This window comes from Blautia faecis, from assembly GCF_027662325.1.
Lineage (GTDB): Bacteria > Bacillota > Clostridia > Lachnospirales > Lachnospiraceae > Blautia_A > Blautia_A faecis.
On sequence record NZ_JAQDKY010000010.1, the window covers coordinates 1 to 111129 of the forward strand.

Sequence of the window (111129 nt, forward strand, 5' to 3'; positions counted from 1 at the left end):
CGCGTCCGGAATAACGACCAACATACTAAATAGCAATTGTGTAAAAAATATCTAAAATACCCTTGCTATATTTTACCCCAATTTTACATTCAAAAGCTAGTGCATTTTACATCCAAACATTAAGATACAACTGTAATCGCGAGAAAGGTAAAAAACATAAGGACCGCGAAGAAAAGGAGAAATGAATTATGAAAAAAGGTTTAGCAGTAGCAATGGCGGCATTATTAGGAGTAGCAACAATGGGAACAACAGCAATGGCAGCAGCTTCCGGAGATATTACAATCTGCTCCAGAGAAGACGGATCCGGTACAAGAGGTGCATTCATTGAACTGTTTGGAATTGAAGAAAAAGACGCAGATGGAAATAAAGTAGACAATACAACAGAAGCAGCAAAGATCACAAACAGCACATCCGTTATGTTAAGCACAGTAGCACAGGACGTAAATGCAATCGGATATGTATCTCTTGGTTCTCTGGATGACAGTGTAACAGCATTAAAAATCGACGGAGCAGAGGCAACAGCAGAAAACATTGAATCCGGAGATTACAAAGTAGTTCGTCCATTCAACATTGCAACAAAGGATGATGTAAGCGAAGCGGCACAGGATTTCATTACATACATCATGAGTGCAGATGGACAGAAGATCATTGAAGACAACGGATACATCTCAGTAGGCGACAAACCTGCATACGAAGCAACTGCTGTAGAAGGAAAAGTTGTAGTAGCTGGATCCTCTTCTGTAACACCGGTTATGGAGAAGCTTGCTGAAGGCTACAAGGCAGTAAATGACAAAGTTGATATTGAGGTTCAGCAGAGTGATTCTACAACTGGTATGACATCTGCAATTGACGGACTTTGCGATATCGGTATGGCATCCCGTGATTTAAAAGACAGCGAGACTGAGGCTGGTCTTACCGCAACTGTTATCGCAAAAGATGGTATCGCTGTAATCGTAAACAACGACAGCGGTGTTGAGGAACTTACCAGCGAGCAGGTAAAAGATGTTTACACAGGCAACATCACAACCTGGGAAGACCTTACAAAATAATAAGAAATAAAGTCACTGTTCACAAAAAACATCTTGCGGAATGCTACCAGTGAATAGTAAAGAAATAAAGTACCTTTACAGTTACGAAACAAGAAACAGAAATAAGGAATCCTGCAAAGCCCGTCAAAAGTTTTGCAGGATCCAAATTTTCCGAATAAAAAAGGAACTTACTTTATATGAAATCGATCAATGAAAATGTAATGAAATTTGTATTCCTCGCAGCGGCCTGTACCTCCGTATTAGCCGTTGCATTAATCTGCATTTTCCTGTTTGCAAACGGAATCCCGGCAATGGCGAAGATTGGTCTGCCAGATTTTCTGTTTGGAATGAAGTGGAAGCCATCCAATGGACTGTATGGAATTTTTCCATTCATTCTGGGAAGTATTTATGTAACAGCGGGGGCAATTGTGGTGGGAGTTCCAACAGCCCTTCTGCTTGCAATCTTCCTCGCATTTTATTGTCCGAAAAAGCTGTATGCACCATTAAAGGCAATGGTAAACCTCCTTGCAGGAATCCCATCTGTTGTTTATGGATTTTTCGGTTTGACAGTGTTTGTCCCGCTGCTTCGACAGCTTACCGGTCATGATGGAAGTACCATGCTGACAGCTTCCGTGCTTCTTGGAATTATGATCCTTCCAACGGTAACCGGCGTTGCAGAACCAGCCTTAAAAAGTGTTCCCACAAGTTATTATGAAGGGGCATTGGCACTTGGAGCAACCCACGAAAAAAGTGTATTTGGCACTGTTTTCCCGGCTGCAAAATCAGGTGTATTAGCTGGCGTGGTTCTTGGAATCGGACGTGCCATTGGTGAGACGATGGCAGTGATCATGGTAGCTGGAAACCAGACCTGGATGCCACAGGGGCTTTTCAAAGGACTTCGAACCATGACCGCAAATATTGTAATTGAAATGGGCTATGCAACCGATCTTCACAGGGAAGCGCTGATTGCTACAGGTGTTGTACTTTTCGTATTCATCCTGATTATCAACCTGTGTGTATCAGCCCTGAAAAGGAGAGCAGAAGATGAGTAAAAATAAATTATCTTATTGGAAAAATCATCCTGGTTCTGCCATCCTGAGGCTCCTGGTATGGTTATCTGCAATTATTACAGTGGCAGTTATGGCGTTTCTTGTTGGTTTTATTCTGATAAAAGGTGTTGGAAATCTGACACCAGACTTGTTTGCACTGGAATATAATTCTGACAATGCATCTTTGATGCCGGCACTGATCAACACCTTGATCATCACCCTGTTATCTCTGGTGATCGCAGTGCCATTTGGAATTTTTGCAGCAATTTATCTGGTTGAATATGCGAAAAAGGGCAGCAAGCTGGTTAAGATCATCCGTATTACAACAGAGACTCTTCAGGGAATTCCATCCATTATCTTCGGTCTGTTCGGTCTTCTGTTTTTTAGTACTGCTCTCCATTGGGGATATTCCCTTCTGGCGGGAGCTATGACATTGGTGATTATGATCCTTCCGCTGATCATCCGTACTACAGAGGAGGCACTTATGGGTGTCCCGGATGCGTACAGAGAAGCTTCCTTTGGTCTTGGGGCAGGAAAGCTCCGCACCGTGTTTAAAGTGGTGCTTCCAAGTGCAATTCCTGGAATCCTTTCCGGTGTGGTACTTGCGACAGGACGTATTGTTGGTGAGACTGCAGCCCTGATTTATACTGCCGGTGCTGTGGCGAAGGTTCCATCCAGTCTGATGGGATCCGGACGTACCCTGGCAGTACATATGTATGTGCTTTCCAGTGAGGGACTTTACATGGATCAGGCTTATGCTACAGCAGTTATTCTGTTGCTTTTCGTACTTGTGCTGAACTGGGTATCCGGTTTCTGTGCAAAGCACTTAAGCAAAGCTGCAAATGGGCAGTAATGATGGCGCCAGGCGGTGACATATCCGCTTCATGAAAAATTCACACTCAGCAGGTTTTCAGAAATTGTAAATGAACTGAAAATTTCTGCAGCAAGGAGAATTATGGGTAAAATAGATGTAAAAAACATGAATCTGTACTACAGCAGCTTCCATGCCTTGAAAAATATTAATCTGGAGATTCCGGAAAAGAAGATTACCGCGTTCATTGGTCCAAGCGGCTGCGGAAAATCCACATTGCTGAAATCCTTAAACCGTATGAACGATCTTGTGGAAGGCTGCAAGATCACAGGCGATATTTGTCTGGACGGTGAGGATATTTATGGGGATATTGATGTAAACCTTCTTAGAAAACGTGTTGGAATGGTTTTCCAGAAACCAAATCCTTTTCCAATGAGCATTTATGATAACATTGCATATGGACCTCGTACTCATGGAATTCATTCCAAGGAAAAACTGGACGATATCGTAGAGCGTGCTCTTCGAAATGCTTCTATCTGGGATGAGGTAAAAGACAGGTTGAAAAAGAGCGCCCTGGGTATGTCTGGCGGACAGCAGCAGAGACTTTGCATTGCAAGAGCTCTTGCAGTAGAGCCGGAGGTACTTCTTATGGATGAGCCTACCTCTGCACTTGATCCAATTTCCACATCTCACATTGAGGATCTGGCGTTGGAATTAAAAGACCGTTACACCATCGTGATCGTAACTCATAACATGCAGCAGGCAGTCCGTATTTCTGACAAGACTGCATTTTTCCTGCTGGGTGAGATTATTGAATACAACGATACTACAGAACTGTTTTCCAGACCACAGAACAAGAAAACAGAAGAGTATATTACAGGGAGGTTTGGTTGATATGAGAGATGTGTATACCGCAAAGCTCTTCAGGCTTTCAGATGAGGTCCTGGAAATGGGAAATCTGTGCGGTCAGGCCATCATGAAGACCTGTCAGCTTCTGGCAAGCGTGGAGGTTCGTGAGGCTGCCACAAAGGAGATTGGAAGAATTGAAAAGGAGATTGACGACAAAGAGCATAATATTGAGGCTCTTTGCATGCAGCTTCTTCTGAAACAGCAGCCGGTTGGTACTGATCTTCGCAAAATTTCCGCAGCACTTAAGATGGTAACAGATATGGAGCGAATCGGCGACCAGGCTACTGATATTGCGGAGATTCTGAACACAGGCAGCGTTCATATACCAGTAACAGCCATCCCGCTTCAGGAAATGGCAGATTATGCCATGCATATGGTAAATGACAGTGTTACCGCTTATGTAGAGGGAAAAAGTGACCTGGCAAAAAAGGTGATCAGCAGTGATGATATTCTGGATAATCTTTTCGATAAAGTAAGAAATGCGTTGGACCAGAACACCATGGACTTTTCCAGTGACGAGGTTCTTGATCTTCTGATGATCTCCAAATACTATGAGCGAATCGGCGACCACGCCACTAACATCGGAGAGTGGGCAGAGTTTTCTGTAGACGGAATCCACAGAAACGGCGACAGCATCAGCGATCTGTTTAATCCGGATTCTTTATAAAAGGATTGGAAGAAAGACAGGGGCAAACATGCTTTGCCTCTTTTTAGCAGGAAAGTTACATATAAAAGAACCTTGTCTGACTGGCTAAAAGCATCGTATCAGACAAGGCTCTATGTTTTTCAGGAGAGGAATTCTTTCTTTACTTTTATTTTATTCGTAATTTTTATGTTTTTTAAAGAAATCCATTGTTTCCTTTACGACTACACCGCTTAAAGCAAGCAGCGCAATCAGGTTCGGGAAGGCCATCAGGGCATTGAAGATATCTGCAATGTTCCAGACAGCAGCAACAGTCATGTACGGTCCGAAGAAGACGCAGATGATATATAACCAACGGTAAGTCTTTACGGCAGTCATGTTGCGGTTGAAAAGGTATTCCAGGCAGCGCTCACCGTAATAATCCCATCCAAGGATGGTTGTGAATGCAAAGAATACCAGGCACAGCATAAGAGCAAAGGAGGCAAACTGTGCAGGGAATGGAAGACCTTTCTGGAAAGCTGCAGTAGTAATCGCAACACCTTCAAGTCCTGTATTCCAGGTTTCGGTAATGACAATGGAAAGACCTGTCATGGTACAGATTACAATGGTATCAATAAAAGTACCGGTCATGGAAACAAGTCCCTGGCGAACCGGTTCCTTTGTCTGAGCGGCAGCCGCAGCAATAGGAGCGCTACCAAGACCAGACTCGTTTGAGAAAATACCGCGGGCAATACCTTTCTGCATTGCCACAACCATGGTTCCCATGGCACCGCCTGCAAGGGCACTTCCGTTGAAGGCTGTTTTTACAATTGTAGCGATGGCACCAGGAACTGCGGTAATATTTGTGATCACAATGATCAGTGCAAGAGCAACATAAAGAACCGCCATAAATGGAACGATGATCTGGGAAACCTTTGCAATACGCTGAATACCGCCAAGAACTACAAGTCCTACACATAAGGTAAGAATCAGGCAGGCGATTACAGTTGCCAAGGAGTATGTATTTCCAAAAAGGGAAACGGTGTGTACGGTATCCGGGTCAAAGAAGTTCTTTACTGCAGAAGCAATACCGTTTACCTGAGTAAAGGTACCGATTCCGAAAAGACCGACCCCGGCTCCGAAGAATGCAAAAATCTTTGCAAGCCATCTCCACTGTTTTCCCATACCATTCTCAATATAATAAAATGGTCCGCCAAGAACGTGTCCGTCCTTGTCGATGGTACGGTATTTGATGGCCAGAAGTCCTTCTGCATATTTGGTTGCCATTCCGAAGAACGCAGCAACGATCATCCAAAACAGGGCTCCGGGTCCGCCAGCAGCAATAGCAGTGGCAACACCTACGATGTTACCAGTTCCGATAGTTGCGGACAAAGCTGTGCAGAGCGCACCAAAGCTTGTGACTTCACCTTCGCCGCCTTCTTCATTTTTTACCATGAATTTCAGTGCTTTTCCCAGATGTCTTACCTGTAAAAAGCCTAACCGAACGGTTAAAAGGAATCCTGTGATCAGGATCAGAATGATTAACGGAAGTCCCCAGACTACTCCGTCAAACCAGGTGATAAAGTTGTTGATTTGTGTAAACATGTTCTCTTTCCTCCATCCTTTTGCCTGAGAGATTAACAGCATTACAAATGCTGCGTACACCTTCGGCGCTCTTCCATATATTTTTTTGAAGAGACTCTCCTGAGTTACGAAAAACCTGCCTATACATTTTTATAAAATGTACGAGCATGACGGCCATTCGTACTGTGTAGAAACACACTAACACACAGAATATCATATACGATCATAAATTTCAATGAAAATGTTAGAAAAATATTTTGTTTTGACAAGAAAAATATTTGCCTTTCCTTCATTGCAGCACAGGAGCGCGTTTGGAAAATCATTTCCGCAATCTGCTGGTATCATAAAATGAAACAGTTGACATGCATTTTCATATGTGCTATGCTTATGAAGATTTTGAAAGACAAAGAAAGAGTCTTTTCAAAGCAATTATTTTGGATCACTCCATTTGGGGTTAAGGCCATACGGACAGCCGGGTCCACTGCCGCTGATGGTAACTTTGGTTGCCTTATTGATTGAGTTAGAAGCTCAAATTTTATAAGTTGGTTCCTTTGATAACCACTATGCGCCTGATGCGCAGACTTGTGAAACGGTCAATAAGAGTAGTAAAAGTATGATTGCTATATAGACTCTGACATATATCATCCGGATTTCTATTTTATGTAAATACGAGGATTCCTGTATTTATTATAAGTCAATGGAGATAGAATCGGGAAGAATGATCCAAGCAGGTTTGCGTTTTTAAGGCAGCCTGCTTTTTTTGTGTAATAGAAAATTACGTTGGAATTTCCTATTATATAAAAAGCTCTGCCGGGTAGGATTCCACTGCAGCGGAAGAGCAGATGGCGCTGAAGACGCCCCTTTGCAGGCGGAGAATCCTGCAAACAGGATTCTTTATACAGACAAAGGAACTGGAAATGGAGACGCAATGAACAGAACTCGTTTTAAACTGGACCAGAATCGTGCACCAATTCACGAGGCTCTGGAAAATTTCCGGCGCATGAGGGTGGTACCCTTCGATGTGCCAGGACATAAAAGAGGAAGAGGAAATCCGGAGCTTACTGAGTTTCTGGGGCAGAAATGTGTAGGCGTGGATGTAAACAGCATGAAGCCGCTTGATAATCTCTGTCATCCTGTATCTGTGATCCGGGAGGCAGAAGAACTGGCAGCAGATGCCTTTGGAGCAGCTCACGCCTTTCTCATGGTTGGCGGAACTACAAGCTCCGTACAGACCATGGTGTTAACTGCCTGTAAGAGGGGAGACGAGATCATTCTTCCCCGCAATGTTCACAGAAGCGTGCTGAATGCGCTGGTTCTGTGCGGAGCAATTCCGGTTTATGTGAATCCGGAAGTAGATCAGAGACTTGGAATCTCTCTTGGAATGCGCCGTGAACAGGTGGCAAAGGCAATTAAGGAGCATCCCAATGCAGTGGCTGTGCTGGTAAACAATCCCACCTATTATGGAATTTGCAGTGATCTACGTGCAATTGTGCGGATGGCTCATGAAGCAGGGATGCTGTGTCTGGCAGATGAAGCCCATGGGACTCATTTTTATTTTGGAGGAGGCCTGCCGGTTTCGGCAATGGCAGCTGGTGCAGATATGGCATCTGTATCCATGCATAAAAGCGGTGGAAGCCTGACCCAGTCCAGCCTTCTTCTGACTGGACCTGGCGTCCATGCCGGATATGTCCGTCAGATTATCAACCTGACCCAGACTACCTCTGGAAGCTATCTTCTGATGTCAAGTCTTGACATTTCCCGGCGGAATCTTGCACAGCGCGGACGTCAGATTTTTCATCAGGTAGCAGATATGGCAGAATATGCAAGGGAAGAGATTAACGCCATTGGCGGCTATTACGCATTTGGAAAAGAACTGGTGAATGGAGATTCGGTTTTTGATTTTGACATTACGAAATTAAGTGTACATACCCTGGATATCGGACTTGCAGGAATTGAGGTTTACGACATTCTGAGAGATGAATATGATATTCAGATCGAATTTGGTGATATCGGAAATATTCTGGCTTATCTGTCAATTGGAGACCGTGCCCAGGAAGTAGAGCGGCTGGTAAGCGCCCTTGCGGAGATCCGCAGGCGTTTCCAGAAGGATAAATCAGGATTGCTGGATCAGGAATATATTGATCCCCAGGTAGTAACAAGCCCTCAGGAAGCGTTTTATGCAGAAAAATGCAGCCTTCCACTCCGGGAAACGGAAGGAAAGGTATGCAGTGAATTCGTAATGTGTTATCCTCCGGGAATCCCAATTCTGGCTCCAGGGGAGCGGATCACCCCGGAAATCCTGGATTACATTGAATATGCCAAGGCAAAAGGATGCAACATGACAGGTCCGGAAGATCCAGATATATTACGGTTAAATGTGCTGGAGCATGTTTGAAGTTACTGTGAACGGAGTGAACAGTAACTGTTTGAAAAAGGCTGTCTGCAAATTGTGACACACATCTTGCGGGAATAATTTTAAAACATACTCTGGCAGGGAGGTAAAGAAAATGGAAATGTGGTTTTCGGAATTTCATACACCGGATGTGAAGCATAGTATCCGGGTAAACCGTCAGCTCTACTCAAGGCAGAGCGACTATCAGCGAATTGATATTTTTGAGACACCGGAATTTGGCAGGGTTCTTACACTGGATGGCAATGTAATGCTCACGGAACGTGACGAATTTATTTATGACGAAATGATTACCCATGTACCTATGGCTGTCCACAAAGAAGCCAGGGATATTCTTGTAATCGGAGCAGGAGACGGTGGAGTGGTACGTGAACTGACCAGATATGACCGTGTCCGCCATATTGATCTGGTAGAGATGGATCCCATGGTAGTGGAAGCCTGCCGTGCCTATCTTCCGGGAAATGCCTGCAGGCTTGATGACAGGAGAGTGCATCTTCATTATGAAAATGCATTGAAATTTATCCGACGCTGTGAAAATAAATATGACCTTATTATTGTGGATTCTTCCGATCCTTTTGGCCCTTCGGAAGGCTTGTTTACCCGTGAATTTTATGGAAACTGTTATAATGCGCTGAAAGAGGATGGCATCATGGTCAATCAGCAGGGAAGTCCTTTTTATTCTGAGGATGCCCACGCCATGCAGCGCAGTCACAAAAGAATTGCCAGTACGTTCCAGATCAGTCGTGTTTACCAGGCACATATTCCTACCTTTGCTGCCGGTTACTGGCTGTTTGGTTTTGCAAGCAAAAAGTACCATCCGGTGGATGATCTGGATCCGGAGGCATGGAACGCCCTGAATCTTCGCACCCGTTACTATACCACAAGGCTTCACAGAGGTGCATTTTATCTTCCGGCTTTTCTGGAGGAAATGCTTCAGGAGGTGGAGGACTGATTTATGATTTTACCAAATATTGAGAATTTTATTGGCTGTGACAGCAGCTTTGAGGAAGCAGGGATTGTTCTTTACGGAGCGCCCTTTGATTCTACCACAAGCTTTCGCCCTGGAGCCAGGTTCGGCCCTTCTGCCATTCGTCATGAAAGCTTTGGACTGGAAACCTACAGCCCTTATCAGGACCGCGACCTTACAGATATTCAGGTATTTGACAGTGGAGATCTGGAGCTTTGCTTCGGCAGCAGTGAAATGGCACTTGCTGATATACAGAATCGTGCCTGGGAAATTCTGGAAGCAGGAAAGATACCCTTGCTTTTAGGCGGCGAGCATCTGGTGACACTGGCGGCTGTAAGAGCCACAGCCAGAAAGTATCCAGGGCTTCATATTATTCATTTTGATGCCCACGCAGATTTGAGGGATGATTATCTTGGTGCCCGTTTAAGCCATGCGTGTGTCATTCGCAGATGCCATGATATACTGGGAGATGGACGGATTCATCAGTTTTGCATCCGAAGTGGGGAAAGAGAAGAATTCCGGTTTGCAAAGGAGCATACAGATTTTCATCCTTTTACCTTTGAAGGCTTGGAAGAGACCATACAGGAGTTGGACAGGGAGCAGGTTCCGGTATATTTTACCATTGATCTGGATTGCCTGGATCCATCCGTATTTCCGGGAACTGGTACACCGGAGGCGGGAGGCGTAAGCTTCCTTGAGCTTCTTGCGGCTATTCGGAAGGTATCAGAATTAAATATTGTGGGAGCAGATGTCAATGAGCTGGCACCTATGCTGGATCCAAGCGGTGTTTCCACAGCCACAGCATGCAAGGTGGTCAGGGAACTGCTGCTGGCAGTGGCGAAATAAAAACAGCTGCGATAGTGAAATATAAAATAAGGAGATAAAAAATATGAGCAGAGTACTTGTAATCGGCTGCGGCGGAGTAGCCAGTGTAGCAATCCAGAAATGCTGTCAGGCAGATGAGGTATTTACAGAACTGTGTATTGCAAGCAGGACAAAAGAAAAATGTGATGCCCTTGCCCGGAAGCTGGAGGGAAAAACAAAAACAGTTGTTACCACAGCAAAGGTAGATGCAGATGATGTAAACCAGCTGATCCAGCTGATCAATAGTTACAAACCGGATCTGGTAATGAACATTGCACTTCCATACCAGGATCTGACAATTATGGATGCCTGTCTGGCATGTGGCGTAAACTATATGGATACGGCAAATTATGAGCCCGAAGATACCGATGATCCGGAGTGGCGGGCTATTTATGAAAAACGCTGTAAGGAAGCTGGATTTTCCGCATATTTTGATTATTCCTGGCAGTGGGCATACCGGAAGAAATTTGAAGAGGCAGGACTTACTGCACTTCTTGGCTGCGGCTTTGACCCGGGCGTTACACAGGCATACTGTGCATATGCATTAAAACATGAGTTCGACCAGATTGATACCATTGATATTCTGGACTGCAACGGAGGAGACCACGGATATGCGTTTGCAACCAACTTTAACCCGGAGATCAACCTTCGTGAGGTAAGCGCTCCTGGAAGCTACTGGGAGAATGGACATTGGGTGGAAATTCCTCCGATGGCCATTAAGCGGGAATATGATTTTGACCAGGTTGGCGATAAGGACATGTATCTTCTTCATCACGAGGAAATTGAGTCCCTTGCCCAGACAATTCCGGGAGTAAAGAGAATTCGTTTCTTTATGACCTTTGGACAGAGCTATCTGGATCACATGCGTTGTCTGGAGGATGTGGGAATGCTTTCCACTACCCCGATCAACTATAACGGACAGGAAATTGTTCCCATCCAGTTTTTGAAGGCTCTTCTTCCGGATCCGGCAAGCCTTGGTCCCCGTACCAAAGGTAAAACCAATATTGGCTGTATTTTCACCGGAGTAAAGGATGGAAAAGAGAAAACCTACTATATTTATAATATTTGTGACCATCAGGAATGCTATAAGGAGGTTGGAAGCCAGGCAATCAGCTACACGACAGGCGTTCCGGCCATGTGCGGGGCATTAATGATGCTTACTGGAAAATGGATTCGTCCAGGAGTGTATACAGTAGAAGAATTTGACCCGGATCCGTTCCTGGAGGCACTTGACAAATACGGACTTCCACGCAGTGAAAATCATAATCCGGAGCTGGTGGATTAATGGAAAAAACAGATACAAGACCACCCTTTGCAGCATCCGGTGGAGTTATTCCGCCGGAATTCCGGAAAATCAAGACGCCTTGTTATGTTCTTGACGAAACAGCGCTTATAAAAAATGCAGAATTAATGGGAAAGATTGCCGAAAGAACTGGATGTAAAATGCTCCTGGCGCAGAAGGCTTTCAGCAATTATGACTGCTATCACCTTCTGGAGCCTTATCTGGCTGGAACAGAAGCAAGTGGACTGTACGAAGCAAGGCTTGGCGCCCAGGAGATGCCAGGAAAAGAGGTACATGTCTTTTGTGCCGGATACCGTGAGGATGAATTTGAAGAGCTGCTTTGCTTTGCAGATCATATAGTGTTTAACTCACCCTCCCAGCTTCTTCGATTTGGAAAAAGAGCGAAGCAGGCCGGAAAAAGCGTAGGGCTCAGGATCAATCCGGAATGCTCTACCCAGGAAGGACATGCAATTTATGATCCCTGTGCCCCGGGAAGTCGTATGGGTACCACGAGAGCACAGTGGGAGACCGCTGTGAAAATACATCCGGATCTGACCGGATTATTGGATGGTATTCACTTTCACACCCTTTGCGAGCAGGATTCCTCTGATCTGGAAACCACTCTTGCAGCGGTGAAGGTGAAATTCGGAGATCTGATTTCTAAGGTAAAATGGCTGAACCTGGGAGGAGGACATCATATTACAAGACCAGGTTATGATATTGCACGGCTTGAAAAGTGCATTGAGGCGGCAAAGGAAGAATGGAAGGTGGATATTTACCTGGAGCCTGGAGAGGCATGGGCTTTAAATGCCGGATTCTTTCTGACAACCGTGCTGGATGTGCTGCAAAATGGTGATACCCGGCTTGCAATTTTGGATGGAAGTGCTGCATGTCATATGCCGGATGTTCTGGAAATGCCTTACCGTCCTCCCCTTCTTGGAGCAGGGGAGCCAGGAGAGAATGCCGTTACCGTCCGTCTTGGAGGACCAACCTGCCTGTCCGGGGATGTTATAGGAGATTACAGCTTCCAAAAGCTTTTGGAATACGGAGAGCTTCTCATGTTTGGCGATATGGCCATATATACAACCTGCAAAAACAATACCTTTAATGGAATGCCCCTGCCTGATATCTGGCTGCGGCATGGTGATAAAACCATGGAACGTCTGACTGATTTCGGTTATGAGGATTTTAAAGGCAGACTTGGACACCGCAGGAAATCAGAGTAGGTCTCCTATAAAATTTGTAAAAAGACGTAAGTCATAGAAATATGGCTTGCGTTTTTTTTCTGTCTGGAAGAAAGTGAGATATAATGACACAACACCAGAAAAGATCTGGAACGTATGAAACAGTCTGAGTATATGTAAACGTATGGTAATAATATCTAAAAAAAGAAGATACATTTTTAGTAAAAAACGCTTTTGAAATAAGAACAAAATGGTTTTATAATAAAAATAACGGCAGGCAGCGTAGTGATGCGGGAAAGCAACATCTTATATGCTGCCTGTTGTTTATAAAATGAATTTCAGGAGGAACCATACATGCATGAATATGAAATCTTTATTGAAGAAATAAATCCGTGTGGAGGAGAACAATACAGTAAAAAAACTTTGATTGAGGCAGAAGCAGTAAGTCCGGAAGCTTATGTAAAAGAAAACAGAAGATTTCCGGTTCTGGAATCCACATGCAATGAGAGCGGCGATGTTGTAATAGTAACAGGAGACAAACAGGGTTCTTTTGTACGTTATACTTTTACGGAAGCTATAAAGAGGCAGTAAAATCAAATGATCCTGAAGCCTTAGTTGCTATTATAAAAATGATTTATCAACGAAAACAAAAAAGGCTTGCACAAGGAAAAAAGTGCACTACTACAGATGCAAGATATTTTCAGGTGGCCGAAAATCTGTTATATGTAGAGCTTGGAATTGCTCTTGGAAAACCAAAGCAGCAAATCTGTAAAACAATTATTGATTATATGAATCAAAGCGAATCAAGAAGGCACAAAATTTTCACAAAATAATTAGCACTCACCTATTGACAGTGCTAACAATCGGTGCTATATTAAAAACCGTAATAAGAAACTACCTATACAAAACGCAGCCCCTGCGAGTTACTTTTTTAAAGAGCCGCGGCAGCTGCGTTTTATATATAAGAATAAGTGAGTGGAATTATTTCCAATCACCCAAGCTGAAGGAGGAGAGCCTATGAACATCAGCAAATTTACACAGAAATCCGTCCAGGCTGTTCAGGATCTTGAGAAGGTTGCTTACGAATACGGCAATCAGGAAATTGAACAGGAACATCTGTTATATACCCTCCTGACACAGGAAGACAGCCTGATTCTCAAGCTTATTGAGAAAATGGAAATAAATAGAGATTACTTTATTGATACTGTAAAGAAAGCTCTGGATGCCAAGGTAAAGGTATCCGGCGGAGAACTTAGATTCGGACAGTATCTGAATAAGGCTTTGGTAAACGCAGAAGATGAAGCGAAGGCAATGGGAGATGAATACGTATCCGTAGAACATCTTTTCCTGGCACTTCTGAAATATCCAAGTCCCAGCATGAAGAAAATCTGGAGCGAATTTGGCATTACAAAAGAGCGCTTCCTGCAGGCACTTTCCACAGTACGTGGAAACCAGCGTGTAGTAAGCGACAATCCGGAAGCCACTTATGATACTTTAAATAAATATGGCGAAGATCTTGTGGAAAAGGCAAGAAGCCAGAAGCTGGATCCGGTCATCGGACGTGACAGTGAGATCCGGAATGTGATCCGTATTCTTTCCCGTAAGACCAAGAACAACCCGGTTCTCATCGGTGAACCTGGTGTTGGTAAAACAGCCGCTGTGGAAGGTCTTGCACAGCGAATTGTAGCAGGAGATGTTCCAGAAACACTGAAGGATAAGAAAATTTTTGCCCTGGATATGGGTGCACTGGTAGCAGGTGCCAAATACCGTGGTGAATTTGAGGAACGTCTGAAAGCGGTTCTTGAAGAGGTAAAAAAGAGCGAAGGTCAGATCATCCTGTTTATTGATGAGCTTCATCTGATCGTAGGTGCAGGTAAGACGGATGGCGCAATGGATGCCAGCAATATGCTGAAACCAATGCTTGCCCGTGGTGAGCTTCACTGCATCGGTGCTACCACACTGGATGAGTATCGTCAGTATATTGAGAAAGACGCTGCCCTGGAACGTCGTTTCCAGCCGGTTATGGTGGATGAGCCAACTGTGGAAGATACCATTTCTATCCTTCGTGGTCTGAGAGAACGTTACGAAGTATTCCATGGTGTTAAAATCACAGACAGCGCCCTTGTTGCAGCTGCAACACTTTCACATCGTTATATTACAGACCGTTTTCTTCCGGATAAGGCAATTGACCTGGTAGATGAGGCCTGTGCCCTGATCAAGACAGAGCTGGATTCCATGCCGACAGAGCTGGATGAGCAGCGCCGTAAAATCGATCAGATGAAAATGGAAGAGTTGTCTCTGAAGAAGGAGACCGATAATTTAAGTAAAGAGCGTCTGGAAGAACTTCAGAAGGAACTTGCGGAAATGCAGGATTCCTTTAACACCCAGAAGGCTCAGTGGGAGAACGAGAAACATTCTGTAGAGAAGCTTCAGAAGCTTCGTGAACAGATTGAGGATATGAACAAACAGATTCAGATCGCAAGACAGAACTATGATCTGGAGAAAGCTTCCGAACTGCAGTATGGCGAGCTGCCGAAATTACAGCAGCAGCTGGAAATCGAAGAACGCAACACAAAAGAGAGTGACAGAAGCCTTGTCCATGAAGTAGTAACAGACGATGAAATCGCAAGGATCATTTCCCGCTGGACCGGCATTCCGGTAGCCAGACTGACAGAAGGTGAGCGCGCGAAACTGCTTCATCTGGAGGATGAGCTTCATAAACGTGTCATCGGTCAGGATGAAGGTGTACGCCGTGTAACCGATGCCATCCTTCGCTCCAAAGCAGGAATCAAAGATCCGACCAAACCAATCGGTTCTTTCCTGTTCCTTGGACCAACCGGTGTTGGTAAAACAGAGCTTGCCAAAACCCTTGCACAGACTCTTTTCGATGATGAGCAGAATATGGTTCGAATCGATATGAGTGAGTACATGGAGAAATACTCTGTATCCAGACTGATCGGAGCGCCTCCGGGATATGTTGGATACGAGGAAGGCGGACAGCTTACAGAGGCTGTTCGTCGGAAACCGTACAGCGTTGTACTCTTCGATGAGATTGAGAAGGCACATCCGGATGTATTCAATGTACTTCTGCAGGTACTGGATGATGGTCGTATTACCGATTCCCAGGGACGTACTGTAGACTTCAAGAATACAATCCTGATCATGACCTCCAATATCGGATCTCCTTATCTGCTGGATGGTATTGATGAAAATGGTGAGATCAAGGAGGAAGCCCAGAAAGAGGTTATGGATGATCTGCGCGGACATTTCCGTCCAGAATTCCTGAACCGTCTGGATGAGATCATTCTGTTTAAGCCATTGACAAAAGATAATATTGGTAGTATCGTTGATCTGATGGTAAAAGAGCTGAATGACCGGCTTGCCGACCAGGAGCTTTCCCTTGAACTGACAGATGCAGCCAAGAAGGATGTCATTGACAATGGTTACGATCCTGTCTACGGTGCAAGACCTCTGAAGCGTTATCTTCAGAAATATGTAGAGACACTGACTGCCAGGAAGATCCTTTCAGGTGAAGTCCATACCGGCGATACACTGGTACTGGATGTGGAGAATGGAGAGTATGTGGTTAAAGTGAAGTAAAGGTTACTGTTCACTGGTAACGTTCCGCGAGGCGTTTTTTGTGAACAAAGTTCACAGAAAACCCGAGAATTGCGGCGCGAAATCATGCGAATGCATGATTTCTGTGCATCGCGAAGCGCGTTACTGTGAACGGAGTGAACAGTAACAAGTAAAGGAAAAGAAAAGGAGTCCAAGTCTTATGATACCAAAAGATCCTATGATTTTGCTTAGTTATGTAAATACCCAGCTTCGGGATTATTACGATTCTCTGGAAGCACTGTGTACCTGCCGCGGACTGAACAGGGAATCTCTGTTGGATAAGATGGATTCCATCGACTACCACTACGACGAAGAGACCAACCAGTTTATTTGAAATCACAATATTCAATACTTCAATACCGCTTGTCAAAGCTGTGAAAACCGCTTGGCAGGCGGTATTTTTTTGTAACAGGAATTTCCTGTTACGTATTACATAAAAAGCTTACCAGGCGGGATTGCACTGCGACGGAAGGGGTGTTGTCGCTCCAGGCGACCCGCCGCAAATGGAGAATCCTGCAAGCAGGATTCTTTTTACCATGAAAATTCCGGACAACAGATAATGTGGTCTTATACATAATAATTAGCCGACAAAATAAATACATATTTTAAATTCAATAAATTTAAGACACAAATCTAAAAAAAATATAAACTGCACAAAAAACACTTGCGTTTCTTGTGAAAAAGTGTAAACTATAAAATTAGTCGGCTAACTAATATAAGAAAGCTGAACAGGAACTTGAAACTGTAATACACACTCCAAAGCTTGTATCTCAGTTTCAGACAGCAAGTGAGGTGAGAATTTGGAAAACAACAATGAGAAAAGCATTCAACGTCTGATTATGGAAATCAGCCGCATGTATATGGAAAAATGCTTTGGTAAACTTAAAAGTCTGGGAATCCATCCAAGACAAATGCCGATTCTGGCTGTTCTGTGGAAAGAAGACGGATGTAGCCAGAAAGAACTGGCCAGCCAGTTAGGCGTGAAGCCGCCTACTGTTACCGTAAGTATCCAACGCCTGGAAAAAATCGGTATTATAGTTCGAAAACAGGATGAAAAAGATCAACGCATAAGCCGGATTTATCTTACAGAAGAAGGAAAAGCAATAATTAATGAAGGTATGCGCATGGCAAAGGAAGGAGAAAAACAGGTTCTGAACGGATTTTCCGAAAGTGAGTTATGTCTGATGAAACGATTCTGCATACAGATTAAGGAAAATATTGCGGCAATGCCAGCACCAGAGTTTTCACCGGAAGAAATGTGCATGGGACATTTTTGCCATAATAAAAAGTAGTACAGGAAACTGAAAAACAAAGCAAAAGGCAGAAAAGCCTGGATGTTTTGAAAAAATGTAGAAAGGACAACCCAAGCATGATTAAATTAATGAAGTATCTGAAAAAATCAGCAGGCTATATCGTCCTGATCATTGGACTGCTGTTTTTGCAGGCATACTGTGATCTGTCCTTGCCGGATTATACCTCCAAGGTAATTAACGTAGGGATCCAGCAGGGGGGAATACCAGATGGTGTTCCGGAAAAAATGCGTCAGAGCACAATGGAAAATCTGCAGATTTTTATGGACGAAGACACACAGAAAGAAGTTCAGGACTCTTATGTCCTGGATGGAGACACATATGAACTGAAAGATGGCATTACAGGGGATAAACGTGAGGAATTAAACGATCTTCTGTGCAAACCTCTGATGATGTACACCTCTTTTACCTCTGGCAGTGAAGAGAGCCAGAAAATGCTTTCCCAGATGCAGGTATCGGAAGGAACGGACCCAATGCAGGTTTTGTCAGCAATGCCGGAGGATGCAAAAAAACAGATGCTGGAGGCTGCAGATGAGAAGCTTTCCGACATGCCGGAATCTATTCTTACACAGGCCGCTGTCAGTGGTGTGAAAGCAGAATACGAAGCTATGGGCGAGGATCTGGATGCAATTCAGATGAATTACATCCGGACATCCGGAATCCAGATGGTCCTGATGGCGCTGGTGATCATGCTGGCCGCTGTAAGTGTTACTTTCCTTTCAGCAAGAGTGGCAGCAGCCCTTGGACATGATCTGCGAGATAATGTATACCGCAAGGTCATTCATTTCTCCAGCAACGAATATCATAAATTTTCCACTGCATCCCTGATCACGCGAAGTACCAACGATGTGCAGCAGGTGCAGCAGGTTATGACCATGATGTTCAGAATCGTTCTGTATGCGCCCATCCTTGGCATCGGAGGCGTGCTCAAGGTTCTCCAGACCGATTCCTCCATGACCTGGATCCTTGGAGCCGCAGTAGCTATCATTCTGATTGTTATTTTTGTACTGTTCCAGATTGCAATGCCGAAATTCACCAGGCTGCAGACTCTCATTGACCGTCTGAATCTGGTAACCAGGGAAATCCTTACCGGAATCCCGGTTATCCGCGCGTTCAGCCGTGAGAAGCATGAGGAAGAGCGTTTTGAAAAAGCAAATATGGATCTGACAAAAACAAACCTGTTTGTAAACCGCTGTATGACATTTATGATGCCGATCATGATGCTGATCATGAACGGTGTATCTGTAGCGATTATCTATTTCGGTGCACATGGCGTTGACAATGGAACTATGCAGGTAGGAAATATGATGGCATTTATCCAGTACGCAATGCAGATTATTATGTCCTTCCTGATGATCACAGCAATCTCCATTATGCTCCCAAGGGCAAACGTGGCAGCCGGCCGAATCTGTGAGGTTCTGGAAATGGAGCCATCTGTAAATGATCCGGAGGAACCGGTAATGCCAGATAAGCAGGAAAAAGGAACGGTCGAATTTGACCATGTAAGCTTCGCTTATCCGGAAGCAGGGGAAAATGTCATCAACGATATTACCTTTAAGGCAGAAAAAGGCCAGACTGTTGCTATCATCGGAAGTACCGGAAGCGGCAAGAGTACACTGGTCAACCTGATCCCCAGATTTTATGATGCAACGAAGGGCTGTGTAAAAGTAGATGGTGTGGATGTACGAAATATGACACAGCATGAGCTTCGTGACCGTCTGGGCTATGTACCTCAGAAGGGAGTCCTGTTCTCTGGAACAATCGACTCCAACATTCGTTACGGTAAGCCGGATATGCCAGAGGAAGATGTAAAACTGGCAGCTCAGATCGCCCAGTCCGATGACTTTATTGAAGCGAAACCGGAAGGCTACAAAGCACCTATTTCCCAGGGAGGAAATAATGTATCCGGTGGCCAGAAGCAGCGTCTTTCCATTGCAAGAGCGATTGCCAAAAAGCCGGAGATCCTGATCTTTGACGACAGCTTTTCCGCACTTGATTTCAAGACTGACAGCAAGCTTCGCAAGGCCCTGAAGGAAAAGACAAAGGATATTACCACGATTATCGTAGCACAGCGAATCAGCACTATCCTGAATGCAGATCAGATCATTGTGCTGGATGACGGAAATATGGCAGGCATCGGCACCCACAAGGAACTGATGAAGAACTGCGAGGTTTACCGCCAGATCGCCATGTCACAGCTTTCAGAGGAGGAATTAGCATGAGTGAAAACAAAGCCAGAGGCCCTATGATGGGTGGTCATCGGAGCCGTGCAATGAACTCCGGGGAAAAGGCAAAAGACTTTAAAGGAGCAATGAAACGACTTTTGAAATACATGGAACGCTACAAATTTCGTTTCGTTCTCATGTTTCTGTTTGCAATTGCAGGAACCATTTTTAACATTGTAGGACCAAAGATCCTTGGAAAGGCAACAACAGAGCTTTTTAACGGTCTGGTAGCCAAGGTAAACGGCACCGGAAGCATTGATTTTGAAAAAATTGGCTATATTTTGTTATGGACATTAGGACTGTATCTGGCAAGTGCCTGCTTCTCCTTTATCCAGGGTTATGTGATGACCGGAATTTCCAACGACGTTACCTACAATTTACGTAAAGATATTTCAAAGAAATTCAGCCGCCTCCCAATGAACTATTATGAGAGCCGGACAAACGGCGAAATCCTTTCCCGCGTAACGAACGATGTGGATACCCTTCAGATGAGCCTGAACCAGAGTATTACCCAGCTGATCACATCAGTTACCACCCTGATCGGTGTGTTTGTGATGATGTTGTCCATCAATGTGTGGATGACTCTGGCTGCCCTTCTGATCCTTCCGATGTCTATGCTTATCATCAATTTTGTTATGAAGCACTCCCAGAAATATTTCCAGGCACAGCAGAAGTATCTGGGGGAGGTAAATGGCCAGATTGAAGAGAACTACGGCGGACACAATGTAGTGAAGGTATTTAATAAAGAAGAAGACGTAGTTGCAGAATTTGAAAAAGACAACCAGAAGCTTTACGAATCAGCATGGAAATCTCAGTTTTTCTCCGGAATCATGATGCCGGTCATGCAGTTTGTTGGAAACCTTGGATATGTTATGGTAGCCCTTCTTGGAGGATGGTTCACGATCAAGGGTTCTATTGAAGTAGGTGATATTCAGTCCTTCTTCCAGTATATCCGTAACTTTACCCAGCCCATCCAGCAGATCGCACAGGTAACCAACCTGCTTCAGTCCTCAGCAGCCGCTTCCGAGCGTGTGTTTGAGTTCTTGGATGAGGAGGAAGAGGAGACCACCAAAGAGAATGCTGTTTCTATTGACGGGCTCAGCGGAAATGTAGAATTTGATCATGTAAGCTTCGGTTACAATCCGGAAAAGATCATTGTCCACGATTTTTCGGCAAAGGTCAAAGATGGTCAGAAAATTGCGATTGTAGGGCCTACCGGTGCAGGAAAAACCACCATGGTTAAGCTGCTTATGCGTTTCTATGATGTAAACAGTGGTTCTATTAAGGTAGATGGCCATGATGTAAAAGATTTCAACAGAAGCGAGCTTCATGAAATGTTTGGAATGGTGCTTCAGGATACCTGGCTGTTTTCCGGAACCATTATGGAAAACATCCGCTATGGACGGCTGGATGCTACCGATGAGGAAGTGATCGCAGCAGCAAAGGCTGCTCATATCCACAACTTTATCATGCAGCAGCCGGGAGGCTATAACATGGTTCTGGATGAGGAGACCAGCAATGTTTCCCAGGGCCAGAAGCAGCTCCTGACAATTGCAAGAGCCATTCTTGCAGACAATAAGATCCTGATCCTGGATGAGGCTACCTCCTCCGTTGATACCAGAACCGAGGTACAGATCCAGAAAGCTATGGATAACCTGATGAAAGGCAGAACCAGCTTTGTCATCGCTCACAGACTTTCCACCATCAGGGACGCAGATCTGATCCTGGTTATGAAGGATGGTGACATTATCGAGCAGGGCAGCCATGAAGAGCTGCTTGCAAAGAAAGGCTTCTACGCAGATCTTTACAACAGCCAGTTTGATAAGACGCAGACTGCATAAAAGTAAGTGAAACAGATAAAAAAATACAGCAGCTTTTTCGGAAAATATACGGAAAAACTGCTGTTTTTTTTGTCTTCAGAGAGAAAAAATCCAGGGATTTGCTGTCTGTACTTTTACCCGCAGATAATGTATAATGGAGCAAAGTTTCTGCCGAAAAGGAAGGCAGGGACAAAGTCATGACAACGAAAAAACTCATTTATTGCCGCAGCCCTAGGTGTCTTTTTACAAGACTGGTAGAAAGGGCTGCAGCGCGAATGTTAAAGGAGTATACCCCCAATGACAATTGATAATAAAGACGGAGCAGCTTTTCTTGCATACGTTACAGATAAATTAGAAACCAGGATCGCCCATATCAGCCAGTCCATTCTGGAAGGACAGAAGGATATCGAAGGAATGCATGAGTATTACTGGGAGAACTATACGGAGATGGACCAGTATGGTTACGAAAATTTCGATAACCAGCAGGCACTTCTTCACCAGATCAACGCCAACGAGCAGCAGATCCATTTGCGAAAAAGATTTCGTAAAATGCTGGATTCCCCTTTCTTTGGAAGAGTGGATTTCGTATTTGAAGGGGATGAGGAGCCGGAGATTTTTTATATTGGAATCGGAAATTTCGCAGAAGAGGCAGGGCATACGCCGCTGATCTATGACTGGCGTGCTCCTGTCAGCGGGCTTTTCTACGACTATGATAAAGGTCCGGCGTCTTACCAGGCACCGCTGGGAACCATCTGCGGTGAAATTGCCTCCAAGTGGCAGTACAAGATTCGAAATGGCCGTATGATTTACCAGTTTGAAAGTGATGTGAAGATTGATGACGAGATTCTTATGGCAGAGCTTGGCAGCGGAGGCAGCACTGCGCTGAAAAATATTGTCCGCACCATCCAGAAGGAGCAGAATGCCATCATCCGAAACACCAGGGATAAGATCATGGTAATTCAGGGCGCAGCCGGAAGCGGCAAGACCTCCATTGCCTTGCACAGGATTGCCTATCTTTTGTATCACGACCGCAAGAATCTGAAATCCTCCAATATCCTGATCCTGTCTCCCAACAGCATCTTTTCTGATTATATTTCCCATATACTTCCGGAACTGGGAGAGGAAAATATTAAAGAAATGAGCTTTGATCTTTTTGCCTACAGACAGCTGAAAGATACGGTATCTGACTGCGAAGACCGTTATGACCAGATTGAGCGCAGCCTGAATTTCCCGGATATGCCTTCCTTATATAAGGAAAAACAGTCCAGGGAATTTTTGAATCAGATGGAGGGGTATCTCACCTCCTTAGAAGATGAGCTGATGGATTTTCGTGATGTGGAATATAAGAACTTTACGAAAAAAGAAGAGGAGATCATTGATCTTTTTTATTTTAAATTCCAGGATATCCCTCTGTTATCACGTATGGAGGCAGTTGCAGAGAATTTCATTGATGAGGTAGAGACGCTTCGGGACAATGATATGGATGAGGAAGAACGTGCCATTGTAATGGAGAAATTCATGAATATGTATGAGACACAGGATCTCTATGTGATCTACAGCCGTTTTCTGGAAAGCTGCGGCTATCCGGGACTTCCGCATGTACAGCTTCAGGAGCGAAAGCTCCGGTACGAGGACGTCTATCCGGTACTTTACATGAAGTACCGCCTTCTTCGCCAGACCAGCCACAATGGTATCAAGCACCTGGTAGTAGACGAAATGCAGGATTATTCAAGGCTTCAGTATCTGATCCTTAAAATGATGTTTCCCTGCCGTATGACCATCCTGGGGGACAAAGCCCAGACTATGGAAGATGAGGCTCAGGATGTCCTGGGATTTTTACCGAAAATTTTCGGAAAAGAGATCCGCAGGATCGTCATGAACAAAAGCTACCGAAACACTGTGGAGATTGCTTCTTATGCGAATCAGCTTGCAGGGATTACAGATATGGATCTGTTTGATCGTCATGGCCAGCCAGTGGAAGAATTATTTTTTAAAGGGAAAAAACAGCAGGCAATGGAAGTGGCTCTGGATGAGCTTGTGAATAAGCTTCAGCTGGGAGCAGAACAGTTTGAGACAGCTGCGTTGATCCTTCGCACGGAATCTGAGGCAAAAGATGCCGCCCGCATTCTGAAAGAAAAACTGGAAAATACAGGGTTTGATGTGGAAAATCGTTTCTCGTACCTGCATCGTGACAGTACCAGCTTTTGCAAAGGCCTTACAGTTACTACGTTTTATCTTGCAAAAGGTCTGGAATTTGACCAGGTATTTTCCCTGTTCCCTGCAGCAGATCAGAGCCCGATTGCAAAACAGGGACGTTATATTGCAGCTACCAGAGCGCTTCATAAATTGCATATGTACGAATACGGAAAATAAATATTACAAAAGTATGACAAACAGAGCGTAAAATAAAAAAGAAATTCAGGTTGTCGGAACATGCTGTCAAATGCAATGTACACTTTGCAGACAGGATTTTACCAACACTCTTTGAAAAAATGTATAAAGTTCGTCACGAAAGTTTATAATATTTTCAATTTAGAGTTACTGTTCACTGGTAATATTCCGCGAGGTGTTTTTTGTGAACAAAGTTCACAGAAAACCCGAGAGTTGCGGCGCGAAATCATGCAAAGCATGATTTCTGTGCATCGCGAAGCGTGTTACTGTGAACGGAGTGAACAGTAACAATTTAGATTCTACAGTGGGAAATCCATTGACAGGCTTGTAATAAAATTGTAAAATACAGCTCGGGAGATTTTTATAAACGAGAAATATTTTCGTTTTGTTAATGAAATAGAATAATGTAGATTTACAAAATTTACTTATGAAAAGAAATAAGGAGGATACTATGAAGAACAAAAAGATTTTAGCAATCTTAACGATATCAGCAATTGTTTCTGCAGCTGCTACAGGCTGCAGTTTTGGCGGAGACGAGCCGGAAGAACAGGTAGTGGTAACTGAGACACCTGCTCCGGAAGCAACCGCTACACCTACTCCGGAGCCAACCATCGCGCCAGACGTACAGGACAGCACCTATACATCAAGCAATGGGGCTGTCTCCATTAAGCTTCCAGATGCTACCTGGTCCAATAAGGCGGATGAGGCAGATATGCTCAGCTTCGAATCCCCGGAGCAGGGTAAGATCCTGATCCTTCATGGACAGGGAGAAGAGGACATGTCTTCTGCTATGCTTCCGGATACGCAGGATCTGGCTGTGGCATTAGAGCAGGCTTCTGACCTTGCAGAAGGTACTGACTTTGAGATCCAGGATTATACCGCCAGTGATGTGGAGGGAGTAGGCGTTTATTCTTACACTGTGAAGTACACAGATGCTTCCAAGAGCGGCGGATATGTTTATGCGATCCATAAAATTTATAAGAGCTCTGATGAGTATTACAATATCTGCGGATCTGTTGTGGATGAGGCTTCTTATGCAGGAGTTAAGGCTGCAGTTGATTCCTTCGGAATTGCAGGAGAGTCTTCTTTGAAAGCTGCTGCACCGGTACAGTCTTCTGACAGTGCAGACGGAAGCACTGAGGGAAGTACAGATGGTTCCACTGACGGAACACAGAGTGCAGGTACTGATTCTGCGTCCTCAGGTGATGGAAGCAGTGATGGAACAATCACAAACTCCGGCGGATTTACCCAGGAGCAGCTTACAGACACCAACCAGACCAGAACTATTTACCGCAACTCCGATGGCCATCCCCTTGTAATTACTCCGGATGGAAATGGAAACTGGGTTGACTTTGATGGAAATACCTATCGTTTTGTAAATAATGAGGACGTTTACGATCAGAATGATGTGGATTATTACTGGCATGGAGAAGGTGCAGACGTATATTATATGCCTGTAGAGTAATAACAGAAAAAGCAGAATGTTGACTTACACGGACACAGCTACCCGGGATGGATGGCTGTGTCCGTGACAGTTGGAGGGAATATGGATAATTTTCAGGCTTATGGCGAATTTGCCAGAGTATATGATATGTTCCAGGACAATGTGGACTACCAGACCTGGGGCAAATGGCTGAAGCAGCAGCTTGTAGCGCAGGGAATCACAGACGGACTTGTGCTGGATCTTGGCTGCGGCACGGGAACCATGACTGAGATACTGGCAGAGGCTGGCTATGACATGATCGGAGTGGATAATTCCGGGGAAATGCTGGCAGAGGCCATGGAGAAGCGGGTAGAGTCCGGGCATGACATCCTGTATCTTCTTCAGGATATGCAGGAGTTTGAACTTTATGGAACCGTACGGGCTGTAGTAAGCGTGTGTGACAGTCTGAATTACATAACAGAGGAAGAGGAGCTGGAGCATGTATTTGCCCTGGTAAATAATTATCTGGATCCTCAGGGGATTTTTCTGTTTGATATGAATACGGTTTATAAGTATCAGACTATGATCGGGAATACTACGATTGCTGAGAACCGGGATGAGGGAAGCTTTATCTGGGAGAACAGTTATGATGAGGAGACCGGGATTAATACGTATGAGCTGGCTCTGTTTATTCCAAGAGAGGACGGACTTTATGAGAAGGATGAGGAGGTTCACTATCAGAGAGCCTATTCTTTGGAGAAGATCAAGGAACTTATTGGAAAAGCGGGAATGGAGCTTCTGGCAGTGTATGATGCTTATACACTGGAGCCACCGAAGGAAGATAGCGGAAGGCTTACCTTTGTAGTAAGGGAACATGGTAAATGATAATATAATAATAAGATAAATAGCTATAGGATTACGATTAACATTATAACAGTATAGATTGGAGAATACACATGAATGATTATATCATCCGCGCGACTGCAGCTAACGACCAGATCCGTGCATTTGCGGCAGTGACCACTGAGATGGTGGAGACTGCAAGAGAGCACCATAATACAAGTCCGGTGGCTACGGCAGCGCTTGGAAGACTTCTGACTGCAGGAGCCATGATGGGCTCCATGATGAAGGGGGAAAAAGATGTTCTTACCCTTCAGATCAAGGCCGGCGGTCCACTTCAGGGAATTACGGTAACTGCCGATTCCCAGGGAAATGTAAAGGGCTATGTAGGAAATCCAGATGTCTGCATTCCGGCAAATTCCAAAGGGAAGCTGGACGTTGCAGGAGCAGTTGGTCCTGGATTCCTGACTGTGATTAAAGATATGGGGCTAAAAGAGCCTTACAGCGGACAGGTTATGCTTCAGACCTGTGAGATTGCAGAAGACCTGACCTATTATTTTGCAACAAGTGAGCAGGTACCGTCCGCAGTTGGACTTGGAGTCCTGATGAATAAGAATAATACAGTACGTCAGGCTGGTGGATTTATTGTACAGCTGATGCCATTTGCAGAGGAAGAAGTGATTTCCAGGTTAGAGCAGAACGTACAGAAGATCAATTCTGTCACCAACCTGTTAGAGGAGGGACATACCCCGGAGAGTCTGCTGGAGAAAGTGCTGGAAGGCTTTGACGTGCAGATCAATGAGAAAATGGACACCCGTTTCCGCTGCAACTGCTCCAAGGAGCGAGTAGCGAAAGCGTTGATCAGCATCGGCAGAAAAGAATTAAACGAAATGATCCAGGAAGGCAAGCCAATCGAGATGAACTGCCATTTCTGTAATACCAACTACAATTTTACAGTAGAAGAGCTGAAAGAAATTCTAAGAAGATGCAAATAAGCTGAATTGAGACAGAATCACTATTTTCCGTCATAGACGCACATCTTGCAGAAAGCCTTTTTCAAACATGCTCTAAGGCGTGGAAATGGTAGGATAAGAGAGGATTAGGATATGAATCAGGGATTTATTAAAGTAGCGGCAGGAACGCCGCAAGTTACAGTTGCTGATTGTAAGGCCAATACCAGGGCAATTCTGGAAGTAATCCGTGAAATGGAGACACAGCATGCCAAGCTGATGGTGCTGCCGGAGCTTTGCATCACAGGCTATACCTGCCAGGATCTTTTCCTTCAGAGAAGACTGCTGGACAGTGCATGGGAGAGCCTTCTGACTATTGCAGAGGAGACTGCGGATGTGGATGCGCTGATCTTTGTGGGACTTCCTATGCGGATGAACGGAAAGCTCTACAATGTGGCAGCAGCATTGAACCACGGAAATATTCTTGGATTTGTACCTAAAACTCACATTCCCAACTATAATGAATTCTATGAGCAGAGACACTTTGCTTCCGGAGCGGATGTGTGGACAGATGTGACAGTTGGGGAGGAAAGCATACCTTTTGCCAGCAATCTGATTTTCTCATGTGAAGGATTGCCGGAGCTGACAGTTGGCGCGGAAATCTGCGAGGATCTGTGGGTTCCACTTCCGCCTAGTGTAAATCTGGCACAGGGCGGTGCCCATATTATCGTCAATCTTTCAGCCAGTGATGAGATGGTTGGCAAGGATTCCTACCGCCGTGATCTGGTGAAGGGCCAGTCTGCTAGACTGGTGTGCGGCTATATTTACGCCACAGCAGGAGAGGGTGAATCCTCCCAGGATCTGGTATTTGGCGGGCAGAACCTGATTGCAGAGAATGGCACCATGCTGGCTGAGGCGAAGCGCTTCCAGAACACTGTGATCTACGGAGAAATTGATGTGCAGAGACTGGCAGATGAGAGAAGACGACTTTCCACCTATCCGGCATCTGATGATGCTGACTGCCAGATCGTACCTTTTGATGTGGAAGTGGAAGAGACCTCTCTTACCAGGAAGTTTGCCCCCTATCCTTTCGTACCTTCTGTAAAAGAAGAGCGTGATATGCGCTGTGAGGAGATTCTGAACATTCAGGCTATGGGACTTAAGAAGCGAATGAGCCACATCCACTGCCAAAAGGCAATGGTCGGACTTTCCGGGGGACTTGATTCTACACTGGCATTGCTTGTAATTGCACGTACTTTCCAGCTGATGGGACTGCCATCTGAGAATATCCGCTGCGTTACCATGCCATGCTTTGGTACCACAGACAGAACTTACCAGAATGCCTGCAAATTAAGCCAGTGCCTTGGTGCTTCTCTGACGGAGGTCAATATTAAAGAGGCGGTAAATATCCATTTCCGTGATATCGGTCACGATGATTCCGTTCATGATGTAACCTATGAGAACTGTCAGGCCAGAGAGCGTACGCAGATTCTTATGGATATGGCAAACCAGGAGGGAGCACTTCTTGTGGGAACCGGTGACCTTTCCGAGCTTGCTCTTGGATGGGCAACCTATAATGGAGACCATATGTCCATGTATGGTGTAAATGCCTCTGTTCCCAAAACGCTTGTAAGACATCTTGTCCGCTATTATGCAGATACCTGCGGAGAGAAAGAGCTGGAAGAAGTTCTTCTGGATATTCTGGATACTCCGGTAAGTCCGGAGCTTCTGCCACCTAAGGACGGCAAGATCGCGCAGAAAACAGAAGATCTGGTTGGTCCTTATGAACTTCATGATTTTTATCTGTATTATATGCTTCGTGCAGGCTTTGAACCGGATAAGATCTATCGCATTGCCTGCCGTACCTTTGAGGGTACCTATGACAAGGCTACGATTCTGAAATGGCTGAAAATCTTCTACCGCAGATTTTTTGCCCAGCAGTTCAAACGCTCCTGTCTTCCTGACGGTCCGAAGGTAGGTAGTGTGGCGCTGTCTCCAAGAGGTGACCTGCGTATGCCAAGTGATGCAAGCGCAGCGGTATGGATGGAAGCTCTGGAGAAGCTTGAAGTATAAAACGATTGTGCGGTACGCTTTCCATGCATTTTGCAGCTGTATTTCGCGTAGCATACAGCTGTAAAGGCAGGAAATAATTAGGTTTGTTTATTGCTATGCCGGCGGAGAACTTACATGGTTCTCCGCCTTTTTTAATGCATCTTCAATGGCAGAAATAAGCAGCTGTGACGTATATTTTCTGTCCGTGGAATATTTCAGGTCGTCCAGGGACTGGCTGTCAACAATCTGGCTGGCCAGTGATTCCAGGGAAGGCTTTACCAGCGGAAACATGGCAGTGGTGCTTTCACTTAAATTTACCAGCTCAATAGACTGGATATTGTTTTGATCTACTGTAACCTCCACGTCAAAAGTATTTTTATTCAAAGTAAGGGAACTGCGGTAAACGCCAGGCGTATAAAGCCCCTCTCCGGAAGCAGAAGTGGTCTGGCTTTTTCCAGGCCCGAACATAAAGTAGATCAGGATTCCCAGAAGAACAGCAAGAATCAGAAAGGCAATGGTATATACCACTTCCTTCATATGTAACACGATGATCCTGGTTTTCGAACTCATGGACTGCGCCTCCTGTATCGCACTGATAATGAAAAAAATAATCCTGGCCGCAAAACCAGGCTCTAATCTTCTTATTCTATCCTATTATCAAAGCATGGAAAATATGATAGAATATAAAACAGAATGATTTTTTATCAGATACAGGCTTTTTTTATTCCATATAATTGGCAGAAGGAGGAAAAAACGTGTCCCTACAATTCATCATCGGCAGCTCCGGTATTGGCAAGACGCATTATGCATGTGAACAGATCATCCGGGAATCTATGGAAAATCCACAGCACCTGTACTATATTATCGTCCCGGAACAGTTCACCATGCAGACACAGAAAAACGTAGTCGAAATGCATCCCGGAAAGGGAATCCTGAATATCGACGTGCTCAGCTTTCAGCGCCTTGCCTATCGTATTTTCGAGGAGACAGGCGGCGCCATGGAAGTGCTTCTGGATGACACTGGAAAAAGTATGGTTCTTCAGAAGCTGGTGCAGCAGCTTCGCAAAAATCTGCCCTACCTTGGCAGCCAGATGAACAAACCGGGCTATCTGGACGAAGTGAAATCTCTGATTTCAGAATTTATGCAGTATGATATCCGGGAAGAAGAACTGCAGGACATGCTGGGAAAAACAGGGGAAGACTCTCTTCTTCATATGAAAATGCAGGATGTGGGTGTCCTTTATCAGGCCTTTCTTCAGTATCTGGAAGGTCATTATATGACCGGCGAAGGCGTGATGGACGCTTTGAAAAAAGCCATTCCTTTTTCTGATAAACTGAAAAAATCCGTACTCCTTCTGGATGGCTTCACCGGTTTTACTCCGGTGCAGATGAACGTGATCCGGGAACTTTTAAATGTCTGCGATAAGGTTCTGGTAACTGTCACCATGGATGCCGGAGAAAATCCCTTACAGATGGGAAAACCACATCAGTTATTCTATATGAGCAGGAAAATGATCCACACATTGTCCGGTCTGACCAGCAATCTGGATGATCCCATTCTTCTGAAAGATGAGAGAAAGGGCCGCTTTGGAAATTTCACCTCCCTTGACTTTCTGGAGAAGCATCTTTTCCGCTACAGAAGATCTGTCTATGAGAAGAAACAGGAAGAAATCTGCATATTTGCAGCAGAATCCCCTGTAAAAGAACTGGAAGAGACAGCCAGGAGAATACGCCGTCTGGTCCGTGAAAAAAATCTGAAATACGGAGAAATCGCTGTGATTACCGGAAATCTGGAGGCGTACAAAAGTATTGCATCTCAGGTATTCGAGGAATCCCGGATCCCTTACTTCCTGGATGAGAAGCACACCATTCTGATGAACCCATTTATAGAATATATTCGTGCTGCTCTTGAAATGGTTACAAAGGGTTTTTCCTACGAAAGTGTTTTCCGGTATCTGCGCTGTGATATGTCCGGCCTTGGAAGGGACCAGGTGGATATGCTGGAGAATTATGTGCTTGCCCTTGGAATTCGCGGTTACAAAAAGTGGTCCGAGAAGTGGGTGAGAGTTTACCGGACCATGGATCCGGAGGATATTCAAGTCCTGAACGAATACCGGGAAATATTTGTGAGGGAGGCTGAGATCCTGGCTCAGGGATTTTCCAGTGGAAAGAGAAAAGTATGTGAATATTGTTATAGTTTATATCAGTTTATCGAAAGCTGTGAAATACAGAAAAAACTAAAGAAACAGGAGCTTTTCTTTAAAGAAAAAGGAGAAAAAGCTCTGGAAAAAGAATACGCCCAGATATATGGAATTGTTATGGAACTTCTTGACCGCATGGTAGAGATCCTTGGAGAGGAAGAAATTACAAGAACGGAATTTGTCCAGCTTCTGGAAACTGGTTTTGCCAAGTCAAAGGTTGCGCTGATCCCGCCCAGTATGGATCAGGTCCTTGTTGGAGATATGGAAAGAACCCGTCTGAAAGAAATAAAGGCATTGTTTTTTGTAGGTGTAAACGAGGGGAATATTCCGAAAAATACAGACTCTGGCGGAATTTTGACCCAGATGGACAGAGAATTCTTTGCAGATGAGGGAATGGAGCTTGCACCAGGTCCGAAAGAGCTGATGAACACCCAGCGCTTTTATCTGTATCTGAATCTGACAAAGCCAAGTGAGCATTTGTGTCTTTCCTACAGTTCGTCAAATGGAAAAGGAGAACCTATAAGTCCGGCATATCTGATCCACAGTATACAGGCTCTGTATCCCGGACTGGAAGTGAAAAATGCAGGTGATGAGGAATTCAGCCTGAACGCCATGGAGCTTCCGGGAACCAGTCTGGAATGCTTCCTGAAAGGTCTTGGAGAGGGCGCTGTGGGACTGGGAAGTCCTTTGTACAGCGAGCTTTACAGCTGGTATCTTAGAAGTCCTAAATATAGGACTTTAGCCAGGAAGCTGGTGGAGGCTTCCAGAACCAGAAAGCCTGCCGATATTATCAGCGAAAGTGTGGCAAAGGTTCTCTATGGAGAGGTGTCGCCCTACAGTGCCACCAGGCTGGAGCGTTATTCTGCCTGTGCTTTTGCCCATTTCCTCCAGTATGGTCTCAAACTTACGGAGCGTGCAGAGTATGAATTCCGCGCCATGGATATGGGAAATATTATGCACAAGGTGCTGGAGTCTCTGATAAAGGAAGTGAACAAAGAAAAGCTTTCTCTGGCAGAGCTTTCTGAGGAAGAGCGGGATGCGCTGGCAGACCGCCTGGTAGATGAAATAAGTGCAGATTATGGCAATACCATTCTAAAAAGCAGTGCACGCAATGAATATATGATTCAGCGCACCAAGCGAATGGTACGAAGAACTGTGTGGGCAATTCAGAAACAGCTGAAATCCGGGGGATTTGAGCCGGAAGGTGTGGAAGTTGTTTTTCAGGGCGGTCGGATCGATCGCGTGGATACTATGGAGACAGATGATGGGAAGCTGTATGTCCGGGTCATTGATTATAAGACCGGGAATACTTCTTTTGATCTGGTTTCTTTGTATCATGGTCTGCAGCTGCAGCTGATGATCTACATGGACGGTGCCCTTACCGTAGAGCAAAACAAGCATAAGGATAAAGATGTGATTCCTGCAGGGGTATTTTATTACAATATCAAGGATCCTATGATTCAGGAAAAAATAGATGCAGATATAGAGACTGTCCAGGAAAAAGTGCTGAAGGAATTAAAGATGAACGGACTGGTTCTGAAAGATAAAGAACTGGTACAAAAAATGGACAGTTCCCTTGTGTCAATTCCCGTATCCTTTAACAAAGACGGAAGCTTCCGGAAAAATTCTTCTGTAGCCTCAAAAGAGCAGTTTGATATTTTAAACCGTTATGTAAAAACAAAGATTTCTCATATCAGACAGTCCATTATGACCGGAGATGCCCAGGTTTCTCCATATATGCTGGGAAAGAAAAATGCCTGTACCTACTGTCCTTACAGCGGCGTATGCGGTTTTGATATGGACATTCCAGGCTATGAATTCCGCAGGCTGAAAAACTTTACAGATGAAGAGCTGTGGGATGCTTTTGTGAAGGAGGTGGATGAATAATGGCAGTGAACTGGACGAAAGAGCAGGAGCAGGTTATTAATTTAAGAAACCGGAATATTCTGGTAAGTGCAGCAGCTGGTTCCGGAAAGACTGCGGTGCTTGTGCAGCGAATTCTAAAAAAGGTGATGGATCCGGAGCATCCTGTTGACATTGACAGGCTGCTGATCATGACGTTCACAAGAGCAGCAGCAGGGGAAATGCGGGAACGAATTGCAAATGCCCTGGAGGATGCTCTCTGTGAGAATCCGGACAATGAGCATCTGCAGCGCCAGACTACCTTGATCCATACGGCGCAGATCACCACGATAGATGGCTTCTGTGCTTATGTGATCCGCAATTATTTCCATCTTATTGGTCTGGATCCTGGTTATCGGACAGGAGAAGAGGGAGAATTGAAGCTTCTGAAAGAGGACGTGATGAAGGAGCTTCTGGAGAACTATTACATAAAAGATGACAAAAAGTTTAAGTATTTTATCGAATGCTACGCATCAGGCAAAACAGATGATGGAATCAAAGAACTGATTTATTCTCTGTATAATGCTGCCATGAGCAATCCATATCCGGATACCTGGCTGGAAGAATGCATAGATAGTTATAGAAATACGGATTTAGAGTCTGTAAAATCATCAGAATGGATGAATTTGTTATGGAAAAACATTACGGAGGATCTTTGCCAGGCAAAGGAACTGATTACCCAGGCAAGAAGCTTTTGCAATGCGCCAGGAGGACCATACCTGTATGATGAAGCACTGCAAAGTGATCTCATCCTCATTCGTGCAGCAGAAGAGAAAGCCGCCGCCGGTGATTTTGACGGAGCAGGAGAGCTTCTTGGCAAACCGGCTTTTGCCGCTCTTTCCAGAAAGAAACCAAAAGATCCTGTAGATGATACGCTGAAAGAGCAGGTAAAATCTCTTCGGGAAAATGCAAAGGATATTTTAAAGGATATTGGAACACGGTATTTTTCCGTAAAGGAGGAGGAACTTCCAGTGCTTCTGGAAACCTGCCGGGAGCCTGTAGAAATGCTGGTGGAGCTTACCAGGGAATTTATCCGTATGTATGGAGAGAAGAAGCGGGAAAAAAATATTCTGGACTTTACGGACATGGAGCATTTTGCTCTGGAAATCCTGATTCAAAGGGTTCATGCAGCGGAAGAAAATGGCGAAAACGACGGTAATTGGACTGGAGAGAGCAAGTATATTTATCACATGAGTCCGGCAGCACGTGAACTTTCCCTGAAATATGACGAGGTCATGGTGGATGAGTACCAGGACAGTAACCTGGTACAGGAAATGATAACCAACTGTGTTTCCGGCTGGGCAGATGGAAGAAAAAATATATTTATGGTAGGTGACGTGAAACAGAGCATTTACCGGTTTCGCCTTGCCAGACCAGAGCTTTTTATGGAAAAGTATGAACAGTACAGTTTAACAGACAGTACGGAACAGCGAATCGATCTTCATAAAAACTTCCGCAGCCGGTCCCAGGTATTGGATAGTGCAAACTTTATTTTCCGTCAGATTATGGGAACAGATCTTGGTGGAATTGCCTACGATAAAGCCGCAGCTCTTTATCCTGGAGCTGTGTTTCCGGAAGGAAACAAGGAAAGCTTTCTTCCTGCAGAAGTTCTTCTGGTAGAAAAGGATTCTGAAGAACTGGAGGATCTGATGGAAGGAAAGGATGCCCGGGAACTGGAGGCTCTTGCTATTTCCAACAGAATTAAGGAAATTGTAGGAAAAGAGCTGGTACTTGATAAGGAAACCAAAGAATATCGTCCTGTGAAATACGGGGATATTGTAATCCTTCTGCGCACCGCTTCCGGCTGGTCAGAAACCTTTACAGAGGTACTTTCTGCCCACGGAATTCCTGTGTATGCCGCTTCAAAGACGGGATATTTTTCAGCACTTGAGGTGGTTACGATTCTGAATTATCTGCAGATCTGTGATAATCCTCTTCAGGATATTCCTTTGACGGGGGTGCTGAGGTCGCCGCTGGTGGGATGTACTACCCAGGAGCTTGCCGTTTTGCGGGAAAAACATCCGAAGGGGATGCTGTATGACAGCGTGTTGAATTTCCTGGAAGAATATGAGGGGCAGGAAAGAACTCTTTACCACAAATTACATGGTTTTATAGTCCTTCTAAATGAAATGCGTGATCTTGCGGTGTACACTCCTGTCCATGAGCTGATTCTTGAGATTCTCCGCAGAACCGGCTATTGTAATTATGCGAAAGCTCTGCCAAATGGTGCACAGCGGAGCGCCAACCTCGCTATGCTGGTGGAAAAGGCAATGGATTATGAGAAGACCAGTTACAGAGGCTTATTTAATTTTGTCCGATATATTGAACATTTGCAAAAATATGAAGTTGATTATGGCGAAGTAAATCTTTCTGGCGCAGGAGAAGGTTCCGTGGAAATCATGACGATCCACAAGAGCAAGGGACTCGAGTTTCCGATTGTTATCCTTGCCGGTATGGGAAAACAGTTCAATATGCAGGATCTGAACGCCAGACTTCTGATTCATCCGGATTACGGTCTTGGCGCTGACGCCATTTTGCCAGACCGTCGGATGATTGTGTCAACACTGTATAAGCAGGTGATCCGCCGTAAGCTTCTGGAAGAGACTCTGGGGGAGGAAATCCGAGTGCTTTACGTTGCCCTGACTCGTGCCAAGGAGAAACTGATCATGACCGGAACAATAGGAAATCTGGAAAAAAGGCTGCTTTCTTTATACAGATTTCGCGAAAATGACCAGGAACTTCTTCCAGCAGAAACGCGGCTGAATGGAAAAACTTACTGGGACTACGTGTTACCTGCGCTTGCAAGGCACCGCTGCATGGATGAACTTTTTGAGGAGTTTGGATTGTTGCCATCCCATGATAATCTGCTTTATGATGATCCGGCAGAGTTTCAGGTGAAAAGGATCACAGCGAGGACTTTAACGGAGGCTGAAGTGGTGGAACAGGCTGCCGGGCAGATGGAAGACGATATTCTGGATAACTGGGATTGTGAGAAAATCGTGGATCCTGAAATCAGAGCGGAACTGGAAAAGCGCTTTGGATTTGTATATCCTTATGAATATCGTAAGGACATTCCGGTGAAGGTCAGTGTATCGGATCTGAAAAAGAAGAGTTACCATGAAGATACGGATATTGAAGAAGCTGTATATTTCGAACCGGACATTGTTCCGCTGGTTCCAAGATTTATTGAGGAAAAGAAGGAAACGGAAGAGGCGTTCACAGGTTCGGCAAGAGGTACTGCTTACCATCGTGTGATGGAATGTCTTGAGTACAATAAAACGGATAGTGCACAGCAGCTGAAAGAGCAGATCAACGCATTGGTTCAGAGCAAAAAAATGTCTGAGGCAGAAGCAGAATGTATCAGAATTTCAGATATTCAGTTTTTTGTGAATGGGGCACTGGGGCAGAGAATGAAAGTCGCTGCATTATCGGGGCTTCTTTTCAGGGAACAGCCTTTTGTCATTTCCAGAAGTGCCGCTGAAATAGATGAGGCATGGGATTCCAAGGAACGTGTGCTTGTGCAGGGAATCATAGACGCTTATTTTCTGGAAGGGAATGAGATCGTGCTGGTTGATTACAAGACGGATCGTGTGCGCAGGGGGGAAGAGCAGAAGCTGGTTGATCTGTATCACACCCAGCTGGAGGATTATGCTCAGGCACTTCATAGAATGACTGGGCGCAGGGTGAAAGAGAAGTATATTTATTCCTTTACGTTGAAAAAAGAGATATTGTTAGGATGATTGCTTGTGTTCGCAGAGGGTGCGTGGATGTGGCACGCCACATCCACGCACGTCGCAGGCGGAAGGGAAAACAAAAATTTGACCACCTTACACTCTCCACCCCGCCGGATACTTATTCTTCAATGTCCCATTCACAAGCTTTCCAAACCCAAGGGGATACCCCTCCACACAAAGCAAATGCCATCCCTTAGAATGAGCAGCCTCTTCAGGCTCAATTGTAAGAGTTTCCCCTTTCAGATACCGCTCCAGTCTTGGATCATCCACAGAAAGGGAAATCACAGCTTCAGCTTCATTTTTCCGGAAAGCCAGTGCAAGCGGCTGAGCCGGTTCAAACCGGTTTTTCTTCAGATCTCCCAGATAAAGTCCGTTCCGAATAAACGTAAGTCCTCTGAAATTATAGGAAACAGACGGCAGATAATAAACTTTATCTGCCCGGACCTCCACCCGGTTCCAGTCAAACTCCTGGCCATCTAAAGTTTTCAACCCGATTTCTCTGAAAAATTCTTCCATATACTTCCGGACATCTGCAGCCAGACGACTGGTCTTAGAAGTACCAGCGGAAGGTCCAGCCGTTCCCTCCTTTTGCAAGAGGGCTAGAAAATGCCCCTCCCCCTGCATCTTATGGGGAAAAATGCGCACACATTTTTTCAGTTGTGGATTCCCATCTCCCCATTCAGGATTTCCGGTGGAAAAGCCCTCATAATCCTCCATGGAAATCAGAGACAGCTCCGGCCGTTCCCTGAGAAGCCAGGAAATGATCTGCTCATCCTCACAAGGTGCAAAGGTGCAAGTAGAATAAAGCATCTGTCCTCCCGGCTGCAGCATGTCTGCCGCATTCAGACAAAGCTGTTTCTGAATTCTGGAAAGCTCCTCAGACTTCTCAGGAGTCCAGTCCCTGGCAAGAGCTTCCTCCTTACGGAACATCCCCTCCCCGGAACAAGGTGCATCCAGAATGATCTTATGGAAAAATTCCGGAAAATTATTTACCATTTTTTCAGGCTTTTCATTGGCAACAAAAAGATTGGGAATCCCAAACAGTTCCAGGTTTCGAAGCAGTGCTCTTGCCCTGGTAGTGCTGATATCATTTGCAACCAGAAGTCCTTCACCCTTTAGGGCGGAACCAACTGCAGTTGCTTTTCCTCCAGGAGCTGCACACATATCCAACACATATTCCCCTGGCTCCACCGGAATACGGGAAGCGGGGGTCATGGCACTTGGTTCCTGAAGATAATAAAGTCCAGCCTGATAAAGAGCACACCGGGATGGCCTTACATCCTCATTGTAAAAATAACCATTCGAAACCCATGGGATTTTTTTCACTTCAAAGGGCACAATCTGTTCAAACTCCTCACAGGAAATCTTTGCCGTGTTTACCCGGAGCCCATAAGTACGCGGCTGTTCATAAGCTGCCAGAAAAGGTTCAAAATCATCCCCAAGCATATCCTCCATCCGATGAAGAAAAGCCTGAGGCAGAGCTGATAATTTATCTGAATCCATAGAAAAATCTCCTTAGTACTGAAATAGAATTAGATATGAAAAAAATGTCTGCAAAAAATCTCACGCAAACTGTGAAACACATCTTGCAGAAAGCATTTTTTAAACACATTTTAGTATAGCGGAAGAAAAAGAACAAGTCAAACATAAGCAAAAGCAAAAGAATCCATTGGAATTTCCTGTCTTTTCCACTATAATTAAAAATAGAATGATCATTAGAGCGTGTTTGAAAAATTATTCCTACAAATCATACTCCGGAAACGGTGTAAACAGCAATATACTTATAAAACAAGAGAGTGAGGGTATGAAATGCCTAAAGAAAAAATCAGCCTGAATTCCATTTACATATCAGACCGTTTACAAAAATCCCTGCAGCCTGTTTCCAACAGCGCGCTGACAGCCATAACAGCCCCTATGGGATATGGGAAGACAACCGCAGTAAACTGGTATCTGTCCAGACTGGCGAAAGACAGTCTGGCTTTGCTGATCCGGATCAGTATTTACTCCCAAAACCTTTCCATCTTTTGGAAAAGTGTGCAAAATGCATTTTCCTTCGCAGGTCTTAACTTTCTGGAAAACTACGACTGCCCGGAAGATGAAGCCTCCGCTGGATTTTTGACGGAAATTCTATGCTATCAACTGGAAAAATGTGAAAATTGTTATATTTTTATAGATGACTTTCATCTGTTAAAAGATGACCGGGCGGCCACTTTCCTGTGCAGAATGGCAGGGAGGATTCCGGAAAATGTGCATCTGATCGTAGCAAGCCGAAATCATTTTATCAGTGATGACTGGATTGTAAGGCTTGGAGGAAGACTTCACCGGATAGAAATAGACGATCTGCGTCTGAACTCTGGGGAGCTATCAGCCTATATCCGCCGCTGCGGAACCAGCCTGACAGACAGCCAGCTTGAGCAGCTTCTGAAATCCAGCGAAGGATGGTTCGCAGCTGTTTACCTGAATTTGTGTTCTTTTTCAAAATCAGGAGAATTGCCAGGAAAAACATCTGACATTTACCAGATGTTTTCCGCTTCCATGCTGAATCCTTTGCCAGAAGACAGAAAAGAATTTTTAAGTGCCATGGGGCTTGCAGATGAATTCACGGAAGAGATGGCAGAATTTATTACAAAAAGAGAAGACGTACACCAGATTCTGAAAATGCTCACCAGGCAGAATGCTTTTGTCACCTGCCTGAATGACGGGCAGACTTACCGCTTTCACCATATGATGAAAGAGTGCGCGTTTCGTGCGTTCAGAACACTGGATGATTCCAGACAGGCTTTCTATTATGAAAGATATGGTGCATGGTATGAAAAACATGGTGCCTATATCCATGCCTTGTCAGCATACCGGCGAAATCAGAATTTTGCAGCTATTCTCCGGGTGGTGCAAAAAGATGCTGGAATCTTACTTGCTTCTCTAAAACCGGAAGAGGTTCTGGAAGTTTTGAACAGATGTCCGGTTTCCGTTTTAAAAGAATATCCGCTTGCAATTCTGGTTCTTATGAGATGCATGTTTAACTGGAAAAATATTCCCAAAATGCTGGAATTGAAAGAACTTCTTCTGGCATCCATCAGAGAACATCCAAAGCTGCCTGAGGAAGAGAGAGGAAATCTTCTGGGCGAATGCGACCTGATCCAGAGCTTTCTTATGTACAATGATATTTCGAGAATGAGTCAGTTTCACCGCAGTGCCAGCGAGAAGATGACAAGACCTGCCATCAGTATCCGAAGTGACGGAGGCTGGACGTTTGGCTCCCCATCTGTACTTATGATGTTTCACAGGAAAAGCGGAGATCTTGACAAAGAGCTGGAAGAGATGAACCAGTGTATGCCTCATTATTACAAGATCACAAACGGACACGGACAGGGTGCAGAAACGATTATGAGCGCAGAGGCTCACTTTATGCGTGGCAATTTTGTTGATGCCCATATAGCATTGGAAAAGGCTTATACCCAGATTCAGGGAAACGGGCAGGAGAGCATTGCACTTTGCTGCGATTTTCTGGCACAAAGGCTGTCTATCTGTATGGACATAAAAATGAGAAATACATTTGAAGAACGTCGAAAAGAACTGCTGCAGGGGCATAATACCACCTGGGTCAATATTTTTGACAGCACCTGCGCCTATTACTATGCAGTTACCGGACAAACGGAGCGGATTCCGGCTCTCTTTGGAGCTCACATGCTTTCTACGGTGAATTTTCTGGCACCTGGGAGACCGATGATGGAAATGATCGAGAATCAGGTTTATCTTGCCCAGGGAGAATATTCGAAGGTGATCGGAAGAAGCGAATCCATTCTTGCCATGTGTCAGGCTCTTCACTACGATCTGGTAGCGCTTCATGTGCAGATCCAGCTTCTTGCGGCCAACTGGAAGCTGGGAAAAACAGAACAGGCGCTTGAACTTTTGAGAGGATCACTTTCCCAGGCTTTTCCAGATGGAATCCTTATGCCATTTGTGGAGAATTATCCATACATAGAGGAGCTTTTGAAGGGAAGCTTTTTCGGAATCAATGAAAATTTTCTTTTCAGGATCACCAGAATGGGGAAAGAATGGGAAATGCGGTGCGATCAGTTAAAAAAAGAGGAGGCGTATCCGCCGGTCTTTAAAGTACTGTCAGATCGTGAGCTGGAGATTACGGAGCTTATGGCGAAGCATATGAGCAACAAAGAAATCGCCCAGAGTCTGTTTTTATCCGAGGGAACTGTGAAGCAGTACATCAATCAGATTTATTCCAAATTACAGATTCCCGGGGATGTCCGGGTGAAGCGCAAGTATCTTTTGGAGATGATGGAAGGAAAAAGCTAACTGGAAGTTAATACTATTTTTGTCAGAGAAAACGTATAGTAAAGGTACAACATATTTCGACAGGAGGAAAATGGTATGAAGAGAAAAATAGTTACAGCGGTCATCGCGTTTATTTTATGTGCAGCAGTTGTTCCCACAGCTGGTATTTACAGCGTAATGGCAGAAAACGAGGATACGCTTCAGGTAGAGGACGGAGCTGACTATGCAGCACTTTCCGGTGTATGGAAAAATGAAGATGCACAGGCTGATGAAACTCTTACCTTAAGTGCAGACGGATTGTTTGTATATCACACCGGAGAAGGCGATGATGTTCAGGGATATCTGGAATATGTGGATGAATACAACGACGGAAATGGCAGATATGACATGTACAATCGCATGGGCATGTGGCTGGAGGGATTTTATCTGGACTCCGCGGATACTCTTCATATGGGAAATGACGGAGCTGCGGTTTTTACCAGAACAGAGGAAGATCAGGCAGAAGAGAATTCGGAAGGGCAGACTGAAAACGAAGACAGCGTGGAAAAGAAAAGCTATGTCCTCATGTCAAATAAACGCTATACAGGACTGCGCCCTCTTTATAACAATTCCAGTTGGGAAGGAGGGTATTTCTATTCCGATATGACAGAGGACTGTATGACGGTGATCGTCAACTGCAGTGCTTTAAATGACAATGAATTCACCGGTACCCCGGAGGAATATATGGAACAGTTTGCAGGCTTTGTAAGTGAATCGGAAATAAAGGATTTCACAGCAGTACAGAACCAGGAATATACAGAGAAATTCACTTATCCGGCATATGAACTGGAATTTACCACCGGAGCAAATGAAGATACCTGCAAATGGAAAATGCTGTATTTCCAGACGGATACCAATACCTTTGCTTATGCTTACAGAGTTTCAGCGGATTTTGCTGAGGAGATGGAGGAGGAATACCGGGATGCCATTTCTTCTCTGGAGCTGACGGAGATTGAGGGCGTTGAAAATACAGAAACCACTTTCACTCAAGGGGAAGATTATGATCCAAGTGCCGAAGGAGAGAGCCTGGAAATGTTTATCTCTTATTTTGACAGCTGGTACCAGTATGGAGATTTAAATGCCATGAATATCCGGCTTTATGGAGAAGGAACCTGGGAAATCTACAACAGCCTGAATAGTGATAAAACAGGGGGATATTTTTTTGACAGCGGTACTTTTACCACACTTGGCACAACTGCCCTGAAATTGGTCAATGACAGCGGAATCTATGTGGCAGATGTTACTTTGGATGGAGATGGCGATCTGATGCTCAGTCCTGTGATTTCCGGATATGGAAATATTTATGCAGGTGCAGCTTTTTTACGAGAGTCCGATTCTATCGCCTACGAAGCCCAGACAGCTGACGATGGTGAAGGATACGGAGACTACATTCCTGATGAAGATTATGTAGAGGAAAGTGATCCGGGAGATACTTATTACTGGTATGATGGGGAAGGAAATGTAATGTACTTTGATGGTTCCGACAGCTATTATATAGGACCGGATGACGTGTTCTATATTGATGAGGCAGGAAGGCTGATGGAATACTGATAAGCAGGTAAAACTAGTACATCGTTTCGTAAATAACTATACCAATCGCGTAGGATGGGGATTCGAGTGTGCAGATTGCAGAAAGCCTTTTTCAAACACGCTCTGGGACGTGGACAAAAAGAATTTCCTGAAAAATATATGACAAATTTTGCAAGCCGAATACCTATGTGTATTTCGGCTTGTTTATTATTTACTGTTTTAAGATCATAGGGGATTTCATAAGCTTTCATTTTGTGATAAACTATGTGATAAAGCTAAACAAGCTTCGTGTTTTGAGCAGCGGAGATTTCATTTTGACAAAGATATGGGCAGGAGCTATCAAGGATGCAGATATGGAAAGATATCTTGAGATAAGGATCACAGAGTCTGGAAAAGTAGGAGAGGTTTTGCGGGCTGAGGCAGGGCTTACAAAGAGGCAGATCAGTCAGGCAAAGTTCAGGCCGGGAGGTATCCTTAAAAATGGAAAACAGTGCCGTGTAACGGAAATAGCAGTGCCTGGTGATCGGCTTCAGGTATGTCTGGAAGCGAAAGGGATTGATTCAAAGCAACTGGTGTGTCCAGATACAAGTAGTTTCATAGAACGAGGAAAAAAACAATTATTGGATTTCGAAAGACAAGAGCTGGAAGACGGATTAAAACCCCAGAAACTTCAGATCCTTTATGAAGACCAGGATTTACTTGTAGTAAACAAGCCGGCTGGTATGGTGACGCACCCATCCGGAAGCCATTATCAGGACAGCATTTCTAACCTGCTTGCAGCCTATTTTCGTGAAAAAAATGAGACAACACGCATTCGGTCCATTGGACGTCTGGATAAAGAGACCTCCGGGATTTTACTTTTTGCCAGAAACCAGGTGGCGGCAGCCAGATTGCAGAAGCAGAGGGAAGAAGGAAAGCTGCAGAAGAAATATCTGGCGCTTGCAGAAGGAGATTTATCAGAAGCAAATGATTCTGTATTCTGGAAAGAAATTGCTATACCACTTGCCCCGGATCCGGAAAATCCCATGAAAATGACAATTTCTCCAGATGGACTGTTGCCAGGAAGCAGGAATGCAGTTACGTATTATAAGAACATAAAAAGTTTCGGCAATGTGACTCTTGTTGAGCTTCAGCTGGAAACCGGACGAACCCATCAGATCCGGGTTCACATGTCAGGGATAGGTCACCCTCTTCTGGGAGATACGATGTACAATCCTGGAACATGTTTGAACATGAGTAACAGCAAAGAAAAAAACAATACGAAAGGCAGAATAAATAATAGGAATGACTGCTTCAAAAGAGCTGCGCTACATGCCTGGAAGCTGACTTTTTGTCACCCATTTACAGATGAAATAATCACTCTGGAAGCTCCCCTTCCAGATGATTTCTGCCGCTTTTTGAATGCAAACGAGGAGGAAAAAACATGACAGAAACACAGCAAACCATAAATAATGTTATCGCAAAAATGATCGCATATTCCGATGGAAACAAGCATGATATTGCCCATTTCCTGAAGGTATATACATATGCCAGAATGATTGGCGAGATGGAAAATTTAACCGAAAGAAAGCAGGAAATTCTGGAAATCGCAGCCGTGATCCACGACATTGCCTGCCCTGTATGCCGCGTAAAATATGGTAATACAAACGGCTCCAACCAGGAAAAAGAAAGTCCTGAGCTGGTAGAAAATTTCCTCAAGGATGTGGAAATTGATGATGAAATGAAAGAGAGAATCAACTATCTGGTTAGCCATCACCACACCTATACAAACGTAGACGGACTGGATTACCGCATTCTTCTGGAAGCTGATTTTCTTGTAAATGCAGATGAAAGTGAAATGTCTGAGAATGCTGTTGAAACAGCCAGAGAGCGCGTATTTGAGACCAATACAGGCAAAAAATTACTCACAAGTATCTATAAATTGCCTGCCAGGTAAAGCAATAGAAGGCGTTGAAAAAGAAAAAAGAGTGGTTAATTTCTGCAATATTAAACCTGGAAATTCAATCTATGGAACCGCCTGTTTCCGGAAAATTGGGCTTGTAGTGAAGGATAAAAAAGGCTTTCACCTGTGACGGAGAAATTGATCAGTTATTTGAAGTGAAAGAAAATATGTTGAAATATTGGCGTGGCATTGGCTGCGCCTTTTTTGTGTAAATGATAGAAATATATAAATTTGTTTTCAAAAATGGTATTGACAAAACTATATTATATATCATATAGTATTGTTAATTAAATAATATTGATGAATTATATAATATGATTGGAGTGATCAGATGGTCTTTAACACAGGAGCTGCACTTCTGGACGCTATTGTCCTGGCGGTTGTGTCCAAGGAGCCGGAAGGTACTTACGGATACAAGATCACCCAGGATGTACGCGGAGTTCTGGATATTTCAGAATCCACGCTTTATCCAGTGCTGCGCCGCCTGCAGAAGGATGACTGCCTGGAAGTCTACGATCAGGCATATGCCGGACGAAATCGCAGATATTATAAACTGACGGAGAAAGGGCAGGCACAGCTGAATTTGTACAAGATCGAGTGGAAGAATTATTCCACCAAGATAGGCAGTATGTTTGAGGACGCTGGCAGAAATGCGGACAGCGGCCACATGAGGGAGGAGAATTAACAGGTATGGACAGAGCGCAGTTTATGAAACAGCTAGAAAGGCTGCTGTCTGATATTTCGGAAGCAGAAAAGCAGGAGGCGCTGGCTTACTACAACAGTTATTTTGACGAAGCCGGTCCTGAGAATGAGGCTTCCGTGATCAGAGAGCTTGGAAGCCCCGGAAAAGTGGCTGCCATAATAAAGGCAGACCTTGACGAAAGCAATGAGGAATATGCACAGTATACAGAGAATGGATATGAGGACTTGCGGGAAAACAAGGCTTCTTATATGCCGGAGATTCGCCAAAGAGATGGGAAACATGCAGGAAAAACAGATCGTACCCACAGGGGATATCGCCCGAAAGAGAAGGGAAGCAACAGCAGATTTATCCTGATCCTAATTGCCCTGGTATTTCTTTCCCCATTTATCATTACAGCAGCCAGTGGCGTATTCAGTATTTTACTGGTGGTGATCTTGTTTCCATTTTTGGCGATTTTTGTATCCGGAGTTGTGGCGTTCTCATTTATCGTAGCAGCTTGCGCCTGCATGAGTGTGGGAGTTGGAACTTTGGTTACCAATACTGCTGTGGGACTACTGGTAATGGGAATCGGCTGTCTTTTGTTTGCATCAGGAATTCTGTTCTGCATTTTAACAGGATGGCTGGGCTCCACAATTTTCCCATGGATCCTTCGCAAGGTGACAGACTTTTTCCAGAAAATCGTGTATCGGAATAAGAAGGAGGAGCAGGCATGAAAAAAGGAACAAAGGGAATGCTGATTGCAGCAGGTGCTTTCGCAGTGGCAGGAATTGGTTTATGTATCGGTGGAATTTCTGTAGCAGCAGTGGAAACGGGCGGAAATGTGTTTGATCAGGCTGGACAGCTGCTTCAGGATAATGATTATCCGCTGGCTGGTTTGATCCATTGGGGAAACGTCCAATATCATTCTTCTGACATAGATTGGGATGATTTAGATGAAAATACTGTGGATATGGATTTTGCCAGTGATCTGGAAATCAGTTTGAAGTATGATGAGCTTCTTATCCAGAAGTACGATGGTGACAAGATTCGGGTAAATGTGGCAAATGATGCGAAGAACGATGTGGTCGTTAAGGAAACTTCCGGGAAAATCACGATTACAGATACCCGCAGTGGCAATGTAAAAAAGAAGAAACAGATAAAAGTCAGTGTTCCTTCAGTGAAAGAATTTGATACGGTAAGCCTGGGTGTTGACATGGGAACCATTGATCTGGAGTGCGATTTAAAAGTACAGGAGCTTTCGGTGGAAGTTGGTGCCGGAGAATTTTGCGGTTATGGAAATATCACAGCAGCGAATTGTGATCTTCAGGTTGGCGCCGGAACCATCGACATTGATCAGATTGATGTTCAGAAACTGAATGCGGACTGCGGTGCTGGTGAAATTGACATGGTGGTAACTGGAAAAGAGAAGGACTATAATTACGATCTTTCCTGTGGCATGGGTGAGATTGATCTGGAGAATTCTGAGTACAGTGGACTTGGCATTGAGAAAACCATTTCCAATGAAGGTGCCCAAAAAGATATGGTGCTGGAATGCGGAATGGGCGAGATTGATGTGGAGTTTACTGGGGAAAAATAAAATCTTGCAGAACGCTTTTTTCAGACACGCTCTGGTGTAAAGTTATGTAATAAATAAAAAAATAAGACAGAAATGTCAGATCGGAGGAATCAATTATGAGCAATAAGCGTTTATACAAATCAACCGTAAACTGTATGCTGTGTGGTGTGTGCGGCGGAATTGCCGAGTATTTCGATATTGACCCAACCCTGGTCCGCCTGGCCTGGGTAATCCTGACCTGCTTCGGCGGCGCAGGAATCTGGGCATATATTATTGCAGCGATTATTATTCCGAAAGCATAAGAAGAATTGCACAAGATCCACTGCCTGCGAAAACTTAGCTGCGGGGGGCCGAGCTGCTTAGTTGTAGTTGACAGTCAGCTTGGCAGAATATTGCGACGGTTCGCGTGGAATATGCCATGTCAAATTGCATCCACTTTGAATAAATGTATTATATTTTGTCCATACTCCCTATATACATCCAAACACTGTAAAAAGGAGCATAGACATATGAACAAAGACAAAGAAGTAGAAGCTTACAAATCCGGAAATCTTACCCCTGAAGAACAGACAAAATATGAAATTGCTCAGGAACTTGGCATTCTGGATAAAGTCTTAGAAGGGGGCTGGAAAAGCCTCTCCGCCAAAGAAACGGGCCGGATCGGTGGCATAATGGCGCGAAAGAAACCGAAAAAATAATAGTATATTATTTGCCCCTGCAACCTGTTATCAGGTTAGAGCGTATTTCAAACAGGATCTAGGAGGGGCGGGAAAATGCACAGAAAGTCTTTTAAGACTTGGGAACACCATTCTGGACTGAAACCGTTTTGAACTGTCCGCAGAAGGCGTAACCCTTCGCCTGAATAACAAAGAATTTCAGCTGATGGAATTATTTAAGTGACGCTGTCTGGGATGTGGCAGTGGAATCGGACTTTCCATTGCCCAGGCAGCAGCCGAAGCCTATGGAGGAAAAATTAAAGTCAGCAGTAAAGATGGGAAGTCAATTTTGTTCCAGGTTACCATATAAAAAGTTAAGTATGTTTATAAAAGTCCTGCAGGACAGTTTGAGAGAAAATATTCAAACTGTCCTTTTAAAATATATAAAAATTGGATATTTATAACGGTACAGTATTCCTGTATGCTTTCAGACAAATAAAAGGCAGTTGAAGAAATGGAAATCTGTTAAAACAGTGCCCCACAATTTTTCTGCACAATACATACAGGAGGAAATCAAAATGAGCCAGGAAAGATATGCATTAAATAAACAGCTTGCACAGATGTTAAAAGGTGGAGTGATCATGGACGTTACCACTCCGGAACAGGCAAAAATCGCAGAGGAGGCAGGTGCCTGTGCGGTTATGGCGCTGGAGAGGATTCCGGCAGATATTCGTGCAGCAGGTGGTGTTTCCAGGATGAGCGACCCAAAAATGATCAAAGGAATCCAGGAGGCAGTCTCCATTCCGGTTATGGCGAAATGTCGTATCGGACATTTTGTAGAAGCGCAGATTCTGGAAGCAATTGAGATTGATTATATTGATGAGAGCGAGGTGCTTTCCCCGGCAGATGATGTTTACCATATTGACAAGCGTCAGTTTAAAGTGCCATTTGTATGCGGAGCCAAAGATTTAGGGGAAGCTTTAAGGCGAATCGCAGAAGGTGCTTCCATGATTCGTACAAAAGGCGAACCGGGAACCGGCGATGTGGTACAGGCGGTGCGCCACATGCGCATGATGAACAGCGAAATCGGGAAAGTGGTTTCTATGCGTGAGGATGAGCTTTTTGAAGAAGCAAAGAACCTGCGTGTGCCATATGAGCTGGTTGAGTATGTACACAAAAACGGAAGACTTCCGGTGGTAAACTTTGCAGCAGGCGGTGTTGCGACTCCTGCAGATGCGGCCCTTATGATGCAGCTTGGCGCAGAAGGTGTGTTTGTGGGCTCTGGTATTTTCAAATCCGGTGATCCAAAGAAGCGTGCCGCAGCGATTGTAAAAGCGGTCACCAACTATCAGGATTCCAAAATGCTTGCAGAGCTTTCCGAAGACCTTGGTGAAGCTATGGTCGGAATCAATGAGCAGGAAATCCAGCTTCTGATGGCAGAGAGGGGCAAATAAGATGAAAATCGGAATCCTTGCTGTGCAGGGAGCTTTTGCAGAACATAAGAGCAAACTGGAAAAACTGGGTGCCCGGTGCGTGGAGCTGCGGAAAAAAGAAGACCTGGATGGAGACTTTGACGGACTGGTTTTGCCAGGCGGTGAGAGTACGGTACAGGGAAAACTCCTTCGGGAGCTGGAAATGTTTGAGCCTTTGAAAGAGAAAATCCAGGCTGGAATGCCGGTGCTTGCCACTTGTGCGGGGGTGATCCTTCTGGCTGACCACCTCTCTAATGACGGGCATGTGTATTTCGAAACCATGCCTGTGACAGTAAAAAGAAATGCCTACGGCAGACAGCTTGGCAGTTTTCACACCATCAGGGAAATGAAAGGAATCGGTCAGGTTCCCATGACATTCATTCGTGCCCCTTATATTGAGAAATGCGGAGAAGGCGCAGAAGTACTGGCTGAGGTGGATGGAAATATTGTAGCTGTAAAGTATAAAGAGCAGTATGGACTGGCATTTCATCCGGAACTGGATGAGGATGACAGGATACATGAGGCGTTTCTGAATAGTGTAAAGAAATATGCAAAGAAAAATTCCCCAAACACCTGGTTATAGAATGAACCTATAACCAGATATTATTTTTACATATTAGACAGATAATCCCCAGTATGTTACTATGCATTCATCAACAAAAACAAAGCAACAGCAAAGAAAAACATCAAAAACAATAACAAAACTAACATTAACGAAAAATGATGAAAAATAGTAAACATACGGAGGAAAGAAAAATGGCAGATATCAGAGATTCTAAAAACTGGGGATTTGAAACAAAACAGTTACACATTGGACAGGAGAAAGCAGATCCAGTAACAGATGCAAGAGCTGTTCCAATCTACGCTTCTACATCTTATGTATTCCATAACTCACAGCATGCAGCTGACCGTTTCGGACTTCGCGATGCCGGAAATATTTATGGAAGACTTACCAACCCTACAGAGGATGTTTTCGAGCAGAGAATTGCTGCTCTTGAAGGCGGAGTTGCAGCGCTTGCAGTTGCTTCCGGTGCAGCAGCTATCAATTATACATTCCAGGCACTTGCAAAAACAGGTGAGCACATTGTAGCTTCCAAGACCATCTACGGCGGAACATACAACCTTCTGGCACATACTCTTCCGCAGACCAGCGGTATCACCGCAACATTTGTAGATCCGGATGCAGAAGGCTCTTTCGAAGCTGCAATCCAGGAAAACACAAAAGCAATCTTTATTGAGACCCTTGGAAATCCGAACTCCAACCTGATTGATATTGAAGAAGTTGCAAAAATTGCGCACAAACATAACATTCCTCTTGTAGTTGATTCTACATTTGCAACTCCTTACCTAGTTCGCCCGATTGAGTATGGTGCAGATATCGTCGTTCATTCCGCAACCAAATTTATCGGAGGCCATGGAACTGCAATCGGTGGCGTGATCGTAGACAGCGGCAACTTCGACTGGAAAGCATCCGGCAAATTCCCGTGGATTTCTGAGCCGAACCCAAGCTATCATGGAATTTCCTTTGCAGAGGCAACCGCTCCGGCAGCATTTGTAACTTATATTCGTGCAATCATCCTTCGTGATACAGGAGCTACCCTTTCTCCATTCCATGCATTTTTGTTCTTACAGGGACTGGAAACTCTTTCCTTAAGAGTGGAGCGTCACGTAAGCAACGCCCTGAAAATCGTAGATTACCTGTCTAAACATCCACAGGTAGAAGCTGTTCATCATCCATCACTGGAGAGTGAGCCAAGTCATTATCTTTATAAGAAATACCTTCCAAACGGCGGCGGTTCCATCTTTACATTTGAGATCAAGGGTGATGCACAGACCGCTCAGAAGTTTATTGATAACCTTGCAATCTTCTCATTGCTTGCAAATGTTGCAGATGTAAAATCCCTTGTGATCCATCCTGCAACAACCACACACAGCCAGTGCACAGAGGAAGAGCTTCTTGACCAGGGCATCAAACCAAACACAATCCGTCTTTCCATCGGTATTGAGAAAGTGGAAGACCTGATCGCGGCTCTGGACGCAGCATTCGAGGCAGTAAAGTAATTAAAAAATAAATTCATTTCTGTAAAAGGTACTGTATTTCCTGAAATGGGAGATATGGTACCTTTTTTAGGCTACAACAGTCGAATTCGGCAAAATATATTGCAAAGTGGGGCGTGCAGATTGCGGGAATGATTTTTCAGACAGGCTCTGGCGCCTGCGGAATGATTACAGATTATCATAAAAATGTTTGTATTATTTATTCTTCTTTTTATACTTTATTAACATTTTATGTGCAGAATTGTCAAAATCCGTAGACAGAATTGTGCAAAATATGGTAAAATATTGACGTATTAGGGGAAAAGGGAAGGCAGTGATTTTGTGTGATAGATATCTCTAATCTTGACAGCCATATATTTGATGCTCTGTCTCAGACTTCAGATAATATGTACATTTATATAGCAGACCTGGAACGCGATTTTTCCAGATGGTCTAAGCCAAGTGTGGATTACTTCAATCTGCCAGGAGAATTTATAGAGAATACGGCGAAGGAATGGGTACAGCATATTCATCCTGCAGACCAGCATATTTTTCTGGAGGATATCGGCCGTATTTTTGAGGGGAAAAGCAACCGGCATAATTGTGAATACCGGGCTTTAAATAAATATGGGAAATATGTATGGGTAAGGTGCCAGGGAATTGTGGAGCGGAATGCGGATGGAAGCCTTGGCCTTTTTGTTGGCACGATGATGAATCTTGGTGTGAATGCCAAGTTTGACCAGCCCACTGGTTTATATACGTTTCATGAGCTGAAGAAGCAGCTTCCGGCATTTATCAGTCATGGAATGGAAGGTGCTGTTCTTCTTTTTGATGTGGACAGACTTCAGAGAATCAATGATATTCTTGGGTATCTGGTAGGAGATGAGGTTCTGCAGCGTCTGGGACAGAAATGTCAGAGCCTGGAGGGCGTTATTTCTTATCGAGGACCAGGAGGTAAATTCTATTGTATTACCACTGAGAAATCCGAGAATGCACTTGACCGGATCTACAAGGAAATGCAGAAGTTTTCAGTGGAAGTCCCCAGGGAGATGAATCTGGAGATCCAGTTGACAATTTCCTGCGGAGTGGCCTTTTTTCCACAGGATGCAGAGGATTTCGAGACTTTGCATGCAAATGTGGAATACGCCCTTGAGCAGGCAAAGAAAGTGGGACGTGGCAGCATTGCGCAGTTTTCCGGACAAATGCACAGAAAAACGGTGGAGAAATTCCGACTGCAGGAAGTGCTCCGTGAGTCTGTTGCCAATAATTGCAGAGGGTTTGCGCTGGTATATCAGCCTCTGGTGAACGGAGAGACTCAGGATGTTTATGGTGCTGAGACTCTGATGCGTTTTTATCTGCCGGATGGAACCCTGGTTTCCCCAATGGAATTTATTCCGATCCTGGAGGAAGACGGAACCATCCGACAGGTGGGAGAGTGGCTTTTGAATAAGGCACTTGCCCAGGCGGCACTGTGGCGCATGGAGAATCCTGATTTTGTAATTTCCGTGAATGTTTCTTATATCCAGATACTTCAGGAAGGCTTCAGAGAAATGGTGACACGGATCGTGGAAAAATCCGGCACACCGGAGAAGCAGCTGATCCTGGAGCTTACAGAGAGCTGTAAGGTATCGGATCCCAACGGCCTTCGGGATGATTTTGAATATTTTAAAAATATGGGGATCAATATGGCACTGGATGATTTCGGCACGGAGTACTCTTCCATTGCATTGCTTCGCAAGCTGAAACCACAGTGGATCAAGATCGATCATACTTTTGTCCGTTCCATTCAGGATGATGAGATGGATCAGGCGATTCTGGAATATATTATGAATCTGAGTAAGCAGACCAGAATAAAGGTTTGTGTGGAAGGGGTGGAGAATAAGGAAATCCTTTCCGTTGTCCAGACTTATAAGCCGGAATTGCTTCAGGGATACTATTATTCCCGACCCTGTCCGGCGGAGGAATTTTCAAAGAAATATTTCAATGGAAAAGATAAGACAGGCAGCTACGGTTGTCTGAAAAAATAATTCTGATAAGCGCTTTTTTATACGCTCTAAGGGAAATACTAGTACATCGTTTTCGAAATAACTATACCACTCACTTGTCTGTGAATCCGATTGCACAGGTATAAAAGCCTCGGCGTAGCCCGCTACGCCTACGTTTTTATACCTGCACACTCGAATCCACATCCTACGTGATTGGTATAGTTATTTACGAAGCGATGTACTAGTCTTTCGTCTATTGCAAGTGACCCCGATACAGATCGGTATAGCTTTAAACTGGAATTTGATCATTACATTGAAGGGCAGACCTGCTATGGTTTAGATAAGCTGATCCTGAATAATAATTATGCAGACGCTACCAATATGAAAGAAGCTGTAGAGGACAGTTTTATGCTGCGCAATTATGGCACAGAAGATGGAAATGAAGCATTACAAAAAACAGAGTCAGGTGGTGTATAATAAGAAAAACGGAGTTGAAAAGCCATGGTTAATCCGTTATAATTTTCATATATAAATACATGAAAAAAGTGTTTTTTCAGAAAATTGTATGTTGCTGGTCATGGGGTGGACAGCAACGACTATATGAAGGGGGATTTTTCTATGACGAAAATGAAGAAGATTTGCATACCTGTTCTTGCAGCTGCAGCCCTTGCGTTTTCAGTTCCCGGAACTACGCAGGAGGCAGAGGCTTCCTGTAATACTTATCGTGTGAATGTTGTTACTGGATATCTGGCTCTTCGGACAGATACATCCTATAATAGTGGTAATGAGATCGGAGAACTTTACAGTGGTGATCTGGTGGAGGTAATGGATTACACTGGCGCCACTGGTTACTGGTATGTATACTCTCCTAAGTATGACGATTTCGGATATGTGAATAATGATTATCTGGATTCTGTGACATCTTCCGTATCTTCCTATGATACAATGTGGACCGTAAGCGTTTCCACCGGATATCTGGCTCTTCGTAATGCACCGGAATATGATGCATCTAATGAAATCGGTGAGCTCTATCCAGGAGATACCGTCTGGGTTTCCGACAGCAGCAATTCTCAGTACTGGTATGTGTATTCCCCGAAACTGGACGGCTATGGATATGTGAATCAGGAGTACCTGTACAGAGAAGAGGGACTGGGTACAGATTCCAGCTATTTTGGCGAAGTAAGAACGGTCAGTGTAGCCAAGGGCTATCTGGCACTTCGCAATATGAAGGCATATGATGCTTCCAATGAAATCGGGGAATTATATTCCGGCGATACCGTACAGCTTCTGGACACAAGTGATTCCCAGTACTGGTATGTGTATTCCCCGAAATATGATACCAATGGATTTGTAAACAAAGATTATCTGGTGGGTGGAAATGCATATGCTACCTTGTATGTAAAAGTGCCTACCGGATATCTGGCTCTTCGATCCGCTATGGGATATGATGCGGCAAATGAGATTGGTGAACTGAATACCGGTGATACTGTGGTAGTAATTGATTCCAGTTCAGATAAATACTGGTATGTATATTCTCCACGCCTTATGAAATACGGATATGCAGATTGTAATTATATATTCTGCAATTGATGAGCAGGAAAGAAAAACAGCCTCTGACTTTTTTACTGGGAAAGTCAGAGGCTGTTTTTGAAATAACTATAATTTTTATAACTGCACACTTGAATTCATATCCTACGCGATTGGTATAGTTGTTACTGTTTACTCCGTGACCAGTAACGTATAGTTATCTTTATAGAAATTTCATACTTTCTCTGATTGAACAAAAAAACCTGCAATGCTATACTAAAATTAAAATATATTTGAAAAACAGGAGTGTGATAAATTGCAGGGTACCACAGAAAACTATATTCACCTTGAAAAGGTTTCTAAGATTTATGGAACGAAAGAAGTAAAAATAATCGCAGTAGATGAGATCAGCTTTAACATAGCTAAAGGCGAGTTTGCCGTGATCGTAGGGCCCAGTGGTGCTGGCAAGACTACGGTTCTGAATATTCTGGGCGGAATGGATACTGCCACCAGCGGTCAGATCTGGGTAGATGGAAGGAATATAGCGAAATACAATAACCGCCAGCTCACCAGCTACCGCAGGGACGATATTGGATTTGTTTTTCAGTTTTATAATCTGGTTCCCAATCTGACAGCCTTGGAAAACGTAGAACTGGCAGGACAGATCTGTAAGAACCCCATGGATCCGAAAACTGTTTTGGAAGAGGTGGGGCTGAAAGACAGACTTGGAAATTTTCCTGCCCAGTTATCAGGCGGTGAACAGCAGAGAGTTTCCATTGCAAGAGCTCTTGCCAAGAATCCGAAGATGCTCCTTTGCGATGAGCCAACAGGCGCTCTGGATTACCAGACTGGTAAGGCGATTCTCAAGCTTTTACAGGATATGTGCCGCCAGAAGGGGATGACAGTAGTGGTTATCACTCATAACTCTGCATTGACGCCTATGGCAGATCGCGTGATTAAAATAAAAAACGGCAAGGTGGCACAGATGACTTTGAATGCCCACCCAACCCCGGTAGAAGAAATTGAGTGGTAGGTGAGAGATGAAAGCATTAAGAAAAGAATTCTGGATGGAGATCCGAAAAAGCAAATCCAGGTTTATCTCCATTCTTCTGATCGTGGCTCTTGGAGTGGCCTTCTTTTCCGGTATTCAGGCTTCCTCGCCGGATATGCGCTATTCCGGAGATGCCTATTATGACGAAAGCAGCCTGATGGATATCAAGGTTGTGGGCACAATGGGCCTGACATCTGATGATGTTTCTTCCATAGAAAGTATAGATGGCATCGAGTCCGCAGAAGGTGCCTGGTCTACCGATGTGATGTGTGGGGAAGACCAGAAGCAGAAGGTTCTTCACATTGAATCCATAAATGACACAGTGAATAAACTGGATGTGCAGGAGGGACGCCTTCCGGAAAAAAGTGGAGAGATTTTTCTGGATAGCACATTTGCTTCTTCCAATGAATATAAGGTAGGAGATAAGGTTGCTTTACGTGAAGATGGAGATTCCACCCTTCTTGTGATCACAGAATATACGGTAGTGGGAACTGGAAGAAGTCCTCTTTATATTTCCTTTAATAGAGGAAATACTACCCTTGGAACTGGTGAAGTCAATGGATTTGGATATGTGCTTCCAGAAGATTTTGACCAGAAAATTTATACGCAGATTTATGTGACCGTTCATGGGGCAAAGGGTCTTACAAGTTATACAGACGGTTATGAGAATCTGATCGCCAAGATCAAAGACCGTGTTGAAAACATAGCAGATGATCGCTGTCAGATCCGCCTTGCAGCTGTGAAGGCGGATGCACAGGAGGAAATCAATGATGCCCAGAAGAAGCTGGACGATGGGAAAAAAGAGGCAGATGAAAAGCTTGCTGACGCAAAAGAAGAGCTGGATAAAGGTGAAAAGGATTTAGAAGACGGCAGGAAAGAGTATGAAGATGGAAAATCCCAGTTAGAAGACGCAAAAACAGAGCTTGCCGATGGAAAAAAACAGCTGGAAGATGCGAAGACAGAGCTTGCTGATGGGAAAAAACAGTTAGAAGATGCGAAAGCGCAGCTTGCTGATGGAAAAAGTCAGCTGGAATCTGCCAAGAATCAGCTTTCCTCCAGCAAAAGCCAGCTCGACACGGCCAGAAGCCAGCTGGATGATGGATGGAGTCAGGTAAGTGCTGCAAAAGCCCAGCTTGCTGACGGACAGGCTCAGCTTGATTCTGCGCAGAAGCAGGTAACCAGTGGTCTGGCAGAATTAGAGGAAAATCAGAAGACTTTAGATGAAAATAAAGCGAAACTTGCAGATGGAAAAGCCCAGCTTGAGGCAGGCGAACAGCAGTTAGAAGCCGCAAAGCAGACTTTGACAACAAAGCAAAGTGAACTGGATCAGTCAAAAGCGGAGATCACTGCCGGACAGCAGCAGATCGAAAGTACCAGAACCCAGTTAAATGCCCAGAAGCAGCAGATTACAGATGGACTTTCCCAGGTATCAGCAGGAGAAGCACAGCTTCAGGATGGAATAAGTGCTTTGGAAAGTGCAAAAGCTCAGCTGACGGAGCTGCAGAGTCAGCTTGAGATAGTACGCGCAAGTTACAACGCAGCACTGGAAAATCCGGATGCTTCCCAGGAGGAAATAGATATTCTGGCAGCTCAGGTGTCTGCACTGGAAGAACAGGAGGCGGCGGTAAGCCAGCAGATTCAGGCAAGTGAAGCGCAGATTGAGAGTCAGCGGCAGCAGCTTGCAGCGACCAGAAGTGAGTTGGAAAGCGGGCTTGCAGCAGTCGAGGATGGACTTTCCCAGCTTTCTCAGAAAGAAAGCGAGCTGAATGCTGGATGGGAACAGATAACAGCAGGTCAGGCAGAGATTGACGCCGGATGGATTCAGATTCAGGAACAGGAGAATACTCTTGCTGCTTCGAAAGCTGAGATAGAGGCAGGGGAACAGGAACTGGAAAAAGGTCAGAAGCAGTTAAAGGCAGCAAAGAAAAAACTGAATAAAGCCCAGAAAGAAATTGATTCCAATGCAGAGACCCTGGCAGCAGGACAGGCGGAACTGGATGCCAATGTGGCAAAGCTGAATGACAACGAAGCGCAGTATGCTTCCGGTCTGGAACAGTATAATTCCGGTGCCCGGCAAATTGCGGAAAATGAGGCAAAGCTTACTTCCGGTGAGCAGGAGATTGCAGAAAATGAGGCAAAACTTGCCGATGGTGAGAAAGAAATCGCAGACAATGAGAAGAAGCTTGCAGACGGTGAAAAAGAGATTACAGACAATGAGAAAAAGCTTCAGGATGCGGCTAAAGACTTGAAAAAAGGTGAGAAAGACCTTGCAGATGGAAAGAAAGAGTACGAAGACGCAAAAAAAGATGCTGAGGATGAGATTGCCGAGAATCAGCAAAAGCTGGATGATGCGAAAAAGGAGCTGGAAGATCTGGAAATGCCGGAGTGGATGGTCACAGATAGGGAGGCTCTTCCGGAATATACGGATTACGGTGATAATGCAGACCGTCTTCGAAACATCGGTCAGGTTTTCCCGGTCATCTTTTTCCTGGTAGCGGCATTGATCAGTCTTACCACTATGACTCGTATGGTGGAGGAGCAGCGAACCCAGATCGGTACCTTGAAGGCATTGGGATATAAGAAGTCTGCTATTGCAGCAAAATACATCTGTTATGCATTTTTTGCAACTCTTCTTGGCAGTGTGCTGGGAATGCTGATCGGAGAGAAAATTATTCCATACATTATTATAACTGCTTATGGAATTATGTATCACAATGTGGCAAATACCATTTCCATTGATTATCAGCCTGGCTTCGCACTGATCGCTTCCGCAGCCTCTGTTGTATGTACAGTTGGAGCGACTCTTTTTGCAAGTGGAAAGGAGCTGCAGGAGACACCGGCCTCTCTTATGCGCCCACCGGCTCCGAAAGAGGGCAAGCGGGTATTGCTGGAGCGGCTCACATTTATATGGAAGCATTTAAGCTTTTCCTGGAAGTCCACAATTCGAAATCTTTTCCGTTACAAGAAGCGCCTGATCATGACGGTCTTTGGAATTGCAGGAAGCATGGGACTGATGCTGGTTGGCTTTGGGATTCAGGATTCCATCAGTGATATTGCCGCTATTCAGTACCGGGAGCTTCAGCATTATGACGGAATGGTGATTGAGGACAGCGATGCTACAGAGGAAGAACATGCAGAGCTGTTTGAATATATGAAGGAAAATGAGCAAATCGCCCATTGCAATCGGGTACAGATGACGAAGATCAGTGCTCCGAAAGGCAGCTCCAGCGTCAGTATTTATCTGTTTGTGCCAGAGAGCCTGAGTGAGTTTGCAAAGGATGTAACCTTAAAGAACCGTATTACCGGGGAAACATATGAGCTTACCGACGAAGGTGCTGCTATTTCCGAGAAAACAGCATCCCTGCTGGGATTAAAGGTGGGAGATATGATTCCCCTAAAAAAGGGAGATAAGGAATATAAGGTGAGGGTGGCTGTGATCACAGAGAATTATATGAGCCATTACCTTTATATGACGCCCAGGGTTTATGAGCAGACGTTCGGGGAAAAGCCGGAGTATGAGAACATTGTGTTTACTATGCAGGAAGACTGCAAGGATGATCTGGAAATGGCAGGAAGCCGGATCCTTGCTAATCCTGGTGCTCTCAGCATCAGTTATACCAGTAGTCTGGCATCACAGGTTGACCGTATGCTGAGCACTCTGGATGCGGTGATCCTGGTGCTGATCGTTTCCGCAGGAATGCTGGCTTTTGTGGTATTGTATAATCTGAATAATATCAATATAACAGAAAGACAGAGGGAACTGGCAACTTTGAAGGTGCTTGGCTTCTATGACGGAGAGGTCTCTCAGTATGTGCTTCGGGAAAACGTGATCCTGACAGTGCTTGGAATTATGTTTGGAGCAGTGTTTGGAATTCTCATTCACAGGTATGTGATTACTACGGTTGAGGTGGATGCAGTTATGTTTGGACGTAATATTAAGCCGTTGAGCTTTTTATACAGTGGAATTCTGACAAGCATATTTTCCATTGTGGTGAATGGGGTGATGCATTTTAAGCTGAAAACCATTGATATGGTGGAATCCTTAAAGAGTGTGGAATAAAAAATATTGAGAAAACACTGTCTGAGCGGTGTAATTGTGAAATTTTGAAATTAGCTTGACAAGCCGGAAGAATGCAATTATAGTTATATCCATAAAAGTGGCGGCTTTTTCCGGCTATTTACAAGGAGATCAGACCGCTGCAGCGAAAAGCGTTGAAGAAGAGGAGTAAGTAAATGCCCTCCCAGAGAGAAATGTCCAGGGATAACTGTGGTGGAAGACATTTCGAGATCCGCATTCACTGAAGGTAGCTTCTGAGCCGGGAAACTGAACAGGCAGTGATATCTGCAGTAAGTTTTCACGCAATTCCAGCGTTACAGGAAAGAGATATGTGTACAACAGAGCGAAGACTGTAAATGAATTCAGGGAAACAGTACTTTGCATTTTGCACATAATGAAGGTGGTACCGCGTTAATTTCGCCCTTCACACAATTGTGTGAGGGGCTCTTTTTTTAGGAGGAAAATTATGAGCAAAGAACTTGCAAAGACCTACGATCCAAAAGGAATCGAGGAACGTCTTTACCAGAAATGGATGGACAACGGATATTTTCATGCAAAAGTAAACCCGGATAAGAAACCATTTACCATTGTTATGCCGCCGCCAAACGTAACCGGACAGCTGCATATGGGACATGCACTTGATGAAACTATGCAGGACATTCTCATCCGTTTCAAGAGAATGCAGGGCTACGAAGCACTGTGGCAGCCGGGAACTGACCATGCAGCTATTGCTACAGAGGTTAAGGTTACTGAGAAACTGAAAAAAGAAGGCATCGACAAGGCAGAAATCGGCCGTGAGAAATTCCTGGAATATGCCTGGGAGTGGAAAGAAGAGTACGGCGGAAAAATTATCAACCAGCTGAAGAAGCTTGGTGCTTCTGCAGACTGGGAGCGAGAGCGCTTCACCATGGATGAGGGTTGCTCCAAGGCTGTACAGGAAGTCTTCATCAAGTTATATGAAAAAGGCTACATCTACAAAGGTTCCCGTATTATCAACTGGTGTCCGGTATGCCAGACTTCCATTTCCGATGCAGAGGTTGAGCATGAGGATCAGGACGGATTTTTCTGGCACATCAATTACCCGGTTGTTGGAGAAGAAGGAAAATTCGTGGAAATCGCAACAACACGTCCGGAAACACTTCTTGGAGATACTGCAGTTGCAGTAAACCCGGATGATGACCGTTACAAAGACATTGTTGGCAAAATGCTGAAGCTTCCTCTCACAGACAGAGAGATCCCGGTTATTGCCGATGAGTATGTTGATAAAGAATTTGGTACCGGATGCGTAAAGATCACACCGGCACATGACCCTAACGATTTCGAGGTTGGAAAGAGACACAACCTTCCGGAAATTAACATCATGAATGATGATGCTACCATCAATGAGCTGGGTGGTAAATACGCCGGCATGGATCGTTACGAAGCAAGAAAAGCCATGGTAGAGGATCTGGACAAGCTTGGTCTTCTGGTAAAGGTTGTTCCGCACAATCACAGCGTTGGAACTCATGACCGCTGCCATGCAACCGTAGAGCCGATGATCAAGCCTCAGTGGTTTGTAAAGATGGACGAAATGGCCAAAGCTGCTATCAAGACTCTTGAGGATGGAGATCTGAAATTCGTTCCGGAGCGTTTTGACAAGACTTACCTTCACTGGCTGGAGAACATCCGTGACTGGTGTATTTCCCGTCAGCTGTGGTGGGGACACAGAATCCCGGCTTACTACTGCGATGAGTGCGGTGAGACTGTAGTTGCAAGAGAAATGCCGGAAAAATGTCCGAAATGCGGATGTACGCATCTTCATCAGGACGAGGATACGCTGGATACCTGGTTCAGCTCTGCTCTGTGGCCATTCTCCACACTTGGCTGGCCGGATAAGACACCGGAACTGGAGTACTTCTATCCAACAGATGTGCTGGTAACCGGATATGACATTATTTTCTTCTGGGTTATCCGTATGGTATTCTCTGCTCTTGAGCAGACTGGCAAGACACCGTTCCATCATGTACTGATCCATGGTCTGGTAAGAGATTCCCAGGGCCGCAAGATGAGTAAATCCCTTGGAAATGGTATTGACCCGCTGGAAGTAATCGACAAGTACGGCGCAGATGCTCTTCGTCTTACTCTGATGACTGGTAATGCACCTGGAAACGATATGCGTTTCTACTGGGAGCGTGTAGAATCCAGCCGTAACTTTGCAAATAAGATCTGGAATGCTTCTCGTTTCGTTCTTATGAATCTGGAAGGAAAGGATGTAACGGAGACGGAGATTGGTTCTCTTTGCGCTGAGGACAAATGGATCCTTTCCAGACTGAACAATGTGATCAAAGAAGTAACCGACAATATGGAAAAATATGAGCTGGGTATTGCGGTTCAGAAGATCTATGATTTCCTGTGGGATGAGCTTTGCGACTGGTACATTGAGATCGCCAAGGTTCGTCTGTGGAAGGCAGAAGAGGATCCAAAGGCGGCAAACGAGGCTCTCTGGACACTTCGCACAGCGCTGACCCAGGGACTGAAGCTGCTTCATCCGTTTATGCCATTTATCACAGAGGAAATTTATTGCACACTGCTTCCGGAGGAAGAGTCCATAATGATCTCTGACTGGCCGGTATATAAGGACGAGTGGAATTCTCCTGAGGCTGAGCTTGCAATCGGAAGTTTCCAGGAAGTTGTCCGTGGCATCCGTAACACAAGAACCAGCATGAATGTTCCGCAGAACAGAAAAACACATCTGATCATTGTTGGAAAAGATGCTGCTATCTGTCAGATGTATGAGAACAGCAAGAAATCCTTTGCAAATCTTGCTTTTGCAAAAGAAATCCATGTTCAGCAGGATAAGACTGGTATCGGTGAGGATGCAGTTTCTGTTGTTGTTTCCAATGCAGTTGTTTATATGCCTCTGGAAGACCTTGTTGACAAGGAAAAAGAACTTGAGAGACTGACAAAGGAGCAGGAGAGACTGACTAAGGAAATCGCCCGCTGTGAGGGAATGCTGAATAATCCAAATTTCGTAAATAAGGCTCCTGCTGCCAAGGTTGATGCAGAGAAGGAGAAGCTTGCGAAGTACAAAGAGATGAAAGATAAGGTTGAAACACAGCTTGAGCAGCTTAAGAGATAAAAAGGAGATTTTGCATGAAGCTGAGCAAATTTTGCAATAAGATTTCCCTGATTCTCCAGGCACTCTGGTGCGCAGTGCTCTATTTCCTTATAGAGGCACTGTGCCGCCATTCTGTAGTGGAGGCCTGGGATTATATGACGGGAAAACCGTTGGTATTTGCTTATAATACGATGTTTATTTTTACTACAATGCTGATCGTTTATCTGTTTCACAGGCGGTGCTTTTGGAGAGTTGTGGTTTCCGTTTTCTGGCTGTTTCTGGGAATCGTAAACTGTATTCTTCTGATGAACCGTGTTACACCATTTACCGGACCGGATCTGCATATGCTGACGGATGGTATTGCAATCATGCAGAAATATCTGCCGTTTTATGGTGTGGTGATCGGATGTATTTTGATCGGAATTGTGGTGCTGGGGCTTTTGATCCTACTGGTCAAGGGACCGAAGTATGAGCAGAAGATTAAGTACCGGTATGTGATTCCGCTGGTAATTGCTGGTTTTGTGGCTTTTGGAGGCGTGACACAGCTGGCTCTTGAAAAAAGGGTTTTGTCTAATTATTTTGGCAATATTGCGTTTGCTTATGAGGATTATGGTTATCCTTATTGTCTGGCGACTACTATTTTTAATACAGGCATCAGTGAGCCGAGGGATTATTCTGAGGATGAGATTAACCGGATCGAGAAGACAGAGTCCAATCTTCCAAAGACCAAGGAGGATGGAAAGAGACCGAATATTCTGTTCCTTCAGCTTGAGTCTTTCTTTGACCCGACACTGGTAAATTACCTGGATATTTCTGAAGATCCAATCCCGAACTTCAGGAAGCTGATGAAAGAGTATTCTTCCGGATATTACAAGGTTCCTTCTGTTGGAGCTGGTACGGCAAATACGGAATTTGAGACCATTACAGGTATGAGTCTTCACTATTTTGGACCAGGTGAATATCCTTATAAGAGTATTCTTAAGGAGACTACCTGCGAAAGTGTGCCCTATGTTCTGAAAAATCTGGGGTATTCTACACATGCGGTACATAATAATGAAGCCAACTTCTATGGAAGAAGGTCTGTTTTCCCCAATCTGGGATTTGACACCTTTACTTCTGAAGAGTATATGGCAGATGAGAACCTGCAGAATCCTCTTGGATGGGTAAAAGACAGTGTGTTGACGGATGAGATCATTAAGTGTCTGGATTCTACTGACAGTCCGGATTATGTGTATACCATTTCCGTGCAGGGACATGGTGATTATCCAAGCGAGCCCATTCTGGACAATCCTTCTATTACAGTTTCCGGTTCTCCTACGGATGAGCTGAATTGTAAATGGGAGTACTATGTGAATCAGATTCATGAGATGGATCAGTTTGTGAAAGAGTTAACAGATGCTTTGGCAGACTATCCGGAGGATGTGATCCTGGTTATGTATGGGGATCATCTGCCGACTATGGGACTGACTGTGGAAGATCTGAAAAATAAGTATCTTTTCCAGACGGAGTATGTAATCTGGGATAATATGGGACTTACCAAGAAGGATGAGAATCTGGCTTCTTATCAGATCGCAGCAGAGGTTCTGGACAGAGTTGGTATTCATGAGGGTACGATCATGAAATATCATCAGGCAAGAAGAAATACCAAGAATTATCAGGTCGATCTGGAGACACTGCAGTATGATGTGCTGTACGGTCAGCGATATGCTTATGGAGGAGAAAATCCTTTTGAGAGAACAAAGATGCGGATGGGACTTTATGATGTGACCTTAGATTCCATTCGGTTAGTGTCGGATACAGATTGGACTTATTATATCCAAGGCACGAATTTCACCCCGTCCAGTCAGGTGAAGCTGAATGGAGAGTGGTATGATACGGCATATGTAAGTCCGAACATGCTGGTGATCTCGGGTACGGAGCTGTCGGATTTTGACAGACTGGCAGTTGTACAGAGAAGTAACAGTTCGACGAGGAAGGCTCTTAGTAAGAGCTTTGACAGAGCGGTTTATGCATTGTATGATAGTCAGTGGAAGGTGAATTCCCGATAGGAACGTTTCCCGGCTGGGCACCTGGTCTCATCAGGTCTGCTCTGAGCGCGGTGTGCGGCCCAAAAAAATTAAAAACATCAGAATTTTGCTGAAACCGAAGAAAGGAGAGGACAAATTTGCTCCGCTGGAGCTCAGACTGTGTCCTCTCCTTTTTTAACCCCAAATTCTGCCGTATGAGATTTTTTCGGAACCTCTCTGATTTCTTCTGTGCGAGGTTTGTCGGATAAAAAGTTACGATTAGGGGTGGACTTCTGGTGTGACTATTATATAATGGTAGAGTAATGTAACGATTCAGAAGGCAGTATTCTGCCAGGCTTACTATGAGCATGAGAAGTTACGGACGAAATACGATAGATAAATGGTGGTTTAGATTATGAATTACGAGGAAGCGGTTGCTTATATTGAGGAGACTCCGAAGTTTACCAAAAAGAACAGTCTGGAGCATACGAAGGAATGTTTGAGGAGACTGGGGAATCCACAGGAGAAGTTTAAGGTGATACATGTTGCGGGAACGAATGGAAAGGGGAGTACCTGTGCGTTTCTCACATCTATTCTCAGGGAGGCAGGGTATTCCTGCGGTCTGTTTACGTCTCCCCATCTGGTGAAGATCAACGAGCGGTTTCAGATCAATGAGGTGAATATTGATGATGACACCTTTTTGAAAGCTTTTGAGAGAGTGAAAGTGCTGGCGGACGAGCTTGTGGCTGAAGGTAGTTACCATCCTACTTATTTTGAGATGCTGTTTCTTATGGGAATGGTGATCTTTGCAGAGGCAGGGGTGGACTATGTGACTTTGGAAACCGGGCTTGGCGGAAGGCTGGATGCGACTACAGCGGTAGAGAATCCTGTGGCTTGCGTGATCACATCTATCAGTCTGGATCATATGCAGTTTTTGGGAAATACGGTAAGAGAGATTGCAGGGGAGAAGGCTGGAATCATTGTTCCGGGAGTTCCTGTAATCTATGATGGAAATGACAAGGATGCGGCAGAAGTGATCGCTGCGAAGGCAAAGGAGCTTGGAAGTCCGGCTTATAAAGTAATTCAGGCTGGAGCAAAGGTACTGGGAAATAATAAAGACGGCATTGATTTTTCCCTGGAGGACGATTATTATGGGGATACCAGGTTCCATATTCCTTTTATTGCATGGTATCAGGTGATGAACGCATCTCTGGCGCTTACAACTATGGAAGTGCTGAAAGACAGGATTCCGGTGACCATGGAACAGCTGCAGGCAGGAATTGCAAATACCAGATGGCAGGGCAGAATGGAGACCATTTTGCCGGGCGTGATCGTGGATGGTGCACATAATGAGGATGGCGTGCGCAGGTTTGTGGAGACTGCAGAGCGGTTTCAGAAGGAGTATCCGCTGACACTTTTATTTTCTGCTGTGAATGATAAGGATTACCAGGATATGATCCATACAATTTGCAGCAGGATAAAATTCCGTAAAGTTGTGACCACAGAGGTTGGGGGATACCGTGAGGTGCCGTCTGCGGAGCTGGCAGAGATCTTTTGCAAAGAAGGCTGTAAGGATGTTGGAAACTCTGATAATATTGAAGAAGCTTTTCATATGGCGCACGAGGCCAAAGGAGAGGACGGAATGCTGTTCTGCGTGGGTTCTCTTTACCTGGTGGGAGAGATTAAGACACTCTTGTTGAAAAAGTAAATTGTCTGCAGAAAAAAGAAAACATGGGATTTCTGGTTGATTTTTCAGGAGTCTGTGGAGGAATTTTATGATCGATTATGAAGAGGAACTGAAGAAATTTGAGCCCTGTCTGGATGTGACAGACGCGGAAGAGGCTATTTACGATAGAGAGCTGACGGATATTCTGGACATTCTTCAGGAAATGCTCAGGGAGTCCAAAAGCGGACGCAGGATGAAATAGAATAGGAGATACTTAATGAACTGTATGAATTGCGGTGCGTTCCTGGCTGATAAGGATCTGGATTACTGTCCTCATTGCGGGTGCAACGTCCTGATCCAGAAAAAGGTGGAGTATCTATCCAAACTTTATTACAATCAGGGCTTGGAGAAGGCAAGTATCCGGGACCTTTCAGGAGCCGTTAACTGTCTGAAGCAGAGCCTTACCTTTAACAAGAGAAATATCCAGGCGAGAAATCTTCTGGGGCTTGTGTATTTTGAAATGGGAGAGGTGGTTGCTGCTCTTAGCGAGTGGGTGATCAGTAAGAATCTGCAGCCTACCCGGAATATTGCGAATGAATATATTAATCGTCTTCAGGCGAATTCGAATAAACTGGATGCTATTAATGAGACAATAAGAAAATATAATAATGCCCTGGCTCTTTGCAGGGAAGGCCATGAGGATATGGCTGCCATTCAGCTTCGCAAAATTCTGAACCAGAATACCAAGCTGATCAAAGGTTATCATCTGCTGGCGCTGATCTATATGAAGAATCATGACTGGGGCAAGGCAAGAAGAACCTTAAAAAAGGCGGCTCGTATTGACAAGACCAATACAACTACATTACGTTTTCTTCGTGAAGTAGATGAGAGAACCGGTGTAACGACCAGACTTGAGAAACAGAAAAAAGGACTTTTTGGTGCCAAGGGCAAGACAGAAGGTTCGGATGAGATTTCCAGAAGTACTGTGGTACAGCCGGCAGTTTACAGGGAAAATTCCAGAATTTCACTGTTTGTGACACTTATGGCGGGTGTGGCAGCAGGTGCGGCTGCATTTTGGTTTCTGGCAGTTCCGGCTATCAAGCAGGGGATTTACAGAGAAGCCAATCAACAGATTGTAAAGTACAGCGAGTCTCTGGTCAGCCAGGGTGCGGAGCTTTCCAAAGCCCAGGGTGAGGCGAAGGAATCCGGAGATGTGGCAGAGGAAATCACCCAGCAGCTTGATGCCGAGCAGAAGAAGAGCACCAGTTATCAGGCACTTCTGAATGCGTATGCAGCTTATACACAGAATGAGTATGATGCAGCTGCGTTGGAAATCCAGAAGGTTTATGAAGATCAGCTGGGAGATGATGTAATGGGAATTTATAATACCATCTGTTCAGCTACTGGTGTGTCTGGAATCATGGAAGACAGTAAGTCTGAGGGCAGCGAAGATTCCTCTGATTCCGAAAGCAATGATGGAACTGACAATACAACAGAAGGCTCTGAAACGGATTCCTCTGGTTATGACAGTTCTTACAATGATGCATCTGGTGACAGTGGGTATGATGAATCCGGATATTCTGATTACAGCGACGAAAACGGATATTATGATGAAAATGGTGATTTTCAGTATTATGAATAGAAATTTCTGAATTACAATAATGAGAAACCTCTGAACCGGGGATGTGCGGGATAGACCTGCACATCTCTTTTTCTTTTTCCTGTGCAGAGGGTCAAAATAGAGTAAAAAAGGGGGATTTTATTTATGAAACCTGTTTTTGAAACTACGGGAACCTGTCTGAATATTAAACTGCCTGAGGAACTGGATCATCCGGCTTCTGAGCTGATCCGGAGAGAATCAGACAGGATTATGGGAAAAATATATATCAGAACCATTTGTTTTGACTTTGGAAATACTGTTTTTATGGACAGTTCGGGCGTAGGTTTGATCATGGGGAGATACCGGGCTCTGGGGATGCGTTCTGGCTGCATGAAGGCCTGCCATGTAAGCGGATATATTGAAAAATTGCTGCGGCTTTCAGGCGTGAGTAAATTTCTGGAACTGGAAAGAACAGAAAATGAGATGCAGCTGGAAGGGAGGGGAGTCTGATGGGAAATTCCAACGAAATGACCATTATTTTTGACAGCCGTCCGGAGAATGAAGGGTTGGCAAGGGTAGCTGCTGCGGCATTTTGCACCCAGCTGAACCCCACACTGGAGGAAGTAGCAGATTTGAAAACGGCTGTGTCAGAGGCTGTAACCAACTGTATCATTCATGGCTATCAAGGCGAGGTACATAAGATACGGATGAAGTGTGTCAGAAAAGAGAGAACAATTTATCTGGATATTGAGGATGATGGCATAGGGATTGCAGATGTGGAAAAAGCAATGGAGCCCTTATATACGACCCGCGCTGATCAGGACAGGTCAGGAATGGGGTTTACTTTTATGGAAGCATTTATGGATGAGGTTAAAGTCACCTCACAGGTTGGAAAAGGAACCTGTGTGCATATGAGCAAAAAAATCGGTAATTGATCAGGAGGAAGCATGGATCACACTCTTGCTCTCATTGGGCGCATTCACCAGGGAGATAAAGAGGCAAGAGATACTTTGTTTTCGGAAAATATGGGACTGGTGTATAGTGTTGCCAGGCGTTTTCTGGGGAGAGGGGTGGAAATGGAGGACCTTTTTCAAATTGGAAGCATCGGGCTTTTGAAGGCTGTAGATCATTTCAATCCTGAATTTGATGTGAAGTTTTCTACTTATGCAGTACCAATGATCATTGGAGAGATTAAGCGGTTTCTTAGGGATGATGGAATTCTGAAGGTGAGCCGCTCCATAAAAGAGAATCAATATAAGATCTGTAAAATGAGGGAGGAACTGGAGAAAAAGTTAGGCCGTGAGCCGGATCTAAGAGAACTTTCAGATGCTATGGATATGCCGATGGAAGAATTGGCGATGACGCTGGAATCGGCTGCAGAGGTGGATTCTATTTACAAGATTGTGTATCAGGGAGATGGAACGGATTTGCAGCTTGTGGACAGGCTTCCGGAAAAAGAGGATCGCCATGAAAAGCTTTTGAACCGGATTTTTCTGGAGGAAATTCTGGAAAAATTGGAAGGAGAGGAGAAAAGACTGATTGTATTTCGGTATTTTCAGGATATGACACAGACAGAGGTTGCAAAAAAAATGGGAATGTCCCAGGTTCAGATTTCCAGGATGGAGAAAAGGATATTGAAGAAGCTGAGAGAAATCTCCCACAAATTGTGATGCACATTTTGCAGAGAGCCTTTTTCAAACACGCTCTGGAAAAGGAGAAAAAAGCAAAGTATTTTCTCATATTTTCCAGAGCATTATTGGGTGTTAGAATTTAATCTCTTTTCCTTCCAGACGCCACTGTCTGAACTCTGCAGAAGCAGAGAGAAGCAGGTCAGAAGATGAGTTAAGGGCTGTCTCAACTGAGTCCTGGATAACTCCGATAATAAAGCCTACGGCTACAACCTGCATGGAAATGTCGTCAGAAATTCCGAAAAGGGAGCAGGCCATAGGAATCAGAAGGAGGGATCCGCCGGCAACACCAGAAGCACCACATGCAGAAAGGGCTGCAAGAAGGCTGAGGATGATAGCTGTTGGGATATCAACGTGGATTCCAAGGGTAAAAGCAGTTGCCATTGTCATAACGGTGATGGTGATAGCAGCTCCGTCCATGTTGATGGTTGCACCAAGAGGAATGGTTACGGAATAGGTGTCACGGTCGAGCCCCATCTCCTCACAGGCTTTCATATTTACTGGAATATTGGCAGCAGAACTTCTGGTGAAGAATGCGGTGATGGCACTTTTCTTCAGGCAGTGCAGAATCAGCGGATATGGATTCTTGCGGATACACCAGTAAACCAGAAGCGGGTTTGTTACAAAGTAGATGAAAAGCATGCTGCCTACCAACAGTAGCAGTAGTCTTCCATAGGTAGTGAAAATGTCTAATCCGTTGGTGGATACGGTGTTAAATACCAGACCGAAGATTCCGAAGGGTGCCAGGTTGATGATCCAGCTGACTACCAGGGATGTTCCGTCTGCAATGTCAGCAAGGACTTTTTTTGTGGTGTCATTTGCTGTACGAAGGGCAAGACCAAGAAGGATGGCCCAGGTAAGGATACCTACATAGTTTGCATTCACCAGGGAAGATACCGGGTTGGCAACAATATTCAGAAGAAGGTTGCTGAGGACCTCCACAATACCCTGTGGGGCACTGGCGTCTGCGGCTGCATTGGTAAGTGTCAGCTGTACAGGGAAAATCATGCTGGCGAAAACGGCGATCACAGCTGCCAGTACAGTGCTGAACATGTAAAGGGCAACTACTGTTTTGATAACGCCGCCATGGGATTTTCCTGCGTTGCACAGTGAACTGAGAACCAGAAAGAATACCAGAAGGGGTGCGATAGCTTTCAGGGCACCTACAAATACATCACCAAGGATGGCAATGCTGGTTGCACCGGGGGCTGCAACTCCAAGGATGGCACCAAGAATCAGACCAACGACGATTCGTTTCACCAGTGCAATCCCGGTCCATTTGTTCCATAAATTTTTCATTTGTTTCTTTACCTCTTTCCCTCTTTAATTTGATAAAAGATTAATTAATTATATAGTATGCAGGGAGGATTCGCAATAAAATATATGATGAAATTAATGAAAATGAGAGACTTTTTTGAAAAAAAGAAAAAATAGAGAAAAAAATCCGGGTAAGGAGGAGCATAAAAACCTCTTACCCGGGTTTGCAAATTAAAAAAATTATTTAGCAGCAGCCTGTTTGCCAAACAGTGTATTCTTGTACTTGGAAAGTGCAGTGAGAAGTACCATTCCAAAGATTCCGCAGGAAATGATCTCTCCGGCACCTACCGTAAGCATCATAAGTGGAATCGGAAGATTGACGGAATAGCCGTAACGAAGTACGAATGGAACCAGAACTGCATTGGCTACGATTGGTGGAACTGGTGCCAGCCATTTGTTGCTGTTACGAAGTTTGTAAGTAAATACAGCTCCGATGAGGGTTGCGATGCTTCCGAATGCAATATCCAGAGGAATTGCACCGCCAAGCAGGTTGGCAAGGATACAGCCTACAAAAAGACCAGGAATGGCAGCTGGTGTGAAGAATGGAAGAATGGTCAGGGCTTCGGAAATTCGAACCTGGATTTCTCCATAGCTAAACGGTGCAAACACCAGTGTCAGTACAACATAGACAGCCGCAATCAGCGCTGCCTGCACCAGAAACAGGGTACTCTTGTTTTTCATATTCATTTGTCTCCTTTAGTTTTGTTTTACGAGTGGAAGGTCACGAACACTCGATTCATTTTCGCGCTGCAATGAGTCAAGCGGCCATGCTTACATGGACATTTGACGAATGCCGCGGAGGCATATACCGGAAGGTATATGGCCTACGCCGGGAATCGGCGGAAAAGCCGCTTAAGACCTTATTTTTCTGGGCTTTTCAACGGGCATCAGTATAACATATAGAATTCCGGTTTTCAAGAGGTTATTCCCAAAATGTTCGGAGCATACCCACATTTTCCCATATTTGCAGTGCCGTTTATACAACTTTTCCTGTAATACAGCAAAAGTTTTTAGGGTTGTTATTCCTTCTGAATCATAGTAATCTATAGATATCTTATGAAGAGAACCGCATTTGTCGGTTTGCAGGTCAGGAGGAAAAATATGCCAGATATCAGAATACAAAAATACAAAAATCCCATTATTTCTGGTTACAATCCAGATCCGTCGATTTGCAGAGTCGGGGATGATTTTTATCTTGTAAATTCAACTTTTGAATTCTATCCCGGAGTGCCGGTTTACCACAGTAAGAATCTTGTGAACTGGGAACTGATCAATTACTGTCTGAGAGATAAAGAGCAGCTTTATCTGGACGGTGTTCGGCCGTCAGGCGGAATTTATGCGCCGATGCTCTGTTACCATAACGGTGAGTTTTTTATGACCACTACCAATGTGTCACATAAGGGACATTTGATTGTACATACCAGCGATATTTATGGGAAATGGTCAAAGCCGGTATGGATTGATCAGGGAGGGATTGATCCTACTTTGCTGTTTGATGGTGAAGATGTTTACTTCGCCTCTACTTCCAGAGATAAAGATGACAGGGATGGAATTTTTATGTGTAAAATCAATCCATACACAGGAGAAAAGCTGTCCGAAAGTGTATGTATCAGTCATGGATGCGGCGGAATCTGTCCGGAGGGACCTCATATTTACAAGCTGAATGGAAAATATTATTTGCTTCTTGCAGAGGGTGGCACAGAATATGGACATATGGTTACCATGCAAAGAGCAGATTCTCCATTTGGACCGTATGAGGCGTGTCCCCATAATCCGATTCTCAGTCACCGGGATAATCCGGATGGCTCTATTTCCTGCACTGGACATGCTGATCTGGAAGTAGATCAGAATGGAAACTGGTGGCTGGTTTGTCTGGGAATCCGGCCTTCTTGCACTCCGCAGCGAGGTCTGAAACTTCATCATCTTGGAAGAGAGACCTTTTTAAGCCCTGTAATCTGGGATAAAGAGGGTTGGCCGGTTGTTGGAAACGATGGCAGAATCGCTTTGGAAATGAAGGGACCACTTCCAGGCGACCAGGTGCAGCCGATATGCCGGGATTTTACAGATGATTTTTCGGAAGAGAAATTCAGCCTGCATTATAACTGGGTTCGAACTCCGCATATGGAAAATTATGTGCGTGATACCGCTGCCAGACGGCTTGTTTTGAAAGGAACAAGCGTAACTTTAAATGACACGGATACTCCGACATGGGTCGGAATCAGGCAGAAGGAATTTGATGTTGAGGCAGATGTTGTGGTGAGTCTGAAAGGAAATTTTTCAGATGCCTGTCCGGTTTCCCAAGACAGCAACGTCAAAGGTCTAAATAAAAGAGTGGGACTGGGTACATTCTACAATCAATTTTATCATTATGAAATTTACTTAACCAGAGAGGATGGACAGTACAAGGTTTGTCTTTCCAGGCATATTCATGATATGTTTGCAAGAACAGCTGAGAAGGTAGTATCCTCTGGGGAAAATATTCATTTTCGTATTATCGGTAATCCTCTGGAATATGATTTCTGGTACAGCGAAGATGGAAAATACTATGAGAAGCTGGGCAGCGGTTCTACTGCAGGGCTGGCTACAGAAGGAACTATGTACATGAGTTTTACCGGAACTTATATCGGAATGTTCTCAGAAAATGCGGAAGGGCATTTTAGAAATTTTTCAGTGAAGATAAATAAAAATTAATTGCTGAATAATCAAGGTTAACGGAACCCCCTGCCGGGCGGGATCGCACTGCGGCGCAAATATAAATGTGGCCGGAGGCGATCCGCTGCAGGCAGAGAATCCTGTAAATTGTGACGTACATCTTACAGAAATCCTTTTCAAACAAAGACTGTGGGAAAAAGTCTGTAAATAAGATTCTTCTATGATATGCAAGGGTGATGAGCCTGATAAATAGTGCCAAATCTGACTGGCAAAATGCATGGGGAAATCGAAGGATTACTTTTCCGCATCTGCAAGATTTTTCTTCAATTCGATCATTTTGTCACGCAGCTCTGCTGCCTGCTCGAAGTTCAAGCCTGCAGCAGCCTGGCGCATCTGTTTTTCCAACTGGGAGATTAGGTTCTTCAGCTCTTTTTTGCTCATGGATTCCGGATCCTTCTTCAGCTTCACTTCAGTTTCAGCAACTGCCTTGGAAACTGCAATCAGATCACGGACTGCCTTCTTAATAGTAGTAGGAGTAATTCCATGCTCTTTATTATAGGCTTCCTGGATTTCCCTGCGACGGTTGGTTTCCTCAATGGCATTTCTCATGGAATCCGTCATCACGTCTGCATACATGATAACGTGTCCTTCGCTGTTTCGGGCAGCACGGCCAATGGTCTGGATCAGGGAAGTCTCAGAACGAAGGAAGCCCTCCTTGTCTGCATCCAGAATAGCAACCAGAGTGATCTCAGGAATATCAAGTCCTTCTCGCAGAAGGTTAATGCCTACAAGCACATCAAATACATCCAGACGCATGTCGCGGATGATTTCTGCACGCTCCAGGGTATCAATATCCGAATGAAGATAACGGACACGGATTCCCACATCTTTCATATACTGGGTAAGATCCTCGGCCATTCGTTTGGTGAGAGTTGTGATCAGCACTTTGTTTTTTCTGGAGGTTTCTTTCGTTATTTCAGAAATCAGGTCGTCTATCTGTCCCTCTACAGGGCGCACCTCCACTTTCGGATCCAGAAGACCGGTAGGACGGATGATCTGCTCGGCGCGGAGAAGCTCATGGTCGTATTCATAATCTCCCGGGGTAGCAGATACAAACAAAACCTGGTCAAGTTTATTCTCAAATTCTTCAAAACTCAGAGGGCGGTTATCCTTAGCAGAGGGCAGACGGAAACCATAGTCTACCAATGTCTGTTTACGGTTCTGGTCGCCAGCATACATAGCGCCAACCTGTGGGACTGTCTTGTGCGACTCATCAATAATAAGAAGAAAATCATCCCCGAAATAATCCAGCAGAGTATAAGGTGGCTGCCCTGGCTCCAGTCCGGAAAGATGACGGGAATAGTTCTCAATACCGGAGCAGAAGCCGGTTTCTTTCATCATTTCAATATCAAAGTTGGTACGCTCGGAGATACGCTGGGCTTCCAGAAGCTTGTCTTCGCTTTTAAAGTAGTCTACCCGTTCTTTTAATTCCTCTTCAATGGCAATGGCTGCTTTCTGAATCTGCTCCGCTGGTACTACATAATGGGAAGCAGGGAAAATACCGATGTGCGCAAGCTGACATTTGATTTCTCCGGTGAGCACATCAATCTCAGAGATACGGTCAATCTCATCTCCGAAAAACTCCACTCTGACAGCGGTATCTGAGCTGTTAGCCGGAAAAATCTCCAGAGTGTCGCCACGGACGCGGAAGGTACTTCGGTGGAAGTCCATTTCATTTCGGGTGTACTGAATGTCGATCAGCTCCCGGATAACCTCATCACGATCCTTAGTCATGCCAGGACGCAGGGAAATCATCATGTCCTGAAATTCCTGAGGAGAACCCAATCCATAGATACAGGACACAGAAGAGATGATAATAACATCTTTTCGCTCTGACATGGCGGCAGTGGCAGAAAGACGGAGCTTGTCAATTTCATCATTGATCGCAGAGTCCTTGGCAATATAAGTGTCAGAAGAAGGCACATATGCTTCTGGCTGGTAATAATCGTAATAGGAAACAAAATACTCCACCGCATTCTCCGGGAAGAATTCCTTAAACTCACCGTATAACTGTGCTGCCAGAGTTTTATTATGGGCCAGGATCAGAGTAGGCTTATTCAGCGCCTGAATAACGTTTGCCATAGTAAAAGTTTTACCAGAGCCGGTGACACCAAGCAGCGTCTCAAACTGATTTCCCTCTTTAAATCCCTTTACCAGTTTCTCAATAGCCTGTGGCTGATCGCCGGTTGGTTTATACTCGGAATGTAATTCAAAATGATCCATATGAGTCCTTTCTTTTATAAAATCAAACACGCTTTAACTGTTTTCAGTATAGCATCCTTTTTTATAAAAGTACAGCAGAATCGAATATTTGTTCTGCCCTCTGAAATGTCAGAAGCATTCCAAAACTTTAATTGACAGACATACCTATAGTGCGTTATCTTAAAAAAGAAAAGCGTGATTGTTCACGACCTGACCAGTAACACGCTTCGCGATGCGCAGAAATCATGCAGAATTATTAGGAGTGCCGGAAATGGAAGAAAAACAAAAGAATAAAAGATATGTGCTGAGGAAGCTTTTTTTTGCCTCGTTATATCTTAGTACGTTTACTTTTGGCGGCGGATATGTGATCGTTACTTTATTGAAAGAGAAATTTGTGGATCAATATCACTGGATCGATGAGGAAGAAATGCTGGATCTGGTGGCAATCGCACAGTCATCTCCAGGAGCAATTGCAGTAAACGGAGCAATTGTGGTGGGATACAAGCTTGGGGGAATACCGGGAATGCTGCTGTCGGTTCTGGGGGCTATTATTCCGCCAATGGTGATCCTGTCCCTGATTTCCTTGTTTTATGATGCATTCTGCTCTAATTATTATATAGCAGCTCTTTTGAAAGGCATGACTGCCGGCGTAGGTGCTGTGATCATTTCTGTGGTATACGACATGGGGAAAAACGTGGCGAAATCAAATGACTGGGTAAATGTGGTTATTATGGTCATCAGTTTTTGTGTAAGCTATTTTCTGAAGGTAAACATTATTTATATAATACTTATTGTGGCTGTATTTGGATTTGCGCGTACACTTGTGAAGGAGGGCAGCAAAAAATGATTTATCTTCAGCTCTTTTTCAGCTTCCTTCAGATTGGTGCATTAAGCTTTGGAGGTGGATATGCAGCAATGCCTCTTATACAGGAACAGGTAGTGACTATGCATGGCTGGATTTCCATGGAAACTTTTTCGAATCTTGTGACCATTGCAGAGATGACTCCTGGTCCTATTGCAGTAAACTCCGCAACCTTTGTAGGAACCAGGATTGCTGGTCCTGGTGGCGCAGTGGTGGCTACTCTTGGCTGTATTTTACCCTCCTGTATAATTGTAACCCTGCTGGCATATATTTACACGAAATACCGGAAAATGTCCCTTCTCCAGGGAACTCTTACATCCCTTCGCCCGGCGGTTGTGGCCATGATCGCCAAGGCAGGAGTTACCATTTTAGTATCATCTTTTTTTATAAATGGTGCAGTGGAACTGTTTCGGGAAAACATATGCATTCGAATGGTGGTGTTCTTTACTGCCGCACTGGTGCTTTTAAGAAAATTTAAAATGAATCCTATTCTGGTGATGGTTTTGTGCGGTGTGGCAAATATGGTGTTTTGCGCGGCTGCCGGAAGCTGACTGGAAAAGATATGCCAGCTGACTTTCGTATATGGTGCTGCCGCAGGTAGGCTGCACCTGTGTTTAGAAGAAAAAATAAGGGGGATAACAGATTGAACATATGTGTATATGGCGCTTCAAGTGCACTGCTTAAAAACATTTATTATGAAAAAACAGAAGAGCTTGGAAGAGCAATGGGAAAAAGAGGTCACGGTCTGGTGTTTGGCGGCGGGGCTACCGGAATGATGGGAGCAGCAGCCAGAGGCGTGGCAGCAGAAAATGGTTACATACTTGGAATTGCTCCCCGATTTTTTGACCAGCCTGGAGTTCTGTATGAGAAATGCACGGAATTTATTTTCACAGAGAATATGAGAGAGCGCAAAAAACTTCTGGAAGAAAAATCAGATGCTACGATCGTAGCACCTGGCGGAATTGGTACCTACGAGGAATTTTTTGAGATTTTTACCTTGAAAAGCCTGAAACGTATTGACCGCCCAATTGTGCTGTATAACATTGACGGATATTATGACAAGATGAAAGCATTGCTGGAGTACACAGCAGAAGAGAAATTCATGGATTTTTCCGTGCTGGATATGGTAGTCTTTCTGGATGAGCCGACAGCAGTTCTTGACTATCTGGAAAATTATAAAAAATAGAGGCTGCTATTCAGCAGGGGCTGTTTTGCGAAACATATAACTGTGAAGGTGCTGAACAGTTACAAAACGGACATGTCGCCTATGGGCGGTATTCCTATATAGGAAAGAAGATGCCAGGGAAAATTTTCTCAAGGCATCTTTTTCATTTATGCGGCAGCAAACATAAGACTGCGTTGGCAGATACCTGATAGTATCCTTGCTGTCCAAAAAAAGTATTGCAGTAAGGAGAATTTAGCCAGAATGGTAAAGTATAGGGTAAAAACTATCAAAAAAGATGAAAAAAATTTGTAAAAAATATTGACAAAAGGAATACTGAGGTGTATCTTAAGAGCATAGATGTTAGCACTCCTAAATAATGAGTGCTAACAAAAGGAATTCGAAGAAGCCAGACGGAAATCAGAATCAGGTTTGACCGTCTGCTTTTCAGGAAGGAGCAGATATTTCATGGATGAAGTATTAGATGAGCGCAAACGGAAAATACTGAAAGCAATCATCAAAACTTATATGGAAACAGGCGAGCCTGTAGGTTCCAGAACTATTTCCAAATATCCGGATCTGAATGTCAGCTCTGCTACTATCCGAAATGAGATGTCCGACCTGACGGATATGGGCTACATCGTACAGCCCCACACCTCAGCCGGAAGAATTCCATCAGATAAAGGCTATCGCCTTTATGTAGATGAGCTTACCAGGGAGAAGGAAGCCGAGATCGCAGAAATCCGTGATCTGATGATTGAGAAGTCAGATAAGATGGATAAGGTGCTCAAGCAGGTGGCGAAGGTTCTTGCCACGAATACCAATTATGCGGCTATGGTTGCGGTTCCCCAGTATAAGGGAAGCACCCTGAAGTTCATTCAGCTTTCACGAGTCAATGAGCGGCAGCTGATTGCCGTAGTTGTATGTGAGGGTAATGTCATTCGGAACCAGATCATTAATATTGATGAGGAGATGGATGACCAGACGATCCTGAAGCTGAATCTTCTTCTTAACACGAACCTGAACGGTGTACCCATCCAGGACATTAATCTGGGCATGATCGCCAGATTGAAAGAACAGGCGGGAAGCCACAGCGGTGTGGTTGCAGATGTGCTGGACGCAGTTGCAGCTACGATTCACGTGGACGAAGAAGATATGAAAGTATATACATCGGGAGCAACCAACATATTTAAGTATCCAGAGCTTGCAGATACATCCAGAGCCAGTGAGCTGATTTCCACTTTCGAGGATAAGCAGGAACTTGCGGATATGGTCCGTGAGGAAATGGGAGATCCGGAGAACACAGGAGTTCAGGTATACATCGGGGATGAAGTTCCGGTACGTACCATGAAAGACTGCAGTGTGGTCACAGCTACTTACGAGTTGGGAGATGGAATGCGTGGAACTATTGGAATCATCGGTCCCAAGCGAATGGATTACGAGAATGTAGTGGACAGCTTAAAGAAATTAAAAGTCCAGCTTGACGAAATGGTAAATAAGAAAACCTAGAAAGGCGGTTGAAAGCGTGTCAGAAGAAATGAATAAAGAAGCCGAAGTACAGGAAGAAGCAGTTGACATTCCGGTAACAGACGGAAGCGAAGAAGAGGCAGCAGATACAGCCCAGACAGCAGAAGAGGAGACTTCCGAAGAACCAGCACAGACAGAAGAAACTGAGCAGTCAGATCAGGAAGCCGAATCTCAGAAGGAACCGGAAACCAAGACAAAAACTTCTTTCTTCGGCAAGAAGAAAAAAGAGAAAGATAAATTTGAACAGCAGGTCGAGGAGCTTACAGACAGACTGAAGCGCAGCATGGCTGAATTTGATAACTACCGTAAAAGAACGGAGAAAGAGAAATCCAGCATGTACATCATCGGCGCCAGGGACATCGTTGAAAAAATGCTTCCGATCGTGGATAACTTCGAAAGAGGTCTTGCACAGGCACCGGAGGATGATCCATTTGCAGAAGGCATGAAGATGATCTACAAGCAGATGATGACAGCTTTTGATGAGATGGGTGTGAAGCCAATCGAAGCTGTAGGTAAGGAATTTGATCCGAATCTGCATAATGCAGTGATGCATGTGGAGGACGAATCCGTTGGCGAGAACATCGTCGTAGAGGAATTTCAGAAGGGATATACCTACAAGGATTTCGTTGTAAGACACAGTATGGTAAAAGTTGCTAATTAACAGAAAGCAGCTTGGAGAATCAAACTTCATCGACATTTTCTAAAAACAAAGTATAAATGTTACTGTTCGTGTAATGGACAGCAACCATGAATTTTTAAACAGGAGGAAAATTATCATGGGAAAAATCATTGGTATTGACTTAGGTACAACAAACAGCTGTGTAGCTGTTATGGAAGGTGGACAGCCAACCGTTATCGCAAATACAGAAGGATCCAGAACAACACCATCTGTTGTAGCATTCACAAAGACAGGTGAGCGTCTGGTAGGTGAGCCTGCAAAACGTCAGGCAGTAACAAACGCAGAGAAAACAATCTCTTCCATCAAGAGAGAGATGGGTACAGATTACCGTGTAACAATTGATGATAAGAAATATTCCCCACAGGAAATTTCCGCTATGATTCTTCAGAAACTGAAAAAAGACGCTGAAGGATACCTTGGAGAGTCTGTTACAGAAGCAGTTATCACTGTTCCGGCATATTTCAATGATGCTCAGCGTCAGGCAACCAAGGATGCTGGTAAGATTGCAGGTCTCGATGTAAAACGTATCATCAACGAGCCTACAGCAGCAGCTCTTGCATATGGTCTTGACAATGAGAAAGAGCAGAAGATCATGGTTTATGACCTTGGTGGTGGTACATTCGATGTTTCCATTATTGAGATTGGTGATGGCGTTATCGAAGTTCTGGCAACAGCTGGTAACAACCGTCTTGGTGGTGATGACTTTGACCAGAGAATTACAGACTATATGCTTTCTGAGTTCAAGAGAACAGAGGGCGTTGACTTAAGCAACGATAAGATGGCTCTTCAGAGACTGAAAGAAGCTGCTGAGAAAGCTAAGAAAGAGCTTTCTTCCGCAACAACAACCAATATCAACCTGCCATTCATCACAGCAACAGCTGAAGGACCGAAGCATTTTGATATGAACCTTACAAGAGCTAAATTTGACGAACTTACACACGATCTTGTTGAGAAAACAGCAGAGCCGGTTCGCCGTGCACTTTCTGATGCAGGTCTTACTGCTTCTGATCTTGGACAGGTGCTTCTGGTTGGTGGATCTACACGTATCCCGGCTGTACAGGATAAAGTAAGACAGTTAACTGGCAAAGAGCCAAGCAAGGCCTTGAACCCAGATGAGTGTGTTGCACTTGGTGCTTCTATCCAGGGTGGTAAGCTTTCCGGTGAGGCTGGTGCAGGTGACATCCTTCTTCTTGATGTTACTCCACTTTCCCTGTCCATCGAGACAATGGGTGGTATTGCAACACGTCTGATCGAGAGAAATACAACTATTCCGACCAAGAAGAGCCAGATTTTCTCCACAGCAGCTGATAATCAGACCGCTGTAGATATCAATGTATTACAGGGCGAGCGTCAGTTCGCGAAAGACAACAAGTCCCTTGGACAGTTCCGTCTGGATGGAATCCCACCAGCACGTCGTGGTGTTCCGCAGATTGAGGTTACATTCGATATCGATGCCAACGGTATTGTAAATGTATCTGCTAAGGATCTTGGAACAGGTAAAGAGCAGCACATTACAATCACAGCTGGTTCTAACATGTCCGAGTCTGATATTGACAAGGCTGTTAAAGAAGCTGCTGAGTTCGAAGCTCAGGATAAGAAACGTAAAGAGGCAATTGATACAAAGAACAATGCAGACTCCATGGTATTCCAGGTTGAGAATGCACTGAAAGAAGCAGGCGATAAACTGGATGCAAATGACAAAGCTTCCGTAGAGGCTGACTTAAATGCATTAAAAGATATCCTTGCTAAATATGCAAATACAGATGAGATCGGAGATGCTCAGGTCGCTGAGATCAAAGCTGCTCAGGAGAAGATGATGGAAAGTGCTCAGAAGCTTTTCGCAAAGATGTATGAAGCACAGAACCCACAGGGTGGTGCTGGTCAGGCAGGCCCTGGACCGGACATGGGAGGAGCTTCCCAGGGCGGTAACGAGGCTGGTTACGGCGATGATGTTGTAGATGCTGACTACAAAGAGGTTTAATTGAATAATAAGTTCCAATATTTCGGAACATGAAACTACAGCCCGGTCATGATTCATGACCGGGCAGTGGTGGTGAAAGACATATTACAGGAAATGCGCCGCTGGCGTCTTCCATAAGATAACCAAATACAAAAAGTTAGGAAAAGAAAGAAATCATGGCTGATAAAAGAGATTACTATGAAGTCTTAGGCGTTGATAAGAGCGCCGATGACGCTACATTAAAAAAAGCATATCGTCAGCTTGCCAAGAAGTATCATCCCGACGTAAATCCGGGAGATAAGGAAGCTGAAGCGAAATTCAAAGAGGCAACAGAGGCTTATAGCGTCTTAAGTGACCCGGACAAGAGAAGACAGTATGATCAGTTTGGTCATGCCGCTTTTGAAAACGGCGGCGGTGGCGGAGCAGGCGGTTTCGGCGGCTTTGATTTCTCCGGCGCAGACATGGGGGATATCTTCGGAGATATTTTCGGAGATCTGTTTGGAGGCGGCGGAAGCCGCAGACGTGCCAATAATGGACCTATGAAGGGGGCAAACCTGCGTGCACGCGTGAACATCACCTTTGAGGATGCTGTATTTGGCTGTGAGAAAGAACTTGAGATTACTCTGAAAGAGGAATGTACTTCCTGTCACGGTTCTGGAGCTAAGGCTGGTACCTCACCGGTTACCTGTCCGAAATGTAATGGTGAAGGACAGATCGTTTACACCCAGCAGTCCATGTTTGGCATGGTTCGTAACGTTCAGGTGTGTCCGGATTGTCATGGGACAGGTAAGATCATCAAAGATAAATGCCCGGATTGCCGTGGTACCGGATACATTTCCAATCGCAAAAAAATTAAGGTATCTATTCCAGCGGGTATTGACAATGGTCAGAGTATCCGTATCCGTGATAAAGGTGAACCTGGCACAAATGGAGGTCCGAGAGGCGATCTGCTGGTAGAAGTAAATGTAGCACGCCATCCGATTTTCCAGAGACAGGATATGAATATTTACTCTACTGCACCGATTACTTATGCACAGGCAGCGCTTGGCGGCGAAGTCAAACTGAATACAGTAGATGGAGAAGTTCTCTATGAAGTGAAACCAGGAACTCAGACAGATACCAGAATCCGTCTGAAGGGAAAAGGTGTTCCGTCCCTTCGAAACAAGAATGTTCGCGGTGATCACTACGTAACTCTGGTTGTTCAGGTACCAACCAACCTGAATGAGGACGCGAAAGAAGCTCTCCGCAAATTTGACGAGGCATGCGGCAATCGTCCTGCAGGCAGTGCCGGCGATAGCACAGAAAAGTCCGAAAAGAAGAAAAAAAGCTTCATGGACAAATTAAAAGAGACCTTTGAAGAGTAAAAAATCAGTTTTTCCATAAAAGAATAAAGAAAAGGGGAGATATCCTCTTTTCTTTTTTTGTTACTTATTGTATATTAAAGGGTAGCCGCAACGTTACTGTCCGTGCTGCTGGTCAGGAAATGAGCAGTAACATCGCAAGAGTCCGGAAAGGAGTTTTGCCTTGAAAACAAAGAAAAGAGATTTGTTAAACCGATATATCCCCCTGTGGTCTATTGTACCTCTTGTGACCATCATGGCAGTGAATTGTCTGATTTACTGGGGAAGCAGTGCGCTTACAGCTGGCAGGTATCACTTTGATTTTACGATGGCATTTGACAGGGAAGTTCCTTTACTGCCTGTATTTGTGTGGTTTTATATTCTGGCATTTCCATTCTGGGCGGTGGGGTATTTGCTGGCGGCAAGGCGTGGTAAGGATATGTTTTACCGGTTTGTTGCCACAGATCTGACCATACATTTTATTTGCTTTATCTGCTTTATTTTAATACCGACCACCAATATAAGACCGGAGATCCCAGGAAATACCCTTTCGGAAAAGATTCTCGCTCTGGTATATTCCCTGGATGGCGGGAACAGTCCTTCTAATTTGTTTCCCTCTATCCACTGCTATGTGAGCTGGATGTGCTGGAAAGGTGTGGAAGGCTCAGAGAAGGTGCCGAAATGGTATCAGAGATTTTCTCTGGTATTTGCAATTCTGATCATTATCTCTACCCAGGTGCTGAAGCAGCATTACATTGTGGATGCAGCAGCGGCGTTGCTTCTGGTAGAGTTTTTCTGGAGATTTTATCAGAAAGGGCAGCGACATAAGTGGGTTGTGCATGTTTTTGCACATAAAAAGAAGTAACATGGACATAAAAAACCAGTAATTGGTCAGGTGAATTGAAAAATCAGAATAAAGTAACAGATAACAACCGTTTCGAAAGATGTTAAAAAATACCATATTGTGATTATGAAGAAACAGCTTTCAATAAAAAGATTGGAGAAATAGTATGAAGTGGAATCGCTTTACCATCAAAACAAAAACAGAAGCAGAAGACGTTATCATCTCTGCCCTTGCAGACGTTGGAGTTGAGGGCGTAGAGATTCAGGACAAACAGCCCCTTACCGAGACAGATAAAGAGCAGATGTTTGTGGATATTATGCCGGAAGGTCCAGCGGATGATGGAATCGCCTATCTGAATTTTTATCTGGAAGAGGACACAGAAACTGCGCCTGTTCTCGAGAGAGTACGTGCTGTCCTTGAAGAAGTACGCGGATACATGGATATCGGCGAAGGCACCATCACAGAATCCCAGACAGAGGACAAAGACTGGATCAATAACTGGAAGGAATATTTCCATCAGTTCTATGTAGATGACATTCTTATTGTTCCATCCTGGGAAGAAGTGAAGGAAGAAGATAAAGATAAGATGATCCTTCACATTGATCCAGGTACAGCTTTTGGAACTGGTATGCACGAGACAACCCAGCTGGTAATTCGTCAGCTGAAGAAATTTGTGACAAAAGACACCCAGATGCTGGATGTTGGAACCGGAAGCGGTATTCTTGGAATTGTAGCTTTGAAGCTGGGCGCTGCTCATGTTGTGGGAACTGACCTTGATCCCTGTGCAATTCCGGCAGTGGCAGACAATAAAGAGGCTAACGATATTAAGGATGAGACTTTTGACATGCTCATTGGAAACATCATTGATGATAAAGAAGTTCAAGACACGGTTGGATATGAGAAATATGACATTGTAACGGCTAATATCCTGGCAGATGTACTGGTGCCTCTCACACCGGTTATCGTAAATCAGATGAAAAAGGGTGCTTACTATATCACCTCTGGAATCCTGGATGTGAAAGAAGAAGTAGTGGTAAAGGCAGTGAAAGACGCCGGGCTTCAGCTGGTTGAGGTAACCCATCAGGGAGAATGGGTATCTGTCACAGCCAGAAAGGAATAATTATGCAGCGCTTTTTTGTGGAGCCTTATCAGGTCCTTGAGGAAGAACACAGGATTACCCTTACAGGTCCGGATCTGAACCATATGAAAAATGTTCTTCGCATGCGCATTGGTGAGGACGTTTGGATCAGCGATGGCAGTGAGAAGGAATATCACTGTACCATAGAAGAATTTCAGGAGGACAGCGCAGTTCTTCATATCCTTTATGCCCAGGAATCTCAGTATGAGCTCTCAAGCCGGATTTATTTGTTCCAGGGACTTCCTAAAGGGGATAAAATGGAACTGATCATTCAGAAGGCTGTGGAGCTTGGCGCTTACGCTGTTGTTCCAGTTGAAACAAGGAGATGTGTGGTGAAGCTGGACGCAAAGAAAGCGCAGAAGAAGGTTACCAGATGGCAGCAGATTTCCGAGAGCGCAGCTAAGCAGTCTAAGCGTATGCTGATCCCGGAAGTGAAAAATGTAATGAACTGGAAAGAAGCACTTGCCTTTGCAAAAGGACTGGATGTGGTTCTGATTCCTTATGAGCTTGCCCAAGGTATGAAAGAGACCCGGGAAATCCTGGCGGCAATTCAGCCTGGACAATCTGTGGGGATTTTTATTGGCCCGGAAGGCGGTTTTGAGGAGGAAGAAGTGAGAGATGCCATGGAAGCCGGAGGGAAACCGGTGACCCTGGGAAAAAGAATCCTGCGCACAGAGACAGCAGGTATGACCATGCTGTCTATTCTGATGTATACGCTTGAGTCTGTTTAAAAATATTTTAGCAATCTGCAAGACGTGCCAGAGCCTGTTTGAAAAATCATTTCAGCAATCTGCACGCCCCACTTTGCGGTATGCTTCACCTGAATTCGGCTGCCGCAGCTCGCTGCTGCGCCCTTATCCGGGTAAAGGCTTCCGCAAATTGTGATGCACATCTTGCAGAAAGCCTTTTTTTAACATGCTCTGGAAAAAAGAGGAAAAGTAAGAAATGGAAGCATATTTTGATAACTCTGCTACCACAAGATGTTATCCTGAGGTGGCAGAGATTGTAGTAAAAACAATGACAGAGGATTTTGGAAATCCTTCTGCCATGCATTTAAAAGGTGTGGAAGCGGAAAAGTATGTCCGTGAAGCTGCACAGATACTTGCCAAAATTCTCAAGGTAAATGAAAAAGAAATCATTTTCACCTCTGGCGGAACAGAGTCAAATAATCTGGCCTTGTTTGGCGGAGCGGATGCAAATAAAAGAAGCGGAAACCATATTATCACCACTTCAGTGGAGCATGCAGCTGTAGGACAGCCTGCAGAGCGCCTGGAACAGATGGGATATGAGGTGACGATAGTTCCTGTAGATCACAGGGGTGTGGTTCAGCTGGAGGCGTTAGAGAAAGCTTTGCGCCCGGATACGATTCTGGTATCTACTATGTATGTAAACAATGAGGTTGGTGCTGTGATGCCAGTGGAAGAGATTGCAAAACTGGTTCATGAGAAAAGTCCGAAGGCTCTGTATCATGTAGATGCGATCCAGGCATTTGGAAAATACCGTATTTATCCCAAAAAGGCAGGAATTGATATGCTCTCTGTGAGCAGCCATAAGATTCACGGGCCTAAAGGTGTAGGATTTTTATATATCAATGAGAAAGCCAGGATTCAGCCTCAGATCTTAGGCGGCGGCCAGCAGGCCGGTATGCGGTCCGGTACAGATAATGTACCTGGAATTGCAGGACTGGGTGTTGCTGCAAAGATGGTCTACACGGATTTTGATAAGAAAATTGAGCATATGTATCAGCTGAAGGAACGCCTTGCAGAAGGTTTTCTGAAACTTCCTGATGTTCGTCTCAACGGAATGGAGATAAGAGAAGGTGCACCTCAGATCTTAAGCGCCAGCTTTCTGGGCGTGAGAAGCGAAGTGCTGCTTCATACTCTGGAAGAAAAAGGCATTTATGTTTCAGCCGGAAGCGCCTGCTCCAGCCACAAAAGAAAAGCTGCCGGAACCTTAAGTGCAATGGGAATGGAAGCAGCCCAAAGAGAAAGTACGCTGAGATTCAGTTTTTCAGAGGAAAATACATTTGAAGAAGTGGATTATGCATTGGAAGTGATCGGGCAGGTACTGCCTATGCTTCGGAGATATTCCAGACACTGATGCAGTGAGGAAAAGAAGAATGAAATGCAGCGCCGGGGAAAGTCCGGCAGCCGCATAAAATAAAGAAACAGGAGGAAATCAAATGATATTTCACGCATTTTTAATAAAATACGCAGAAATAGCTATCAAGGGTAAAAATCGATATCTGTTTGAAGATGCCCTTGTGAAGCAGATGAATATTGCTCTTTCTAAGATAGAGGGCGATTACCGCGTTGTGAAGGAGCAGGGCCGTGTTTATGTATTCTGTCCGGAGGAATACGATTTTGAGGAGGCTGTAGCTGCATTAAAAACAGTATTCGGTATTGTTTATATCTGTCCGGTAGTGATCTACGAGGACAAAGGATTTGAGCAGATGCGCTCTGACGTTGTGGAGTACATGAAGAATGTACATCCGGATTATCACGGCACCTTCAAGGTATATACAAGACGTGCAAAGAAGTCCTATCCGGTAAATTCCATGGAAGTAAGTGCAAGAATCGGTGAAAGCATTCTGGATGCTTTTCCGGAGGCAAAGGTGGATGTACATCAGCCTGAACTTACCGTTTCTGTTGAGATCCGTGAGAAAATTTATGTATATTCCAAGAGCATCAAGGGACCTGGCGGAATGCCGGTTGGAACCAATGGAAAGGCAATGCTGCTTCTTTCCGGCGGAATTGACAGCCCAGTGGCCGGATATATGATCGCAAAGCGAGGCGTTAAGATTGAAGCCGTTTATTTCCATGCTCCGCCGTATACCAGCGAGCGTGCGAAACAGAAGGTTGTGGACCTGGCGAAGCTGGTGGCAAAATACAGTGGACCGATCAGGCTTCATGTAGTAAATTTCACAGACATTCAGCTGTACATTTACGATCAGTGTCCACATGATGAGCTTACTATCATTATGCGTCGTTATATGATGAGAATTGCAGAGCATTTTGCAAAGAAGGATAACTGTCTTGGACTTATTACCGGTGAAAGCATTGGACAGGTTGCAAGCCAGACCCTGCAGAGTCTTGCAGCAACGAATGAAGTGTGTACATTACCGGTATATCGTCCGGTGATTGGGTTTGATAAACAGGAAATTGTAGAGCGTTCCTGGGAGATTGGAACTTATGACACTTCTGTTCTTCCATATGAAGATTGCTGTACTATTTTTGTCGCAAAGCATCCGGTTACAAAGCCGAATCTGAATGTGATCCGCAAGTCAGAGGAGAAACTGGCTGAGAAAATTGATGAACTGATGGAAGCGGCACTTAGCACTGCAGAAGTGATTGAAATCCAGTAAAAAAGTGGAAAAGTACTCAGAGACTGCATGAAGTCATCGAAAAAACAAAAAGAGGAACTGTGAACAGTTCCTCTGACAATCGAATATTTAATTATTCAACTGTATATTTGTCGATGATTTCCATAACGCTGTCAAGAGCAGCTCCGTCAGCATGGATATTGAGGTCGATCGGTTTGGATAAATCCAGGCTGAAGATACCCATGATAGATTTAGCGTCAATCACATATCTTCCGGATACCAGGTCGAAGTCGCAGTCAAATTTGCTGATCTCGTTTACAAATGCTTTCACTTTATCAATAGAGTTAAGTGAGATTTTTGCTGTTTTCATTGTGATATAACCTCCCTTGGATTGTTAGTAGTTTGCTTTACAGTACTCATATTACCTGTAGGCAGGATAAAAGTCAAGGTGAAAAAAGAGAAAAAATGGCAGCAGAATTAGTGAAAATGTATAAAAAATTTACAACATTACTGTGTACTGGTAATATTCCGCGGGATGCTTTTCGTGAATGAAATTTACAGAAGATCCGGGAAGTGCGGCACGAAATCACGTATTTGCATGAATTCTGTGCACCGCGGAGAAATTATCCTGCATGGTGTGGACAGTACTAGTTTTGGAGGAAAAAATGAAAAAAAAGGTTGCATTACACAATCTTGGATGTAAAGTAAACTCTTATGAGCTGGAAGCTATGCAGCAGCTTCTGGAACAGGCAGGGTATGAAATCGTACCTTTTGAACCAGGTGCTGATGTTTATGTAATAAATACCTGTACGGTAACAAATATTGCAGACCGTAAATCTCGTCAGATGCTTCACAAGGCGAAAAAGATGAACCCAGATGCGGTGGTAGTAGCAACAGGATGTTATGTACAGACTGACGAGGGAAAACTGGAAAAGGACGAAGCAGTGGATCTGGTACTTGGAAATAACCAGAAGAAAAATATTGTGGAAGTTCTGGCTGATTTTGAAAGGGAACACCAGCGTCAGGCTCATATTATTAAGATTAATCAGACAAAGGAATATGAAGAACTGGAAATCAGCCACACAGCTGAGCATGTACGTGCTTATATTAAGGTGCAGGATGGCTGCAACCAGTTTTGCACCTATTGTATCATTCCCTACGCAAGAGGCCGCGTGCGAAGCAGGGAAAAAGAGAATATTTTAAACGAAGTGCACAAGCTGGCCAAAGCTGGCTACAAAGAAGTGGTGCTTACAGGAATTCATCTCAGTTCCTATGGAGTGGATTTTCCTGAGGACAAAAAAGAAACTTTGCTTTCTCTTATTCAGGCAGTAAATGAAGTGGAAGGAATTCAGAGAATCCGCCTTGGCTCCCTGGAACCGGGAATCGTCACAGAAGAATTTGCAAAAGAACTGTCTTCTATGTCAAAAGTCTGCCCTCATTTTCATCTTTCCCTGCAGAGCGGATGCGATACGACTTTGGAGAGAATGAACAGACGATACAGAAGCGCGGAGTATAAAGCAAGATGTGAACTTCTTCGCAATTATTTCGGAAATCCGGCGCTGACAACAGATGTGATTGTAGGCTTTCCAATGGAAACAGAAGAGGATTTCCAGGCCTCTTATGATTTTGTGAAAGATATTCATTTTTATGAAACCCACATTTTTAAATATTCCCGTCGCCATGGAACTAAGGCTGCGGCTATGTCCGGTCAGCTGACAGAGGCAGAAAAAGCTGTGAGAAGTGACAAAATGCTGGAGCTGCACCAGAAGCGTGCTGCAGAATATGAGATTTCTCTTCTGGGAAAGACTCTGGAGGTACTTCTGGAGGAGGAAGTGGAAATTGATGGAAAAGCATATTATCTGGGACATTCCAGAGAATATGTGAAAGTGGCGGTGCCGAAAACGGAGAAATACGGTGTAAATGATATTCTGGCGGTGAAAGTGGAAAAAACTTTGCAGCCACATATTCTGCAGGGAGAAGAAATACAGGTTCTGTAGGGCGTGACCAGTAACATAATTATTACTGTTCACTGGTAACGTTCCGCGAGGTGTTTTTTGTGAACAAAGTTCACAGAAAACCCGAGAATCTCAGCGCGAAATCATGCGAATGCATGATTTCTGTGCATCGCGAAGCGGGTTACTGGGCAGGTCGTGACCAGTAACCACACAATTGCGGAAATGACAGGCAATGCAAAATTAGGATTGTAATTTACACGTAATTATATTAAAATAAAAAAGAAATAATCGTAAGGACGTGAGAAAAATGGCGGAAAATAATCTGGGAAGTACACAATATTTCAGAACAAAACCAGATCAGGAGCTTGAAGTAAAAGAAATCCTGGACCTGGTTTACAACGCAATGGAAGAAAAAGGCTATAATCCTGTGAATCAGATCGTAGGTTATATTATGTCCGGTGATCCGACTTATATCACCAGCCATAAGGGTGCCAGAAGCATGATCATGAAGGTTGAGCGTGACGAACTTGTTGAGGAATTGCTGACCGAGTATATTAAGAACAGATCCTGGGAATACTGATTATGAGATTAATGGGATTAGACTACGGTTCCAAGACGGTGGGCGTTGCCGTCAGTGATCCACTGGGACTTACCGCACAAGGTGTGGAGACTGTCTGGCGCAAGCAGGAGAATAAGCTTCGCCAGACGATGGCACGGATTGAAGAACTGATTTCGGAGTATCAGGTAGAGCGTATTGTACTTGGATATCCGAAGAACATGAATAATACTGTAGGCGAGCGGGCGGTGAAATCTCTTGAGTTTAAAGAAAAGCTGGAGAAGAGGACTGGCCTGCCTATTGTGATGTGGGATGAACGACTGACTACGGCAGAAGCGGAGCGTACTTTGATGGAGACCGGTGTCAGACGTGAGAACAGGAAGCAGTTTCTCGATCAGATGGCTGCGGTTTTGATCTTACAGGGATACTTAGACCGAATGAATATGAATAAGGACGAAAATAATGGAGAAAATTAAATTTCAATCTGAGGATGGGATTATAGAATTTTTTGTGGAAGAACAGACTACAGTTGCAGGAATCACTTATCTTCTGGTTTCCGATTCACAGGACGATGAGGCAAATGCCTATATTATGAAAGATATTTCAGAAGAGGGAAGCGAAGAAGCCAGCTATGAGATGGTAGAAGATGATGAAGAACTGGTGGCAATTTCCAAAGTATTTGAACAGATGTTGGACGACGTAGATCTTGAAATGTAATAATTTGCTGGGCAGATCGTGAACAGTGATGCGAAATCATGCTTTGCATGTTATTTTGTGCATCGTGAAGCGTGTAACTGTGAAGTTACTGAACAGTTACCAGCCGAAACAAAATAAAGTCGCTTTATCCTGGTAGCGTGAGTTTGGAGGATAAAGTGCGCAAAATGGAGGATAGATTGATTGAAGACGGAAAATGAAATGAACAACAACGGGCAAAGGACTCCGGCAGCCGGAAACGGAACAAGAAAACCAAATTTCAGACATAAAAATTACAGATATAAGGCACAGCCGAAAAAGGAAGGAAAAGATGGTCAGAAACAAGGACAGGATAAGCAGACTAAGGGGAATTATAAACCTCAGTTCCGCGGTCAGGGCAAGCCTGCCTTAAAGAGACCACGTAAAACTAACAATGGCTCCAAGCTGAAGATCATTCCACTTGGTGGTCTGGAGCAGATTGGAATGAATATTACAGCTTTTGAGTATGAAGACAGTATAGTGGTAGTAGACTGCGGACTTGCTTTTCCAGAAGATGATATGCCGGGAATCGATCTTGTAATTCCGGATATTACCTACCTGAAAGAGAATATTTCCAAGGTGAAAGGATTTGTGATCACCCATGGTCATGAGGATCATATTGGTGCGCTTCCATATGTACTGAAGGAAGTAAATGCACCGATCTACTCCACCAAACTGACTCTTGCGCTGATCAGCAACAAGCTGAAAGAGCATAATCTGACTAAGACTACCAAGTTAAAAGAAGTAAAACACGGTCAGGTGATCAATCTTGGTGATTTTGCTATTGAATTTATTAAGACGAACCATAGTATCCAGGATGCATCTGCACTGGCTATTTATTCTCCTGTGGGAATCGTGGTACACACAGGTGACTTCAAGGTGGACTATACCCCTGTATTTGGAGATGCCATTGATCTGCAGAGATTTGCGGAAATCGGACGAAAAGGCGTTCTTGCCCTTATGTGTGATTCTACAAATGCGGAACGTCCGGGCTTTACCATGTCTGAGCGCACAGTTGGTCATGTTTTTGACAATCTTTTTAATGAATATAAGACTGCAAGAATCATTATCGCAACGTTTGCTTCCAATGTAGACCGTGTACAGCAAATCATCAATACCGCATACCGCTTTGGACGTAAAGTGGCAGTAGAAGGCCGCAGTATGGTAAATGTTATTACCACTGCCGCAGAACTTGGCTATCTGCGTGTTCCTGACCAGACTCTGATCGAGATCGACCAGGTAAAGAACTATCCGGATGAGCAGCTTGTTCTGATCACTACAGGAAGTCAGGGCGAGTCCATGGCTGCTCTTTCTCGTATGGCTGCTAATATCCACAAGAAGATTACCATTAAACCTAATGATGCAATTATTTTCAGCTCTCATCCGATTCCAGGTAATGAGAAGGCTGTATCCAAGGTTATCAACGAGCTTTCCATGAAAGGTGCAAAGGTTATTTTCCAGGATGCACATGTATCCGGACATGCCTGCCAGGAGGAGATTAAGCTGATCTACTCCCTTGTGAAGCCGAAATATGCAATTCCGGTACATGGTGAATATCGTCATCTGACTGCCCAGAAGCTTGTTGCAGAGGAACTTGGATATTCCAAGGACAATATTTTTATTCTGAAATCCGGAAATGTTCTGGAGATTGATGAGAATAGTGCGGCTGTTACTGGTTCCGTACACACAGGTGCAATTCTTGTAGACGGTCTTGGAGTCGGAGATGTTGGTAATATTGTACTTCGCGACAGACAGCATCTTTCCGAAGATGGTATTATGATTGTTGTCATGACATTAGAGAGACACAGCAATGTGGTACTGGCAGGACCGGATATTGTTTCCAGAGGTTTTGTGTATGTAAGAGAGTCAGAAGACCTTATGGATCATGCAAGAGAAGTGGTGGAGCTGGCTCTTGACGGATGTCTGGATAAAGGTATCACAGACTGGAGTAAGATTAAGGCAGCAGTGAAGGATGCACTCAGCGACTACGTATGGAAACGTACCAAGAGAAGTCCGATGATCCTTCCAATCATTATGGAGGCATAAGCAGAGGCGCGATGAACGAGATAAAAGACTGTATAGATGCACTTCTTGCAGCTGTACAGAACAGTGAAGAATATCAGAAATTTGAGAAATACAGAGATCTTCTGAAGGAGAACCCGGAGCTTATGGACCGTGTGAATGCATTCAGAGGAAACAATTTCAGACTACAGAATGAAGCAAACAGAGATGAGCTGTTCCGGGGAACGGAGCAGCTCAACAGAGAATCCAGGGAGCTGCGCAGAGATCCCCTTGTAAACGCATTTCTTGATGCGGAGCTTGCTCTTTGTAAACTTATGCAGAAGATATGCAGGACACTTACAGAGGGAATCGATCTGGACATTCCTGAGTTATAAGGAGGAAACATGGGTAATACAAGAGATCAGGTGGGAAAAGCAGGGCTTTTTGTAGCTGGTGGAATTTTTCGTACTGCTTTTTACGTCTGTGTTGCAGTGCTGATTTTCTGGATTGGCAAGTCGGCCTATCAGTTTGGCTACAATGTTTTTAACCAGCAGGCAGTCAGCCCGGGAGCAGGTCAGGAAGTGACAGTTGTGATTCCGGAAGGCTCATCCACGTATGATGTAGCCAAGATCCTGAAAAGCAAGGGACTGATCGACGACAGTCTGGTGTTCTTTGCACAGGAGAAACTTTCTACATATAAGGGACAGATGCAGGCTGGAACTTATCTGTTAAGTACAGCTTACACTCCTACACGTATTATGGGTATTCTTGCTGGTGATGAGGAGCAGACTGGTGTTACGCAGGATAGTGCCACAGCAGCTGATACAGCGGCCCAGACAGATACTCAGACTACAGATGCAGGAACTGATACAGCTGATACCCAGAGTGCAGATGGTACAGCAGATACTCAGGCAGCTGATGGAACTGCAGGGGAAGGAGAGTCCGGACAGTGATCGTAGAGGAGAGAATGCGCACTTACATCAATTCTCTTGATATGGGGAATACTCCTTTTCTGGAAGAACTGGAAAAAGAAGCACTTGCAGGAAGGGTTCCCATTATCCGCAAGGAAATGCAGAGCTTTCTGAAAATGTTTCTTGCAGCAACCCGGCCGATGAAAATACTGGAGGTCGGAACGGCAGTAGGTTTTTCCACTCTGCTGATGTGCGAATATGGACCTGAGAATCTGAAAATAACAACAATTGAGAATTATGAAAAAAGGATCCCTATTGCCAGAGAGAATTTCAGGAAGGCAGGACGGGAATCCCAGATAGAGTTCCTTACCGGGGATGCAGGAGAGATCCTGAAAGAACTTACTGGAACTTATGATCTTATTTTTATGGATGCTGCCAAGGGGCAGTATATGAACTGGCTGCCGGATGTGCTTCGATTAATGCATAAGGGCAGCGTTCTTGTTTCTGATAATGTTCTTCAAGAAGGGGACATTATCGAATCCCATTATCTTGTAGAGAGACGCAATCGTACCATTTATAAGCGTATGCGTCAGTATCTCTATGAACTGAAGCACAATCCGCTGCTGGAGACCTCCATCCTTCCGTTAGGAGACGGAGCCTCCATCAGTGTAAAGAAAGAGGAGTCATATGCGTAAACCAGAATTATTAGTTCCGGCAAGCAGTCTTGAGGTTCTGAAGATTGCCACGGTTTTCGGAGCAGACGCTGTTTATATCGGAGGAGAGGCTTTTGGGCTTCGTGCCAAGGCCCGCAATTTTTCAAAAGAAGAGATGGCGCAGGGAATTGCATTTGCCCATGAGCATGGTGTAAAAGTCTATGTGACAGTGAATATTCTTGCGCATAACTATGATCTGGCTGGTGTAAGAGAGTACTTGAAAGAGCTTAAGGAATTAAAACCGGACGCCTTGATCATCGCTGATCCTGGTATTTTTACCTATGCCAAGGAAATCTGTCCGGAGATTGAGCGTCATATCAGTACCCAGGCAAATAACACTAATTACGAAACCTATCGCTTCTGGTACAAGCTTGGAGCGAAGCGTGTGGTAACTGCCCGTGAGCTTTCTTTAGAAGAGATTCGCCAGATCCGTGCCAATATTCCAGATGATATGGAGATTGAGACTTTCATTCACGGAGCGATGTGTATTTCCTATTCCGGACGCTGTCTTCTCAGCAATTTCCTGGTAGGAAGAGATGCCAATCAGGGATCCTGCACACATCCGTGCCGTTGGAAATATTCCATTGTGGAAGAGTCGAGACCTGGGGAGTATATGCCGGTTTATGAGAATGAGCGTGGTACTTACATTTTCAATTCCAAGGATCTTTGCATGATCGAGCACATGGATGACATTCTCACAAGCGGAATCGACAGTTTGAAGATCGAGGGTCGTATGAAGACAGCTCTTTATGTAGCAACTGTCGCACGTACTTACCGCAAGGCTATTGATGATTATCTGGAAGATCCGGCCAAATATCAGGCAAACATGTCCTGGTATCAGGAGCAGATCGCAGGCTGCACTTACCGTAAATTTACAACTGGCTTCTTTTATGGCAAACCAAGCGAGGAAGCACAGATCTATGACAATAATACCTATGAGAAGGGGTATACGTATCTGGGATTTGCAGAAGCTGTAGATGAGAGAGGCTATGTGCAGATTACACAGAGAAACAAGTTTACAGTAGGAGAGATGATCGAGATCATGAAACCGGATGGAACCAATCTTCTGGTTCCTGTAAAAGCTATCTATGATGAGGAGGGCAATTCCGTAGAAAGCGCTCCCCATCCGCAGCAGAAGCTGTTTGTAGATCTTGGCGGTGAGGCAGAGGTTTATGATATCCTCCGCCGTAGTGAAGCATAAGTCTGAGAGTAATTCAGAAAAATAATCGTTACTGGTCACGGAATGAACAGTAACAAATAATCATAGAGGTAAAACTCGCAGAGCGTGTTTTACCCGTTTTCAGGAAAAAGCGTCCGCAATTTTTGCAGGGCGTTTTTTTCAATTCTGGATACATAGGAGCGGCTGATGTGAAGGTGCCTGGCGATTTCCCGCTGCGTCTGTTCCTTTTGCCCAAAGAGACCGAAACGGCAGCAGATCACCTCATATTCTTTGGAAGACAGTACAGACTTCATGGAATCCAGTACATGACGGATATCTTCTCTGGTGGAATACTCTTCCACAACGTCCACTGCCGGTCCTTCCATTACATCCAGAAGACTGATCTCATTGCCTTCTTTGTCTGTACCAATGGGTTCATACAGCGAGATTTCCCGGGAATGCTTCTTGCGGGAGCGGAATAACATAAGCAGTTCATTGTTGATACACTTTCCAGCATATGTGGACAGCCGGGCTGCTTTTGTGGAATCAAATGTGGAGATGGCTTTCATTAATCCAATGGTGCCAATGGAAATCAGATCGTCCAGTTCTACATCTGTTCCCTGATATTTTTTTACTACATGGGCAACAAGCCGCAGGTTACGTTCTATGAGAATATTTTTTGCTTCCATATCGCCCCTTTGGTACTGCTGAAGATAATACTGCTCCTCGGCCATTGTCAAAGGTTTCAAAAATGTCTTCAAATCGCTACCTCAAAGGGGATTTCTATATAGTCTATGAAAAATACAGGCTTTAAGTGCCTGGCTGCCTTTTTTTTACTGCGAAAAAATCGTGGCAGGATTCTTTTTATATTTTACATTGAAATAAAGGGTGAAAATCATTATAATAATGTCAGAGTAACTGCCTGGAGCGTGTTTGAAAAAGGCTCTGGTTCGAAAGAGGCAGTGACAGCGAGTAACAGGATTACTGTTCCGCAGCAATGTTCTGAGAAGCGTGTTGCTGTGAAGTTTGTGGACAGTAACAAGAACACGAAAGACGTAAGGTGAATGATTTTGAAAAAAAAGATCGAACAGCTTTTAAACGGAAAGTTTGAATATGAACAGCCCCAGCTCCTTTTTTCCAAGGAGAAGATTTCCCTGACCATGAAAGCAGGGGAGACGAAGAGAGGGGAAGTGTACGTTGGAACAGAGGATAATCAGAAGATCCGCGGTTATGTTACTTCTTCCAGCCGCCGGGTGGTACCGGGAATGGACCATATTTCAGGAACTACTGTGCGTCTCCCGCTTGGAATTGATACGGTAGGACTTGCTCCCGGAGAAAACCTGAAGGGATGGCTGTGTTTTACTACAAATATTGGAGAGGCCCGTCTTCCTTTTGAAATTGAGATCGAGAAAGAGGAAATACGCAGTTTTTCAGGTGTGGTAGAGAATCTGGACGAATTTGTAAAAGTTGCCCGGGATGATTTTAAAGAGGCATTCCGTATTTTTAAAGATGCCAGCTTCACCAGAATTCTGGAAAATGAGGATCAAAAGATCCAGACACTTTATTATGGTCTGTCCAGACAGCCGGTGACATATCAGCATCTGGAAGAATTTCTCATTGCCGCAGGCAAGAAGGAAAAAGTAACCATAAGTGCCAGAGAGGTGGGCAAAGAATACTATGAGTTGAAAGACTCTTTGAAAGAATCTTTTTATATTCAGAGAAGCGGATGGGGGCATCTGCGCCTTGATGTGGAAGCTGTTGGAGAGTTTCTGGAAGTTCCCCGCAAGGTGGTAACAGACGAAGATTTTATTGGCAGCCATTATGAAGTGGAATATCTGGTACACAAGGAGAAATTAAGACAAGGCAATCAGTTTGGCAAAATTATAGTAAAAAGCCCTTATCAGGAGATTACTTATACCGTTGTTGCATCCACAAGTGGTAAACTGGATGTAGATATCCGTCTGACTCAGGAGAAGAGTAAACTGGATCTTCAAAAAGACTGTCTGGCCTACTTGTGCTATGAGACTGCTGTGGCAAGCTGTCTTGCGGGAAAGGAGAATCCAGGGGTCAACAGCTGGATGGATTTTTCCACCTGGAGTGCAAGCAGCCACTATATTCTGAACCAGCTTCACCAGTCCGGATGTGATTATCCGGAATACCAGATGTATGAGGCCTTTCTTCTTTACATGGAGAACCATCATGAGGAAGCAAGAGTTCTTCTGGAAAGCTATCAGGATAAATCCTATACAAGAGATGATCTGGAGTTTGCTGGAATTTATCTGTATCTGTGCACGCTTACCGGTTTATATAAGGACAAGGTTCACGCCCTGTCCAGAATCCGCAATTTTTACATGCAAAAAAGTGACAGTTTTCCGCTTTTATGGATCCTGCTGAAGCTGGATCCTGCATACAAGGAGACTCCGTCCAAGGCATTATTTGTGCTGGAAGAGCAGTTTGGCAAGGGCTGCAGGAGTCCGTTCCTCTATCTGGAAGCATGGAAGATCATCTGCAAGGACATGACTCTTCTTCACAGGCTGAACAGCTTCTGGGGACAGGTATTCCGCTTCGCGGCAAGAAGAAACCTTCTTACAGAGGAGCTGGTAATGCGTCTTGCATATCTTTCCGGATATGAGAAAGATTATAACGAAAGTATTTATCAGGCATTGGCAAAGGGCTATGAACAGTATTCTTCAGAGGATACCCTGGAAGCCATCTGCAAATATGTGATGAAGGGAAACCCAAGAAAGACCGAATATTTCCGCTGGTTTTCCCTGGCAGTGGAGCATGGGCTGCGTCTTACAAGACTTTATGAGTATTATGTGGAGACTATGGACACTTCCAGACGGATTGAGCTTCCAAAGGCTCTTCTCATGTATTTTACTTACAACAGCGATTCCCTTGGAGATTCCAAGCGGGCATTTATTTATTCCTGCATTATTGCAAATAAGGAAAAAGAGCCGGCAGCATACCAGCGCTATATGTCAGGTATGCGGGATTTCGCCAGAAAAAAACTGGCTGAGGGCAAAATGAATGAGAGCTATGCTGTCTTATATCAGGAGTTTCTGATGGAGCCTCGCACAAAAGAGGCGGCAGATTCCATTGCGCAGAAAATGTTTACCCACCGCCTTTATTTTGATGATAAAAAAGTCCGCTATGTGATCGTTCGTCACAGTCAGATGGAATCAGAGGAGACTTATACCTGTGTTCAGGGCGTAGCTTATCCAAGAATTTATACAGAAGATGCTGCTATCCTTTTTCAGGATGACAAGCAGCGCAGATACAGTGCTACTGTAGATTACAGCTTGAAGAAGACCATGGATGAGGATGGGGCAGTGAGAAAAGTTCTTGCCCTTGGCGTGGACGAGCCAGGTGTGCTTCTTCATTATTGCGAAAGCCATGAACTGGACAAAGATAATCTGGATATTTTTCAAAGACTGGTCAAATCCGATGCTTTTTGCATGGAGTATAAGCAGAAGGTACGTCGCAGGATTCTGGATTATTATGCAGAGCATGTATTTGGCGAAGATCTGGATCAATATTTAAAGCAGATGGATTACCAGGAATACGCCCGTGTGGACAGGCAGAAGCTTCTGGTGGTTCTTATAAGCCGCGGTCTTTTTTCCCAGGCACAGGCCATTGTGGAGGAATTCGGCTATGAGGGCGTGGACATGCGAAGCCTTTTGAAACTGGTAAGCCGCATGATCGTGCGCTGCGACATGCTGGAAGACGAGGAACTTCTGGCTTTGGCATCTGATGTTTACAGAAATGGATTTTATGATGAGGTGATCCTCACATATCTTATGAAATATCGTTTTGGACCTGTGGATGAAATGTTTTCCATCTGGAAAAGTGCTGTGGGATTTGAAATGGATACCTATGATCTGGAGGAAAAAATCCTTCAGCTTCTTATGTTTACCACGGATTACCGCAAGGAGGGAGAGCATGTTCTGGAATCCTACATTCGCCATTCCGGAAGGGAGTGGATCGTAAGCGGATATCTGACCCATGTTTCCTATGGCATTTTTGTAAAAGAATACACCATGAGTCCTTTTGTGAAAAACTGTCTGTTGAATGCATATATGCAGAAATGGATGGTAAATGAAGTCTGCTATCTGGCTTTGTTTAAAGAGCTTTCCAGGGAAAAGAGCAGAAAAGAGGCTCTTCTTTCCATAGAAAAAGAGCTTCTGAAAATGTGCATGGACAAAGAAATGGTATTTTCTTTCTTCCACAGACTTCCACCGGAAATTCTGAGCCTGTATCAGATGGATGACAAAACATGTGTGGAATATCACACCAGCCCGGAGGCGAAGGTAACCCTTGTATATGCTTTGGATACCGGACTTGGACGTGCGCTGGAATATAAGACAGAGCCTCTTAAGAATGTATATGAGGGTATTTTTACCAAGCCGTTTACCATGTTTTACGGGGAAACTTTGCATTATTATTTTTCAGAGGAATGTAATGGACAGACCAAAAGAACGCCAGAGCGGGTACTTGGAATGAGTAAGGTGGAAGGTACACCATTCAGCAAGTACCAGATGATTAATCAGATTTTGTCTGCGCGGAAACTGGACAAGCATCATGAGGTGAAACAGGGACTGAAGCAGTATTTCCGCCAGGAACAGTATGTAAAAGAAATGTTTGTCATTACAGAAGAGGACTGAATATATGAATGAAATTCGTGATTTGATCATAGGAATTGATTTTGGAAAAGATTATTCCCAGATCTGCTATTATGACCGGAAAGGGGAGGAGCCCTGCTCTGTGTCCATGAAAGTTGGTGCCCAGGAGTTTGAAGCACCTACCTGTATTTGCAGGCGCGGAGAGCATAAAGAGTACACCATTGGTCTTGAGGCAGTTTATTTTGCCCGGGAAAAAGGGGGACAGATGGTAGATGACCTGTATGGAATCTGTAAGAAAGAAGACAGTGTGCAGATTCTGGGAGAACAGGTGGAGCCATGGGAGCTGCTTCAGGTTTTCCTGGAGGGGATACTGAAATTTCTGGGAGTTGCAGATCTTGTAAAAAATACAAAATGTCTGGTGATCACAAGTCCTGAGCTTGAGGACCCCCAGGTGAAAAATATGGAAAAAGCCTGCCAGGCCATTGGTTTTTCGAAGAATCAGTACATGCTGATAGACCATGGAGAGAGCTTTTATTATTATTCCCTTACCCAGAAAAGAGAGACCTGGAACCGGAGTATCGGCTGGTATTCTTTTCACCAGGATGAAGTGAAGTTTCAGCAGCTGACTATGGACAGCAGCACAAGGCCGGTGCTGGTACGCCTTGAGGAGCCGAAGAAGACGGTCCTCCCATCTCTTACAGCCCCTGAGGAAGAGGGAGAGAAGGCCGTGGAAGCCAGAGATGAGGCTTTCCGTGATTTTATTAAGGAGACTCTTGGAACCGGTCTTTTTTCCAGCATTCAGATCACAGGATATGGATTCAGCCCGGATTGGGCGAAAATATCCATTGGAAGCCTTTGCATGCAGCGAAGAAAGGTTTATTATGGAAATAACCTTTTTGCAAAAGGTGCATGTGCAGCTGGAAAGGAGCGCCTTGAGGATAAGATCCTGAAGGGGTACCGTTATATGAGTCCTGCTCTTGTGCTGAAAGATGTGGGAATGGAAATGCGGGTGATGGGTGCACCGGCATATTACCCGCTTATTGAGGCTGGTAAGAACTGGTATGAGTGTAAAGCTGGCTGTGAGCTGATCCTGGATGATATAACAGAGCTCGTTTTTGTTGTTGGAACCTTCGGCGAGAAGCACAAGAAGAAAGTAATTATGGGACTGCCCGGACTTCCTGAGCGTCCCAATAAGACTACAAGACTGTCTCTGGCCCTTGCATATGTGTCACAGAAGAAATGCCGCGTTGTTGTAAAAGATCTTGGATTTGGAGAAATGTTCCCTTCCAGCGGCAAGGTCTGGGACGAACTGGTAGAGTGGTAAAGGAGGCTGGAAATGAGCGGTTATATTTTATGTCAGACAAAAAAGGCGGACAAGCCGTTTTTTGTGGAGAGTATCAATACCAATATTTACTCACTGGAGGAGCTTTGCTACTTTCTGTACCACAATCTTTATCTGGTGGATTCTTCTGTTATAAATGAAAATCTCTGTACCTGGATCAGCGAGGAACTGGATCTGCCAAGGCTGGCAGCCAAGCTACGTCCTCATCTTGGTAAATTTGCCAGTGCGGAGGATGTGCTTTATCCGGTATTTAAGGAGATCAATTATCTTACTTACGATGAGCTGAAGGCATTGAATGTAAAGCTTGCCAAGCTGGATCAGGAGGCACCTCTTCTTCGAAAAAAGAGAAAAGGGGATGCCCTGGTAGCGAATAAGATGTATGTAAGTGCCATCAAGGTGTATCAGCAGCTTCTGAAAAAAGAAGGGCTGGAGCAGATAAGACCGGGACTGACCATGAGTGTGTGGCATAACCTTGGATGTGCGTACAGCTATCTTTTTCAGATGGAGAAAGCAATGGAGTGTTTCTGGGAGGCGTTTCTTACCCAGAGCGATCCTAAGGAGCTGGTTTGCTATCTGCTTGCTTATCGCAGCGTGAAGAAGCCGCAGGAGTATGAGAACAGGCTGAAGGAGCTGAATGTATCGGAGGAAGTGAAGGATACTTTAAAAAAGGCACTGGATGAGTTTGCGCAGAAAAAGGAGGTCAGCATAAGACCAGGGAAGGCGGATGAAATGCTGGAGAAGCTGACAGGAGAGTATCATAGGAGCACAGGTTCGTGATGAACCTGTGCTTTGTTGGTTGGTGAGTGAAAAGTTATTTAAGGCGGACGCATTCGGACAATGGTTATTACTCACTCGCCGGCGCAACGCTACGATGAACTAATCGCTAACTGCGACTAATGCGTTCGGGAGAGCCCTCACGCATAAGTCTTCGTAAGCGCTGGATTTCATCTACGCTAAGAACGCGCCTGAAATGGCTCGCTAGAGCAATAACCATTGTCCAAATGCTGTGTATTGGCTATTACTGTTCACTGGTAACGTTCCGCGAGGTGTTTTTGTGAACAAAGTTCACAGAAAACCCGAGAATTGCGGCGCGAAATCATGCTTTGCATGATTTCTGTGCATCGCGAAGCGCGTTACTGTGAACGGAGTGAACAGTAACTATTGGCTGGAACTTGCTCGTCAAATTGCAAAAACTATATTGACAGAATTACTTTCGTATGCTACCATACAACCATGCTTTAACATGGTAGAGTGAAAACGCACTAAAATAATGAGAATTAGATTTCAGGAGGATAGATATTATGAAAAAAAGAATGCTGGCGATTATGATGAGTGCCTTAATGGCAGCAGGTATCTGCTCTGGTGTGACTGTTTATGCAGATGCCGACAGTAAGACCCTGACTGTTGGATTTGATGCAGAGTACCCGCCTTTTGGTTATATGGATGAAAGTGGCGAATATGTTGGTTTTGACCTGGATGTGGCGCAGAAGGTATGTGATAATCTTGGATGGGAGCTTGTAAAGAAGCCGATTAACTGGGATTCCAAGGATATGGAGCTGAATTCCGGAAATATTGACTGTATCTGGAATGGCTTTACCATCAATGGACGTGAGGATGATTATACATGGTCTGATCCATATCTGAATAACGAGCAGGTTATGGTAGTCACTTCCGATTCCGGAATTGAGACACTGGCAGATCTGGCAGGGAAGAATGTTGTAGTACAGGCTGCATCTGCAGCACTTGATGCTTTGAACAGCGAGGATAACAAAGAACTGACAGACAGCTTTGCATCCCTTACAGAGAATCCGGATTACAATACCGCATTTATGAACATTGATTCTGGCGCAGCTGATGCTGTTGCTGTTGATATCGGAGTTGCCAAATATCAGCTGGCTCAGAGAGAAGAGGGTAAATATAAGATCCTTGACGAGCCGATTCAGAGCGAACAGTACGGTATTGGATTTGCCAAAGGAAACGAGGAGCTTCGTGATACCGTATGGACCGAGGTTATGAAGCTGTATGATGAGGGCGAGATTGATAAACTGGCTGAGCAGTATGGTGTAGCTGACATGCTTTGCCTGGGAGATGAGAAAGCAGCGGATAAGACAGAAGAGAGCACAGATGCGGCAGAAGAAAATGCAGATTCTGATGAGGCAGCTGACGCAGATACTGCTGAGGATGAGGCTGAATAATTCACATAGACTATAAACACGAATATACGCAAAAAAGAGGGTACCTGGCGCACCCTCTTTTCTTAGCGAGAAGGGGTCTGCTCCAAAAGAAGGAGCTTGATTCGCAGAATGTGAATTATAGAATGAAATGAAACGTGAAATGCGATCCCTTAGAACACAAGTATCAACAGGAGGAACACAGTAACTATGAGTTTTAGTGTAATGTTAAGCCAGCTTGCAAAGGGAATGACCGTAACTACGGAAATTTTCTTTGTAACCCTTATATTTTCCCTGCCACTTGGCCTTCTGGTCTGTTGGGGTAAAATGTCCAAAATAAAGATAATCAGATGGATCGTTTCTGCTTATATCTCCATTATGCGCGGAACACCTCTTATGCTGCAGCTGATGGTAGTATATTTCGGACCATATTTTATTTTTGGAATCCGAATTTCCATGGGTTACAGCCTGATCGCTGTATTTATTGCTTTTGCAATTAATTATGCCGCTTATTTTGCAGAAATCTACCGTGGTGGAATTGAATCCATGCCAGTAGGTCAGTATGAAGCAGCCAGAATCCTTGGCTACTCAAAAGCACAGACCTTCTTCCGCATCATTCTTCCCCAGGTATTTAAACGGATTTTGCCATCTATTACCAACGAAGTAATCACTCTGGTAAAGGATACTTCATTGGCGTTTGTTGTAGCGGTAGCTGAAATGTTCACTTTGGCGAAACAGATTGCCAGCTCTCAGACCACGATGGTGCCGTTTGTGGTAGCGGCTGTATTTTATTATGTATTTAACCTGCTGGTAGCAGTGATTATGGATAAAGTAGAGAAAAAACTGAACTATTACCGCTAATAATTTATCATCAACCTGCAGTGAATATACATTGTAAAACTGTGTGCGGGTAACCAGAAGGAGTCACTATATGAAATTATTTGAAATGAAACACATAAAGAAAAGTTTCGGAGCCCTGGACGTTCTCCGTGACATTTCCCTGGAAGTAGACAAGGGCGAGGTTCTTAGTATTATCGGTCCCTCCGGCTCTGGTAAGTCTACATTGCTTCGCTGTGCCACTGGTCTGGAGACACCAGACGGCGGCGAAATCATCAAAAACGGAAAAATCGGATTGGTTTTTCAGAATTTTAACCTTTTTCCCCATTTTTCCGTGATTAAAAATATTACAGACGCTCCTATCAAAGTCCAGAAACGAGACAAAAAAGAAGTCTACGCTCAGGCCAGAGAACTGCTGAAGAAAATGGGACTCTCAGATAAAGAAAACTATTATCCATACCAGCTTTCAGGTGGACAGCAGCAGCGAGTTTCCATCGCCAGAGCCCTTTGCATGAACCCGGATATTCTTTTCTTCGATGAGCCCACATCTGCTTTGGATCCGGAGCTCACTGGCGAAATCTTGAAAGTAATCAAAGACCTGGCAGCCGAGCATATCACCATGGTGATTGTTACCCACGAGATGAGCTTTGCCCGTGACATCTCCGACCGGATTATCTTTATGGATGACGGTCTGATCGCAGTGGAAGGCACCCCGGAAGAGGTATTTTCATCAGAACATGTAAGAATGAAGGAATTCCTTGGGAAATTCCATCAGGGGCTTGCTTAAAATCTTTGGATGTTATATAATCCCCTTGTATGTGGAAAAAAACAGTTGATCCGCAAAGTAAATGATAAAAACTTACTTAGAAACAGGAGAGAAAGAATGAGTACAGACAGATATACAAGCCCTTTGTCTGAGCGTTATGCCAGCAAGGAAATGCAGTACATTTTTTCACAGGATATGAAATTCCGCACCTGGAGAAGACTCTGGATCGCTCTGGCAGAGACTGAGAAGGAGCTTGGACTGAACATCACCCAGGAACAGATTGATGAACTGAAAGCTCATGCAGACGATATCAACTATGATGTTGCCAAGGCCCGTGAGAAAGAAGTGCGTCACGATGTTATGTCCCATGTATATGCTTACGGTGTGCAGTGCCCGAAAGCAAAGGGAATCATCCACCTGGGAGCAACATCCTGTTATGTAGGAGATAATACAGACATTATTGTTATGACAGAAGCTCTGAAACTGGTTCAGAAGAAACTGGTAAACGTAATTGCAGAGCTTTCCAAGTTCGCTGACAAATATAAAGATCAGCCTACACTTGCATTTACCCATTTCCAGCCTGCACAGCCAACTACCGTTGGAAAGCGTGCCACACTGTGGACACAGGAATTCATGATGGATCTTGAAGATCTGGAATATGTTCTTGGCACCATTAAGCTTCTTGGTTCTAAAGGTACTACAGGTACACAGGCAAGCTTTCTGGAACTGTTTGAAGGAGACCAGGAGACCATCGACAAGATCGATCCGATGATCGCTGCCAAGATGGGATTCAAGGAATGCTATCCGGTATCCGGACAGACCTATTCCCGTAAAGTTGATACCCGTGTTGTCAATGTTCTGGCAGGAATTGCAGCAAGTGCACACAAGATGTCAAACGATATCCGTCTTCTTCAGCATCTGAAAGAAGTAGAGGAGCCATTTGAGAAATCCCAGATCGGATCTTCCGCTATGGCTTATAAGAGAAACCCGATGAGAAGTGAGCGTATTGCTTCCCTTTCCAGATATGTGATGGTAGATGCCCTGAATCCAGCCATCACCTCTGCTACCCAGTGGTTTGAGAGAACCCTGGATGACTCCGCCAACAAGCGTCTTTCCGTACCGGAAGGCTTCCTTGCAATTGACGGAATCCTGGATCTGTGCCTGAATGTTGTAGATGGTCTTGTGGTTTATCCGAAGGTTATCGAGAAACACATGATGGCTGAGCTGCCATTTATGGCAACTGAGAACATTATGATGGACGCAGTAAAAGCAGGTGGAGACCGTCAGGAGCTTCATGAGCGCATCCGTGAGCTTTCCATGGAAGCAGGCAGGAATGTTAAGGTAGAAGGTAAGGACAACAACCTTCTTGAGCTGATCGCAGCAGATCCGGCATTTAACCTGACCCTGGAAGAGCTTCAGAAGACCATGGATCCGAAGAAATATGTGGGACGTGCCAAAGAGCAGACCGAAAGCTTTATTGCAAAAGTTGTAAATCCGGTTCTGGATTCCCACAAGGAAATGCTTGGAATGACAGCTGAGATTAATGTATGATAAAAGGTTGTTAATTTCTTTTTTTATGAAATTCAGATCAGACACAGGAGGAATTTGAGTTATGATCAAAGCAGTAGTTGGAGCAAACTGGGGAGATGAAGGTAAGGGGAAAATTACCGACATGCTCGCTGAGAAAGCTGATATTATCGTTAGATTCCAGGGTGGTGCAAATGCAGGACATACCATTGTAAACGACTATGGTAAATTCGCACTTCACACTCTGCCGTCAGGTGTATTTTATGGACACACCACAAGTGTGATCGGCAACGGTGTTGCACTGAATATCCCTGTATTTTTCAAAGAATACAATGAGGTTGTAAGCAAAGGTGTTCCGGCACCGAAGATTCTGATCTCTGACAGAGCACAGATGGTTATGCCGTACCACATTCTGTTTGACCAGTATGAGGAAGAGCGTCTGGGAGGCAAATCTTTCGGTTCTACTAAATCCGGTATCGCACCTTTCTATTCTGACAAATATGCAAAAATCGGTTTTCAGGTAAATGAGCTTTTTGACGAGGATCGCCTGAAGGAGAAACTGGCAAGCGTTTGTGAAACTAAGAACGTTCTTCTTGAGCACTTATACCACAAACCGCTTCTGAACGTTGATGAGCTTTTTGCAGAGCTGATGGAATACAAGAAGATGGTTGCACCATATGTATGCGACGTTTCCTTGTATCTGAATAATGCACTGAAAGAGGGCAAGGAGATCCTTCTTGAGGGACAGCTTGGAACTTTGAAAGACCCTGACCATGGTATTTACCCAATGGTTACCTCTTCTTCCACACTGGCAGCATATGGTGCAATCGGAGCAGGTGTGCCTCCATATGAGATCCAGAAGATTGTTGTTGTAAGCAAGGCTTATTCCAGCGCAGTAGGTGCCGGTGCATTTGTTTCCGAGATTTTCGGAGAAGAGGCTGACGAGCTTAGAAGACGCGGTGGTGATGGCGGAGAATACGGCGCTACCACTGGACGTCCGAGACGTATGGGATGGTATGACTGTGTTGCATCTAAATACGGCTGCCGTCTTCAGGGTGCTACAGATGTGGCATTTACAGTACTTGACGTACTTGGCTATCTGGATGAGATCCCGGTTTGTGTTGCTTACGATATCGACGGAGAGATTACCACAGACTTCCCGACCACAGCCAGACTTGAGAAAGCAAAACCGGTGATCGAGAAGCTTCCAGGATGGAAATGCGATATCCGTGGAATAAAGAACTATGAGGATCTTCCGGAGAATTGCAGAAAATACATCGAATTCATCGAGGAGAAGATCGGATACCCGATCACCATGGTTTCCAACGGACCAGGAAGAAACGATATTATTTACAGAAATAAATAATTGGGAAAAAAGCGGCTGCGTATCAGACGCTTGTGAGTAAGAATACATTACTGGTTACAGAGTGATCGGTAATTGAAATGTGACTGCGCCGGAGGTTCTCTCCGGCGTATCTTGTATCTAGTACATCGAATATTAAGTAACTGCCATATTGACTTGTCTGATTTTTATTTGCTGCGCCAATATAGCAGAAACTTAATTTTCGATGCTCTAGATGACAAAAAAGAAAACGGATTTTATAAAGGAATAAAGAATGAAAAATTTTAAACGTGCAGCTGCCATTCTGGGAGTGGTAGTCTTACTGGCAGTTTGCTGTCTGCCTATGATCTTTGCTTTTGGCAGCGGCGACAACGCACAGGGGAATTTTAAGGCAGCAGTAGGTACTGTAATTCTGGTGCCAGTGCTGGCTTATGTATTTCTTATGGTTTATAAACTTTTGAAGAAAGAGGAAAAGGAGGTCGCAGGCGAAGTGAAAAACATAATTTTTGATGTGGGACAGGTATTGGTTTCCTATGATTGGGAAAGCTATCTGAAAGCGTTCCACTTTTCGGCAGAAGAAGAGAAGCTGATTGCTGAGAAGGTTTTTAAGAGCCAGATCTGGAATGAGCGTGACCGTGGCCTGTTTCCTGAAGAAGAATACCGGAAACAGTTTATCGCAGAACTTCCGGCCGAGTACGAAGCGGATGTAAAGCGTGTGATCGAAGAATCAGGAAAAACAATTGGAATTAAGGATTACGCCGAAACCTGGACCAGCTATCTGAAAAGCCAGGGCTATCATCTGTACATTCTGTCAAACTACAGCCAATTCATGCTGGATCAGACAAGACCAGGTAAAATGCCTTTTCTGAAAAATATGGATGGTGTGATTTTCTCCTGTGAGGTTCAGCAGATCAAACCGGAGGCTGATATTTATGAGACACTTCTTTCCAGATTCGGTTTAAAACCGGAGGAGAGCGTTTTCCTGGATGACCGCCCGGAGAACTGCGAGGCTGCAAGAAAGCTTGGTATTCATGCCATTGAATTCCATGATCTGAAGCAGGCTGCAAAGGAACTGGAGAAGCTTGGAGTAAAATAGAAAAAAACAGCAAAACAGGAAAGTTAACGCCCCGGCTTCAGCTAGTACTTCAGAAGCCGGGGCGTTTCGGGGAGGATATAAGTTAATCTCGCTTATCTTTTGTATTGCATCATCATTGAAGGGGGTTCAATGAATTTGTTGGTTCATTTTACTGAACACTCATAGTATGAACCTGTTGCAGTCTTTTTATACATATGTTACAGAAAAATAGTATGAATTTTATGAAAAATCTGCAAGAAAATTTTGGAGAAAAAATA

90 protein-coding genes, 1 pseudogene, 1 riboswitch and 1 other annotated feature are annotated in these 111129 nt (G+C 44.5%); of the genes and pseudogenes, 82 read left to right on the top strand and 9 right to left on the bottom strand.

The annotated features are described in order from the left end of the window. Positions 1–188 precede the first annotated feature (188 nt). From PGQ38_RS06830 to phoU, 5 genes are all read left to right on the top strand, one after another. Positions 189–1049: a substrate-binding domain-containing protein gene (locus PGQ38_RS06830; RefSeq protein WP_173769569.1), complete on the top strand. Its 861-nt coding sequence runs from the start codon at positions 189–191 to the stop codon at positions 1047–1049. 176 nt (positions 1050–1225) lie between these two features. After that, positions 1226–2080 carry a phosphate ABC transporter permease subunit PstC gene (gene pstC, locus PGQ38_RS06835; protein WP_118582954.1) on the top strand — a complete coding sequence of 285 codons (855 nt, stop codon included), beginning with the start codon at positions 1226–1228 and terminating at the stop codon, positions 2078–2080. Then, complete coding sequence (gene pstA / locus PGQ38_RS06840; protein ID WP_270431118.1) at positions 2073–2930, top strand: phosphate ABC transporter permease PstA; 858 nt, start codon at positions 2073–2075, stop codon at positions 2928–2930. The genes pstC and pstA overlap by 8 nt, the downstream gene beginning before the upstream one ends. Positions 2931–3032: 102 nt before the next feature. Then, the gene (gene pstB, locus PGQ38_RS06845; RefSeq protein ID WP_207758499.1) at positions 3033–3782 is read left to right on the top strand and encodes a phosphate ABC transporter ATP-binding protein PstB; all 750 of its coding nucleotides are present in this window, start codon (positions 3033–3035) and stop codon (positions 3780–3782) included. Position 3783: 1 nt separating this feature from the next. After that, positions 3784–4464: a phosphate signaling complex protein PhoU gene (phoU, locus tag PGQ38_RS06850; RefSeq protein ID WP_195991435.1), complete on the top strand. Its 681-nt coding sequence runs from the start codon at positions 3784–3786 to the stop codon at positions 4462–4464. Positions 4465–4614: 150 nt separating this feature from the next. Here the strand turns inward: phoU and PGQ38_RS06855 are convergent, their stop codons facing one another. Next, a complete protein-coding gene (locus PGQ38_RS06855) occupies positions 4615–6024 on the bottom strand; it encodes an alanine/glycine:cation symporter family protein (protein WP_270431121.1) in 1410 nt (469 codons plus the stop codon). Positions 6025–6026: 2 nt separating this feature from the next. Continuing rightward, positions 6027–6136: riboswitch (glycine riboswitch) on the bottom strand. 795 nt (positions 6137–6931) lie between these two features. Here PGQ38_RS06855 and PGQ38_RS06860 point away from each other — a divergent pair. The 16 genes from PGQ38_RS06860 to PGQ38_RS06935 all read left to right on the top strand — a co-directional run bounded on the left by PGQ38_RS06860 (position 6932) and on the right by PGQ38_RS06935 (position 29360). Beyond that, positions 6932–8398: an aminotransferase class I/II-fold pyridoxal phosphate-dependent enzyme gene (locus tag PGQ38_RS06860; RefSeq protein ID WP_118583008.1), complete on the top strand. Its 1467-nt coding sequence runs from the start codon at positions 6932–6934 to the stop codon at positions 8396–8398. A gap of 112 nt (positions 8399–8510) precedes the next feature. Then, positions 8511–9365 carry a polyamine aminopropyltransferase gene (gene speE / locus PGQ38_RS06865; protein WP_148461219.1) on the top strand — a complete coding sequence of 285 codons (855 nt, stop codon included), beginning with the start codon at positions 8511–8513 and terminating at the stop codon, positions 9363–9365. A 3-nt stretch (positions 9366–9368) separates the two neighbouring features. Then, complete coding sequence (speB, locus tag PGQ38_RS06870) at positions 9369–10226, top strand: agmatinase (protein ID WP_173769572.1); 858 nt, start codon at positions 9369–9371, stop codon at positions 10224–10226. Between the two features lie 43 nt (positions 10227–10269). Further along, the gene (locus tag PGQ38_RS06875) at positions 10270–11529 is read left to right on the top strand and encodes a saccharopine dehydrogenase family protein (protein WP_270431123.1); all 1260 of its coding nucleotides are present in this window, start codon (positions 10270–10272) and stop codon (positions 11527–11529) included. After that, positions 11529–12752, top strand: coding sequence for a carboxynorspermidine decarboxylase (locus PGQ38_RS06880; protein WP_270431124.1), 1224 nt, complete (start codon positions 11529–11531; stop codon positions 12750–12752). Before PGQ38_RS06875 ends, PGQ38_RS06880 begins: the two co-directional genes overlap by 1 nt. 312 nt (positions 12753–13064) lie before the next feature. Next, positions 13065–13301 carry a hypothetical protein gene (locus PGQ38_RS06885; RefSeq protein WP_195700332.1) on the top strand — a complete coding sequence of 79 codons (237 nt, stop codon included), beginning with the start codon at positions 13065–13067 and terminating at the stop codon, positions 13299–13301. Between the two features lie 426 nt (positions 13302–13727). Then, on the top strand, positions 13728–16310 hold the full coding sequence (clpB, locus tag PGQ38_RS06890; protein ID WP_204452911.1) for an ATP-dependent chaperone ClpB: 2583 nt from the start codon (positions 13728–13730) through the stop codon (positions 16308–16310). A gap of 178 nt (positions 16311–16488) precedes the next feature. Next, positions 16489–16662 (top strand): DUF4250 domain-containing protein, encoded by a 174-nt coding sequence (locus PGQ38_RS06895; RefSeq protein ID WP_118582984.1) that lies wholly within the window; start codon positions 16489–16491, stop codon positions 16660–16662. 466 nt (positions 16663–17128) lie between these two features. Next, positions 17129–17620 (top strand): MarR family winged helix-turn-helix transcriptional regulator, encoded by a 492-nt coding sequence (locus tag PGQ38_RS06900; protein ID WP_226815755.1) that lies wholly within the window; start codon positions 17129–17131, stop codon positions 17618–17620. 77 nt (positions 17621–17697) lie between these two features. Next, entirely contained in the window at positions 17698–19860 is a 2163-nt protein-coding gene (locus PGQ38_RS06905; protein ID WP_173717566.1) for an ABC transporter ATP-binding protein, read from the top strand. Continuing rightward, the gene (locus PGQ38_RS06910; RefSeq protein ID WP_118582987.1) at positions 19857–21704 is read left to right on the top strand and encodes an ABC transporter ATP-binding protein; all 1848 of its coding nucleotides are present in this window, start codon (positions 19857–19859) and stop codon (positions 21702–21704) included. Before PGQ38_RS06905 ends, PGQ38_RS06910 begins: the two co-directional genes overlap by 4 nt. A gap of 276 nt (positions 21705–21980) precedes the next feature. Further along, the gene (locus PGQ38_RS06915) at positions 21981–24056 is read left to right on the top strand and encodes a HelD family protein (RefSeq protein ID WP_270431125.1); all 2076 of its coding nucleotides are present in this window, start codon (positions 21981–21983) and stop codon (positions 24054–24056) included. A 469-nt stretch (positions 24057–24525) separates the two neighbouring features. Then, positions 24526–25539, top strand: a complete 1014-nt coding sequence (locus PGQ38_RS06920; protein ID WP_173717445.1) for a hypothetical protein — start codon at positions 24526–24528, stop codon at positions 25537–25539. A gap of 81 nt (positions 25540–25620) precedes the next feature. Further along, positions 25621–26382 carry a class I SAM-dependent DNA methyltransferase gene (locus PGQ38_RS06925; protein ID WP_270431126.1) on the top strand — a complete coding sequence of 254 codons (762 nt, stop codon included), beginning with the start codon at positions 25621–25623 and terminating at the stop codon, positions 26380–26382. Between the two features lie 71 nt (positions 26383–26453). Continuing rightward, the gene (gene hslO / locus PGQ38_RS06930; protein WP_173717446.1) at positions 26454–27332 is read left to right on the top strand and encodes an Hsp33 family molecular chaperone HslO; all 879 of its coding nucleotides are present in this window, start codon (positions 26454–26456) and stop codon (positions 27330–27332) included. A 111-nt stretch (positions 27333–27443) separates the two neighbouring features. Beyond that, on the top strand, positions 27444–29360 hold the full coding sequence (locus tag PGQ38_RS06935; protein WP_270431127.1) for an NAD(+) synthase: 1917 nt from the start codon (positions 27444–27446) through the stop codon (positions 29358–29360). A 93-nt stretch (positions 29361–29453) separates the two neighbouring features. Here PGQ38_RS06935 and PGQ38_RS06940 read toward each other — a convergent pair whose 3' ends face one another. Beyond that, complete coding sequence (locus tag PGQ38_RS06940) at positions 29454–29909, bottom strand: FMN-binding protein (protein WP_270431128.1); 456 nt, start codon at positions 29907–29909, stop codon at positions 29454–29456. Between the two features lie 185 nt (positions 29910–30094). Between PGQ38_RS06940 and addB the strand changes: the two genes are divergently transcribed. Together addB and addA are read left to right on the top strand one after the other, a co-directional pair. Then, entirely contained in the window at positions 30095–33427 is a 3333-nt protein-coding gene (gene addB / locus PGQ38_RS06945) for a helicase-exonuclease AddAB subunit AddB (RefSeq protein ID WP_270431129.1), read from the top strand. After that, positions 33427–37182, top strand: coding sequence for a helicase-exonuclease AddAB subunit AddA (gene addA, locus PGQ38_RS06950; protein ID WP_270431130.1), 3756 nt, complete (start codon positions 33427–33429; stop codon positions 37180–37182). Before addB ends, addA begins: the two co-directional genes overlap by 1 nt. An 87-nt stretch (positions 37183–37269) precedes the next feature. Here addA and PGQ38_RS06955 read toward each other — a convergent pair whose 3' ends face one another. After that, positions 37270–38679 carry an RsmF rRNA methyltransferase first C-terminal domain-containing protein gene (locus PGQ38_RS06955; RefSeq protein WP_204452899.1) on the bottom strand — a complete coding sequence of 470 codons (1410 nt, stop codon included), beginning with the start codon at positions 38677–38679 and terminating at the stop codon, positions 37270–37272. 306 nt (positions 38680–38985) lie between these two features. On the opposite strand from PGQ38_RS06955, the gene PGQ38_RS06960 reads away from it, so the two are divergent. The 27 genes and pseudogenes from PGQ38_RS06960 to PGQ38_RS20510 form a co-directional block, all read left to right on the top strand. Continuing rightward, positions 38986–41487, top strand: a complete 2502-nt coding sequence (locus tag PGQ38_RS06960) for a helix-turn-helix transcriptional regulator (RefSeq protein WP_204452897.1) — start codon at positions 38986–38988, stop codon at positions 41485–41487. Between the two features lie 75 nt (positions 41488–41562). Continuing rightward, complete coding sequence (locus tag PGQ38_RS06965) at positions 41563–43056, top strand: hypothetical protein (RefSeq protein WP_204452895.1); 1494 nt, start codon at positions 41563–41565, stop codon at positions 43054–43056. A gap of 293 nt (positions 43057–43349) precedes the next feature. Then, entirely contained in the window at positions 43350–44462 is a 1113-nt protein-coding gene (locus PGQ38_RS06970; protein ID WP_270431131.1) for an RluA family pseudouridine synthase, read from the top strand. Then, complete coding sequence (locus tag PGQ38_RS06975; RefSeq protein WP_173769585.1) at positions 44459–44971, top strand: HD domain-containing protein; 513 nt, start codon at positions 44459–44461, stop codon at positions 44969–44971. Before PGQ38_RS06970 ends, PGQ38_RS06975 begins: the two co-directional genes overlap by 4 nt. Positions 44972–45308: 337 nt before the next feature. After that, positions 45309–45662, top strand: a complete 354-nt coding sequence (locus tag PGQ38_RS06980; protein WP_173716380.1) for a PadR family transcriptional regulator — start codon at positions 45309–45311, stop codon at positions 45660–45662. A gap of 5 nt (positions 45663–45667) precedes the next feature. After that, the gene (locus PGQ38_RS06985) at positions 45668–46393 is read left to right on the top strand and encodes a DUF1700 domain-containing protein (protein WP_204452894.1); all 726 of its coding nucleotides are present in this window, start codon (positions 45668–45670) and stop codon (positions 46391–46393) included. Then, entirely contained in the window at positions 46390–47256 is an 867-nt protein-coding gene (locus PGQ38_RS06990; RefSeq protein WP_204452892.1) for a DUF4097 family beta strand repeat-containing protein, read from the top strand. The genes PGQ38_RS06985 and PGQ38_RS06990 overlap by 4 nt, the downstream gene beginning before the upstream one ends. A 95-nt stretch (positions 47257–47351) precedes the next feature. Next, entirely contained in the window at positions 47352–47537 is a 186-nt protein-coding gene (locus tag PGQ38_RS06995) for a PspC domain-containing protein (RefSeq protein ID WP_021924744.1), read from the top strand. 207 nt (positions 47538–47744) lie between these two features. Then, the gene (locus tag PGQ38_RS07000) at positions 47745–47933 is read left to right on the top strand and encodes an alpha/beta-type small acid-soluble spore protein (protein ID WP_118583262.1); all 189 of its coding nucleotides are present in this window, start codon (positions 47745–47747) and stop codon (positions 47931–47933) included. Between the two features lie 536 nt (positions 47934–48469). Next, the gene (pdxS, locus tag PGQ38_RS07005; protein ID WP_173735228.1) at positions 48470–49345 is read left to right on the top strand and encodes a pyridoxal 5'-phosphate synthase lyase subunit PdxS; all 876 of its coding nucleotides are present in this window, start codon (positions 48470–48472) and stop codon (positions 49343–49345) included. 1 nt (position 49346) lies between these two features. After that, complete coding sequence (gene pdxT / locus PGQ38_RS07010; protein WP_204452890.1) at positions 49347–49946, top strand: pyridoxal 5'-phosphate synthase glutaminase subunit PdxT; 600 nt, start codon at positions 49347–49349, stop codon at positions 49944–49946. 173 nt (positions 49947–50119) lie between these two features. Beyond that, on the top strand, positions 50120–51424 hold the full coding sequence (locus tag PGQ38_RS07015; RefSeq protein ID WP_118583257.1) for an O-acetylhomoserine aminocarboxypropyltransferase/cysteine synthase family protein: 1305 nt from the start codon (positions 50120–50122) through the stop codon (positions 51422–51424). Between the two features lie 113 nt (positions 51425–51537). After that, the gene (locus PGQ38_RS20505) at positions 51538–51678 is read left to right on the top strand and encodes a hypothetical protein (protein WP_416386742.1); all 141 of its coding nucleotides are present in this window, start codon (positions 51538–51540) and stop codon (positions 51676–51678) included. 66 nt (positions 51679–51744) lie between these two features. Next, entirely contained in the window at positions 51745–53427 is a 1683-nt protein-coding gene (locus PGQ38_RS07020) for a bifunctional diguanylate cyclase/phosphodiesterase (RefSeq protein WP_270414022.1), read from the top strand. Positions 53428–53640: 213 nt separating this feature from the next. Beyond that, positions 53641–53862 (top strand): CotH kinase family protein, encoded by a 222-nt coding sequence (locus tag PGQ38_RS07025; protein ID WP_330673727.1) that lies wholly within the window; start codon positions 53641–53643, stop codon positions 53860–53862. 141 nt (positions 53863–54003) lie between these two features. Further along, complete coding sequence (locus tag PGQ38_RS07030; RefSeq protein WP_204452886.1) at positions 54004–54975, top strand: hypothetical protein; 972 nt, start codon at positions 54004–54006, stop codon at positions 54973–54975. Positions 54976–55228: 253 nt separating this feature from the next. Then, positions 55229–55945, top strand: a complete 717-nt coding sequence (locus tag PGQ38_RS07035; protein WP_118583251.1) for an ABC transporter ATP-binding protein — start codon at positions 55229–55231, stop codon at positions 55943–55945. 7 nt (positions 55946–55952) lie between these two features. Continuing rightward, the gene (locus PGQ38_RS07040) at positions 55953–60023 is read left to right on the top strand and encodes an FtsX-like permease family protein (protein WP_204452885.1); all 4071 of its coding nucleotides are present in this window, start codon (positions 55953–55955) and stop codon (positions 60021–60023) included. A 143-nt stretch (positions 60024–60166) separates the two neighbouring features. After that, positions 60167–60448 (top strand) — a binding site (T-box leader). A 38-nt stretch (positions 60449–60486) separates the two neighbouring features. Beyond that, complete coding sequence (locus tag PGQ38_RS07045) at positions 60487–63138, top strand: valine--tRNA ligase (RefSeq protein ID WP_204452883.1); 2652 nt, start codon at positions 60487–60489, stop codon at positions 63136–63138. Positions 63139–63152: 14 nt separating this feature from the next. Beyond that, a complete protein-coding gene (locus tag PGQ38_RS07050) occupies positions 63153–65165 on the top strand; it encodes an LTA synthase family protein (RefSeq protein ID WP_173718784.1) in 2013 nt (670 codons plus the stop codon). Between the two features lie 373 nt (positions 65166–65538). Continuing rightward, complete coding sequence (locus tag PGQ38_RS07055; RefSeq protein WP_173735234.1) at positions 65539–66831, top strand: bifunctional folylpolyglutamate synthase/dihydrofolate synthase; 1293 nt, start codon at positions 65539–65541, stop codon at positions 66829–66831. A 67-nt stretch (positions 66832–66898) separates the two neighbouring features. Then, positions 66899–67051, top strand: a complete 153-nt coding sequence (locus PGQ38_RS07060; RefSeq protein WP_021925740.1) for a hypothetical protein — start codon at positions 66899–66901, stop codon at positions 67049–67051. 15 nt (positions 67052–67066) lie between these two features. Beyond that, positions 67067–68431, top strand: a complete 1365-nt coding sequence (locus tag PGQ38_RS07065) for a tetratricopeptide repeat protein (RefSeq protein WP_204452874.1) — start codon at positions 67067–67069, stop codon at positions 68429–68431. 123 nt (positions 68432–68554) lie between these two features. After that, the gene (locus PGQ38_RS07070; protein WP_148461256.1) at positions 68555–68899 is read left to right on the top strand and encodes an STAS domain-containing protein; all 345 of its coding nucleotides are present in this window, start codon (positions 68555–68557) and stop codon (positions 68897–68899) included. Further along, the gene (spoIIAB, locus tag PGQ38_RS07075; protein ID WP_118583239.1) at positions 68899–69324 is read left to right on the top strand and encodes an anti-sigma F factor; all 426 of its coding nucleotides are present in this window, start codon (positions 68899–68901) and stop codon (positions 69322–69324) included. The genes PGQ38_RS07070 and spoIIAB overlap by 1 nt, the downstream gene beginning before the upstream one ends. Positions 69325–69336: 12 nt before the next feature. Continuing rightward, the gene (locus tag PGQ38_RS07080) at positions 69337–70059 is read left to right on the top strand and encodes a SigB/SigF/SigG family RNA polymerase sigma factor (protein ID WP_173735236.1); all 723 of its coding nucleotides are present in this window, start codon (positions 69337–69339) and stop codon (positions 70057–70059) included. Between the two features lie 13 nt (positions 70060–70072). Continuing rightward, a pseudogene (locus PGQ38_RS20510) lies at positions 70073–70156 on the top strand (hypothetical protein); the annotation flags it as partial. On the opposite strand, the gene sstT reads toward PGQ38_RS20510, so the two are convergent. Beyond that, a complete protein-coding gene (gene sstT / locus PGQ38_RS07085; RefSeq protein WP_173716395.1) occupies positions 70153–71376 on the bottom strand; it encodes a serine/threonine transporter SstT in 1224 nt (407 codons plus the stop codon). The pseudogene PGQ38_RS20510 and the gene sstT overlap by 4 nt on opposite strands. A gap of 198 nt (positions 71377–71574) precedes the next feature. Then, positions 71575–72075, bottom strand: coding sequence for a QueT transporter family protein (locus PGQ38_RS07090; RefSeq protein WP_148461260.1), 501 nt, complete (start codon positions 72073–72075; stop codon positions 71575–71577). A 420-nt stretch (positions 72076–72495) separates the two neighbouring features. Between PGQ38_RS07090 and PGQ38_RS07095 the strand changes: the two genes are divergently transcribed. Further along, positions 72496–74085, top strand: coding sequence for a glycoside hydrolase family 43 protein (locus tag PGQ38_RS07095; protein WP_204453773.1), 1590 nt, complete (start codon positions 72496–72498; stop codon positions 74083–74085). 255 nt (positions 74086–74340) lie between these two features. Here PGQ38_RS07095 and uvrB read toward each other — a convergent pair whose 3' ends face one another. Beyond that, entirely contained in the window at positions 74341–76329 is a 1989-nt protein-coding gene (uvrB, locus tag PGQ38_RS07100; protein ID WP_204453775.1) for an excinuclease ABC subunit UvrB, read from the bottom strand. Positions 76330–76579: 250 nt separating this feature from the next. Here uvrB and PGQ38_RS07105 point away from each other — a divergent pair, with 250 nt between their 5' ends. The 10 genes from PGQ38_RS07105 (at position 76580) to PGQ38_RS07150 (ending at position 86551) form a co-directional block, all read left to right on the top strand. Then, complete coding sequence (locus PGQ38_RS07105; protein WP_187564997.1) at positions 76580–77155, top strand: chromate transporter; 576 nt, start codon at positions 76580–76582, stop codon at positions 77153–77155. Further along, entirely contained in the window at positions 77152–77721 is a 570-nt protein-coding gene (locus tag PGQ38_RS07110) for a chromate transporter (RefSeq protein WP_173769825.1), read from the top strand. Before PGQ38_RS07105 ends, PGQ38_RS07110 begins: the two co-directional genes overlap by 4 nt. Before the next feature lie 92 nt (positions 77722–77813). Next, on the top strand, positions 77814–78356 hold the full coding sequence (locus PGQ38_RS07115; RefSeq protein ID WP_204453776.1) for an LOG family protein: 543 nt from the start codon (positions 77814–77816) through the stop codon (positions 78354–78356). Positions 78357–78800: 444 nt separating this feature from the next. Then, entirely contained in the window at positions 78801–79841 is a 1041-nt protein-coding gene (hrcA, locus tag PGQ38_RS07120) for a heat-inducible transcriptional repressor HrcA (RefSeq protein ID WP_173716405.1), read from the top strand. Between the two features lie 28 nt (positions 79842–79869). Continuing rightward, positions 79870–80520, top strand: coding sequence for a nucleotide exchange factor GrpE (grpE, locus tag PGQ38_RS07125; protein ID WP_148461338.1), 651 nt, complete (start codon positions 79870–79872; stop codon positions 80518–80520). Positions 80521–80635: 115 nt separating this feature from the next. Beyond that, complete coding sequence (gene dnaK / locus PGQ38_RS07130; protein WP_148461282.1) at positions 80636–82519, top strand: molecular chaperone DnaK; 1884 nt, start codon at positions 80636–80638, stop codon at positions 82517–82519. A gap of 155 nt (positions 82520–82674) precedes the next feature. Beyond that, positions 82675–83862 (top strand): molecular chaperone DnaJ, encoded by a 1188-nt coding sequence (gene dnaJ, locus PGQ38_RS07135; RefSeq protein WP_195409404.1) that lies wholly within the window; start codon positions 82675–82677, stop codon positions 83860–83862. 160 nt (positions 83863–84022) lie between these two features. Beyond that, a complete protein-coding gene (locus PGQ38_RS07140) occupies positions 84023–84703 on the top strand; it encodes a phosphatase PAP2 family protein (RefSeq protein WP_226815525.1) in 681 nt (226 codons plus the stop codon). A 145-nt stretch (positions 84704–84848) separates the two neighbouring features. Beyond that, on the top strand, positions 84849–85802 hold the full coding sequence (prmA, locus tag PGQ38_RS07145) for a 50S ribosomal protein L11 methyltransferase (RefSeq protein WP_173716406.1): 954 nt from the start codon (positions 84849–84851) through the stop codon (positions 85800–85802). Positions 85803–85804: 2 nt separating this feature from the next. Further along, positions 85805–86551: a 16S rRNA (uracil(1498)-N(3))-methyltransferase gene (locus PGQ38_RS07150; protein ID WP_204453778.1), complete on the top strand. Its 747-nt coding sequence runs from the start codon at positions 85805–85807 to the stop codon at positions 86549–86551. Here PGQ38_RS07150 and PGQ38_RS19805 read toward each other — a convergent pair. Continuing rightward, positions 86548–86712, bottom strand: coding sequence for a DUF6783 domain-containing protein (locus PGQ38_RS19805; RefSeq protein ID WP_306467802.1), 165 nt, complete (start codon positions 86710–86712; stop codon positions 86548–86550). The genes PGQ38_RS07150 and PGQ38_RS19805 overlap by 4 nt on opposite strands. Between PGQ38_RS19805 and PGQ38_RS19810 the strand changes: the two genes are divergently transcribed. The 3 genes from PGQ38_RS19810 (at position 86641) to thiI (ending at position 89184) form a co-directional block, all read left to right on the top strand. Continuing rightward, the gene (locus PGQ38_RS19810) at positions 86641–86829 is read left to right on the top strand and encodes a DUF6783 domain-containing protein (protein ID WP_306467803.1); all 189 of its coding nucleotides are present in this window, start codon (positions 86641–86643) and stop codon (positions 86827–86829) included. The two genes, PGQ38_RS19805 and PGQ38_RS19810, sit on opposite strands and share 72 nt — an antisense overlap. Further along, positions 86766–87920, top strand: coding sequence for a cysteine desulfurase family protein (locus PGQ38_RS07155; protein WP_118578554.1), 1155 nt, complete (start codon positions 86766–86768; stop codon positions 87918–87920). The genes PGQ38_RS19810 and PGQ38_RS07155 overlap by 64 nt, the downstream gene beginning before the upstream one ends. Positions 87921–88002: 82 nt before the next feature. Next, positions 88003–89184 (top strand): tRNA uracil 4-sulfurtransferase ThiI, encoded by a 1182-nt coding sequence (thiI, locus tag PGQ38_RS07160; RefSeq protein WP_118578552.1) that lies wholly within the window; start codon positions 88003–88005, stop codon positions 89182–89184. A gap of 91 nt (positions 89185–89275) precedes the next feature. On the opposite strand, the gene PGQ38_RS07165 is transcribed toward thiI, so the two are convergent. Beyond that, the gene (locus PGQ38_RS07165; protein WP_021925019.1) at positions 89276–89512 is read right to left on the bottom strand and encodes an HPr family phosphocarrier protein; all 237 of its coding nucleotides are present in this window, start codon (positions 89510–89512) and stop codon (positions 89276–89278) included. A gap of 295 nt (positions 89513–89807) precedes the next feature. Here PGQ38_RS07165 and mtaB point away from each other — a divergent pair, with 295 nt between their 5' ends. The 9 genes from mtaB (at position 89808) to PGQ38_RS07210 (ending at position 97211) form a co-directional block, all read left to right on the top strand. Beyond that, complete coding sequence (gene mtaB / locus PGQ38_RS07170) at positions 89808–91139, top strand: tRNA (N(6)-L-threonylcarbamoyladenosine(37)-C(2))-methylthiotransferase MtaB (RefSeq protein ID WP_204453782.1); 1332 nt, start codon at positions 89808–89810, stop codon at positions 91137–91139. Positions 91140–91404: 265 nt separating this feature from the next. Then, complete coding sequence (locus PGQ38_RS07175) at positions 91405–91677, top strand: IreB family regulatory phosphoprotein (RefSeq protein ID WP_021925017.1); 273 nt, start codon at positions 91405–91407, stop codon at positions 91675–91677. A gap of 2 nt (positions 91678–91679) precedes the next feature. Next, positions 91680–92129 (top strand): Holliday junction resolvase RuvX, encoded by a 450-nt coding sequence (ruvX, locus tag PGQ38_RS07180; protein ID WP_204453784.1) that lies wholly within the window; start codon positions 91680–91682, stop codon positions 92127–92129. After that, positions 92116–92370: a DUF1292 domain-containing protein gene (locus PGQ38_RS07185; RefSeq protein WP_195409400.1), complete on the top strand. Its 255-nt coding sequence runs from the start codon at positions 92116–92118 to the stop codon at positions 92368–92370. Before ruvX ends, PGQ38_RS07185 begins: the two co-directional genes overlap by 14 nt. A gap of 198 nt (positions 92371–92568) precedes the next feature. Beyond that, on the top strand, positions 92569–94431 hold the full coding sequence (locus PGQ38_RS07190) for a ribonuclease J (RefSeq protein ID WP_226815527.1): 1863 nt from the start codon (positions 92569–92571) through the stop codon (positions 94429–94431). A gap of 11 nt (positions 94432–94442) precedes the next feature. Beyond that, on the top strand, positions 94443–94781 hold the full coding sequence (locus PGQ38_RS07195; RefSeq protein ID WP_195700282.1) for a YlbF/YmcA family competence regulator: 339 nt from the start codon (positions 94443–94445) through the stop codon (positions 94779–94781). A gap of 9 nt (positions 94782–94790) precedes the next feature. Beyond that, positions 94791–95339, top strand: coding sequence for an endolytic transglycosylase MltG (locus PGQ38_RS07200; protein WP_118578542.1), 549 nt, complete (start codon positions 94791–94793; stop codon positions 95337–95339). Further along, positions 95336–95992, top strand: a complete 657-nt coding sequence (locus PGQ38_RS07205) for an O-methyltransferase (protein WP_118578540.1) — start codon at positions 95336–95338, stop codon at positions 95990–95992. Before PGQ38_RS07200 ends, PGQ38_RS07205 begins: the two co-directional genes overlap by 4 nt. After that, positions 95985–97211 (top strand): peptidase U32 family protein, encoded by a 1227-nt coding sequence (locus tag PGQ38_RS07210; protein ID WP_118578538.1) that lies wholly within the window; start codon positions 95985–95987, stop codon positions 97209–97211. Before PGQ38_RS07205 ends, PGQ38_RS07210 begins: the two co-directional genes overlap by 8 nt. A gap of 89 nt (positions 97212–97300) precedes the next feature. On the opposite strand, the gene sigK is transcribed toward PGQ38_RS07210, so the two are convergent. Then, the gene (sigK, locus tag PGQ38_RS07215) at positions 97301–97930 is read right to left on the bottom strand and encodes an RNA polymerase sporulation sigma factor SigK (protein WP_118578536.1); all 630 of its coding nucleotides are present in this window, start codon (positions 97928–97930) and stop codon (positions 97301–97303) included. A gap of 309 nt (positions 97931–98239) precedes the next feature. Between sigK and PGQ38_RS07220 the strand changes: the two genes are divergently transcribed. The 9 genes from PGQ38_RS07220 (at position 98240) to PGQ38_RS07260 (ending at position 110872) form a co-directional block, all read left to right on the top strand. Continuing rightward, positions 98240–101833, top strand: a complete 3594-nt coding sequence (locus PGQ38_RS07220; RefSeq protein WP_270431136.1) for a DUF5717 family protein — start codon at positions 98240–98242, stop codon at positions 101831–101833. 4 nt (positions 101834–101837) lie between these two features. Then, positions 101838–103115, top strand: coding sequence for a DUF5716 family protein (locus PGQ38_RS07225; RefSeq protein ID WP_204453786.1), 1278 nt, complete (start codon positions 101838–101840; stop codon positions 103113–103115). A gap of 12 nt (positions 103116–103127) precedes the next feature. Next, positions 103128–103910, top strand: a complete 783-nt coding sequence (locus tag PGQ38_RS07230) for a hypothetical protein (protein ID WP_118578530.1) — start codon at positions 103128–103130, stop codon at positions 103908–103910. Between the two features lie 524 nt (positions 103911–104434). Further along, positions 104435–105328: an amino acid ABC transporter substrate-binding protein gene (locus tag PGQ38_RS07235; protein WP_204453788.1), complete on the top strand. Its 894-nt coding sequence runs from the start codon at positions 104435–104437 to the stop codon at positions 105326–105328. Positions 105329–105514: 186 nt separating this feature from the next. Further along, entirely contained in the window at positions 105515–106165 is a 651-nt protein-coding gene (locus tag PGQ38_RS07240; RefSeq protein WP_173716412.1) for an amino acid ABC transporter permease, read from the top strand. A 70-nt stretch (positions 106166–106235) separates the two neighbouring features. Then, a complete protein-coding gene (locus PGQ38_RS07245; RefSeq protein ID WP_118578519.1) occupies positions 106236–106928 on the top strand; it encodes an amino acid ABC transporter ATP-binding protein in 693 nt (230 codons plus the stop codon). A gap of 96 nt (positions 106929–107024) precedes the next feature. Continuing rightward, the gene (gene purB / locus PGQ38_RS07250; protein ID WP_118578518.1) at positions 107025–108458 is read left to right on the top strand and encodes an adenylosuccinate lyase; all 1434 of its coding nucleotides are present in this window, start codon (positions 107025–107027) and stop codon (positions 108456–108458) included. 61 nt (positions 108459–108519) lie between these two features. After that, entirely contained in the window at positions 108520–109800 is a 1281-nt protein-coding gene (locus tag PGQ38_RS07255) for an adenylosuccinate synthase (RefSeq protein WP_118578517.1), read from the top strand. Positions 109801–110050: 250 nt separating this feature from the next. After that, entirely contained in the window at positions 110051–110872 is an 822-nt protein-coding gene (locus tag PGQ38_RS07260; RefSeq protein WP_118578516.1) for an HAD family hydrolase, read from the top strand. Positions 110873–111129: the final 257 nt, after the last annotated feature.

Excerpts from the sequence above, each read along its gene's own strand:
- PGQ38_RS07195 (WP_195700282.1), top strand. The coding sequence starts at position 94,443 with ATGAACGAGATAAAAGACTGTATAGATGCACTTCTTGCAGCTGTACAG.
- PGQ38_RS06860 (WP_118583008.1), top strand. The coding sequence starts at position 6,932 with ATGAACAGAACTCGTTTTAAACTGGACCAGAATCGTGCACCAATTCAC.
- PGQ38_RS07105 (WP_187564997.1), top strand. The coding sequence starts at position 76,580 with ATGGAAGAAAAACAAAAGAATAAAAGATATGTGCTGAGGAAGCTTTTT.
- PGQ38_RS06940 (WP_270431128.1), bottom strand. The coding sequence starts at position 29,909 with ATGAGTTCGAAAACCAGGATCATCGTGTTACATATGAAGGAAGTGGTA.
- speB (WP_173769572.1), top strand. The coding sequence starts at position 9,369 with ATGATTTTACCAAATATTGAGAATTTTATTGGCTGTGACAGCAGCTTT.
- PGQ38_RS06905 (WP_173717566.1), top strand. The coding sequence starts at position 17,698 with ATGATTAAATTAATGAAGTATCTGAAAAAATCAGCAGGCTATATCGTC.
- PGQ38_RS07095 (WP_204453773.1), top strand. The coding sequence starts at position 72,496 with ATGCCAGATATCAGAATACAAAAATACAAAAATCCCATTATTTCTGGT.
- PGQ38_RS06990 (WP_204452892.1), top strand. The coding sequence starts at position 46,390 with ATGAAAAAAGGAACAAAGGGAATGCTGATTGCAGCAGGTGCTTTCGCA.
- hrcA (WP_173716405.1), top strand. The coding sequence starts at position 78,801 with ATGGATGAAGTATTAGATGAGCGCAAACGGAAAATACTGAAAGCAATC.
- purB (WP_118578518.1), top strand. The coding sequence starts at position 107,025 with ATGAGTACAGACAGATATACAAGCCCTTTGTCTGAGCGTTATGCCAGC.
- PGQ38_RS07235 (WP_204453788.1), top strand. The coding sequence starts at position 104,435 with ATGAAAAAAAGAATGCTGGCGATTATGATGAGTGCCTTAATGGCAGCA.
- sstT (WP_173716395.1), bottom strand. The coding sequence starts at position 71,376 with ATGAAAAATTTATGGAACAAATGGACCGGGATTGCACTGGTGAAACGA.
- PGQ38_RS06925 (WP_270431126.1), top strand. The coding sequence starts at position 25,621 with ATGGATAATTTTCAGGCTTATGGCGAATTTGCCAGAGTATATGATATG.
- pstA (WP_270431118.1), top strand. The coding sequence starts at position 2,073 with ATGAGTAAAAATAAATTATCTTATTGGAAAAATCATCCTGGTTCTGCC.
- PGQ38_RS07175 (WP_021925017.1), top strand. The coding sequence starts at position 91,405 with ATGGCGGAAAATAATCTGGGAAGTACACAATATTTCAGAACAAAACCA.
- PGQ38_RS19805 (WP_306467802.1), bottom strand. The coding sequence starts at position 86,712 with ATGTGCATCACAATTTGCGGAAGCCTTTACCCGGATAAGGGCGCAGCA.
- mtaB (WP_204453782.1), top strand. The coding sequence starts at position 89,808 with ATGAAAAAAAAGGTTGCATTACACAATCTTGGATGTAAAGTAAACTCT.
- thiI (WP_118578552.1), top strand. The coding sequence starts at position 88,003 with ATGATATTTCACGCATTTTTAATAAAATACGCAGAAATAGCTATCAAG.
- pdxS (WP_173735228.1), top strand. The coding sequence starts at position 48,470 with ATGAGCCAGGAAAGATATGCATTAAATAAACAGCTTGCACAGATGTTA.
- PGQ38_RS07050 (WP_173718784.1), top strand. The coding sequence starts at position 63,153 with ATGAAGCTGAGCAAATTTTGCAATAAGATTTCCCTGATTCTCCAGGCA.
- PGQ38_RS06955 (WP_204452899.1), bottom strand. The coding sequence starts at position 38,679 with ATGGATTCAGATAAATTATCAGCTCTGCCTCAGGCTTTTCTTCATCGG.
- PGQ38_RS06830 (WP_173769569.1), top strand. The coding sequence starts at position 189 with ATGAAAAAAGGTTTAGCAGTAGCAATGGCGGCATTATTAGGAGTAGCA.
- grpE (WP_148461338.1), top strand. The coding sequence starts at position 79,870 with ATGAATAAAGAAGCCGAAGTACAGGAAGAAGCAGTTGACATTCCGGTA.
- pstB (WP_207758499.1), top strand. The coding sequence starts at position 3,033 with ATGGGTAAAATAGATGTAAAAAACATGAATCTGTACTACAGCAGCTTC.
- PGQ38_RS07150 (WP_204453778.1), top strand. The coding sequence starts at position 85,805 with ATGCAGCGCTTTTTTGTGGAGCCTTATCAGGTCCTTGAGGAAGAACAC.
- PGQ38_RS07190 (WP_226815527.1), top strand. The coding sequence starts at position 92,569 with ATGAACAACAACGGGCAAAGGACTCCGGCAGCCGGAAACGGAACAAGA.
- PGQ38_RS06995 (WP_021924744.1), top strand. The coding sequence starts at position 47,352 with ATGAGCAATAAGCGTTTATACAAATCAACCGTAAACTGTATGCTGTGT.
- PGQ38_RS07255 (WP_118578517.1), top strand. The coding sequence starts at position 108,520 with ATGATCAAAGCAGTAGTTGGAGCAAACTGGGGAGATGAAGGTAAGGGG.
- pstC (WP_118582954.1), top strand. The coding sequence starts at position 1,226 with ATGAAATCGATCAATGAAAATGTAATGAAATTTGTATTCCTCGCAGCG.
- PGQ38_RS07055 (WP_173735234.1), top strand. The coding sequence starts at position 65,539 with ATGAATTACGAGGAAGCGGTTGCTTATATTGAGGAGACTCCGAAGTTT.
- dnaJ (WP_195409404.1), top strand. The coding sequence starts at position 82,675 with ATGGCTGATAAAAGAGATTACTATGAAGTCTTAGGCGTTGATAAGAGC.
- PGQ38_RS06975 (WP_173769585.1), top strand. The coding sequence starts at position 44,459 with ATGACAGAAACACAGCAAACCATAAATAATGTTATCGCAAAAATGATC.
- PGQ38_RS07245 (WP_118578519.1), top strand. The coding sequence starts at position 106,236 with ATGAAATTATTTGAAATGAAACACATAAAGAAAAGTTTCGGAGCCCTG.
- PGQ38_RS07040 (WP_204452885.1), top strand. The coding sequence starts at position 55,953 with ATGAAAGCATTAAGAAAAGAATTCTGGATGGAGATCCGAAAAAGCAAA.
- PGQ38_RS07015 (WP_118583257.1), top strand. The coding sequence starts at position 50,120 with ATGGCAGATATCAGAGATTCTAAAAACTGGGGATTTGAAACAAAACAG.
- PGQ38_RS06880 (WP_270431124.1), top strand. The coding sequence starts at position 11,529 with ATGGAAAAAACAGATACAAGACCACCCTTTGCAGCATCCGGTGGAGTT.
- PGQ38_RS07185 (WP_195409400.1), top strand. The coding sequence starts at position 92,116 with ATGGAGAAAATTAAATTTCAATCTGAGGATGGGATTATAGAATTTTTT.
- PGQ38_RS06920 (WP_173717445.1), top strand. The coding sequence starts at position 24,526 with ATGAAGAACAAAAAGATTTTAGCAATCTTAACGATATCAGCAATTGTT.
- clpB (WP_204452911.1), top strand. The coding sequence starts at position 13,728 with ATGAACATCAGCAAATTTACACAGAAATCCGTCCAGGCTGTTCAGGAT.
- PGQ38_RS07065 (WP_204452874.1), top strand. The coding sequence starts at position 67,067 with ATGAACTGTATGAATTGCGGTGCGTTCCTGGCTGATAAGGATCTGGAT.
- PGQ38_RS07165 (WP_021925019.1), bottom strand. The coding sequence starts at position 89,512 with ATGAAAACAGCAAAAATCTCACTTAACTCTATTGATAAAGTGAAAGCA.
- PGQ38_RS07080 (WP_173735236.1), top strand. The coding sequence starts at position 69,337 with ATGGATCACACTCTTGCTCTCATTGGGCGCATTCACCAGGGAGATAAA.
- hslO (WP_173717446.1), top strand. The coding sequence starts at position 26,454 with ATGAATGATTATATCATCCGCGCGACTGCAGCTAACGACCAGATCCGT.
- PGQ38_RS07000 (WP_118583262.1), top strand. The coding sequence starts at position 47,745 with ATGAACAAAGACAAAGAAGTAGAAGCTTACAAATCCGGAAATCTTACC.
- speE (WP_148461219.1), top strand. The coding sequence starts at position 8,511 with ATGGAAATGTGGTTTTCGGAATTTCATACACCGGATGTGAAGCATAGT.
- PGQ38_RS06965 (WP_204452895.1), top strand. The coding sequence starts at position 41,563 with ATGAAGAGAAAAATAGTTACAGCGGTCATCGCGTTTATTTTATGTGCA.
- PGQ38_RS06895 (WP_118582984.1), top strand. The coding sequence starts at position 16,489 with ATGATACCAAAAGATCCTATGATTTTGCTTAGTTATGTAAATACCCAG.
- PGQ38_RS07260 (WP_118578516.1), top strand. The coding sequence starts at position 110,051 with ATGAAAAATTTTAAACGTGCAGCTGCCATTCTGGGAGTGGTAGTCTTA.
- PGQ38_RS07070 (WP_148461256.1), top strand. The coding sequence starts at position 68,555 with ATGAAACCTGTTTTTGAAACTACGGGAACCTGTCTGAATATTAAACTG.
- addA (WP_270431130.1), top strand. The coding sequence starts at position 33,427 with ATGGCAGTGAACTGGACGAAAGAGCAGGAGCAGGTTATTAATTTAAGA.
- PGQ38_RS07060 (WP_021925740.1), top strand. The coding sequence starts at position 66,899 with ATGATCGATTATGAAGAGGAACTGAAGAAATTTGAGCCCTGTCTGGAT.
- PGQ38_RS06915 (WP_270431125.1), top strand. The coding sequence starts at position 21,981 with ATGACAATTGATAATAAAGACGGAGCAGCTTTTCTTGCATACGTTACA.
- PGQ38_RS06875 (WP_270431123.1), top strand. The coding sequence starts at position 10,270 with ATGAGCAGAGTACTTGTAATCGGCTGCGGCGGAGTAGCCAGTGTAGCA.
- PGQ38_RS06885 (WP_195700332.1), top strand. The coding sequence starts at position 13,065 with ATGCATGAATATGAAATCTTTATTGAAGAAATAAATCCGTGTGGAGGA.
- PGQ38_RS06985 (WP_204452894.1), top strand. The coding sequence starts at position 45,668 with ATGGACAGAGCGCAGTTTATGAAACAGCTAGAAAGGCTGCTGTCTGAT.
- uvrB (WP_204453775.1), bottom strand. The coding sequence starts at position 76,329 with ATGGATCATTTTGAATTACATTCCGAGTATAAACCAACCGGCGATCAG.
- PGQ38_RS07230 (WP_118578530.1), top strand. The coding sequence starts at position 103,128 with ATGAGCGGTTATATTTTATGTCAGACAAAAAAGGCGGACAAGCCGTTT.
- ruvX (WP_204453784.1), top strand. The coding sequence starts at position 91,680 with ATGAGATTAATGGGATTAGACTACGGTTCCAAGACGGTGGGCGTTGCC.
- PGQ38_RS07155 (WP_118578554.1), top strand. The coding sequence starts at position 86,766 with ATGGAAGCATATTTTGATAACTCTGCTACCACAAGATGTTATCCTGAG.
- PGQ38_RS06960 (WP_204452897.1), top strand. The coding sequence starts at position 38,986 with ATGCCTAAAGAAAAAATCAGCCTGAATTCCATTTACATATCAGACCGT.
- PGQ38_RS07045 (WP_204452883.1), top strand. The coding sequence starts at position 60,487 with ATGAGCAAAGAACTTGCAAAGACCTACGATCCAAAAGGAATCGAGGAA.
- PGQ38_RS06935 (WP_270431127.1), top strand. The coding sequence starts at position 27,444 with ATGAATCAGGGATTTATTAAAGTAGCGGCAGGAACGCCGCAAGTTACA.
- PGQ38_RS06910 (WP_118582987.1), top strand. The coding sequence starts at position 19,857 with ATGAGTGAAAACAAAGCCAGAGGCCCTATGATGGGTGGTCATCGGAGC.
- prmA (WP_173716406.1), top strand. The coding sequence starts at position 84,849 with ATGAAGTGGAATCGCTTTACCATCAAAACAAAAACAGAAGCAGAAGAC.
- PGQ38_RS06855 (WP_270431121.1), bottom strand. The coding sequence starts at position 6,024 with ATGTTTACACAAATCAACAACTTTATCACCTGGTTTGACGGAGTAGTC.
- PGQ38_RS07210 (WP_118578538.1), top strand. The coding sequence starts at position 95,985 with ATGCGTAAACCAGAATTATTAGTTCCGGCAAGCAGTCTTGAGGTTCTG.
- PGQ38_RS07200 (WP_118578542.1), top strand. The coding sequence starts at position 94,791 with ATGGGTAATACAAGAGATCAGGTGGGAAAAGCAGGGCTTTTTGTAGCT.
- PGQ38_RS07090 (WP_148461260.1), bottom strand. The coding sequence starts at position 72,075 with ATGAAAAACAAGAGTACCCTGTTTCTGGTGCAGGCAGCGCTGATTGCG.
- PGQ38_RS07240 (WP_173716412.1), top strand. The coding sequence starts at position 105,515 with ATGAGTTTTAGTGTAATGTTAAGCCAGCTTGCAAAGGGAATGACCGTA.
- PGQ38_RS07225 (WP_204453786.1), top strand. The coding sequence starts at position 101,838 with ATGAATGAAATTCGTGATTTGATCATAGGAATTGATTTTGGAAAAGAT.
- phoU (WP_195991435.1), top strand. The coding sequence starts at position 3,784 with ATGAGAGATGTGTATACCGCAAAGCTCTTCAGGCTTTCAGATGAGGTC.
- dnaK (WP_148461282.1), top strand. The coding sequence starts at position 80,636 with ATGGGAAAAATCATTGGTATTGACTTAGGTACAACAAACAGCTGTGTA.
- PGQ38_RS06980 (WP_173716380.1), top strand. The coding sequence starts at position 45,309 with ATGGTCTTTAACACAGGAGCTGCACTTCTGGACGCTATTGTCCTGGCG.
- PGQ38_RS07110 (WP_173769825.1), top strand. The coding sequence starts at position 77,152 with ATGATTTATCTTCAGCTCTTTTTCAGCTTCCTTCAGATTGGTGCATTA.
- pdxT (WP_204452890.1), top strand. The coding sequence starts at position 49,347 with ATGAAAATCGGAATCCTTGCTGTGCAGGGAGCTTTTGCAGAACATAAG.
- spoIIAB (WP_118583239.1), top strand. The coding sequence starts at position 68,899 with ATGGGAAATTCCAACGAAATGACCATTATTTTTGACAGCCGTCCGGAG.
- PGQ38_RS07030 (WP_204452886.1), top strand. The coding sequence starts at position 54,004 with ATGACGAAAATGAAGAAGATTTGCATACCTGTTCTTGCAGCTGCAGCC.